Source organism: Pseudomonas sp. Kh14 (assembly GCF_900291005.1).
Lineage (GTDB): Bacteria > Pseudomonadota > Gammaproteobacteria > Pseudomonadales > Pseudomonadaceae > Aquipseudomonas > Aquipseudomonas alloputida.
Genome location: NZ_OLKJ01000034.1, coordinates 330,802 through 446,144, shown reverse-complemented (window position 1 = coordinate 446,144; position 115,343 = coordinate 330,802). Strand labels below are relative to the sequence as shown.

The 115,343-nt window shown below is 62.3% G+C and carries 98 protein-coding genes, 1 tRNA gene and 2 pseudogenes (2 of these 101 only partly in view); 37 read left to right on the top strand and 64 right to left on the bottom strand.

The features are described from left to right. Window positions 1-1,269 carry the final stretch of a maltose alpha-D-glucosyltransferase gene (gene treS / locus FQ668_RS19365; RefSeq protein WP_019438081.1) on the top strand. The gene continues 2,061 nt to the left of window position 1, outside the view, so 1,269 of the gene's 3,330 nt are visible here — the last part of the coding sequence; its start codon lies beyond the left edge, outside the window; it ends in the stop codon at window positions 1,267-1,269. Continuing rightward, a complete protein-coding gene (gene glgB / locus FQ668_RS19360; RefSeq protein ID WP_014590342.1) occupies window positions 1,266-3,476 on the top strand; it encodes a 1,4-alpha-glucan branching protein GlgB in 2,211 nt (736 codons plus the stop codon). Before treS ends, glgB begins: the two co-directional genes overlap by 4 nt. A 107-nt stretch (window positions 3,477-3,583) precedes the next feature. Here glgB and FQ668_RS19355 read toward each other — a convergent pair whose 3' ends face one another. Continuing rightward, entirely contained in the window at window positions 3,584-4,660 is a 1,077-nt protein-coding gene (locus FQ668_RS19355) for an autotransporter outer membrane beta-barrel domain-containing protein (protein ID WP_014590343.1), read from the bottom strand. Between the two features lie 188 nt (window positions 4,661-4,848). On the opposite strand from FQ668_RS19355, the gene FQ668_RS29060 reads away from it, so the two are divergent. Next, on the top strand, window positions 4,849-4,974 hold the full coding sequence (locus FQ668_RS29060) for a hypothetical protein (RefSeq protein ID WP_256677223.1): 126 nt from the start codon (window positions 4,849-4,851) through the stop codon (window positions 4,972-4,974). 3 nt (window positions 4,975-4,977) lie between these two features. Here the strand turns inward: FQ668_RS29060 and FQ668_RS19350 are convergent, their stop codons facing one another. The 8 genes from FQ668_RS19350 to FQ668_RS28605 all read right to left on the bottom strand — a co-directional run bounded on the left by FQ668_RS19350 (window position 4,978) and on the right by FQ668_RS28605 (window position 17,430). Beyond that, window positions 4,978-5,772 carry an endonuclease/exonuclease/phosphatase family protein gene (locus tag FQ668_RS19350; RefSeq protein ID WP_003251297.1) on the bottom strand — a complete coding sequence of 265 codons (795 nt, stop codon included), beginning with the start codon at window positions 5,770-5,772 and terminating at the stop codon, window positions 4,978-4,980. A 121-nt stretch (window positions 5,773-5,893) separates the two neighbouring features. Further along, window positions 5,894-8,047 (bottom strand): glycogen debranching protein GlgX, encoded by a 2,154-nt coding sequence (gene glgX, locus FQ668_RS19345; protein WP_019437494.1) that lies wholly within the window; start codon window positions 8,045-8,047, stop codon window positions 5,894-5,896. A gap of 136 nt (window positions 8,048-8,183) precedes the next feature. Continuing rightward, window positions 8,184-8,450 (bottom strand): DUF2934 domain-containing protein, encoded by a 267-nt coding sequence (locus FQ668_RS19340; RefSeq protein ID WP_019437010.1) that lies wholly within the window; start codon window positions 8,448-8,450, stop codon window positions 8,184-8,186. 14 nt (window positions 8,451-8,464) lie between these two features. Beyond that, window positions 8,465-11,236, bottom strand: a complete 2,772-nt coding sequence (locus FQ668_RS19335) for a malto-oligosyltrehalose synthase (RefSeq protein WP_014590347.1) — start codon at window positions 11,234-11,236, stop codon at window positions 8,465-8,467. Further along, window positions 11,233-13,302, bottom strand: coding sequence for a 4-alpha-glucanotransferase (malQ, locus tag FQ668_RS19330; protein WP_019437011.1), 2,070 nt, complete (start codon window positions 13,300-13,302; stop codon window positions 11,233-11,235). Before malQ ends, FQ668_RS19335 begins: the two co-directional genes overlap by 4 nt. After that, the gene (gene treZ, locus FQ668_RS19325) at window positions 13,299-15,041 is read right to left on the bottom strand and encodes a malto-oligosyltrehalose trehalohydrolase (protein WP_019437012.1); all 1,743 of its coding nucleotides are present in this window, start codon (window positions 15,039-15,041) and stop codon (window positions 13,299-13,301) included. The genes malQ and treZ overlap by 4 nt, the downstream gene beginning before the upstream one ends. 14 nt (window positions 15,042-15,055) lie before the next feature. Continuing rightward, window positions 15,056-16,615: a glycogen synthase GlgA gene (glgA, locus tag FQ668_RS19320; RefSeq protein WP_014590350.1), complete on the bottom strand. Its 1,560-nt coding sequence runs from the start codon at window positions 16,613-16,615 to the stop codon at window positions 15,056-15,058. A gap of 647 nt (window positions 16,616-17,262) precedes the next feature. Then, window positions 17,263-17,430: a DUF6026 family protein gene (locus FQ668_RS28605; protein ID WP_003251280.1), complete on the bottom strand. Its 168-nt coding sequence runs from the start codon at window positions 17,428-17,430 to the stop codon at window positions 17,263-17,265. Between the two features lie 178 nt (window positions 17,431-17,608). Here FQ668_RS28605 and gnd point away from each other — a divergent pair, with 178 nt between their 5' ends. The 5 genes from gnd to FQ668_RS19295 all read left to right on the top strand — a co-directional run bounded on the left by gnd (window position 17,609) and on the right by FQ668_RS19295 (window position 23,023). Further along, window positions 17,609-18,616, top strand: coding sequence for a phosphogluconate dehydrogenase (NAD(+)-dependent, decarboxylating) (gnd, locus tag FQ668_RS19315; protein WP_290446946.1), 1,008 nt, complete (start codon window positions 17,609-17,611; stop codon window positions 18,614-18,616). Continuing rightward, window positions 18,613-20,118: a glucose-6-phosphate dehydrogenase gene (zwf, locus tag FQ668_RS19310; protein WP_014590352.1), complete on the top strand. Its 1,506-nt coding sequence runs from the start codon at window positions 18,613-18,615 to the stop codon at window positions 20,116-20,118. Before gnd ends, zwf begins: the two co-directional genes overlap by 4 nt. A gap of 65 nt (window positions 20,119-20,183) precedes the next feature. Continuing rightward, a complete protein-coding gene (locus FQ668_RS19305; RefSeq protein ID WP_019437013.1) occupies window positions 20,184-21,980 on the top strand; it encodes a glycoside hydrolase family 15 protein in 1,797 nt (598 codons plus the stop codon). Between the two features lie 66 nt (window positions 21,981-22,046). Further along, window positions 22,047-22,403 (top strand): VOC family protein, encoded by a 357-nt coding sequence (locus tag FQ668_RS19300; protein ID WP_014590354.1) that lies wholly within the window; start codon window positions 22,047-22,049, stop codon window positions 22,401-22,403. After that, complete coding sequence (locus tag FQ668_RS19295) at window positions 22,403-23,023, top strand: TetR/AcrR family transcriptional regulator (RefSeq protein WP_026031824.1); 621 nt, start codon at window positions 22,403-22,405, stop codon at window positions 23,021-23,023. The genes FQ668_RS19300 and FQ668_RS19295 overlap by 1 nt, the downstream gene beginning before the upstream one ends. 133 nt (window positions 23,024-23,156) lie before the next feature. Here the strand turns inward: FQ668_RS19295 and preA are convergent, their stop codons facing one another. The 3 genes from preA to hydA all read right to left on the bottom strand — a co-directional run bounded on the left by preA (window position 23,157) and on the right by hydA (window position 27,374). Next, entirely contained in the window at window positions 23,157-24,431 is a 1,275-nt protein-coding gene (gene preA / locus FQ668_RS19290; protein ID WP_019437251.1) for an NAD-dependent dihydropyrimidine dehydrogenase subunit PreA, read from the bottom strand. Continuing rightward, entirely contained in the window at window positions 24,432-25,799 is a 1,368-nt protein-coding gene (locus FQ668_RS19285; RefSeq protein WP_010954834.1) for an NAD(P)-dependent oxidoreductase, read from the bottom strand. Between the two features lie 135 nt (window positions 25,800-25,934). Next, window positions 25,935-27,374 carry a dihydropyrimidinase gene (gene hydA / locus FQ668_RS19280; protein ID WP_014590358.1) on the bottom strand — a complete coding sequence of 480 codons (1,440 nt, stop codon included), beginning with the start codon at window positions 27,372-27,374 and terminating at the stop codon, window positions 25,935-25,937. Window positions 27,375-27,717: 343 nt separating this feature from the next. On the opposite strand from hydA, the gene FQ668_RS19270 reads away from it, so the two are divergent. Together FQ668_RS19270 and FQ668_RS19265 are read left to right on the top strand one after the other, a co-directional pair. Beyond that, window positions 27,718-29,208, top strand: coding sequence for an NCS1 family nucleobase:cation symporter-1 (locus FQ668_RS19270; protein WP_014590359.1), 1,491 nt, complete (start codon window positions 27,718-27,720; stop codon window positions 29,206-29,208). A 49-nt stretch (window positions 29,209-29,257) separates the two neighbouring features. Beyond that, window positions 29,258-30,541, top strand: coding sequence for a Zn-dependent hydrolase (locus FQ668_RS19265; RefSeq protein WP_019437252.1), 1,284 nt, complete (start codon window positions 29,258-29,260; stop codon window positions 30,539-30,541). Here FQ668_RS19265 and FQ668_RS19260 read toward each other — a convergent pair. The 3 genes from FQ668_RS19260 to nhaB all read right to left on the bottom strand — a co-directional run bounded on the left by FQ668_RS19260 (window position 30,538) and on the right by nhaB (window position 33,779). Continuing rightward, entirely contained in the window at window positions 30,538-31,497 is a 960-nt protein-coding gene (locus FQ668_RS19260; RefSeq protein ID WP_019437253.1) for a ribonuclease Z, read from the bottom strand. The two genes, FQ668_RS19265 and FQ668_RS19260, sit on opposite strands and share 4 nt — an antisense overlap. An 87-nt stretch (window positions 31,498-31,584) precedes the next feature. Beyond that, window positions 31,585-32,130, bottom strand: a complete 546-nt coding sequence (locus tag FQ668_RS19255; RefSeq protein ID WP_003251256.1) for a lipocalin family protein — start codon at window positions 32,128-32,130, stop codon at window positions 31,585-31,587. Window positions 32,131-32,276: 146 nt separating this feature from the next. Further along, window positions 32,277-33,779 (bottom strand): sodium/proton antiporter NhaB, encoded by a 1,503-nt coding sequence (nhaB, locus tag FQ668_RS19250; RefSeq protein ID WP_014590362.1) that lies wholly within the window; start codon window positions 33,777-33,779, stop codon window positions 32,277-32,279. Window positions 33,780-33,929: 150 nt separating this feature from the next. Between nhaB and FQ668_RS19245 the strand changes: the two genes are divergently transcribed. Next, window positions 33,930-34,742, top strand: a complete 813-nt coding sequence (locus FQ668_RS19245; protein ID WP_014590363.1) for a crotonase/enoyl-CoA hydratase family protein — start codon at window positions 33,930-33,932, stop codon at window positions 34,740-34,742. 36 nt (window positions 34,743-34,778) lie between these two features. After that, window positions 34,779-35,609 carry an NAD(+) diphosphatase gene (nudC, locus tag FQ668_RS19240; protein WP_019437254.1) on the top strand — a complete coding sequence of 277 codons (831 nt, stop codon included), beginning with the start codon at window positions 34,779-34,781 and terminating at the stop codon, window positions 35,607-35,609. A 68-nt stretch (window positions 35,610-35,677) separates the two neighbouring features. Here the strand turns inward: nudC and FQ668_RS19235 are convergent, their stop codons facing one another. From FQ668_RS19235 to FQ668_RS19180, 11 genes are all read right to left on the bottom strand, one after another. Continuing rightward, window positions 35,678-36,457 carry a TSUP family transporter gene (locus FQ668_RS19235; RefSeq protein WP_003251244.1) on the bottom strand — a complete coding sequence of 260 codons (780 nt, stop codon included), beginning with the start codon at window positions 36,455-36,457 and terminating at the stop codon, window positions 35,678-35,680. A 168-nt stretch (window positions 36,458-36,625) separates the two neighbouring features. Beyond that, a complete protein-coding gene (locus FQ668_RS19230; RefSeq protein ID WP_014590365.1) occupies window positions 36,626-37,456 on the bottom strand; it encodes an alpha/beta fold hydrolase in 831 nt (276 codons plus the stop codon). 193 nt (window positions 37,457-37,649) lie between these two features. Continuing rightward, on the bottom strand, window positions 37,650-38,939 hold the full coding sequence (locus FQ668_RS19225; protein ID WP_019437255.1) for an FAD-binding oxidoreductase: 1,290 nt from the start codon (window positions 38,937-38,939) through the stop codon (window positions 37,650-37,652). 146 nt (window positions 38,940-39,085) lie between these two features. Further along, window positions 39,086-41,047 carry a DNA topoisomerase III gene (locus FQ668_RS19220; protein WP_026031846.1) on the bottom strand — a complete coding sequence of 654 codons (1,962 nt, stop codon included), beginning with the start codon at window positions 41,045-41,047 and terminating at the stop codon, window positions 39,086-39,088. A gap of 210 nt (window positions 41,048-41,257) precedes the next feature. Then, the gene (locus FQ668_RS19215; protein ID WP_003251237.1) at window positions 41,258-41,686 is read right to left on the bottom strand and encodes a GNAT family N-acetyltransferase; all 429 of its coding nucleotides are present in this window, start codon (window positions 41,684-41,686) and stop codon (window positions 41,258-41,260) included. Then, a complete protein-coding gene (locus tag FQ668_RS19210; protein ID WP_014590368.1) occupies window positions 41,679-42,845 on the bottom strand; it encodes a cupin domain-containing protein in 1,167 nt (388 codons plus the stop codon). Before FQ668_RS19210 ends, FQ668_RS19215 begins: the two co-directional genes overlap by 8 nt. 81 nt (window positions 42,846-42,926) lie before the next feature. Beyond that, the gene (gene purB, locus FQ668_RS19205; protein WP_010954819.1) at window positions 42,927-44,297 is read right to left on the bottom strand and encodes an adenylosuccinate lyase; all 1,371 of its coding nucleotides are present in this window, start codon (window positions 44,295-44,297) and stop codon (window positions 42,927-42,929) included. Between the two features lie 215 nt (window positions 44,298-44,512). Next, window positions 44,513-45,139 carry a high frequency lysogenization protein HflD gene (gene hflD / locus FQ668_RS19195; protein WP_010954818.1) on the bottom strand — a complete coding sequence of 209 codons (627 nt, stop codon included), beginning with the start codon at window positions 45,137-45,139 and terminating at the stop codon, window positions 44,513-44,515. Then, window positions 45,136-46,260 (bottom strand): tRNA 2-thiouridine(34) synthase MnmA, encoded by a 1,125-nt coding sequence (gene mnmA, locus FQ668_RS19190; protein WP_014590369.1) that lies wholly within the window; start codon window positions 46,258-46,260, stop codon window positions 45,136-45,138. The genes hflD and mnmA overlap by 4 nt, the downstream gene beginning before the upstream one ends. Before the next feature lie 59 nt (window positions 46,261-46,319). Beyond that, a complete protein-coding gene (locus FQ668_RS19185) occupies window positions 46,320-46,760 on the bottom strand; it encodes an NUDIX hydrolase (protein WP_019438216.1) in 441 nt (146 codons plus the stop codon). A gap of 202 nt (window positions 46,761-46,962) precedes the next feature. Beyond that, on the bottom strand, window positions 46,963-49,188 hold the full coding sequence (locus FQ668_RS19180; protein WP_014590370.1) for an NADP-dependent isocitrate dehydrogenase: 2,226 nt from the start codon (window positions 49,186-49,188) through the stop codon (window positions 46,963-46,965). A gap of 414 nt (window positions 49,189-49,602) precedes the next feature. Between FQ668_RS19180 and icd the strand changes: the two genes are divergently transcribed. Further along, on the top strand, window positions 49,603-50,859 hold the full coding sequence (icd, locus tag FQ668_RS19175; protein ID WP_019438217.1) for an NADP-dependent isocitrate dehydrogenase: 1,257 nt from the start codon (window positions 49,603-49,605) through the stop codon (window positions 50,857-50,859). Between the two features lie 71 nt (window positions 50,860-50,930). On the opposite strand, the gene cspD is transcribed toward icd, so the two are convergent. Beyond that, window positions 50,931-51,197, bottom strand: coding sequence for a cold shock domain-containing protein CspD (cspD, locus tag FQ668_RS19170; protein WP_014590372.1), 267 nt, complete (start codon window positions 51,195-51,197; stop codon window positions 50,931-50,933). A 230-nt stretch (window positions 51,198-51,427) separates the two neighbouring features. On the opposite strand from cspD, the gene clpS reads away from it, so the two are divergent. Then, a complete protein-coding gene (gene clpS, locus FQ668_RS19165; RefSeq protein ID WP_003251220.1) occupies window positions 51,428-51,790 on the top strand; it encodes an ATP-dependent Clp protease adapter ClpS in 363 nt (120 codons plus the stop codon). 30 nt (window positions 51,791-51,820) lie between these two features. Next, window positions 51,821-54,091 (top strand): ATP-dependent Clp protease ATP-binding subunit ClpA, encoded by a 2,271-nt coding sequence (clpA, locus tag FQ668_RS19160; protein ID WP_010954812.1) that lies wholly within the window; start codon window positions 51,821-51,823, stop codon window positions 54,089-54,091. 85 nt (window positions 54,092-54,176) lie between these two features. On the opposite strand, the gene infA is transcribed toward clpA, so the two are convergent. From infA to aat, 3 genes are all read right to left on the bottom strand, one after another. Further along, complete coding sequence (gene infA, locus FQ668_RS19155; protein WP_002553999.1) at window positions 54,177-54,395, bottom strand: translation initiation factor IF-1; 219 nt, start codon at window positions 54,393-54,395, stop codon at window positions 54,177-54,179. A gap of 101 nt (window positions 54,396-54,496) precedes the next feature. After that, window positions 54,497-55,204, bottom strand: a complete 708-nt coding sequence (locus FQ668_RS19150) for an arginyltransferase (RefSeq protein ID WP_003251215.1) — start codon at window positions 55,202-55,204, stop codon at window positions 54,497-54,499. A 56-nt stretch (window positions 55,205-55,260) separates the two neighbouring features. Continuing rightward, window positions 55,261-55,941 (bottom strand): leucyl/phenylalanyl-tRNA--protein transferase, encoded by a 681-nt coding sequence (gene aat / locus FQ668_RS19145; RefSeq protein WP_014590373.1) that lies wholly within the window; start codon window positions 55,939-55,941, stop codon window positions 55,261-55,263. A gap of 406 nt (window positions 55,942-56,347) precedes the next feature. Here aat and FQ668_RS19140 point away from each other — a divergent pair, with 406 nt between their 5' ends. From FQ668_RS19140 to cysG, 6 genes are all read left to right on the top strand, one after another. Then, complete coding sequence (locus FQ668_RS19140) at window positions 56,348-58,852, top strand: DNA translocase FtsK (protein WP_014590374.1); 2,505 nt, start codon at window positions 56,348-56,350, stop codon at window positions 58,850-58,852. 62 nt (window positions 58,853-58,914) lie between these two features. Further along, window positions 58,915-59,538 (top strand): outer membrane lipoprotein chaperone LolA, encoded by a 624-nt coding sequence (lolA, locus tag FQ668_RS19135; protein ID WP_019438219.1) that lies wholly within the window; start codon window positions 58,915-58,917, stop codon window positions 59,536-59,538. 12 nt (window positions 59,539-59,550) lie between these two features. Continuing rightward, window positions 59,551-60,876 (top strand): replication-associated recombination protein A, encoded by a 1,326-nt coding sequence (locus FQ668_RS19130; protein WP_019438220.1) that lies wholly within the window; start codon window positions 59,551-59,553, stop codon window positions 60,874-60,876. Then, window positions 60,873-61,247 (top strand): fluoride efflux transporter CrcB, encoded by a 375-nt coding sequence (crcB, locus tag FQ668_RS19125; protein ID WP_003251205.1) that lies wholly within the window; start codon window positions 60,873-60,875, stop codon window positions 61,245-61,247. The genes FQ668_RS19130 and crcB overlap by 4 nt, the downstream gene beginning before the upstream one ends. 30 nt (window positions 61,248-61,277) lie before the next feature. Beyond that, entirely contained in the window at window positions 61,278-62,558 is a 1,281-nt protein-coding gene (serS, locus tag FQ668_RS19120; protein ID WP_019438221.1) for a serine--tRNA ligase, read from the top strand. Next, window positions 62,559-63,950: a siroheme synthase CysG gene (cysG, locus tag FQ668_RS19115; protein ID WP_144180590.1), complete on the top strand. Its 1,392-nt coding sequence runs from the start codon at window positions 62,559-62,561 to the stop codon at window positions 63,948-63,950. Between the two features lie 106 nt (window positions 63,951-64,056). Here cysG and FQ668_RS19110 read toward each other — a convergent pair whose 3' ends face one another. From FQ668_RS19110 to FQ668_RS19070, 8 genes are all read right to left on the bottom strand, one after another. Beyond that, window positions 64,057-65,016: a glutathione S-transferase family protein gene (locus tag FQ668_RS19110; protein WP_019438223.1), complete on the bottom strand. Its 960-nt coding sequence runs from the start codon at window positions 65,014-65,016 to the stop codon at window positions 64,057-64,059. A gap of 94 nt (window positions 65,017-65,110) precedes the next feature. Next, window positions 65,111-66,112 carry a glycosyl transferase family protein gene (locus FQ668_RS19105; protein ID WP_019438224.1) on the bottom strand — a complete coding sequence of 334 codons (1,002 nt, stop codon included), beginning with the start codon at window positions 66,110-66,112 and terminating at the stop codon, window positions 65,111-65,113. Then, window positions 66,109-66,444, bottom strand: a complete 336-nt coding sequence (locus FQ668_RS19100; RefSeq protein WP_010954804.1) for a TusE/DsrC/DsvC family sulfur relay protein — start codon at window positions 66,442-66,444, stop codon at window positions 66,109-66,111. Before FQ668_RS19100 ends, FQ668_RS19105 begins: the two co-directional genes overlap by 4 nt. After that, entirely contained in the window at window positions 66,441-66,737 is a 297-nt protein-coding gene (tusB, locus tag FQ668_RS19095; protein ID WP_014590381.1) for a sulfurtransferase complex subunit TusB, read from the bottom strand. The genes FQ668_RS19100 and tusB overlap by 4 nt, the downstream gene beginning before the upstream one ends. Further along, on the bottom strand, window positions 66,737-67,096 hold the full coding sequence (gene tusC, locus FQ668_RS19090) for a sulfurtransferase complex subunit TusC (RefSeq protein ID WP_014590382.1): 360 nt from the start codon (window positions 67,094-67,096) through the stop codon (window positions 66,737-66,739). The genes tusB and tusC overlap by 1 nt, the downstream gene beginning before the upstream one ends. A 1-nt stretch (window position 67,097) precedes the next feature. After that, window positions 67,098-67,490, bottom strand: coding sequence for a sulfurtransferase complex subunit TusD (gene tusD, locus FQ668_RS19085; protein ID WP_019438225.1), 393 nt, complete (start codon window positions 67,488-67,490; stop codon window positions 67,098-67,100). Window positions 67,491-67,585: 95 nt separating this feature from the next. Beyond that, the gene (locus FQ668_RS19080; RefSeq protein ID WP_019438226.1) at window positions 67,586-68,965 is read right to left on the bottom strand and encodes a nucleobase:cation symporter-2 family protein; all 1,380 of its coding nucleotides are present in this window, start codon (window positions 68,963-68,965) and stop codon (window positions 67,586-67,588) included. A 163-nt stretch (window positions 68,966-69,128) separates the two neighbouring features. Next, window positions 69,129-69,800, bottom strand: coding sequence for a Bax inhibitor-1/YccA family protein (locus FQ668_RS19070; protein ID WP_014590385.1), 672 nt, complete (start codon window positions 69,798-69,800; stop codon window positions 69,129-69,131). Between the two features lie 133 nt (window positions 69,801-69,933). Between FQ668_RS19070 and FQ668_RS19065 the strand changes: the two genes are divergently transcribed. Continuing rightward, window positions 69,934-70,021: transfer RNA gene (locus FQ668_RS19065), tRNA-Ser, on the top strand. Between the two features lie 599 nt (window positions 70,022-70,620). Here the strand turns inward: FQ668_RS19065 and FQ668_RS29055 are convergent. Both FQ668_RS29055 and FQ668_RS19050 read right to left on the bottom strand, forming a co-directional pair. After that, a complete protein-coding gene (locus tag FQ668_RS29055) occupies window positions 70,621-70,878 on the bottom strand; it encodes a hypothetical protein (protein WP_076402832.1) in 258 nt (85 codons plus the stop codon). A 76-nt stretch (window positions 70,879-70,954) separates the two neighbouring features. Beyond that, window positions 70,955-71,419, bottom strand: a complete 465-nt coding sequence (locus FQ668_RS19050) for a hemerythrin domain-containing protein (RefSeq protein ID WP_014590387.1) — start codon at window positions 71,417-71,419, stop codon at window positions 70,955-70,957. 311 nt (window positions 71,420-71,730) lie between these two features. Here FQ668_RS19050 and FQ668_RS29185 point away from each other — a divergent pair. Then, window positions 71,731-71,919 (top strand): annotated as a pseudogene (locus FQ668_RS29185) (DUF6555 family protein); the annotation flags it as partial. A 246-nt stretch (window positions 71,920-72,165) separates the two neighbouring features. On the opposite strand, the gene FQ668_RS19040 reads toward FQ668_RS29185, so the two are convergent. The 4 genes from FQ668_RS19040 to FQ668_RS19025 form a co-directional block, all read right to left on the bottom strand. Then, a complete protein-coding gene (locus FQ668_RS19040; RefSeq protein WP_019438229.1) occupies window positions 72,166-73,491 on the bottom strand; it encodes an SDR family oxidoreductase in 1,326 nt (441 codons plus the stop codon). 32 nt (window positions 73,492-73,523) lie between these two features. Further along, window positions 73,524-73,757 carry a PLD nuclease N-terminal domain-containing protein gene (locus FQ668_RS19035; protein WP_010954786.1) on the bottom strand — a complete coding sequence of 78 codons (234 nt, stop codon included), beginning with the start codon at window positions 73,755-73,757 and terminating at the stop codon, window positions 73,524-73,526. 13 nt (window positions 73,758-73,770) lie between these two features. Continuing rightward, window positions 73,771-74,973, bottom strand: a complete 1,203-nt coding sequence (locus FQ668_RS19030; protein WP_019438230.1) for a zinc-dependent alcohol dehydrogenase — start codon at window positions 74,971-74,973, stop codon at window positions 73,771-73,773. Between the two features lie 149 nt (window positions 74,974-75,122). Beyond that, window positions 75,123-75,485: a response regulator gene (locus FQ668_RS19025; RefSeq protein WP_019438231.1), complete on the bottom strand. Its 363-nt coding sequence runs from the start codon at window positions 75,483-75,485 to the stop codon at window positions 75,123-75,125. 147 nt (window positions 75,486-75,632) lie between these two features. Here FQ668_RS19025 and FQ668_RS19020 point away from each other — a divergent pair, with 147 nt between their 5' ends. Further along, a complete protein-coding gene (locus tag FQ668_RS19020) occupies window positions 75,633-76,751 on the top strand; it encodes a sensor histidine kinase (protein ID WP_019438232.1) in 1,119 nt (372 codons plus the stop codon). Between the two features lie 5 nt (window positions 76,752-76,756). Here the strand turns inward: FQ668_RS19020 and FQ668_RS19015 are convergent, their stop codons facing one another. Beyond that, a complete protein-coding gene (locus FQ668_RS19015; protein ID WP_019438233.1) occupies window positions 76,757-77,158 on the bottom strand; it encodes an NUDIX domain-containing protein in 402 nt (133 codons plus the stop codon). A 297-nt stretch (window positions 77,159-77,455) separates the two neighbouring features. Here FQ668_RS19015 and FQ668_RS19010 point away from each other — a divergent pair, with 297 nt between their 5' ends. Further along, window positions 77,456-77,728 carry a PepSY domain-containing protein gene (locus FQ668_RS19010; protein WP_012051849.1) on the top strand — a complete coding sequence of 91 codons (273 nt, stop codon included), beginning with the start codon at window positions 77,456-77,458 and terminating at the stop codon, window positions 77,726-77,728. A 169-nt stretch (window positions 77,729-77,897) separates the two neighbouring features. On the opposite strand, the gene FQ668_RS19005 is transcribed toward FQ668_RS19010, so the two are convergent. The 3 genes and pseudogenes from FQ668_RS19005 to FQ668_RS18995 all read right to left on the bottom strand — a co-directional run. Then, window positions 77,898-78,224, bottom strand: a complete 327-nt coding sequence (locus FQ668_RS19005) for a general stress protein (RefSeq protein ID WP_019438234.1) — start codon at window positions 78,222-78,224, stop codon at window positions 77,898-77,900. 655 nt (window positions 78,225-78,879) lie between these two features. Then, the gene (locus FQ668_RS19000) at window positions 78,880-79,674 is read right to left on the bottom strand and encodes an OBAP family protein (protein WP_019438235.1); all 795 of its coding nucleotides are present in this window, start codon (window positions 79,672-79,674) and stop codon (window positions 78,880-78,882) included. Window positions 79,675-80,106: 432 nt separating this feature from the next. Further along, window positions 80,107-80,217: pseudogene (locus FQ668_RS18995) on the bottom strand (transposase domain-containing protein); the annotation flags it as partial. A 259-nt stretch (window positions 80,218-80,476) separates the two neighbouring features. Between FQ668_RS18995 and FQ668_RS18990 the strand changes: the two are divergent. Continuing rightward, a complete protein-coding gene (locus tag FQ668_RS18990) occupies window positions 80,477-81,685 on the top strand; it encodes an MFS transporter (protein ID WP_019438236.1) in 1,209 nt (402 codons plus the stop codon). Between the two features lie 161 nt (window positions 81,686-81,846). Continuing rightward, window positions 81,847-82,452 carry a TetR/AcrR family transcriptional regulator gene (locus FQ668_RS18985; RefSeq protein ID WP_019438237.1) on the top strand — a complete coding sequence of 202 codons (606 nt, stop codon included), beginning with the start codon at window positions 81,847-81,849 and terminating at the stop codon, window positions 82,450-82,452. A 310-nt stretch (window positions 82,453-82,762) separates the two neighbouring features. Here the strand turns inward: FQ668_RS18985 and nhaA are convergent, their stop codons facing one another. Continuing rightward, the gene (nhaA, locus tag FQ668_RS18975; RefSeq protein WP_014590396.1) at window positions 82,763-84,124 is read right to left on the bottom strand and encodes a Na+/H+ antiporter NhaA; all 1,362 of its coding nucleotides are present in this window, start codon (window positions 84,122-84,124) and stop codon (window positions 82,763-82,765) included. Window positions 84,125-84,427: 303 nt separating this feature from the next. Here nhaA and FQ668_RS18970 point away from each other — a divergent pair, with 303 nt between their 5' ends. Then, window positions 84,428-86,401 (top strand): choline BCCT transporter BetT, encoded by a 1,974-nt coding sequence (locus FQ668_RS18970; protein ID WP_026031921.1) that lies wholly within the window; start codon window positions 84,428-84,430, stop codon window positions 86,399-86,401. Between the two features lie 27 nt (window positions 86,402-86,428). Here FQ668_RS18970 and FQ668_RS18965 read toward each other — a convergent pair whose 3' ends face one another. The 6 genes from FQ668_RS18965 to FQ668_RS18940 all read right to left on the bottom strand — a co-directional run bounded on the left by FQ668_RS18965 (window position 86,429) and on the right by FQ668_RS18940 (window position 93,019). Then, entirely contained in the window at window positions 86,429-86,845 is a 417-nt protein-coding gene (locus FQ668_RS18965; protein ID WP_014590397.1) for a DUF1850 domain-containing protein, read from the bottom strand. Beyond that, entirely contained in the window at window positions 86,842-88,869 is a 2,028-nt protein-coding gene (locus tag FQ668_RS18960) for a TRAP transporter permease (RefSeq protein ID WP_026031922.1), read from the bottom strand. The genes FQ668_RS18965 and FQ668_RS18960 overlap by 4 nt, the downstream gene beginning before the upstream one ends. 27 nt (window positions 88,870-88,896) lie before the next feature. After that, window positions 88,897-89,847, bottom strand: a complete 951-nt coding sequence (locus tag FQ668_RS18955; protein ID WP_019438239.1) for a TAXI family TRAP transporter solute-binding subunit — start codon at window positions 89,845-89,847, stop codon at window positions 88,897-88,899. A gap of 104 nt (window positions 89,848-89,951) precedes the next feature. After that, window positions 89,952-91,406, bottom strand: coding sequence for a TrkH family potassium uptake protein (locus FQ668_RS18950; protein ID WP_019438240.1), 1,455 nt, complete (start codon window positions 91,404-91,406; stop codon window positions 89,952-89,954). Window positions 91,407-91,673: 267 nt separating this feature from the next. Beyond that, window positions 91,674-92,315 carry a 3-oxoacid CoA-transferase subunit B gene (locus tag FQ668_RS18945; protein ID WP_003251131.1) on the bottom strand — a complete coding sequence of 214 codons (642 nt, stop codon included), beginning with the start codon at window positions 92,313-92,315 and terminating at the stop codon, window positions 91,674-91,676. An 8-nt stretch (window positions 92,316-92,323) separates the two neighbouring features. Further along, on the bottom strand, window positions 92,324-93,019 hold the full coding sequence (locus FQ668_RS18940; RefSeq protein ID WP_010954768.1) for a 3-oxoacid CoA-transferase subunit A: 696 nt from the start codon (window positions 93,017-93,019) through the stop codon (window positions 92,324-92,326). A gap of 390 nt (window positions 93,020-93,409) precedes the next feature. Between FQ668_RS18940 and FQ668_RS18935 the strand changes: the two genes are divergently transcribed. Together FQ668_RS18935 and FQ668_RS18930 are read left to right on the top strand one after the other, a co-directional pair. Continuing rightward, window positions 93,410-95,575 carry a methyl-accepting chemotaxis protein gene (locus tag FQ668_RS18935; protein ID WP_019438241.1) on the top strand — a complete coding sequence of 722 codons (2,166 nt, stop codon included), beginning with the start codon at window positions 93,410-93,412 and terminating at the stop codon, window positions 95,573-95,575. 276 nt (window positions 95,576-95,851) lie between these two features. Beyond that, a complete protein-coding gene (locus FQ668_RS18930) occupies window positions 95,852-96,490 on the top strand; it encodes a TetR family transcriptional regulator (protein ID WP_014590411.1) in 639 nt (212 codons plus the stop codon). Between the two features lie 3 nt (window positions 96,491-96,493). On the opposite strand, the gene FQ668_RS18925 is transcribed toward FQ668_RS18930, so the two are convergent. The 4 genes from FQ668_RS18925 to FQ668_RS18905 all read right to left on the bottom strand — a co-directional run bounded on the left by FQ668_RS18925 (window position 96,494) and on the right by FQ668_RS18905 (window position 102,697). Then, window positions 96,494-100,057, bottom strand: a complete 3,564-nt coding sequence (locus FQ668_RS18925) for a molybdopterin cofactor-binding domain-containing protein (protein ID WP_019438242.1) — start codon at window positions 100,055-100,057, stop codon at window positions 96,494-96,496. Beyond that, complete coding sequence (locus tag FQ668_RS18920) at window positions 100,054-100,527, bottom strand: (2Fe-2S)-binding protein (RefSeq protein WP_019438243.1); 474 nt, start codon at window positions 100,525-100,527, stop codon at window positions 100,054-100,056. Before FQ668_RS18920 ends, FQ668_RS18925 begins: the two co-directional genes overlap by 4 nt. A 570-nt stretch (window positions 100,528-101,097) precedes the next feature. Then, window positions 101,098-101,574: a MarR family winged helix-turn-helix transcriptional regulator gene (locus tag FQ668_RS18910; protein WP_003251120.1), complete on the bottom strand. Its 477-nt coding sequence runs from the start codon at window positions 101,572-101,574 to the stop codon at window positions 101,098-101,100. Window positions 101,575-101,644: 70 nt separating this feature from the next. Continuing rightward, window positions 101,645-102,697 (bottom strand): 2,5-dihydroxypyridine 5,6-dioxygenase, encoded by a 1,053-nt coding sequence (locus FQ668_RS18905; protein WP_004577272.1) that lies wholly within the window; start codon window positions 102,695-102,697, stop codon window positions 101,645-101,647. Window positions 102,698-103,018: 321 nt separating this feature from the next. Here FQ668_RS18905 and nicC point away from each other — a divergent pair, with 321 nt between their 5' ends. From nicC to FQ668_RS18875, 6 genes are all read left to right on the top strand, one after another. After that, window positions 103,019-104,167: a 6-hydroxynicotinate 3-monooxygenase gene (gene nicC, locus FQ668_RS18900; protein ID WP_019438244.1), complete on the top strand. Its 1,149-nt coding sequence runs from the start codon at window positions 103,019-103,021 to the stop codon at window positions 104,165-104,167. Then, the gene (gene nicD / locus FQ668_RS18895; RefSeq protein WP_014590415.1) at window positions 104,164-104,970 is read left to right on the top strand and encodes an N-formylmaleamate deformylase; all 807 of its coding nucleotides are present in this window, start codon (window positions 104,164-104,166) and stop codon (window positions 104,968-104,970) included. Before nicC ends, nicD begins: the two co-directional genes overlap by 4 nt. Before the next feature lie 13 nt (window positions 104,971-104,983). After that, window positions 104,984-105,736 carry a maleate isomerase gene (locus FQ668_RS18890; RefSeq protein ID WP_003251112.1) on the top strand — a complete coding sequence of 251 codons (753 nt, stop codon included), beginning with the start codon at window positions 104,984-104,986 and terminating at the stop codon, window positions 105,734-105,736. 15 nt (window positions 105,737-105,751) lie between these two features. Continuing rightward, window positions 105,752-106,393 (top strand): N-carbamoylsarcosine amidohydrolase, encoded by a 642-nt coding sequence (locus FQ668_RS18885; protein WP_019438245.1) that lies wholly within the window; start codon window positions 105,752-105,754, stop codon window positions 106,391-106,393. Between the two features lie 208 nt (window positions 106,394-106,601). Continuing rightward, window positions 106,602-107,915 (top strand): MFS transporter, encoded by a 1,314-nt coding sequence (locus FQ668_RS18880; RefSeq protein ID WP_019438246.1) that lies wholly within the window; start codon window positions 106,602-106,604, stop codon window positions 107,913-107,915. A 138-nt stretch (window positions 107,916-108,053) separates the two neighbouring features. Beyond that, the gene (locus tag FQ668_RS18875) at window positions 108,054-109,346 is read left to right on the top strand and encodes an OprD family porin (RefSeq protein WP_019438247.1); all 1,293 of its coding nucleotides are present in this window, start codon (window positions 108,054-108,056) and stop codon (window positions 109,344-109,346) included. Window positions 109,347-109,517: 171 nt separating this feature from the next. On the opposite strand, the gene FQ668_RS18870 is transcribed toward FQ668_RS18875, so the two are convergent. The 3 genes from FQ668_RS18870 to FQ668_RS18865 form a co-directional block, all read right to left on the bottom strand. Beyond that, window positions 109,518-109,703 carry a hypothetical protein gene (locus FQ668_RS18870; protein WP_019438248.1) on the bottom strand — a complete coding sequence of 62 codons (186 nt, stop codon included), beginning with the start codon at window positions 109,701-109,703 and terminating at the stop codon, window positions 109,518-109,520. Between the two features lie 537 nt (window positions 109,704-110,240). Further along, window positions 110,241-110,396 carry a hypothetical protein gene (locus FQ668_RS28600; RefSeq protein ID WP_178095719.1) on the bottom strand — a complete coding sequence of 52 codons (156 nt, stop codon included), beginning with the start codon at window positions 110,394-110,396 and terminating at the stop codon, window positions 110,241-110,243. Window positions 110,397-110,550: 154 nt separating this feature from the next. After that, on the bottom strand, window positions 110,551-111,456 hold the full coding sequence (locus FQ668_RS18865) for a LysR family transcriptional regulator (protein ID WP_019438249.1): 906 nt from the start codon (window positions 111,454-111,456) through the stop codon (window positions 110,551-110,553). A 98-nt stretch (window positions 111,457-111,554) separates the two neighbouring features. Between FQ668_RS18865 and FQ668_RS18860 the strand changes: the two genes are divergently transcribed. Next, on the top strand, window positions 111,555-112,316 hold the full coding sequence (locus tag FQ668_RS18860; protein WP_019438250.1) for a TSUP family transporter: 762 nt from the start codon (window positions 111,555-111,557) through the stop codon (window positions 112,314-112,316). Window position 112,317: 1 nt separating this feature from the next. On the opposite strand, the gene FQ668_RS18855 is transcribed toward FQ668_RS18860, so the two are convergent. Beyond that, window positions 112,318-113,742, bottom strand: a complete 1,425-nt coding sequence (locus FQ668_RS18855) for a GGDEF domain-containing protein (RefSeq protein WP_144180588.1) — start codon at window positions 113,740-113,742, stop codon at window positions 112,318-112,320. Between the two features lie 137 nt (window positions 113,743-113,879). After that, a protein-coding gene (locus FQ668_RS18850; RefSeq protein ID WP_014590423.1) for an SLC13 family permease crosses the window boundary here: on the bottom strand, window positions 113,880-115,343 show its 3' portion. 366 nt of this gene lie beyond the right edge of the window; 1,464 of the gene's 1,830 nt are visible here — the last part of the coding sequence; the start codon falls outside the window, past its right edge; it ends in the stop codon at window positions 113,880-113,882.

The window sequence follows — 115,343 nt, the reverse complement described above, 5'->3', positions numbered from 1 at the left end:
TTGATTACAGACGCCTTCGTCCTCGAGCCGTTCATTCACGCCGTGATGCAGGCCTGCCAGGATGGCCTGCGTCTGCCGTGTGGCGACGGTGAGGACGGTGAGGGTGAATTGCGCTTCGAATGCACAGAGCAACTGGCCGGCCTGGCGCTCGACGAGGAGAGCGAAGTGCGCTACCTCAGCGCCGAGCAGTCCAACAGTTCGGTGGTCATCGGCGACCGCGTGGTGCTCAAGCTGATCCGCCGGGTCAACCCGGGTATCCATCCAGAGCTGGAAATGAGTGCCTACCTGACCGCCGCCGGTTTTGCCAATATCTCGCCGCTGCTGGCCTGGGTCAGCCGGGTGGACGAGCAACACGCGCCGCACCTGCTGATGATTGCCCAAGGTTACCTGAGTAACCAGGGCGACGCCTGGGGCTGGACTCAGAACACGCTGGAAAGGGCCATCCGCGACCAGATGGAGCCCACCCGCAACGACGCCGAAGCGCACACTGACGCCCTGGCCGAACTCAGCGGCTTTGCGGCCTTGCTTGGCCAGCGCCTGGGCGAGATGCACCTGCTGCTGGCCGCACCCACCGAAGACCCGGCCTTCCAGCCGCGCCCCAGCGATGCGCAGGACAGCGAGCGCTGGTGTGTACAGATCAGCACTGAACTGACCCACGCCCTCGACCTGCTGGCCCAGCACCGTGACACCTTAGACCGCGACAGCCAGGCCTTGGTCGACGACCTGCAGCAACAGCGTGACGGCCTGGCCCAGCACATCGACACCCTGAGCAAGCAGGCTCAGGGGGGCCTGCTGATGCGTGTACACGGCGACCTGCATCTGGGCCAGGTGCTGGTGGTGCAGGGGGATGCCTACCTCATCGATTTTGAAGGCGAACCCGCCCGGCCCCTTGAAGAGCGCCGGGCAAAACACAGCCCCTACAAGGATGTCAGCGGCGTGCTGCGATCCTTCGACTATGCTGCTGCGATGATCTTGCGCAGCGCGTCTGCGGTGGACCTTTCCGAACCGGCGCGGCAAGCCCGGCAGCGGGTTGCCCGGCAGTACCTGCACCAGTCCCGGCATGCCTTTGTCGAAGCCTATGGCCTGGCCACTGCCGCCATGCCCCACGCCTGGCAGCACGCCGAGGGCGAGCGCGCGGCGCTGGAGCTGTTCTGCCTGGAAAAAGCCGCCTACGAGATTACATACGAAGCCGAAAACCGTCCGAGCTGGCTGGCCGTGCCTTTGCATGGTCTGCATGGACTGATCAGTACCTGGGGAGAGTCAGAATGAACGTTACAACGCGTGAAAACGGTGGCCTTCGGCAACGGGACCTCGACGCCCTGGCCCGCGCCGAACACGCCGATCCTTTTGCGGTACTCGGCCCCCACGGCGACGGCGCAGGCGGGCAGCTGGTCCGCGCCTTTCTGCCCAATGCCCTGAAAGTGCACATTCAGGCCCGGGAGGACGGGCGAGTCCTTGCCGAAATGGAGCAGGGCAGCCTGCCCGGGTTGTTCAGCGCGCACCTCGATAAGGCACAGCCCTATCAGCTTCACATCGTCTGGGCCGGTGGCGAGCAGGTTACCGAAGACCCCTACAGCTTTGGCCCGCAATTGGGAGACATGGACCTTCACTTGTTCGCGGAAGGCAATCACCGCGATTTGTCCGGGCGCTTCGGTGCCCAGCCGACTCAGGTCGATGGCATCGACGGCGTGTGTTTCTCGGTCTGGGCGCCGAATGCCCGGCGGGTGTCGGTGGTGGGTGATTTCAACAACTGGGATGGCCGCCGTCACCCCATGCGCCTGCGCCACGGTGCCGGGGTGTGGGAGCTGTTCATTCCGCGTCTGGGCGTGGGCGAAACCTACAAGTTCGAAGTACTCGGCAAGGACGGCATACTGCCGCTGAAGGCCGACCCGCTGGCCCGTGCCACCGAGCTGCCGCCGAGCACGGCGTCCAAGGTAGCCGGTGAACTCAGCCACGCCTGGCAGGACCATGACTGGATGGCGCAACGCGCCCAGCGCCATGCCTACAACGCGCCGTTGTCGATCTACGAGCTGCACCCAGGGTCATGGCGCTGCGAGCTGGACGAAGCGGGGGAAATCGGGCGTTTCTACAATTGGCGCGAACTGGCCGAGCGGCTGGTGCCCTATGTGCAGGAACTGGGCTTTACCCACATCGAACTGCTGCCGATCATGGAGCACCCGTTCGGCGGCTCCTGGGGCTATCAACCACTGTCGATGTTCGCGCCCACCTCGCGCTATGGCAGTGCCGAGGATTTCGCCGCGTTCATCGACGCCTGCCACCAGGGAGGCATTGGTGTGCTGCTGGACTGGGTGCCGGCGCATTTTCCCACCGACGAACATGGCCTGGCGCGCTTCGATGGCACTGCGCTCTACGAATACGACAACCCCCTGGAGGGCTACCACCAGGACTGGAACACGCTGATCTACAACCTCGGGCGCAATGAAGTGCGCGGCTTCATGATGGCTTCGGCGCTGCACTGGTTGAAGCATTTCCACATCGACGGCCTGCGCGTCGATGCGGTGGCCTCGATGCTGTACCGCGACTACTCGCGCAAGGCTGGCGAATGGGTACCCAACCGCCACGGCGGGCGCGAGAACCTGGAAGCCATCGACTTCATCCGCCACCTTAACGGCGTGGCTGCCCACGAGGCCCCTGGCGCGCTGATCATCGCTGAAGAGTCCACCGCCTGGCCCGGGGTCAGTCAACCTACCCAACAGGGCGGCCTGGGTTTTGCCTACAAGTGGAACATGGGCTGGATGCACGACACCCTGCACTACATTCAGAACGACCCGGTGCACCGCACCTACCACCACAACGAGATGAGCTTCGGGCTGATCTATGCCTATTCCGAGCACTTCATCCTGCCCATTTCCCATGATGAGGTGGTGCACGGCAAGCATTCGCTGATCGACAAGATGCCCGGCGACCGCTGGCAGAAGTTCGCCAATCTGCGCGCCTACCTCACCTTCATGTGGGCACACCCGGGCAAGAAGCTGCTGTTCATGGGCTGCGAGTTCGGCCAGTGGCGTGAGTGGAACCACGACAGCGAACTGGACTGGTACCTGCTGCAGTATCCCGAGCACCAGGGCGTGCAGCGCCTGGTGGGTGACCTCAACCGCCTGTACCGCGAAGTGCCGGCGCTGCACGAGCAGGATTGCCAGCCGCAGGGCTTCCAGTGGCTGATCGGTGACGACGCACAGAACAGCGTGTACGCCTGGCTGCGCTGGAGCAGCAGCGGCGAGCCGGTGCTGGTGGTGGCCAACTTCACCCCGGTACCCCGTGAGGGCTACCGCATTGGCGTGCCGTTCGGCGAGCGTTGGCAGGAGTTGCTGAACAGTGATGCCGAGCTGTATGCCGGGTCGAACGTGGGTAATCTGGGGGCAGTGGCCAGTGAGCCAGTGGCCAGCCACGGGCAGCCATTATCGCTGGCCCTGAACCTGCCGCCGCTGGGGGTGTTGATCATGAAGCCCGCCTGATCGGTTGGCTGTGCTGGCCCCTTCGCGGGTAAACCCGCTCCTACACATACCGCACCCGGCGGTGACCCGTGTAGGAGCGGGTTTACCCGCGAAGAGGCCGGCCCTGCCTACCACCGCATCCGCACCCCAAGGCTGCCGATCAGCCCGTTCAGGTCATTGTCGTCCACATCACTGCTGTAATCGGCGCTGACGAACAAAGCAACCGAAGGCGTCACCCGCGCCACCAGCCCCAAGCCTAACTCCACCGTGGTCGAGTAGCGCGAACTGGAGATCTTGTCGACCTCGTCCAGCTTCACCTCATTGGCATTGCTGAAGTCATACCACACGTTGGTCCGCACATAGGGTTCGATGGGCATGCCGCGCACTTCGTAGCGCCCGGACAACTTGGCACCGACCCGGCCGCTCCAGCTCGGCTGGCTGTCAAAGGCTTGCAAGGTCTCTTCCTGCACCTGGTTGCCAGGGAAGAACTGCTGGTTGATCAACTGTGCCTGGGGCTCGATGACCCAGTTGCCACCCAGGCGGATCGGGTAACCGCCCTCTACCGAGAAGGTCATTGCGTGGCCACTGTCGTCCAGGCGCTGGCCGTTTTCGCCACGGCCCATCACGTCGATCCGCGAGCCCATGGCCACGGCATCCAGGTGCCAACCCTGTTCATGGGTCATGCTCCAGTACACCCCCAGGCTTTCACCGCTCAGGTTCACCGCTTTGCGCTGCTTGTCGCCCAGCAGAGGGCGCGCGCCTTTGAAGCTGCTTTGCAGGTTGTTGTGCCCCACGAAAATCCCAGCGCGGTGCACATCGCCTGCTGCTGTTTCACGCACGAACAGGTCCGGGCCGATCATCAGTTGCTGGCTGGGCGCCTCCAGCTGTGCCGGGGGCAGCGCGCGGCCGCGCGCACTGGTGGGGAAGAACTGCGCCCACTGACTGGCAATCAGGTCGGGTGCCGGCTGCTGGTGGCGTTCGCTCATCTGCTGCGAAAACGCATTGAGGGTGCCCAGACTCAACCCACTGGCACTGAGCGGGTCGAGCGACAGTTGCGCCTCCACGGGTTGCTGCAGAAAGCTGGGGGAGGTGGGGTCACCCTGCAGTTCGTACGCGATCGTTTCCACCGGGGTTGCCAGAAGCAGCGACGTGGAAACCGCGTAGAAAATGCCGTCGAAGCGCAAGGGGTTCGAGTTGCTTTTCATGGCGGATCTCCTTTGTTTTTGTGGTGCAGCCCGAGAGACCTGGCCTGTTGTCACGAGCTGTACGGCAAAAACAGTGGGCGACCCAAACCAGCACGCCAGCTATCGCAAACGCGCACGAAGGCGCGAGCTAGAGGCCCGGCGCAAGTTTTTTACAGCTTGGTACTGTTCAGCTAAGGAGAGGTCGCCGCTTGCGTCAAGAAAGCGTGAAGGAAGTGTTCAAAGTGCGTCGTAACGCTCAACCTGTTGTTTTATCGGTAAAAACAGCAGGGCATAGCGGGGATCGCTATTTGCCGTGCCGTGGCTATGAAGAATGATTGCTAAAGTCGCACTTCAACGGCCAGCGGGAGGTGATCTGACAGGTGTGACCAAGGTTTGTGCCCCAGAATCCGCGGCCCATGGCTTTCGGCATTACGCAGGTAAATGCGGTCCAGTCGCAGCAGTGGCAGGCGGGCAGGATAGGTGCGGGCGAGGTGGCCGTGGTGGCGTTCGAAGGCTTCGTGCAAGTCGCGTTGCAGGCCAAGGGTGCGGTTGCCATGGCTTTTCCAGTCGTTGAAGTCGCCGGCGATGATCACCGGGGCGTTGGCCGGCAGGGCGTCCAGCAGTTTACGCAGCAACTGCAGCTGCTTTTGCCGGTGGCTTTCCAGCAACGACAGGTGCACGCAGACCGCATGCACCTGGCCTTGCCCCGGCACCTCCAGCACACAGTGCAACAGGCCGCGGCGTTCGGGGCCGGTGATCGACACGTCCAGGTTGCGGTGCTCGATGATCGGGTATTTGGACAGCAACGCATTGCCGTGGTGGCCGTCAGGGTAGACCGCGTTGCGGCCATAGGCAAAGTCGCTCCACATGCTGTCGGCGAGGAATTCGTACTGCGAGGTCTGTGGCCAGCCGGGATAGCGCGCGGCGTGGCGGTCGTGGCTGCCTAGCACTTCCTGAAGGAAGACAATGTCGGCCTGGGTGCTGCGCACAGCCTCGCGCAGCTCTGGCAAGATAAAGCGCCGGTTGAAGGCGGTGAAGCCCTTGTGGGTGTTCACCGTCAGTACCCGCAGGCGTTTCACGGCTGGGGCCTGGCTGACGCTGGCGAAACCATTACTGCCGGCTTCGAGGCTCACAAATCCTCCTGAAAGTAACCCTGCCTTACTGTCGCCGCTAAAACCTGTGGCAGCGGGCATGCCCGCTCCCACAGGTATGGCGTAGCGATCAAAACGTAAGACCTGCCTGGGTTATCACGGTTCACTCATCGTCGCGCTGCAACACCATCAGCAGCATCGATCGGCCCTTCACCTCGAAGGTACTGTCGAACTGCAGGTGCTGCCCCTTGCGCAACTCCGGCCGGTCGGTATCGACCAGGCAGCTCCAGTAATCGCCTTCGGGCACGGCCGGCAGCTTGAATGGCACCACGTCATGGTGGGCATTGACGATCAGCAGCACGGTGGCCTCGGCACCTGGCCGGGCAATACCGCTGACCTGTGCCCGACCATCTATCAGCATGCCCAGGCAACGCCCGTGTGGGTCTTCCCATTGCTCAACACTCATCTCGTTGCCATCGGGAGCCAGCCAAGTCACGTCCTTGACCCCAATTGCCTCATTGTAGTCACCCACCAGGAAGCGTGACCGGCGCAGCACCGGGTAGGCCAGGCGCAGGCGGGTCAGGCGTTTGACGAAAGCCAGCAGCTCCTGGCCTTCCTCGTCCAGGTCCCAGTTCACCCAGCCGATCTCGCTGTCCTGGCAGTAGGCATTGTTGTTGCCGTGCTGGGTGCGGCTGAATTCGTCACCTGCAACGATCATTGGCGTGCCCTGGGCCAGCAGCAGGGTGGCGAAGTAGTTGCGCATCTGGCGCATGCGCAGGGCATTGATCCCCGGGTCGTCGGTCGGCCCTTCGACGCCGCAGTTCCAGGACAGGTTGTTGTCGGTGCCGTCCTGGTTATTTTCGTCGTTGTCTTCGTTGTGCTTGTGGTTGTAGGACACCAGGTCGCGCAGGGTGAAACCATCGTGGGCGGTGATGAAGTTGACCGAGGAATAGGGCCGGCGCCCGCGGTTGTTGAACATGTCGCCCGAGGCGGTCAAGCGGGCGGCAAAATCGGCCAACTGGCCTTCGTCACCTTTCCAGAAGGCGCGTGCGGTATCGCGGAAGCGGTCGTTCCATTCCGCCCAGCCCGGGGCGAAGTTGCCTACCTGGTAGCCGCCGGGGCCGCAGTCCCATGGTTCGGCAATCAGCTTGACCTGGCTCAGCATCGGGTCCTGGCGGCAGGCGACCAGGAAGCCATGACGCTCGCTGTAGCCATCGTGGTAACGGCCAAGGATGGTCGCCAGGTCGAAGCGAAAGCCATCCACGTGCATTTCGCCGGCCCAGTAGCGAAGCGAGTCGGTAACCAACTGCAGCACGCAGGGGTGGCTCAGGTCCAGGGTGTTGCCGGTGCCGGAGTCGTTGATGTAGTAGCGCTTGTCGTCCGGCATCAGGCGGTAGTACGAGGCGTTGTCGATGCCGCGCATCGACAGGGTCGGGCCGCGTTCGTTGCCTTCGGCGGTGTGGTTGTAGACCACGTCCAGGATCACCTCGAGCCCGGCGTCGTGCAGGTGCGCGACCATCTCCTTGAACTCGGCGATCTTGCCGCTGGCCAGGTAGCGCGGGTGTGGGGCGAAAAAGGCGATGCTGTTGTAGCCCCAGTAGTTGTTCAGGCCCTTGTCCAGCAGGTGCTGGTCGTTGACGAAGGCGTGAATCGGCAGCAGCTCGATGCTCGACACGCCAAGGTCCTTGATGTGTTTGAGCAACTCGTCGTTGGCCAGGCCTGCGAAGGTGCCGCGCAGTTTTTCAGGCACAGCCGGGTGGCGCATGCTGATGCCGCGGGCATGCGCTTCATAGATGATCGTGCGCTCCCATGGGATCTGCACGCGCTGGTCGCGGCCCCAGGTGAACGCCGGGTCGATGACTTTGCATTTGGGCACGAAAGGCGCGCTGTCGCGCTCGTCGAACGACAGGTCACCGTCGGGGTGGCCGATGGTGTAGCCGAACAGTGCCTCGGACCATTTCAGGCTGCCGACCAGTTGCTTGGCGTACGGGTCGATCAGCAGTTTGTTGGGGTTGAAGCGGTGGCCGTTTTCCGGCTCGTAGGGGCCATACACCCGGTAGCCATAGACCAGGCCGGGGTGAGCGTCGGGGAGGTAGCCATGGTAGATCTCATCGGTGTATTCGGGCAGCTCTATGCGCTCGATTTCCTGTTCGCCGGTGGAGTCGAACAGGCACAGCTCGACCTTGGTGGCGTTGGCCGAGAAGAGGGCGAAGTTGACCCCAAGGCCATCCCAGGTGGCGCCGAGGGGGAAGGGCATGCCTTCGCGGATGCGCGATGGTGCGACCGAGCGGGTTTTCTTTGGGGTGCGGGGGCTCATGACGATCCTCGAGTGGCCGTGATGGAAGGGGAATCGGGCTGTCCTGCATGGGCCTCTTCGCGGGTAAACCCGCTCCTGCATGCACCTGTGATGAACCTGTAGGAGCGGGTTTACCCGCGAAGAGGCCAGGACAGGTTTAACTGGCAGTAGGCTTTTTCACCGCCCGGGGCTTTTTCGCTGCAGCGGGTTTAACCCCCGGCAGGGCAGCCGCCTTGGGTTCGGCAGGCGGCTTCGGCTTGGCCGCTGCTTTCTTGCGCGGGGCTGCCTTGGGCGCCAGCGCTTCGGCCTCGGCCAGCTTGCGGGCCATTTCCCAGTGGCGTTCTTCCTCCCCTACGGGCTTACCTTCGGATTCCCAGATCTGGTAGGCAAATTCGCGAATACGCTTTTCATCGACACTCATCATGACGCTCCTGATGCTCAAGATTTTTGTATCAACACATTGACCGGAAACTCCGCCAGCACGGCGCTCAACGGCAACTCCTTTGAAGAGCTGACCGCCGCACAAGCGAAAAGTCCCGTCGAGTTGGCAGGTGACAAGGCAAACGGCAATACCAGCCGGGTGTCGTCCCAGTTCTGCGCCGGGATCAACGGTGTAGCGGCACCTCCGAGCAGGCTGCTGGCCAGGCGGGGGGCGACGACGATGGCGTGCTCGCCTTCCCCCAGGCGAGCAAAGGCAATGACCTTGTCAGCGTGCCGGCCCTGTACGGTCAGTGGCAGGTAGGCACCGCGGCGGAACAGCTCGGCATGGGCCTGGCGGCAGTCCAGCACGCGGGCGATCAAGGCCTGCTTGACACGGCCGTCACGCCATTGCGCCAGCAGCTCGGCTGCCGGCGTGTCGTCCAGCGTGCGACGCCTCGAAGCGTAGTCCACGGCGCGGCGGTTGTCCGGGTCGACCAGGCTGAAGTCCCAGTATTCGTTACCTTGGTACAGGTCGGGCACACCGGGTGTGGTCATGCGCAACAGGGCCTGGACCAAGCCATTGAGTGCGCCGGGGCAGGCCAGCAGCTGCGCCGCGTCGGCCAGTGACTTGCGCAGTTGCTGGTTCTCGCTGTCCAGCAGCAGGCCGTCGAGGTAATGAGCACAGGCGCCTTCGTAGGCCTCGTTCGGTGCACTCCAGCTACTGCGCAGCTTGCCCTCGCGCAGGGCCTTCTGCTGCCACTGGCGAACACGCTCGGCGTATTGGCGCAGGGCATTGTCGTCGTTCAGGTCGAGGTCCAACGGCCAACTGCCGAGCAGGGTTTGTAGCAGCATCAACTCGTCGCCGGGGCTGGGTGCCAGCCCGTCGTCCAACTGCGCGCGCAGGGGGGCGGCCAGCTCACGCCAGTGCTCCACCCGGCTGGCCAGCCACGTGCCGCGCTCGCTGAGTACAGCCAGGCGTGCCCGCGTGTCTTCGCCGCGCTTGTGGTCGTGGGTGGCGGTGGTCAGCAGGTTGTCGGGGAAATCGCGCAGGCGCCGCTGGGCCTCGTTGTGGAAATGCATGGTCGGGGCGCTGAAGCGCTCGGCCTCGAAACCCACGTCGTTACGCGACAGCAGCCGCGCGCTGCGGTAGAAGGCGGTGTCTTCCACGGCTTTGGCGGCGCTGGGCGCTGTCAGTTGCTGGAAGCGCACGCAGGCGTGGCGCAGTTGCTTGCGGGCGCGCCCCGGTGGTAGATGCCGCCAGGCTTGCCCGCCCAGCCACCGTTCAAGTTGGTCCAGTAGCGGCCAGTCAGCTTCGGCAAGGTCTTGCCGTGCGTTGGTCAGGGCCTGCTGGAAGAACGTTTCGTCCTGCGCCGGGCGCCCGCAGGCATTGAAGTAGGTTCGGTAAACCGGGTAATGCGCCACCAACGCCTGCAAGGCCCGGCGAATCGCGCCCAGGGTCAGGTCACGGGTCATCAGGTCGTTGCGCGCGACCTGCAACAGTGCCTGGGCCACCGATTCGCAGTCACCGGCCAGGCTGGCGTTGAGCACCAGGTGACGGGCCTGGCGCACTTCTTCGGTGAACGCCGGGCGCTCGCTGACGTTGCTCCACAGTTCGCTCAGCGGCGCTTCGCCGGCCGGATCATGCTGCAGCAGCGACACCTGGTTCATGAACTCGTAGCCAGTGGTGCCGTCGGTAAGCCAGTCGCGGTGCAGGTGCTCGTCGGCACCCAGGATCTTTTCCACGTACAGAGGGAAGTGCTCCAGCCCTGCATCCAGCGGCCGCCGCGCCAGCAGGCTATCAACCCGCCGGCGCAGTTTGCGGCAGTAGCCACGCGGGTCGGCAAGGCCGTCTATATGGTCGATGCGCAGGCCGTCCACCAGGCCGCGTTCGATGAGTTCGAACAGCTTGGCATGGGTGGCTTCGAACACCACGGCGCGCTCCACGCGCAGGCCGCCCAATTCGTTGATGTCGAAGAAGCGCCGCCAGTTGATGTCGTCGGCGGCGGTGCGCCAGCTGGCCAGGCGGTAAGTCTGGCGCTCCAGCAGCAGGTGCAGGCGCTTGAAACCGGCCTCGCTGCGGCTGTCGAAGGCCACCAGGGCCGATTCGAGGTCGGCACCTTCGCGCACCAGACGTGCCAGTTCGGCTTGTAGCGGTAGGCTATCGGCCAGCGGGGTGGCCGAGTCGCCCAAAGCAGTGAAACGTTCGGCCAGAGCCTTAAGCGCAGGCTCTGGGCTGAGCGCGAGAATCCAGCCGTAATCGACCGGGCAGATCGGGAAACGATGCGCGTAGTGGGCCACTTGCAGCAGCCCCTGCTGTTTGTCGAACTGCAGCGGTATTTCACCATTCTTGAGCGCCACGCCGTAGTCGCTGCCAAGGAACGGCAACAGCAGTTGCCCGGCCAGCAGCGGGTCGCTGGAGTGCCACTGGATGTCGAAGAACTCGGCATACGGGCTGCGCCGTCCCCAGGCCAGCAGGCTTTGCCACCAGGGGTTGTCGGCACCGCCCACGGCCATGTGGTTGGACACCGTGTCGAGGATCAGCCCCATGCCATGCTGGCGCAGGGCGGCGACCAGGCGCTCCAGCGCGGCCTCGCCGCCCAGCTCCGGGTTGACGCAGGTAGGATCGACCACGTCGTAGCCATGGCGCGAGCCAGCGCGGGCCTTGAGGATGGGCGAGGCATACAGGTGGCTGATGCCCAGCTGGGCGAAATATGGCACCAGCGGTACGGCGTGATCGAGGGTGAAGTCGCTGTGAAATTGCAGGCGCAGGGTCGCGGTCAGTGGCTTCATCGGTCGCGCTCCCACGCCTGTTCACGGGCCTGGGCCAGCAGCTCCAGGCGCCGTGCGGCATCCTCGTCGTCGAGCAGTTCGCGTACGGGGCGGGCAAAGCGCCGCCGCCAGTTGGGATGGCCATTGGTGGTGCCCGGCAGGTTGGGTTGCTCGTCGCAGCCCAGCAGGTCTTCCAGTGGAACCAGCACCAGCGGCGCACGGGTATGGCCAACGAAGCGGATGGCCGCATCGATCAGCGCGTCGTTGTCCTTCAGTTCGCCGTAGTTGGCCTCCAGGATGCGGCGCAGGCCATCGCGTTCTTTCTGACGCTCGTGTCGCCAGTGCAATTCGGCAGCAGCATCAATCAGTTGCAAACGGTGTCTCCAGTCGATGTCGCGGTTTGCCAGCCAGCCTGCCAGTGGCGCCAGGTCGTGGGTGCCGGTTGTGGCCAGGGCATTGTCTGGCCAGTCGAGAATGGGCTTGAACTGGCCCGGCTGGGTCTGCTCGAAGGGCAGCACGCGCATGCCCAGCACCGCTTTCTCGGCCAGCTTTTCGCGCAAGCTGTCGGGCACGGTGCCCAGGTCTTCGCCGAGGATGATCGCCTGGTGACGCACCGACTCCAGCGCCAGCAGGCGCAACAGGTCGTCTAGCGGGTAGTCGAGGTAGGCGCCCTCGCTGGGTTTGGCCCCCTGCGGGATCAGCCATAGCCGGCGCAGGCCCATCACATGGTCGATGCGCAGGCCGCCAGCGTGGGCGAGGTTGGCCCGAAGCATCTCGATGAAGGCGCGATAGCCATTGCGCTTGAGGCCCTCGGGCGAGAAGGCGCAAATGCCCCAATCCTGCCCGACGTGGTTGAGGATGTCGGGCGGCGCACCCACGCTCAGGCCGGCCAGCAGTTCGTCCTGGCGGCTCCAGGCCTGGCTGCCGGCACCGTCGGCACCCACCGCCAGGTCGGCGATCAGGCCCACGGCCATGCCGTTGCTGCGGGCCGCTTCGTGGGCACGTTGCAGGCCACGTTCGGTCAGCCACTGGCAGAACGCGTGGAACTCGACCTTGGCCGGGTAGGCATTGGCTAAAGCCTCCACTTCCGGGTGGTAGGGGTCATGCCAGGCTTTGGGCCAGTTGCGCCAGTCGGCACCGAGGCCGTGCTCCACCGCCTGGGCCTGCAGCACCTCGAAGCGGCAGTGGTGCTCCAGGGTCTGGCCGCCGGCTTCGCGGAAGCTGTCAAAATCAGTGCGTAGCGGGTGGTCGCCTTGGCTGAAGCCTTGGTAAAGCGCTTCAAGCAAACGCAGCCGGGCGCTGGCGGCGCGCGGCCAGTCGACCAGAGGGCGTTGCTCCAGCTCTTCGAGTTGTTGCTCCAGCCCGCAGGCTTCGATGGCCATGCGCACCTCCCGTTCACCCAGCAGGGCCGCGGGGCTGGTGTACAGGGTGTTGAGCAGCAGGCGACTGGAAGGTGAGTAGGGGCTGTAGTGTTCCTGGTCGATGGCCGACAGGGCGTGAATCGGGCTGATAGCCAAGGCATCGGCGCCGCGCTCGGCGGCCGAGCGGGCCAACTGCTCCAGCGCCAGGCAGTCGCCGAAGCCACCATCGCCGGGGCGGCGCAGGCTGTACAGCTGCACTGCCAGGCCCCAGCAGCGTGGTGGCGGCTGTTGCACCTTGTCTTCCAGGCTGTGGCAGCGTGTTGGCGCCACCGCCACGGTGAAGCGGCGGCTGTCGATTTCCACCTGGTGATAGCCGATGGGCAGCTCGCCGGGCAGGCGCGCCTGGTCATCGAGGCTGAGGGTGACCGAGGTGTGATCTTCCAGGGTGCAGTGGGCCACGCTGGCGGCACTGAAGTAGCGCGACAGCGCCAGCGGCTGGCCTAGGTCGGCGGTCAGCAAGGGCGGCAGGTGTTCGCTGTCTTCGGCGGTTTCCACCGCACGCAGGCTGGCGGCAACGGCCGCGTCATCGCCGGCCGGGTGGCCAAGGCCTTCGAGGATGCTGCGCAGCACGTCGTCGCTGACACGCTGGGGCCTGGCATTGGCGTCAATCCAGTCGCGGCTCAGCCCGACGCTGGTTGCCAGACGGTGCAAGGCGGTTTCGCTCATGGGCGCTCCAGGGCAGGGGGAAGCAGGCTGACCACGCAGCTGTAGGCAGCCAGGTGGGTATCCGGGTGGCGGGTGTCGCTGCTGTCGAACAGCCGTGTGGATGGCGCGGGCAGTTCGACCGCCTGCGGGGTGTCGGCCAGGTTCAGGTCGATGCGCAGTGTGTTGCCATTGCCCAGCCGCCAGCGCGCGGTCAGCGCTTTGTCTGCGTGCACCTCGGCGCCCAGCGCACGGCTGCCGGGCAAGTGCGGGATGACGTGGCGGCGGCGCAGGTCGAGCAGTTGCTGGTAAAGGCCGTGCCAGCCGGCGATCACCGCCTTGTTCTGCGGGCGTGAAGAGGCGAAGGTCTGTTCGGCGTTGGGGTCGGGAATGTGCTCACGCTGCTTGGGGTCGGCGAACGCGGCGAAGTGGGCGAACTCGCCACGACGGCCTTCGCGGACGGCGTCGGCCAACGCGTCATGGAAGTCGGTAAAAAACAGGAACGGCTGGCAGCTGCCGGCTTCGTCGCCCATGAACAGCAGCGGAATCATGGGTGTCAGCAGCAACAGGCCGGTGGCTGCACGCAAGGCTGGCACGGGGCACAGCCGGGTCAGGCGCTCACCCAGCGCGCGGTTGCCGATCTGGTCGTGGTTCTGCAGGAACAACACGAAGGCGCTGGGCGGCAAATGCCCGCTGGGTTCGCCGCGTGGTTTGCCATGCCGGTTGGCCTGGCCCTGGAACACGAAACCTTCGCCAAGGCACCGTGCCAGTTGGTCGATGGGGCGATGCTGGTAGTCGGCATAGTAACCTTCGGTTTCACCGGTCAGCAGCACGTGCAGGGCATTGTGGCCGTCATCGTTCCACTGGGCGTCGTAACCCTGTTCCAGCAGGCCCGCCTGGTTGTGCTCGTTCTCCAGCACCAGCCACACGTGCCGGCCCGGTTCTACGGCGGCGCGCACCCGTTGGGCCAGCTCGATCAGGAAGTCGGGCTGGTCGATGGCATGCACGGCATCCAGGCGCAGGCCGTCGCAGCAGTAGTCGCACAGCCACATCAGGGCGTTCTGGATAAAGTACTCGCGCACCTGCGGGCGGCGAAAGTCGATGGCCGCGCCCCAGGGTGTCTGCCGGTCTTCACGGAAGAAAGGGCTGGCGTAATGGTGCAGGTAATTGCCGTCGGGTCCGAAGTGGTTGTACACCACATCGACCAGCACCATCAGCCCGTGGCCGTGGGCCTGGTCGACCAGTGCGCACAGCTGCTCGGGGCGGCCGTAGGTATTCTGTGGGGCGTATGGCAGTACGCCGTCGTAGCCCCAGTTGCGTTCTCCGGGAAACTGCCCCAGCGGCATCAACTCGATCGCGCTGATGCCCAGTTCGGCCAGACGCGGCAGTTCCCGGGCAACCCCGGCGTAACCCCCGAGCAGGCCGACATGCACCTCCTGGATCACGGCCTCATGCCAAGGTCGGCCTTGCCACGGGTGTTGCCAGGCGTAACCGGCCACATCCACTACCTGGCTTGGCCCGTGTACGCCGTCGGGCTGATAGCGCGAGGCAGGGTCGGCCACCTGCAGCTCACCGTCGATACGGTAGTGGTAACGGTCACCGGCCTGGCATGGCGCCACGCCGCTGTACCAACCCTCATCATCCGGCAGCAGTTCGATGGCCGGCTGCCGCTCCAGTTCTACGCTCACGCTGCGCGCATCCGGCGCCCAGAGGGCGAAGCGCGCCGACGTGGCGTCCAGCAAGTGTGCGCCATGTCTGTGCATCTTCCGACCCCCGCTCAGTAGTGGCTCAGTTGTGTCTGCTTGACCAGGTCCTCGTACAGGCGGGCATAGGGTTCAACCGCCTGGCACCAGTTGAACGGTTGGGTCATCGACAGGCAGCGCATGGCGTTCAGCAGGTCCTTCTTGCCGTAAACGTAGAAGGCGCGGCTGAGTGCCTCGCGGTAGCTCTCGACGGTGGACTCGTTGAACAGGAAGCCCGTCACCCCGCACTCGATGGTGTCGGCCAGGCCACCGGTATTGCGTGCCACCGGCAGCGAGCCGAAGCGTTGTGCGTACATCTGGCTGAGGCCACACGGCTCGTAGCGCGACGGCATCAGCAGGAAATCGCTGCCGGCGAACATGCGCCGGGCATCGGTTTCATTGAAGCCGATACGCACACCGATGCGGCCCGGGTGACGCAGTGCCAGCTCGCGCATGGCCTGTTCCTCTTCCGGCTCGCCGCGGCCGATGATCGCGATCTGCCCGCCTTGCTCGACGATGTAGTCGGCCACCCCCAGGGTCAGGTCCAGGCCCTTTTGATAGACCAGCCGCGACACTACGGCGAATAGTGGGCCTTCGGAATCTTCCAGGCCGAACAGCTCGCGCACCTCCTGGGTGTTACGCGCTTTGCCCTCCCAGTCATTGATGCTGAAGTTGTGTTGCAGGTGCTTGTCGGTAGCCGAGTCCCAGCTTTCGTCGATGCCGTTGGGAATGCCACCGAGCAGGCCTTGCTGGGCCTTGCTGGCGAGGAAACCGTCCAGACCGCAGCCGAATTCCGGGGTGGTGATTTCCCGGGCATAGGTGGCGCTGACTGTGGTGATGTGGCTGGAGTAGGCCAGGCCGGCCTTGAGGAACGACAGCTTGCCGTAGAACTCCATGCCTTCTTGCTGCATGGCATGTTCGGGTATCGCCAGCTCCGGGCTGCAGCCGCGGCTGTACACACCTTGGTACGCCAGGTTGTGGATGGTGAATAGCGTGGGCGTATTCAGGCCGCGCCAGTGCATGTAGGCCGGGGCCAGGCCGGCGGGCCAGTCATGCGCGTGCACGACTTCCGGCGTCCAGTGGATCTTGCCTTCGCCGGCAGCGATTTCTGCGGCAGCCAGGCCCAGGCGGGCGAAGCGGATGTGGTTGTCGGGCCAGTCGCGGCCATTGTTGGCACCATAGGGTGTGCCGTCGCGCTGGTACAGTTCGGGGCAGATCAACACATAGATGACCAGGCCGTCGGCCATGTCCATGCGCCCGATCTTGCATGGCGGCAGGGCCGCATGACCGCCCAGTTCACCCACGATATGTATAGGGTTATCGCTTTCCATCACCTGGCGGTAGCCGGGGATGAGGACCCGCACATCGTGCAGGTGCGCCAGGGCACGGGGCAGGGCCGCGGACACGTCACCCAGGCCACCGGTTTTCACCAGGTCGGCGATTTCCGAGGTCACGAACAGAATCTTGCGCATGTTCGGGTTGTGCTGGCGCTGGGCGCCGGGTGCCTTGCCTGTCGTGGCGAAGTCCGGGGTGAGCGGCTCGCGGTTATCCGGTTTGAAAGCGTCTACGTGAGGCTCGACAGCGGCACTGATCATACTTCTCTCCGTCCCTATGCTTGGTCGGGTGCTGGCACCCGTGGCGATGTTTCGTGCTGGTTCTCTCTAGTTTGAATCTGCTTAGTGCGTTCCATGCCCCAGGGTCGTGCGCGCAGGCACTACGCGATCAGCATTCCGGCCGAAGGCGCTTGGACTGGTTGTGGTGTGTGGGCCGAGGATCGGGAATAGCCCAATGCGTCTGGCCTACTTATGTTCATGACCTGCCGGGTTTCCTGAAAGTTCGACTTTTTTGGGGTCACTCTTCCGTTGAGCAAATGGCGGGCCGAAAACCGAGTGTAGGAGAGAAAGTGCTAAAAAGGTGACCCACTGGTCACTATTGTTATGTGCGCAATAGACGCAAACGTTGGCGTTTGTGAGGGGTTGTGAAAAGGGGTGGGCGAGTGTGGGGCAGAGGGGTTTCGAGCTGCGCCAAATTGTGGCTCGTTACGCGCCATGCACCTTTTGGGTGCGTAAGCGTAAGCATGGCTTTAGGCTGCGAAGAGGCGGGTATGGGCGCAGGATTCTGCTTCAGTGCAGGCCCTTTTGGGCACAAAGCCGCTTCGGTTGCCCGATAGGGTTCAAAGACGGCGACTGGATTCAGGATCGGGTGGGAGCCATGCAGCTCCCACAGGCGGCAAGGGAATCGATCAGAGGCTGACAGCTTTATCGCCAGCGCGCTGTTGCGCCAGCAGCAAGTTCAACTGGGCGACCTGCTGACGCAGCTGGTCACGTTCGTCCTTCAGTTTACGCAGCTCATCACGGCGCACGGAGACATAGAGGGTCTGGGGTGGGGTTGCTGGCATCAATGTACCCATGAGCACACCTCGCGGTTTTGGCTGGTGACAAGTCAAAGCGTAGACGCTTCACGCGGGGCGCATTCTGAATTCTTTCACCGGGCTTGGGAACTTTTTTGTTTATTGTGGTCTTGCCGTTCGTCGCTGAACCCTCGGGCGGCATGCTGGACTAATCTGAAAAGCTGGACTGTCGTCATCCATTTCGAAAAGGGAGCATTGGCTCATGCAACTGGGAATCATCGGGCTGGGCCGTATGGGCGGGAATATCGCAAGGCGCCTGATGCGCGCCGGTCACCGCACCGTGGTGCACGACCGCAACCGTGAAGCCATCACCGGCCTGGAAGGCGAAGGCGCCCAGGGCGCGCATGACCTCGGTGCACTGGTACAAAAGCTGAAAGCGCCGCGCGCGGTATGGGTGATGCTGCCGGCTGGGGACGCCACCGAGCAGACCATCGCCCAGCTGGCCGAAATGCTGGAGCCGGGCGATGCGATCATCGACGGCGGCAACACCTTCTACAAGGACGACATGCGCCGCGCCGCCGAACTGGCCAAGCGCGGCCTGCATTACCTGGACGTCGGGACTTCCGGCGGCGTGTGGGGCCTGGACCGCGGCTACTGCATGATGATCGGCGGCGAAAAGGACGTGTTCGAGCGCCTGGAACCGCTGTTCAAGGCGCTGGCGCCGGGCGTGGGCGACATCCCGCGTACCCATGGCCGCAACGGCGAGCATCAGCGTGCCGAGCACGGCTACATCCATGCCGGCCCACCGGGCGCCGGGCACTACGTGAAAATGGTGCATAACGGCATCGAGTACGGCCTGATGCAGGCCTATGCCGAAGGCTTCGACCTGCTGCGCAGCAAAGGCGGCAACGAGCTGCCCGAAGACCAGCGCTTCGACCTGAACGTGGCCGAAATTGCCGAAGTGTGGCGACGCGGCAGCGTGGTGACCTCGTGGCTGCTCGACCTCACCGCCGATGCGCTGGTGGCCGACCCTCAGCTGTCGCAATTCAGTGGCTCGGTGTCCGACAGTGGCGAAGGCCGCTGGACCATCGACGCCGCCGTCGAGCAGGCGGTGCCGGTGCCGGTGTTGTCCAGCGCACTGTTCGCGCGCTTCCGTTCGCGCCAGCAACAGGGCACCTACGGTGACAAGATCCTCTCGGCAATGCGCCTGGGCTTCGGTGGCCACGTCGAGAAGAAAGGCGAATGACTAAACAGACCCTTGCGGCCGCCCCCCCTTGTACCCTGTTCCTGTTCGGCGCCAATGGCGACCTGGTCAAGCGCCTGCTGATGCCCGCGCTTTACAACCTCAGCCGCGACGGTTTGCTGGACCGTAACCTGCGCATCGTCGGCGTTGACCATAACCCGGCCAGCGCCGAAGAATTCGTCGCGCGCCTGCACGCGTTCATGGTCGAGCGTGACAAAGGAAGCGAGGGCAGCGCCAAGTGCCTGGACGAGAAGCTATGGGCCCGCCTGGCCAAGCGCCTGGATTACCAGACGGGCGACTTTCTCGATCCGGCCACCTACCAGGCCCTGGCCAGGCGCATCGACAAGACCAGCCACGGCAATGCCATCTTCTATCTGGCCACGTCACCACGCTTCTTCCCCGAGGTGGCGCAGCGCCTGGGGCAGGCCGGCCTGTTGGACGAGTCTGCCGGCGGCTTTCGCCGGGTGGTGGTTGAAAAACCGTTCGGCACCGATCTGGCCAGCGCCGAGGCGCTCAACGCCTGCCTGCTGAAGGTGATGGGCGAGCGGCAGATCTACCGCATTGACCATTACCTGGGCAAAGAGACGGTGCAGAATATTCTGGTCAGCCGCTTTTCCAACGGCTTGTTCGAATCGTTCTGGAACAACCACTATATCGACCACGTGCAGATCACCGCAGCGGAAACTGTCGGTGTCGAGACCCGTGGTGCCTTCTATGACAGCACCGGCGCCCTGCGCGACATGGTGCCCAACCACCTGTTCCAGTTGCTGGCGATGGTGGCCATGGAGCCGCCGGCCGCGTTCGGCGCCGATGCGGTGCGCGGTGAAAAGGCCAAGGTGGTCGGCGCTATCCGCCCATGGTCGGCAAAAATGGCCCTGAAGAATTCCGTACGAGGCCAGTACAGCGCCGGCAAGCAGGGGCGCAAGCCGTTGCCAGGCTACCGTCAGGAGGCCAACGTCGCGCCGGACAGCCAGACCGAGACCTACGTGGCGCTGAAAGTGATGATCGACAACTGGCGCTGGGCCGGCGTGCCGTTCTACCTGCGCACTGGCAAGCGCATGAGCGTGCGTGACACCGAGATTGCCATCTGCTTCAAGCCCGCACCGTATGCGCAGTTTCGCGAGTCGGAGCTGGAACGGCCCAAACCCAACTACCTGAAAATCCAGATCCAGCCCAATGAGGGCATGTGGTTCGACCTGCAAGCCAAACGGCCCGGGCCAGAGCTGGTGATGGAGAATGTCGAGTTGGGTTTTGCCTACAAGGACTTCTTCAAGATGACCCCGGCCACTGGCTACGAGACGCTGATCTATGACTGCCTGACCGGTGACCAGACCCTGTTCCAGCGGGCTGACAACATCGAAAACGGCTGGCGAGCGGTGCAACCGTTTCTTGATGCCTGGGCCCAGGGTGGCGAAGTGCATGAGTACTCGGCTGGCGAAGACGGGCCTGAGGCCGGCAATGAATTGCTGACCCGCGACAAGCGGGAGTGGCACCGGTTGGGGTGAGAGGTTTGCAAGCCTGTGCCGGCCCTTTCGCGGGCAAGCACAGGCAACCACACAAAGGAGACTCGATGCCTGCCCAAATCGAAGACTACGCCCTGCTGGGCAACTGCCGCAGTGCGGCGCTGGTCAGCCGCGATGGTGCGCTGGACTGGCTGTGCCTGCCACGCTTCGACGCCCCCGCCGTGTTCGCGGCCCTGCTGGGCAACGAAGAAAATGGCCGCTGGCGCCTGGCCCCTTGCGACCCGGTAACGCACAGTAGCCGCCAATACCTGGGCGACACCCTGGTGCTGGAAACCACCTGGGTCACTGCCAGCGGTCGTGCCAGGGTGCTCGACTTCATGCCCCTGGGCGAAGTCAATTCGGTGGTGCGCATCGTCGAAGGCTTGTCTGGCGAAACCCATTTCGAAATGGACCTGGTCATGCGCTTCGACTACGGCCGCAGCGTGCCCTGGGTGGAACGACTGGACCCACTGACCCTCAGCGCCGTCGCCGGCCCTGACCGATTGATCCTGTGCAGCACCGTGCCCCCGCAAGCCCGCGACCACCATACCGGCTGCCGCTTTCGCGTCAGCACGGGCCAGCGCCAGGTCTTCAGCCTGCGTCACCAGCCCTCGCACTTGCCGGTGCAGCCTGACTGCAACATCGACCAAGCCCTGGCAAACACTTGCGAGCAATGGCAGGCCTTCGCCGACCGCTGCCCGCAGGTAGGACCGTATACCGCCCTGGTGCGCCGCTCGCTGCTCACCCTCAAGGCCATGACCTACGCTCCCACCGGCGGTATTGTCGCTGCCGTCACCACGTCGCTGCCCGAGCGTGTGGGCGGCGAGCGCAACTGGGACTACCGCTTCTGTTGGCTGCGCGACGCGACCATGACCCTGCTGGCCTTCATGAACCTTGGCTATTTCGACGAGGCACAGGCCTGGCGCGAGTGGCTGCTGCGCTCGGTGGCCGGCAACCCCGAGCAGATGCAGATCATGTATGGCCTGGCTGGCGAGCGTGACCTGCAGGAGTACACCTTGCCGTGGTTGGCCGGTTATGAGCATTCGCAGCCGGTGCGGGTGGGCAACGCCGCCTCGGCGCAGACGCAACTGGACATCTATGGCGAACTGGCCGATGCGATGACCCAGGCGATCAAGGGCGGATTGCCCCGTCACCCGCGCAGCGCCGCCATTTCGCGCTTGATATTGCCTTATGTCGAACGTATCTGGCGCGAGCCGGACGAAGGCATCTGGGAAGTGCGTGGCGGCCGGCAGCAGTTCGTGCACTCCAAGGTGATGGCCTGGGTCGCCTTCGACCGCGCCGCAGGGCTGGCCGACACCACGGAAGAAGGCCGTGAGCGCGGGCAGCATTATCGCCAGGTGGCTGACGAAATTCACCACGACGTGTGCGAGCACGGACTGGACCCCAGCGGCCGGTTTTTCGTCCAGGCCTATGGTTCGACCGAAATGGACGCCAGCCTGTTGCAGATCGCCCTGACCGGCTTCCTGCCGGCGAATGACCCACGCTTCATGCGCACCCTGGAACAGATCGAACAGCGTCTGATGAAGAACGGCCTGCTGCTGCGCTATGACAGTGACAGCTGCAGCGACGGCCTGACGCCGGGAGAGGGCACCTTCCTGGTGTGTTCGTTCTGGCTGGCTGACGTTTATGTATTGCTGGGGCGCCAGGCCAAAGCCGAAGCGCTGTACCAACACCTGACCGGCCTGTGCAACGACCTCGGCCTGCTGGCCGAACAGTACGACCCGGCCGGCCAGCGCATGCTCGGCAACTTCCCCCAGGCCTTCAGCCAGATAGGCATCATCAACACCGCGCTGAATCTGCACCGCGCACAGTGCCCGGCACGCGACCGGGCGCGTTGTGGGTAGCGAATGAGTAGGGCGACTGCCTTGACCGGAGTAGACTAGGCCAAACCCTTTCGGCACGGAGCATACATGGGCATTCGCGGTACTGACCGGCAGATCGACAACATCGAGTTCAATGTCAGCGACATCTCACGGAGCAAGGCCTTCTATGGCAGTGTATTCGGCTGGGCTTTCACCGACTACGGGCCGACCTACACCGAGTTCAGCGATGGCCGGTTGACGGGCGGCTTCACCACGGGTGAGCCGGTGCGCCCGGGCGGCCCGCTGGTCATCCTGTACGCCGACGACCTGGAGGCCACGCAGCGCCGGATCGAAGCTGCCGGGGCGAAAATCAGCCGGGCGTCCTTTGCCTTTCCCGGCGGGCGGCGCTTTCATTTCATCGACCCGGACGGTTATGAGCTGGCGGTGTGGACGGCGCAAGCCTGATGGCCAATCACAAGATCGAAATCCGCCGACGCAATATCGAAAAAATTCTGCAAGCGGCGGAAAAGGTGTTTGCCGAGAAGGGCTACGGCGCCACCTCCATGGGGGATATCGCCGAGCAGGCTGAGCTGCCACGCTCCAACCTGCATTATTACTTCAGCACCAAGGACGAGCTGTTCCGCGCGGTACTGCAGGACCTGCTGGATGTGTGGAAGCAGGACGCCCTTTGCTTCGAGAACTTCGACGACCCGCGTGTGGTGCTGACCAGCTACATTCGGGCGAAGATGGGCCATTCGCGCTCGCGGCCGCTGGGCTCGAAAATCTGGGCCGAAGAGATGCTGCACGGGGCGCCGGTGCTGGGGGTTAACCTCGACGAAAGCCTGGTGCCCTGGGCGAAGATGAAAGAGGCCAAGATCCGCTGTTGGGTGGAAGAGGGGCGCATCCTGCCGGTGGAGCCGTCGGCGCTGTTGTACATGATCTGGGCGTCTACCCAGCACTATGCTGACTTTGGTTACCAGGTGCAGTTGCTCAACGGCGGCGAGGTGCTGTCGGACATGGCCTTCGAGAATGCGGTGCAGACGGTGACCAGCGTGATCTTGCGGGGGATCGGGCTGGCGCCGTGAACCGGCGATGGAGGCCGCTGCGCGGCATTCGCGGGCTTGCCCGCTCCCACAGGTTCTGCGCTGTCCTCAGAAACGGCGCAGTCCTGTGGGAGCGGGCAAGCCCGCGAAGGGCTGCATGGCAGCCCCCATTGCTTCAACTGGCCTCGCGGTACGGGTTACGCGGATCCTGCGTCCAGTTCAGGTACGGCTTGCCGGTATCCTGTGCCTCCATTTCGATGCAGTTTTCCACCGGGCAGGTGATCTGGCACAGGTTGCAGCCTACGCATTCCTCTTCGATCACACTGTAGGCATGCGTGCCGTCAGGCTTCAGCGTGCTGGCAATCGCCTGGTGCGAGGTGTCCTCGCACGCAATGTGGCAGCGCCCGCAGCCAATGCACGCCTCCTGGTCAATATGCGCTACCGATTTATAGTTGATGTCCAGGTATTTCCAGTCGGTGGTATGCCCCACCGCCTGCCCGCGGAACGCTTCGATAGTGGCATGCCCATGCTGGTACATCCAGCGTGCCAGGCCGTCCTGCATGTCCTCGACGATACGGAAGCCATGCAGCATCGCCGCTGTGCACACCTGCACGGCGCCACTGCCCAGGGCCATGAACTCGGCGGCGTCACGCCAGTTGCCGATGCCGCCAATGCCACAAATCGGCAAGCCCCGCGTTTCCGGGTCGCGGGCGATTTCCGCCACCATGTTCAAGGCAATCGGCTTCACTGCCGAACCGCAGTAACCGCCATGGGTACTCTGGTCCCCGACAATCGGGTGGGCCACCATGCGGTCCAGGTCGACGCTGGTGATGGAGTTGATGGTATTGATCAACGACACGGCATCGGCCCCGCCTCGGTGCGCGGCGCGGGCCGACTGGCGGATATCGGTGATGTTCGGCGTAAGCTTCACGATCACCGGCAGCGAGCAGTACGTCTTGCACCAGCGGGTGACCATTTCCACATATTCCGGCACCTGGCCGACGGCTGCCCCCATGCCGCGCTCCGGCATACCGTGTGGGCAACCGAAGTTCAGCTCGATGCCATCGGCCCCCGTGGCTTCCACCAGCGGCAGGATGAACTTCCACGATTCCTCTATGCACGGCACCATCAGCGACACGATCAATGCGCGGTCGGGCCAGTCCTTCTTCACCTGGGTGATCTCGCGCAGGTTGATTTCCAGGGAGCGGTCGGTGATCAACTCGATATTGTTGATCCCCTGTACCTGACGGTTGGGGCCATAGTGCGCCGAGTAGCGCGACGACACGTTGACCGCCGCAGGGTCTTCGCCCAGGGTCTTCCAGACCACGCCGCCCCAGCCGGCCTCGAAGGCGCGGACCACGTTGTAGGCCTTGTCGGTTGGCGGTGCGGAGGCCAGCCAGAAGGGGTTGGGTGCCTTGATGCCGGCAAATACGATAGACAAGTCGGCCATTTACGCTGCCTCCACGTTGAGCATGAGTTGGGCATGGATGGCTTCGGCGGCCAGCTTGCCGTGTTGCACGGCCTGCACGGTAAGGTCCTGCCCCAGCGCGGTGCAGTCGCCGCCTGCGTACACGCCCGGCAGGCTGGTCTGCAGGTTTTCGTCCACGCGGATGCGCTCACCCTCGCGGGCCAGTTGCGCAGCCACCGGGTCGCCGAGGCTGGCATCGTCAAAGCGTTGGCCAATGGCCTTGAAAATGGCGTCCGCAGCCAGCTCGAAGGTTTCGCCGGTATCGCGCAGGCGGCCTTCCGCCAGCTCGGTGCGGGCAAAGCGCATGCCGCGGACCTTGCCGGCGTCATCCAGCAGCACGGCATCAGGGCGGGCCCAGGTGTGCAGGCGTACCTGGTTGGCCTTGGCAATGTCCTGCTCGTGGCCGGTCGCGCCCATGTCGGCGTGGCCACGGCGATAAACCAGGTTGACGTCGCGGGCACCCAGACGGCTCATCTGCACGGCCATGTCGATGGCCGTGTTGCCAGCACCGATCACCAGGCAGCGGTCGGCCAACGGTAGCTGGCTCAGGTCATCGGCCTGGCGTAGCTCGCGGATGTATTCGGTGGCGGCGACCACACCGGGGGCTTCCTCGTCGGGCAGCCCTAGCTGGCGCACGGCATTCAGGCCGAGGCCCAGGAACACCGCGTCGTACTGATCGCGCAGTTCGCCCAGGCTAAGGTTGCCACCCAGGCGCTGGCCATGGCGGACTTCGATGCCGCCAATGCCCAACAAGAAATCCACTTCACGCTGGGCATAGTCGTCTACCAGCTTGTAGCGGGCGATGCCGTACTCGTTGAGGCCACCGGCTTTGTCGCAGGCCTCGAACACCACCACGTCATGCCCGTGCATGGCCAGGCGGTGGGCGCAGGACAGCCCTGCCGGGCCGGCGCCCACCACGGCGATACGCTTGCCGGTGGCTGCCGAGCGCTTGAACGGGTGTGCGCTGAACTGGGCGTTGTCCAGGGCGTAACGCTGCAACTGGCCGATCAGCACCGGCGCGCATTCCTGGGCGTTGTTGCGCACGCAGGCTTGCTGGCAGAGGATTTCGGTGGGGCACACGCGGGCGCAACTACCGCCCAGAATGTTGGCCGAAAGAATGCGCTCGGCGGCGCCTTGCAGGTTTTCGTCACTGATGCGGTGTATGAACGAGGGGATGTCAATTTCGCTGGGGCAAGCGTTGACGCAGGGGGCGTCGTAGCAGTACAGGCAGCGTGCACTTTCCAGGGCGGCCTGGCGCGCGGTGAGGGGTGGGGCCAGGTCGCTGAAGCGCTCGGCCAACTGGTCGGCGCCGGCCCGTGGGCGCGGCAAATGGTTCAGGGCGTTGGTCACGGTTGTAGCCTCTCTATTTTTTTTGGTGCAGGCGACAGGTATTGCGGTCGATTCTGGGGCCGCTCCCACAGGCGATCGCGGTCCTTGTGGGAGCGGCCTTGCGTCGCGATGGGCTGCACAGCAGCCCCAATGACTTCAGCGCTGAACAGGCATCGGCCGCTGATGCTCGGCCCGGCGCCCCAGCACCTCATACACCGCCGGGTACGCCGGCCGTTCCACATAGCGCCCCGCGCCCGGCTCGGCGCGCAGGTCGCCATCGGCCCAGAGCACCTTGCCCTGGCTGATGGTGTGGCTTGGGATGCCGCGCACGGTGCGGCCTTCGAAAATGTTGAAGTCCACCTGCTGGTGGTGGGTTTTGGCGGAGATGGTGCGGGTGCCCTGCGGGTCCCACAGCACCAGGTCGGCATCGGCACCCACCCGGATAGCGCCCTTGCGCGGGAACAGGTTGAAGATTTTCGCCGTGTTGGTAGAGGTCAGCGCAACGAATTCGTGCATCGACAAACGCCCGCTGTTGACCCCGGCATCCCACAGTACTGCCATGCGGTCTTCGATGCCGGCGGTGCCGTTGGGGATGCGGCTGAAGTCGTCGCGGCCCATGGCTTTCTGCTCGGCGCAGAAGCAGCAGTGGTCGGTGGCGGTGGTGTGCAGGTTGCCCGACTGCAAGCCGCGCCACAGCGCCTCCTGGTGTTCGCGTGGGCGGAACGGCGGGCTCATCACATAACCGGCGGCGGTGGCCCAGTCCGGGTCACGGTAGACACTGTCGTCCAGCAGCAGGTGGCCGGGCAGCACCTCGCCATACACCGGCTGGCCCTTGCCCCGGGCATAGGCGATTTCATCCAGTGCCTCGCGGCTGGAAATGTGCACCAGGTACAACGGCGTGCCGAGGGTTTCGGCAATGCGGATGGCGCGGCTGGCCGCTTCACCTTCAACCTGCGAGGGGCGCGACAGCGGGTGGGCTTCCGGCCCGGTCATGCCCTGGGCGAGCAGTTTTTTCTGCAGGTGGTACACCAGCTCGCCGTTTTCGGCATGCACGGTGGGCACCGCGCCCAGTTGCAGGCAACGCTCGAAGCTGGCCACCAGGGTATCGTCGGCGGCCATGATTGCATTTTTGTAGGCCATGAAATGCTTGAAGCTGTTCACCCCGTGCTTGGCCACCAGCTCGCCCATCTCTTCGGCCACCTGCTCGCTCCACCAGGTGATGGCGACGTGGAAGCCATAGTCGCTGGCGCTTTTCTGGGCCCAGCCGCGCCACGTGTGGAAGGCCTCCAGCAACGACTGCTGCGGGTTGGGTATGACGAAGTCGATGATCGAGGTGGTGCCGCCAGCCAGGCCCGCAGCGGTGCCGCTGAAGAAGTCCTCGCTGGCCACCGTGCCCATGAACGGCAACTGCATGTGGGTGTGCGGGTCGATGCCGCCGGGCATCAGGTACTGGCCACTGCCGTCGAGGATCTCGCAGTCGGTGGGTGGTTCGAGGTTTTGCCCGATGGCACGGATCAGGCCATCGGCACACAGGACATCGGCGGGATAACTCTCTTCGTGGGTAACCACGGTGGCGCCACGGATCAACAGGGACATGCCGTTTTCCTCGCAGGCTGACCGGTCTTGGCCGGTTCTTTGCATTGTCATGGATGCCAGGGCGGGCAGGGCGGTCAATCCTGTCAGGCCTGACAAGATTCGAGGCTAGATGCTGATTCTGGATTCAGCAAGAAAATTTTCCCATTAAATTTGTGGTTTTTAAGTTGTTGATACAAAAAGGAAAAAATTAACGCGCGAATGGGCGACGGGGTTTTCAGGGTATTTGACTAACTTGACAAGATGAAAATCTGGTCGAGATTTCTAAGCACAATTCCGCGTGCGAACTCCGGTCATCGAATCAGCCTGATGAGCGAAAAATAGAAGAAAAACTGGAGAAGGGCCTATGCAACAGAGCAGATCGGAAGTGGTCGAGCAAGATGGCCTGTTCGAGCTGTCCGAGGGCAGCGATGTCCTCGACAGCCCGCGCTACAACCCCGACATAGCGCCGACCAAGGTGCACCAGCGCACCTGGAACAAATGGCACATCACCGCCCTGTGGGTGGGGATGTCCATCTGCGTACCCACCTACACCCTCGGCGGCGTGCTCACCGCCTACTTCGGCCTCAGTGTTGGCGAAGCGCTGCTGGCGATCCTGCTGGCCAACGTTATCGTGCTGATACCGCTTACCCTCAATGCCTTTCCCGGTACCAAGTACGGCATCCCGTTTCCGGTGCTGCTGCGTTCGTCGTTCGGCATTCTCGGCTCCAACGTACCGTGCCTGATCCGCGCGGTGGTGGCCTGTGGTTGGTTCGGTATCCAGACCATGTTCGGCGGGCTGGCCATTCACCTGTTCCTGGGTTCGGTGTTCGACGGTTGGAAGGCGCTGGGCGGGACAGGCGAGGTGATTGGCTTCATGATCTTCTGGTGCCTGAACCTGTGGGTGGTGCTGCGCGGCGCCGAGTCGATCAAGTGGCTGGAAACGCTGTCGGCACCGCTGCTGGTGGCAGTGGGCGTCGGTCTGCTGTTCTGGGCCTTGCCGCACATGTCGATGACCGAACTGCTGGCCCAGCCGCCCAAGCGCCCGGAAGGGGCAAGCGTGGTCAGTTACTTCTGCGCCGGGCTGACGGCCATGGTCGGTTTCTGGGCCACACTGTCGCTGAACATTCCCGACTTCAGCCGCTACGCCCGCAGCCAGAAGGATCAGATTCTCGGGCAGATCTTCGGCCTGCCGCTGACCATGTTTCTGTTCGCTGCGCTGGGTGTGGTGCTGACCGCCGCCTCGGCGTCGCTGGTGGGCGAGACGGTGTCCGACCCGGTCAGCCTGATCGGCAAGATTCAAAGCCCGTTCTGGGTGGCCCTGGCCATGGCGCTGATCGTGATCGCCACGCTGTCGACCAATACCGCGGCGAACATCGTGTCGCCCACCAATGACTTCCAGAACATTGCCCCACGCTTGATCGGCCGAAGCCGCGCGGTATGGCTGACCGGCTTTATCGGCCTGGCGCTGATGGGGCATGAACTGCTGAAGAAGCTGGGCCTGATTGTCTCCGACCTTAGCCTGGAGAGCGTGTATTCCAACTGGCTGCTGGGCTATTCCAGCTTGTTGGGGCCCATTGCCGGCATCATGGTGGTGGACTACTTCCTGATCCGTCGGCAGAAGCTGGACCTGGCCGGGCTATACCGCGACGACGTGTATCCCGCGTGGAACTGGGCCGGTTTTGCCGCCTTCGCCTTGCCAGTGGGGCTGACGGTAATGGCGATTGGCAACAGCAGTTTCAGCTGGTTCTACGACTACGGCTGGTTCACTGGCTCGCTGCTGGGCGGTGCACTGTACGCCGTGCTTGGCGGTTTGGCGGCACGCAACCCGGTGCGGCTGGCCAAGCCCTCGCCTTGAGGCCTCGAAGAGGCCCGTACAAACAATAAGAAGCCTGAAGGAGAAGCCCGTGACCCCCGTCAAAGAGATCCTGAATACCAACGCCCGTCACGTCGACAGCACCCGCCTGTGGCAGTCGCTGATGGACCTGGCCCGGCTCGGCGCCACTGCCAAGGGCGGTGTCTGCCGCCTGGCCTTGACCGACCTCGACCGCCAGGCCCGTGATCTGTTCGTGCAGTGGTGCGAGGCGGCTGGTTGCTCGGTCAGCATCGACGCCGTCGGCAACATATTCGCCCGCCGTCCGGGCCGTAACCCCAAGCTGCCGCCGGTGATGACCGGCAGCCATATCGACACCCAGCCCACCGGCGGCAAGTTCGATGGCTGCTTCGGGGTGATGGCCGGGCTGGAGGTGATCCGCACCCTCAACGACCTGGGCGTGGAAACCGAAGCGCCGCTCGAAGTGGTGGTGTGGACCAACGAAGAAGGTTCGCGTTTTGCGCCGTGCATGATGGGGTCTGGGGTATTCGCCGGCAAGTTCACCCTGGAAGACACCCTGGCCAAGCGCGATGCCCAGGGTGTCAGCGTTGGCGAAGCATTGAACACCATTGGCTACGCCGGTCCGCGTGCCGTGTCGGGGCACCCGGTGGGGGCGTATTTCGAAGCGCATATCGAGCAGGGTCCTATCCTTGAGGACCAGGCCAAGACCATCGGCGTGGTCCTCGGCGCCTTGGGGCAGAAGTGGTTCGACCTGACCCTGCGCGGTGTTGAAGCCCATGCCGGCCCTACGCCGATGCACCTGCGCAAGGACGCCCTGGTGGGTGCAGCCGCTGTGGTAGAGGCGGTCAACCGCACGGCGCTTGCCCACCAGCCCCACGCCTGTGGCACGGTGGGTTGCCTTCAGGCGTACCCGGGCTCGCGTAACGTGATCCCGGGCGAAGTGCGTATGACCCTCGACTTCCGCCACCTGGAGGGCGAGCAGTTGAATGCGATGATTGCCGATGTGCGCGGGGTGATCGAGGCGACCTGTACCAAGCATGGCCTGAGCCATGAGTTGGTGCCCACGGCCGACTTCCCGGCACTTTACTTCGACAAAGGCTGTGTCGACGCCGTGCGCGAGTCGGCCAAGGCGTTGGGCCTGCCGCACATGGACATCGTCAGTGGCGCGGGGCATGACGCGATCTTCCTGGCCGAGCTGGGGCCGGCGGGGATGATTTTCGTGCCGTGCGAAAACGGCATCAGCCATAACGAGATCGAGAACGCCACGCCCGATGACCTGGCGGCGGGCTGCGCAGTGTTGTTGCGGGCGATGCTGGCGGCGTCGGAGGCAATTGCCAGCGGGCGCCTGGCGGCCTAGGCACTGGCCTCAAGACGGCCGTTACGGCCAAGGTGATAGCGCTGCAGGTCCTGCGCCAAGGTCAACTGCCCGCTGTAGTGGGCGAGGGCCTCGTCGCGCACGTTGTCGATGTGCGGGCTGCGCCGCGGGTCGTTCTGGTAGCGGGCGCTGAAATGGGTCAGTACCAGGTTGCGCACGCCCGCGGCCTCGGCAAAGCGTGCCACCTCAGCGGCGGTGCTGTGGCCGAACGTGCCCCCGGTGCGTTCGACCACCGCCTGGGTGAAGGTGGCTTCGTGCACCAGTACATCCGCACCCCTGGCGACGGCTGCCAGCAGTTCTGGCTTGTCGTTGTCCCCGCACACGATCACCCGCCGGGGCGGACGCGAAGGGCGCAGGTAGTCGTTGCCGTTCAGCAGTTGCCCGTCGTACGTCACGGTCAACCCCTTGGCCAGCTCGCCCCACAGCGGACCACGCGGTATGCCCTCGGCGTCCAGGCGCTGGATGTCCAGGCGTGGCTCAGGGTTGATTTCGGTGAATACGAAACCCACGCTGGGCACCCGGTGCGACAGTTGCACGGTGGTCACCTGCAGGGTCTCGCTGCGCCATGCGATCAGCTCTTCAACGGGCAACAGGCGCAGCTCGAACGGCAGGAAGGTGTCGCTGGCAACCAGGCCCTGGCGTACCCAGTCGTGCAGTACGGCGGGCAGGATCACTTCCAGCGGCTGGGTGCGCCCGCTCATGCCCGCGCTGGCCAGCAGGCCGGGCAGGCCGAAGCAATGGTCACCATGCACGTGGGTGATGAAGATCGCGCGCAGGTCGCGGATCGAAAGCGGGGTGTGCAGCAGGCGGTGCTGGGTGCCTTCGCCGCAATCGACCAGATACCAGTGGCTGCCACTGGCTTCGATCACGGCAGTGGCGCTGACATTGCGTGCCTTGGTGGGCACCCCGGCGGAGGTGCCGAGGAACAGCAGGTCCATGCTCAGGCTCCTGTTTCAGGCCAGAAGCGGCCAAGGTGATACGGGGCGCACACCTTAGCCGGATTGCCATCCGCCGTCGACGGCCCGCTAGTTATCCTGTCGCCAGATGAGCTTGCTGGTGTCATACCCTTGCTCTCGGGCGATTGTCAGCAGTTGCTCGCGCTGCTGGTCGGTGACCGCTGGCGTGCGCGAAAGCAGCCACAGGTACTCGCGGTTGGGGTGGCCGACCAGTGCCACGCGGTAGTCCTTGTCGTGGTACAGCACCCAGTACTCGCCCTTGGTCAGGCCCGGTGCCAGGCGGCTGAACCAGTTGTCGAAGCGCACCCACAGCTTGTCGGTGCTGCCCGGTTGCTGAGCCTCGGCGATGCCCTTGGCTTCATTCCACTGGCCGTCCTTTTCCTGGCAGCGGTTGGTTACATCGATACGGCCGTCCTCGCGCAAGCCGTAGCGCGCCTCGGACTTCACGCAGTTACGCTGGAAGAACATCGGCAGTCGCGCCAGTTCATACCAGGTACCCTGATAGCGTTGCAGGTCCACCTGTTGGGTACGCGGCGGTGCCGGGTGATCGTTGCCGGCGCAGCCGAGCAGGGCCAGGGTCATGCAGGAAAGCAGCAGTGTAGTGCGCAGCGCCATGGGTGACCTCCTTGGAGCGGATGGGGCGTACCTGTGTTTCGACGCCTGTGCGGGGAAAAAGTTGTAGACGATATTGCCTGCTGCGAAACCCGTGCAGGAGCGGGTTTACCCGCGAAAGGCCCCGCACAGGTCCGCACAGGCCTGCCTCACAGCCAGTACGTCACCGCCCACCATCCCAACCCGCCCATCACCACGGTATAGGGCAGCGCCATCCACACCATCCGCCCATACGACAGCCGGATCAGCGGCGCAATGGCCGAGGTCAGCAGGAACAGGAACGCCGCCTGCCCGTTCGGCGTCGCCACGCTTGGCAGGTTGGTGCCGGTGTTGATCGCCACTGCCAGGGTTTCGAAATGCTCGCGGCTCATGCTGCCATCGAGAAATGCCTGCTTCACTTCGGTGATGTAGATGGTGGCAACGAACACATTGTCGCTGATCGCCGACAGCAAGCCGTTGGCCAGATACAGCATGCCCGGTTGCTTTTCGGCCGGCAGCGTCAGCACCCAGTTGATCAATGGGCTGAAAAGCTGCTGCTGATGAATCACCGCGACCACGGCGAAGAACACCACCAACAGCGAAGTGAATGGCATGGCGTCCTGGAAGGCACGGCCCAGGCGGTGCTCGTCAGTGATGCCGGTGAAGGCCGTGATCAGTACGATCACCATCAGGCCGATCAGGCCGACCTCGGCCACATGCAGCCCCAGGCAGATGATCAGGATCAGCGCAGCGAGCCCTTGTACCCACAGCGCGATGCGCTGGGCCTGGGTGCGCGCCGCATCGTCTTCGGCCGCATAGGCGGTCAGCACCCTGCGCACCGGTTCGGGCATCAGCGTGCCGTAGCCGAACAGACGCACTTTTTCCAGCAGCACGCAGGTCACCAGGCCAGCACCCAGCACTGGCAGCGAAACGGGCGCCACTTTCAAGAAGAAGTCGACGAAGTGCCACCCCATCTCGTGGCCGATCAGCAGGTTCTGCGGCTCGCCCACCAACGTGCAAACGCCGCCCAAGGCGGTACCCACAGCGCCATGCATCAGCAGGCTACGCAGGAAGGCGCGGAACTGGTCGAGGTCTTCCCGGTGCAGGTGAGCGACTTGCTGGTCGCTCTCCAGTGCGCTCTCCTCGCGCGGATTGGCCCCGGACGCGACGCGGTGGTACACCGCGTAAAAGCCGACCGCAGCGCTGATGATCACCGCCGTGACGGTCAGTGCATCGAGAAACGCGGATAGAAACGCCGACAGTACGCAAAACAGCAGCGCCAGAATGGCCTTTGAACGCACCCCGAGCAGAATGCGTGAGAACAGGAACAGCAACAGTTCCTTCATGAAGTGGATGCCGGCGACCATGAACATCAGCAACAGGATTACCGGGAAGTTGTGCTGCAGTTCCTCGTACAGCGCCTGGGGCGTGGTCATCTGCAACAGCAGGGCTTCGATCAGCAACAAGCCACCGGGCATCAACGGGTAGCATTTCAGGGCCATGGCCAGGGTGAAGATGAATTCGAGCACCAGTGCCCAGCCGGTCGCAACCGGGCCAATGGTTACCAACAACAGCGGGTTGAGCACCAAAAACAGGCAGATGACCACCTTGTACCAAAACGGCGATTTGCCCAGAAAACCGTGGGCGAGGGCGCCGGTCAGGGGGCGTGACATAAATATGTATCCTTATAATTCAACGATGGCGCACGGTGCCGGATATACGCGTCTTAGGCAAGGCGCACAGTCCCGTTTTTGGCACATGTACGGCCATTGGGCTGGGTTACCATCGGTGTCATGAACCTTTCACCCTCAGGAGTGCCGCCCGTGACCGAGTACAGTGCATTCAAGGTCGAACTGACCGACAGCGTCGCCCATGTTCAGATCAATCGCCCAGAGAAGGTCAACGCGATGAATGCGGCCTTCTGGGAGGAAATCGTCGACATCTTCCAGTGGATCGATGACACCGATGCCGTGCGCGCGGTGGTGATCAGCGGCGCTGGCAAGCACTTTTCCGCCGGTATCGACCTGATGATGCTGGCCTCGCTGGCTGGGCAGATGGGCAAGGACGTGGGCCGCAATGCACGCTTCCTGCGCAAGACCATCCAGCGGCTGCAGGCCTCGTTCACCGCTGTGGACACGTGCCGCAAACCCGTACTGGCGGCCGTGCAAGGCTACTGCATCGGCGGCGCCATCGACCTCATCTCGGCGTGCGACATGCGCTACTGCAGCAGTGACGCGCAGTTCTCGATCAAGGAAATCGACATGGGTATGGCTGCCGATGTCGGCACATTGCAACGTTTGCCACGCATCATTGGCGACGGCATCATGCGGGAGCTGGCGTTTACCGGGCGCAATGTCGAGGCCGACGAGGCGCTGCGCATCGGCCTGGTCAACCGAGTCTATGATGATCAGGCCTCACTGATGGACGGCGTCTTTGCCATCGCCCGCGAGATTGCCGCAAAATCGCCGATCGCTGTGGCCGGCACCAAGGAAATGCTCAGCTACATGCGTGACCATCGCATCGACGATGGCCTGGACTACATTGCCACCTGGAACGCCGCAATGCTGCAGTCCGAAGACTTGCGCGTGGCGGTGGCGGCGCACATGAGCAAACAGAAACCGACGTTCGCCGACTGATCGGGCCGGGGGACGCGTAGTAAAGGAACCCCCGACATGTCAGCACGCTGGACTACTGCAGTACTCGACCCACAGATAACCGGGGGGCTTGCGGTGGCCCGCAGCCCTGAAGGGTTTTTGGTGGACGCCAACGGCGCGCTGTTCCCCCGCGACTGGCTCAAGCGCCAGGACCTCGACGTGCTGTGCGAGCACGGCATCGGCCACTTTGACGGCCAGCCGGTGTTCCTGCTGGAACTGCGCTGCGCCACTGATGTGCCTGGCTGCAGCTGGCGCGGCCTGCGTGCGTTCATGCTCGAAGGCGACTTCGACACTTACAAGGTGCTGGGCTATGCCGCACAAATCGGCACCTGGGCCCGCGAGCATCGCTTCTGCGGCAGTTGCGGTCAGCCGATGACGCAAATTCGCTGGGAGCGGGCGATGTATTGCCAACCCTGCGACCTGCGCAGCTATCCGCGCATTTCACCCAGCATGATCGTGCTGGTGACCCGCGGCGATGAAATCCTGCTGGCGCGTTCGCCGCGCTTCGTCACCGGGGTGTACAGCACCTTGGCAGGTTTTGCCGAACCGGGTGAATCGGCCGAAGACTGCCTGGTGCGCGAAGTGCGCGAAGAAGTGGCGGTGGAGGTGCAGAACATCCAGTACGTCGGCAGCCAGTGCTGGCCGTTCCCGCATTCGATGATGCTCGGTTTCCATGCCGAGTACGCCGGTGGCGAGATTGTCATGCAGCCGGACGAGATCGAGGACGCCAAGTGGTTCAGCGTGCACGACCTGCCGCCGCTGCCGGCCGGGCGGTCCATTGCCCGTTACCTGATCGACCTGTATGTTGCGCGGCGGCTGGGCTGTGATATCCCTGCTTTCCCGTCCTAGCTGCAGTGAGAAATGTTCTCCGACTAGGCGCAGGGCACAGGCAATGGTCATTCCATTGCCAAAGCCCCTCAGGCCTGCCCGAACCAGTGTTGCCACGCTAAGCGCACGGTCAACGCCAGCACCACTGTGATGAACACCGGGCGGATGAACTTGCTGCCGCCGCTGATCGCCGTGCGTGCACCGAAAAAGGCGCCGACCATCACCGACAGGCCCATGCACAGGCCGACGATATAGTCCACCTGCCCGGAAATGATGAACACCGTCAGCGCCGCGATGTTGCTGACGAAGTTCATGCTGCGCGCCACGCCGCTGGCGCGTACCAGGTCGATGGGGTACAGCAGCAGGGTACTGACGGTCCAGAACGCCCCGGTACCCGGGCCCGCTACGCCGTCGTAGAAGCCCAGGGTGAAGCCTTGCGGCACTTGCCACTTTTTCTTGATCGGTGCATCGGCATCCAGCGGCGCCTTGGGCGTGCCGCCGAACAACAGGTAGATGCCACAGGCGAAGACGATCACCGGCAACATCTTGTTCAGCCATTCGGCTGGCATGTAGTGGGCGATGACGGCGCCGAGCAACGCCCCGGTCAGGGTGGCGAACAATGCCGGGCGCCACTGCGCCGGGTGGAACAGTTTGCGTTTGTAGTAAGTGAAACCTGCTGTGGCCGAGCCGAAGGTGGAACTGAGCTTGTTGGTGCCCAGTACCAGGTGCGGTGGCATGCCGGCAGTGAGTAGGGCCGGAGTGGTGAGCAGGCCCCCGCCACCGGCGATGGCGTCGATGAATCCGGCGACGAAGGCGACCAGCGCCAGGATCAGCAGGGTGAGGGGTTCTACGGTGAGTTCGAAGGGCATGGGTTTTTGACAGGCAGGGAGGCAAGGAGGCGGCAAAGTGCTGCACTAGAAGGGGAGCATGGTAATCCTGGGGAAGGTGTGTTGCCAGTGCCGGCCCTTTCGCGGGCACGCCCGCGTAATCCCGTAGGAGCGGGTTTACCCGCGAAAGGGCCGGCACTGGCGAAAACATCAACTACGAATAAACGCCAGCAAATCCGCATTGATCACATCGGCATGGGTGGTCGGCATGCCATGCGGGTAGCCTTTGTAGGTTTTCAGCGTGCCATTGGGCAGTAGCTTGGCCGACAGTACCCCGGAGTTTTCATAGGGCACGATCTGGTCATCGTCGCCGTGCATCACCAGCACCGGCTGCTTGATGCCCTTCAGGTCCTCGGTGAAGTCTGTCTGGGAAAACGCCACGATGCCATCGTAATGGGCCTTTGCACTGCCGATCATGCCTTGGCGCCACCAGTTGCCAATGATGCCTTCGCTGGCTTCGACCCCCGGGCGGTTGTAGCCGTAGAACGGCCCTGTTGGCACATCCCGGTAGAACTGCGCCCGGTTGCTGGCAACCTGGGCCTGGAAACCGTCGAATACCGACTTGGGCAGGCCACCGGGGTTGCCGGGGGTTTGTACCATCAAGGGTGGTACGGCCGCGATCAGCACGGCCTTGGCCACCTTGTCTTCAGGGTACCGGGCCATGTAGCGCACCACCTCGCCGCCGCCGGTCGAGTGGCCGACATGCACGGCACCCTGGGTGCCCAGGTGGGCGACCACGGCGGCTACGTCGTCGGCATAGTGGTCCATGTCGTGGCCGTCCCATACCTGGCTGGAGCGGCCATGGCCCCGCCGGTCGTGGGCGACCACGCGGTAGCCTTCAGCGAGGAAGAACAGCATCTGCGCGTCCCAGTCATCGGCACTGAGCGGCCAGCCGTGATGGAAGTGGATCACAGGTGCATCGCGCGGGCCCCAGTCCTTGTAGAAGATCTGTACGCCGTCCTTCGTGGTTACATAGCTCATGGTCGTTTCTCCTGAGTGCAGGAAGCGAAGGGAGCTATTGAGAATAGGAGGGATTTTGGCAGGTATCAGGAAGTTGTGTTGCCTGTGCGGGCCTCTTCGCGGGTGAACCCGCTCCTACAGGGGGCTCATGGGTTTGAATCCGCAGGAGCGGGTTCTCCCGCGAAGAGGCCCGCACAGGCAACACTCATGCCCTTCAGACGCGGTCGCGCATGCGGTACCAGGCCTTTGCCGCAGCTTCCAAAGGTGCAGCCAGCAGGTCACCACCGGGGAAGCGGCCGTTGTCGATGCCTTGGTACAGCGCCAACAGGTCTTCATCGCCGAGAATGGCATCGCTGACCGCACGCGCCGCCGCCAGGGTCGGCAGTACGCCATGGCCGGAGAAACCCTGCAGCCAGTAGCGCTGGCCCTCGCGGCCGACGTCCGGGGTGCGCTTGATGCTGCAATCGATGTGGCCACCCCAGGCATAGTCGATGGCCACCCCGGCCAGTTGCGGGAATACCCGCTCCAGGTACGGGCGGGTGGCGCTGGCGACGTCCTTGGGAATGCCGCCCAGGTAAGTACAGCCACCGCCGAACAGCAGGCGGTGGTCTGGGGTGAGGCGGAAGTAGTCGGGTACGAACTGGTTGTCGATCACGCAACTGTTGCGAGGTAGTAAGGAATGGGCCAAGTCGGCATCCAGAGGCGCAGTGGCGACTTGGTAGGAACCGACTGGCAACAGGCGACGCGACAGGCTGCGGTCAAGGCGGTCGATGTAGGCGTTGCAGGCCAGCACCAATACCTGGCAGCGGACTTCGCCACGGTCGGTACGGGCGACATAGCCGTCGCGAGCCTGCTGGTAGCTGAGCACCTGGCTCTGTTCGTAGATGCGCCCGCCGCCAGCCTCGATGGTACTGGCCAGGCCCTGTGCCAGTTTCAGCGGGTTGAGGTGGGCACCTTTGGCGTCGTACAGCGCGGCCTGGTAGCGCGGGCTGTCGATCCATTGCGGCAACTCGTCACGGCTGATCAGGCGCAGGGCGTCGTAACCCCATTTATGCTCGGCATCATGCAGGGCCTCTTCGAGCATTTTCACCCGGCGCGGCAATACCGCAGTCCACAGGCTGCCCTGCCGGTAGTCGATGTCGAAGCCGTGGCGTTGGGGCAGTTCGCGCATCTCGTCGGCGGCCCAGCACATGCTGGCCCATAGCCGTTGGGTGCGTTCGATGCCAAGGGCCTGCTCCAGCGGCGGCATGTCGCACGACCAGCCCAACAGCGCCTGGCCACCGTTGCGTCCGGAGGCCGCCCAGGCAACCCGGCTGGCTTCCAGCAGCGTTACGCGTTTGCCGGCCTGGGTCAGGCGCAGTGCAGTGTGCAGGCCGCTGAATCCGGCGCCGATGATCAGCACGTCGGTGTCCTGAGCGCCTTGCAGGGTAGGGCGTAACGGGATGTTGGCGGGGTAGGTCTGGGCGTAGTAACTGGCGACGTGCTGGGCGGATTGTTTGAACATGCCGGATTTTCCGTGAAAATTATTATGCTTATTTTCATGAAAAGTTAGCAGTTAAATTTCACGTTGCCAATGGGTTGGTTGGGGCTTGTGGTTTGCCTTTTGTTAATGTGCTGCCTGGGCTGGCCTCTTCGCGGGTGAACCCGCTCCTACAGGGGGGCTCGCTTTTTCCGCGCCTGCCGTGGCTTGCTTGGGGTCGCCTTGCTTCCAGTCGCTTTGCTCTTCCCGCCACCGCGACGTTTCTTCTTCCAGGGCGGCGCCGCCCCGGCCGCTGGCCCGCTGATGGTCATGCGCATGCCGCTGCAACGCTCCACCAGCTTGCCCATCCACGCTGACTGCCGGGCGACGAACTCTTCCAGGGGCATCTCGCCGCTTTGCACCATGTCCAGCGCCTGCTCCCAGATCGCCGTGGTGCCGGGGTCGGCAATGGCTCGGGGAACGGCGTCGATCAGGCTGAAGGCCGCAGGGGTGGCCGACAACGCCTTGCCGTTCTTCACCAGGTAACCGCGGTCGAGCAGGCCCTGGATAATGCTGGCGCGGGTGGCTTCGGTGCCGATGCCGGTGGTTTCCTTGAGCTTCTGCTTCAGCCGAGGGTCATCCACCAGCTTGGCCACGTTTTTCATCGCCTTGATCAGGTCGCCTTCGGTAAATGGCTTGGGTGGCTGGGTCCACAGGTCTTTCAGCTGCAGGCCGTGTACGTTGCAGTCCTGGCCTTCGCGCAGCGCTGGCAACACCTGGGCCGGTGGTGCCTCTCGGCCTTTGGCCGGGGTAAGCGCTTCGGGCAAGGCGCGGCGCCAGCCCGGCTCGACGATCTGTTTGCCCACAGCACGCAGCGCATGACCGGCGCAGTCGAAGTCGGCCTGGGTGCGGTCGTACTCATGGTTGGGCAGGAACTGCGCCAGATAGCGGGCGCGGATCAGGGTGTACACGGCCTTGTGCTTGGCCGGCAGGCGCGAGGGGTCGCTGGCGGCGGCGGTGGGGATGATGCCATGGTGAGCGCTGACTTTGGCGTCGTTCCACGCCCGCGAGCGGCGTTGCGGCTCCAGGTACGGCTGCAGCGGCGCAAGGCTGGCATCGGCCCGTTGCAGGGCAGAGAGGATGGCGGGTGCCTCAGCGTGCTGGCTTTGTGGCAAATAGCCGCAATCGCTGCGCGGGTAGGTGATCAGCTTGTGTGTTTCGTACAGTGCCTGGGCAATGTCGAGGGTTTCCTGGGCGCCGAGGCCGAACTTTTTCGAGCACAGCTCCTGCAGGGTGCCAAGGTCGAAGGGCAGCGGTGCAGCTTCGCGCACACGCTCGGTCGCCACCTTTACCGCTCGGGCAGTGCCAGCATGGCCGATGTCGGTGGCGGCCTGCTGTGCCAAGCTTTGCTTCAGGCAGCGGCCTTGGTCATCACAGGCGTCTTCGGGGGCGCGCCATTGGGCATTGAAGCGTTGGCCGGCGTGTTCCAGCTGTACGTCGATGGCCCAGAACGGCACCGGCACGAAGTCGGCGATGCTGCGGTCGCGGTCGACCACCAGGCGCAAGGTCGGCGTTTGCACGCGGCCTACCGGCAGCACACCCTGGTAGCCGGATTGGCGGCCTAGCAGGGTGAACAGCCGGCTCATGTTCATGCCGATCAGCCAGTCGGCGCGCGAGCGGCCCAGCGCCGAGTGGTACAGGTTGAACGTCTCGTGGCCTGGCAGCAGGCGTGCCAGGGCCTTGCGGATGGAGGCGTCGTCCAGTGCCGACAGCCACAGGCGCTGCACCGGGCCCCGGTAGCGGCAATGCTCGACCAGCTCGCGGGCAATCATTTCGCCTTCGCGGTCGGCGTCGGTGGCAATCACCAGCTCCCGCGCTTCACCGAGCAGGCGCTTGACCGCCTTGAACTGGCTGGCGGTCTTGGGCTTTACCAGCATCTTCCACTTGTCTGGAATGATCGGCAGGTCGGCCAGGTTCCAGCGCTTGTAACGTTCGTCGTAGCTGTCGGGCGGGGCGGTTTCCAGCAGGTGGCCGATGCACCAGGTTACGCAGATGTCGGTGCCTTGCCAGCAGCCGTCGCCTTTGCGGTTGGCGCCGAGCACTTTGGCGATGTCTTTTGCCTGGGAGGGTTTTTCGCAGAGAAACAGGCGCATGGCCGGGGACGCTTCATCGGGGTGGTGGGCCATAGGATGCGCAAGCGGGGGCGCAGAGGCAAGTTTTATCTGGATGGATGTACAGGTTTTTTGTCAGCGGGGATGTATATCGCCTGAGCCGGCCTCTTCGCGGGTAAACCCGCTCCTACAGGGAAGCGCGGTGCTTGTAGGAGCGGGTTTACCCGCGAAGAGGCCAGTGCAGGTAATGGATCAGGCGCGCGAGTCGCGCACCATGTCGACATGCGGGATGCCAGCTTCGAGGAATTCCTCGCTGACTACGCGAAAGCCCAGCCGCTCATAGAACGGCGTGGCGTGCACCTGGGCGCTGAGCATCTGCTGTTTCAGGTCGCGGTTCTGCGCTTCGACGATGACCGCATTGACCAACGCATCGCCCACCTTCAGGCCACGCCAGTCCTTGAGCACCGAGATGCGCCCGATGGTGCCGTCGGCCAGCAGGCGCGCAGTACCGATTGGATAGTCGCCTTCCAGGGCCAGGAAGTGCAGGGCGTCCTGGTCTTCCGAATCGAACTCCAGCTCTGGTGGAATGTGCTGCTCGGCGACGAACACGGCTTCACGGATACGGCGGATGTCGGCGTTGTCTTTGTGCCAATCGGCGAGGCGAACGCTGATCTTATTCATTGGCGAATCCCAGGCTCCCTTGCTTGACCAGCTGCTGTACCAGCATCAGGCCATCCTCATCCTGCAGCCACTCGGCCAGGTTATCGATGTGCAGGGCGTCGGCCGCACATACCAGCTTCAGCAGCTCTCGCAGTTTGCCAGGCAGTGGGCAACTACGGCCGCTGGCGAACAGCAGCAGGTCGTCTTCGAACTCGGACCAGGCCAGGCGTGCGCTGGGGTTGCGGATCAGGATGGCGCCTTGCTCAAGGGCATTGATCAGCTCTTCCTCGCTCAGCTCCTCGCCAACGATCTGCTCGGGGTAGCGCGGCTCGGTCATGAACTGGCCGAACCAGGTCAGCAGCAGGTCCTTGTCGCCCATGTGCTTGTCGAGCAGCGCCTTGAGGCGGTCGAGGGCATCGTGCTGGATCTGGTGCGGGTCGCTGACCGGCTGGGCGTCGGCGTCGCTGTAGCGCTCTTCGTCGGGCAGGAACTGGCCGAGGAAGTCGGTGAAGTGGGTCAGCACTTCGGCAGCGCTCGGTGCGCGGAAGCCGACCGAGTAGGTCAGGCAGTCATCCACGGCCACACCGTAGTGGGCCAGGCGCGGTGGCAGGTAGAGCATGTCGCCGGGCTCCAGGGTCCACTCGCCGCTCTGCTCGAACTCGGCCAGGATACGCAGGTCGGCGTGCTCCAGCAGTGGGCTGTCACTGCTGCACATCTGGCCGATCTTCCAGTTGCGCTGGCCGTGGCCTTGCAGCAGGAACACATCGTAGTTGTCGAAGTGCGGGCCGACGCTGCCACCCGGGGCGGCGAAGCTGATCATCACGTCATCGATACGCCAGCTGGGCAGGAAGCGGAAGTTTTCCAGCAGTTCGGCCACTTCCGGAACGAACTGGTCAACGGCCTGCACCAGCAGGGTCCAGTCTTTTTCCGGCAGTTCGGCGAAGGTGTCTTCGTTGAACGGGCCGCGGCGCAGCTCCCACGGGTGAGCGCCGTGCTCCAGCACGATACGCGACTCGACTTCGTCTTCCAGGGCCAGGCCGGCGAGCTCGTCGGGGTCGATCGGGCTGATGAAGTCCGGGAAGGCCTGGCGTACCAGCAGCGGCTTCTTCTGCCAGTAGTCGCGCATGAATTCGCGGGCCGAGATGCCGCCGAGCAGCTGCAGTGGAGTATCAGGATTCATGTTCAACCTATTGAAAAAACGTAATTTTCGTACGGGAATAAAAACGCCCGGCCAGGCCGGGCGTTGTACGCGACGCTCAGCTTAGATGCGTTTGGCCTGGGCTGCCGCGTTACCGATGTAGGTAGCGGGGGTCAGCTGCTTGAGCTCGGCCTTGGCTTCGGCTGGCATGTCCAGGCCGTCGATGAAGGTCAGCAGCGCTTCTGGGGTGATGCCCTTGCCACGGGTCAGCTCTTTGAGCTTCTCGTAGGGGTTTTCGATGTTGAAGCGGCGCATCACGGTCTGGATCGGCTCGGCCAGTACTTCCCAGCAGGCGTCCAGGTCGGCGGCGATGCGAGCTTCGTTGACTTCCAGCTTGCCGATGCCTTTCAGGCTGGCCTCGAAGGCGATGACGCTGTGGGCAAAGCCCACGCCCAGGTTGCGCAGCACGGTGGAGTCGGTCAGGTCACGCTGCCAGCGCGAGATCGGCAGCTTGCTGGCCAGGTGCTGGAACAGCGCGTTGGCGATACCCAGGTTGCCTTCGGAGTTTTCGAAGTCGATCGGGTTGACCTTGTGCGGCATGGTCGACGAGCCGATTTCGCCGGCGACGGTCTTCTGCTTGAAGTAACCCAGCGAAATGTAGCCCCACACATCACGGTCGAAGTCGATCAGGATGGTGTTGAAGCGGGCGATGGCGTCGAACAGCTCGGCGATGTAGTCGTGCGGCTCGATCTGGGTGGTGTACGGGTTGAACTGCAGGCCCAGCTCGTCTTCGATGAAGGCGCGGGCGTTCTCTTCCCAGTCGATCTGCGAGTAGGCCGACAGGTGGGCGTTGTAGTTGCCCACGGCGCCGTTGATCTTGCCCAGCAGCGGCACGGCGGCAACTTGTGCGATCTGGCGCTCCAGGCGATACACGACGTTGGCCAGCTCTTTACCCAGGGTGGTCGGCGAAGCCGGCTGGCCGTGGGTGCGCGACAGCATTGGCACTTCGGCGTGGGCGTGGGCCAGGGCGCGGATGGCGTCGGCGACCTGGCGCATCAGCGGCAGCAGCACTTCGTCACGGCCGGCGCGCAGCATCAGGGCGTGGGACAGGTTGTTGATGTCCTCGCTGGTGCAGGCGAAGTGGATGAACTCGCTGACCTTGGCCAGCTCAGGCAGCTTGGCGGCCTGCTCCTTGAGCAGGTATTCAATGGCCTTGACGTCGTGGTTGGTGGTGCGCTCGATTTCCTTGACGCGCTCGGCGTGCTCCAGCTTGAAATCGGTGGCCAGGCTGTCCAGCAGGGCGTTGGCTTCGGCGGAGAACGCCGGCACTTCGCCGATTTGCGGGTGGGCGGCCAGGCGCTGCAGCCAGCGCACTTCGACCAGGGCGCGGAAACGGATCAGGCCGAATTCGCTGAAAATGGGGCGCAAGGCCTGGGTTTTGCCGGCATAACGGCCGTCTACAGGGGAAACCGCAGTGAGCGAAGAAAGCTGCATGGGGTGTTCTCGGACAGTCAGGCTTTTGGAAGGGCGCATATCATACATGAAAAATGCGCCTGGGTCGGGTGGCTGACCAAAGGTCGGCCCAATTTGGATCTGGTGGCAGACCCTGTGGGAGCGGGCATGCCCGCCAACACCGGCGTAGCCGGTGCCATACACCGCGTCGCCTGCTTCGCGGGCACGCCCGCTCCCACAAAGGGCAGCCCAGCCCGTCAGTTGGGGCTGCGCATCATGTCATACAGTTCGTTCAGCAACTTGCGCCGGCTGAACACCAGCTGCCAGCGGTGCCCGCCCAGCTGCCGCCACAGTCGCGCGGCGCGGATGCCGGCCAGCAGCAGGGCGCGGATCTTCGAGGCGTTGTTGGGCTGCTGCAGGAAGCGCATGTCGCCGTGCACCTGGATGCGCTGGCGCAAGGTACTCAGCGTGTCCTGGTACAAGGCTCCACTGGAAGCGATGACGTTTTCGTGAACCAGGCCGAAATGCTCGGCCTGCGACTGGATTTGCGGCAGGCGGTTGCCGATGGTGTCCAGCAGGTCGCCACGCTTGTTCAGCTGGCGCTCCAGGCCCAGCATCGACAGGGCGTAGCGCAGCGGCTCGCGTTGCAGGCTGTTGGGGTCGCGCTCGAGGGCGCCGATCAGCGCTCGGTAGCCGTCGCGCAGGTTCAGGTCGTCACCGCCGAACACCTCCAGGGTGTCCTTGGGGTCGCGCACCAGCAGGCTGCCCAGCATGCAGCCGATATTGGCTTCACTGGCCTGGCCGGTGCGGGCGATGCGGTCGACAAGCACGGCGGCCTGGAACACACCACCCAACGCGATCAGCTGCTCCTGCAGGTTGCTCATGCGCGCGGGCTCCACGGCTCGGCAGCCTCGATCACGCCGCCGCCCAGGCACACTTCGCCGTCGTAGAACACCACGGACTGGCCCGGCGTCACGGCGCGCTGAGGCTCGTCGAACACGGCGCGGTAGCCGCTGGCGGTGCGTTCCAGGGTGCATCGCTGGTCGCTCTGGCGGTAGCGCACCTTGGCAGTCAACTGCCGTGGGCTGCCGAGGTCGACCGGGTTGACCCAGAAAATCTCCGAGGCCAGCAGGGCGCGGGAGAACAGCCATGGGTGCTCGTTGCCCTGGCCGACCACCAGCACGTTGCGGGCCAGGTCCTTGTGCAGCACGTACCACGGCTCGTCACTGGCATCCTTCAGGCCGCCAATGCCCAGGCCCTGGCGCTGGCCGATGGTGTGGTACATCAGGCCGTGGTGACGGCCGATCACTTCACCTTCGGTGGTTTCAATGTCACCCGGCTGGGCCGGCAGGTACTGCTTGAGGAAGTCGCTGAAGCGGCGCTCGCCAATGAAGCAGATGCCGGTGGAATCTTTCTTCTTGGCGGTGGCCAGGCCGTGTTTTTCGGCGATGGCGCGCACTTCGGGCTTTTCCAGTTCGCCGACCGGGAACAGGGTGCGGGCAATTTCCTTGCCGCCGACGGCGTGCAGGAAGTAGCTCTGGTCCTTGTTCGGGTCCAGGCCCTTGAGCAGTTCGGTGAGCGTGCCGGTGTCGCGGCGGCGCACGTAGTGGCCGGTGGCGATCAGGTCGGCACCCAGCGACAGGGCATAGTCGAGGAACGCCTTGAACTTGATTTCGCGGTTGCAGAGGATGTCGGGGTTGGGTGTGCGGCCAGCCTTGTATTCGTCAAGGAAGTGCTCGAAAACGTTGTCCCAGTATTCGGCGGCGAAGTTGGCGGTGTGCAGCTTGATGCCGATGCGGTCGCACACGGCCTGGGCGTCGGCCAGGTCTTCACGGGCGGTGCAGTATTCGGTGCCGTCGTCTTCTTCCCAGTTCTTCATGAACAGCCCTTCCACCTGGTAGCCCTGCTCGATGAGCAGAAGGGCTGAGACGGAAGAGTCCACGCCGCCGGACATGCCGACGATGACGCGGGTCTTGGCGGGGTCTTTAAGTGCTGGGCTGGTCATGGGTACCGGTGTGTATCAAGGGGGAAAAACGCCGATTCTATCAAACCTGCGGAGCCGCGTCAGTCGCGTAGCAGGTCGAGGCTGTGCAGCGGGCCTTTGAGGTAGTCATCAAGGCAGCGTGGCACCAGCTCGCTGCGCCAGCGAGTCGGGTCGGCCAGCAGTTCGTCGCGGGTCAGCCACACGGCGCGGAGGATGTCGCTGTCCAGGGCCAGGTCGGCGTGATGGTGCACGGGGCGGGCGGCGAAGCAGACGCGCTGGTAGGTCACGCCGTTGCTGGGGGCGGTGTACAGGTAGATGCCGACCACGCCGGTCAGCTCGACTTCCCAGGCCGTTTCTTCCAGGGTTTCGCGCAGGGCGGCCTGGGGCAGGGTCTCGTTGGGCTCGAGGTGGCCGGCAGGCTGGTTGAAGACGTGCTGGTTGGCTTTGAATTCCTCGACGAAGAGGAACTTGCCTTCGTGCTCGACGATGGTGGCGACGGTGATGTGGGGTTGCCAGGTCATTTGCCATGTCCTTTCAGATTGCCGGGACCGCCTTGCGGTCCTTCGCGGGCTCGCCCGCTCCCAAAGGTGCAGTGCAGGTCTTGCTGGCAGCACCTTTCCTGTGGGAGCGGGCAAGCCCGCGAAGGGCTGCGCAGCGGCCCCAATCCAGAAAGCACAAACCCCGGTGCGTGGCCGGGGTTTGAGCTGTTACTTCAAGCGAACCTTACAGGGCAGCGATGGCGCTGTTCAGGGTCTGGCTTGGGCGCATCACCTTGGCGGTCAGCTCGGCATCCGGGGCGTAGTAGCCGCCGATGTCGGCTGGCTTGCCCTGAACGGCGTTGAGCTCGGCGACGATGGTCGCTTCGTTCTCGGCCAGGGTTTTTGCCAGTGGTGCGAAGCGTGCCTGCAGGGCAGCGTCGTCCGTCTGAGCAGCCAGGGCTTCGGCCCAGTACAGGGTCAGGTAGAAGTGGCTGCCGCGGTTGTCGATACCGCCGACTTTGCGCGACGGCGACTTGTTGGTGTCGAGGAACTTGCCGGTAGCCTGGTCCAGGGTGTTGGCCAGAACCTTGGCGCGCGGGTTGTCGTAGGTGTTGCCCAGGTGCTCCAGGGAAGCGGCCAGGGCCAGGAATTCACCCAGCGAGTCCCAACGCAGGAAGTTTTCTTCAACCAGCTGCTGCACGTGCTTCGGAGCCGAACCACCGGCGCCGGTTTCGAACAGGCCACCGCCATTCATCAGCGGCACGATCGACAGCATCTTGGCGCTGGTGCCCAGTTCCATGATCGGGAACAGGTCGGTCAGGTAGTCACGCAGCACGTTGCCGGTCACCGAGATGGTGTCCTTGCCTTCGCGGATGCGGGCCAGGGAGAACTTGATGGCGTCGACCGGTGCCAGGATGCGGATGTCCAGGCCGGTGGTGTCGTGATCTTTCAGGTACTGCTGCACCTTCTCGATCATGACGCCGTCGTGGGCGCGAGCCGGGTCCAGCCAGAACACCGCCGGGGTGTTGCTCAGGCGGGCACGGTTGACGGCCAGCTTGACCCAGTCCTGGATCGGCGCGTCCTTGGTCTGGCACATACGGAAGATGTCACCGGCTTCGACGTTCTGCTCCAGCACGACGTTGCCCTTGCCATCGACTACGCGAACCACGCCGTCAGCCTTGATCTGGAAGGTCTTGTCGTGGGAACCATACTCTTCGGCTTTCTGCGCCATCAGGCCAACGTTCGGCACGCTGCCCATGGTGGTCGGATCGAAGGCACCGTTGACCTTGCAGTCTTCGATGGTGGCCTGGTAGATGCCGGCGTAGCAGCGGTCCGGGATCACGGCCTTGGCGTCTTGCAGTTCGCCTGCGGTGTTCCACATCTTGCCCGAGTCACGGATCATGGCCGGCATCGAGGCGTCGACGATCACGTCGCTCGGCACGTGCAGGTTGGTGATGCCTTTGTCGGAGTTGACCATGGCCAGGGCCGGGCGCTCGGCATACAGGGCCTGGATGTCGGCTTCGATCTCGGCCTGCTTGTCGGCGGGCAGGTCCTTGATACGGGCGTACAGGTCGCCGATACCGTTGTTGGCGTTGAAGCCTACTTCGGCCAGGGCAGCGGCGTGCTTGGTCAGCACGTCGTTGTAGAATTCTTCGACGATGACGCCGAACATGATCGGGTCGGAGACCTTCATCATGGTGGCTTTCAGGTGCACCGACAGCAGCACGCCAGCGGCCTTGGCATCGGCGATTTGCTCGGCGATGAAGGCTTTCAGGGCCTTGCGGCTCATGGTGGCGCAGTCGATGACTTCGGCGGCTTTGACGGCGGTCTTTTCTTTCAGCACGGTGGTGCTGCCGTCTTTGCTGACCAGCTCGATGCGCAGGCTGTCGTCAGCTTCGATCAGTGCGGCTTTTTCGCTGCCGTAGAAGTCGCCCTGGGTCATGTGGGCAACGTGCGACTTGGAGTCAGCGGCCCAGGCGCCCATCTTGTGTGGGTGCTTGCGGGCGTAGTTCTTGACCGACAGCGGCGCGCGGCGGTCGGAGTTGCCTTCGCGCAGCACCGGGTTCACGGCGGAACCCTTGATGCGGTCGTAGCGGGCACGGGATTCTTTTTCTTCCGCGGTGGCCGGCTCGTCGGCGTAGTCAGGGATGTTGAAGCCCTTGCCTTGCAGTTCCTTGATCGCGGCTTTGAGCTGCGGTACCGAGGCGCTGATGTTCGGCAGCTTGATGATGTTGGCTTCAGGGGTGGTAGCCAGCTGGCCCAGTTCCGCCAGGTGATCGCCTACTTGCTTCTCTGCGCCCAGTTGCTCCGGGAAGGCGGCAAGGATACGGCCAGCCAGGGAGATGTCGCGAGTTTCGACAGCGATGTCAGCCGAAGCGGTGAACGCTTCGATGATCGGCAGCAGCGAGTAAGTGGCGAGGGCGGGGGCTTCGTCGGTGAAGGTATAGATGATCTTGGAACGGGTGGGCATGCGGGTTAACTCTCTGTGTGCTGAGCGTGCTCGAGTCTCGTGGTGCGCAGGGTAGGCGCATCGCCCTGGCAGCGCCATGAGCGGAAAGTCGAGAGGCTGCGAGCGGTGATGGTGGATGCATCAGTCGAGCGTCAAGTGCTGAGCTGCGGTAACAACCCAGGCTTTATGGCCATTCATGGCCTAGGGCGGTCCGCATTTTCCTGGGATTCGCCCCGATGACCCTTCGGTCGCGGCGGAGTATACCAAACCATTCGGGCTAATCAGCAAGGCCAAGTGATATCGGCCCATTTATAAGACCAAAGACTAAGCGGCAATGCGGCGGGTTGTCGCATGCCTTGCAGGTCGGCAGATGTGGTTTAGGCTCAGTGGATCGCACGATGTCCAAACCACACCAGACAGCGGAGTAGTGCAAGCATGGGATACCAGAAAATCAAGGTTCCGACCGACGGCACCAAGATCACCGTCAATGCAGATCATTCGCTTAACGTGCCTGATAATCCGATCATTCCTTACATTGAAGGCGACGGGATCGGCGTCGATGTTTCGCCGGTAATGATCAAGGTGGTCGATGCCGCCGTGGAGAAGGCCTACGGCGGCAAGCGCAAGATTGCCTGGATGGAGGTGTACGCTGGCGAGAAAGCCACCCAGGTGTATGACCAGGATACCTGGCTGCCGCAGGAAACCCTCGATGCCGTGCGTGATTACGTGGTATCGATCAAGGGCCCGCTGACCACACCGGTCGGTGGCGGCATCCGCTCGCTCAACGTGGCCCTGCGCCAGCAACTGGACCTGTATGTGTGCCTGCGGCCGGTGCTGTGGTTCCAGGGTGTACCGAGCCCGGTGAAAAAGCCTGGCGACGTCGACATGGTGATATTCCGCGAGAACTCCGAAGACATCTATGCCGGCATCGAGTGGAAGGCCGGCTCGCCCGAGGCGAACAAGGTGATCAAGTTTCTCAAGGAGGAAATGGGGGTCACCAAGATCCGCTTCGACCAGGATTGCGGTATCGGCGTCAAGCCGGTGTCGAAGGAAGGTACCAAGCGTCTGGTGCGCAAGGCCCTGCAATATGTGGTGGATAACGACCGCGAATCACTGACCCTGGTGCACAAGGGCAACATCATGAAATTCACCGAGGGTGCCTTCAAGGACTGGGGGTACGAGGTGGCGCGTGACGAGTTCGGTGCTCAACTGCTCGATGGCGGCCCTTGGATGAAGTTCAAGAACCCCAAGACCGGTCGCGAGGTCATCGTCAAGGACGCCATCGCCGACGCCATGCTGCAGCAGATCCTGCTGCGCCCGGCGGAGTACGACGTGATCGCCACCCTCAACCTCAATGGTGACTACCTGTCCGATGCCCTGGCGGCAGAAGTGGGCGGTATCGGCATTGCCCCGGGCGCCAATCTGTCCGACACCGTGGCCATGTTCGAGGCCACTCACGGCACTGCACCCAAGTATGCCGGGCAGGACAAGGTCAACCCGGGCTCGGTGATCCTCTCGGCAGAGATGATGCTGCGCCACATGGGTTGGACCGAAGCCGCCGACCTGATCATCAAGGGCACCAATGGCGCCATTGCGGCCAAGACCGTGACCTACGATTTCGAGCGGCTGATGGAGGGCGCCAAGCTGGTAGGCAGCTCAGGCTTTGGTGATGAAATGATCAAACACATGTAAGGCAACAGAAAACCGGTCGCCTCCCGTAAAGAGGCGGCCGGTTTTTTCGTCTATCGGCACAGCGCAGGCAGTCAGGCTTTTGCAGTTTCGCTTTGCGGCTCGCCCAGGGTTCTGGCAGCCTCTGCCGCAGCGGCCGCGGCATCTTTGATTTCGACGGCGTGCAAGCCTTTGGGGCCCTGGACGATGTCGAATATCACGGCCTGGCCAGCTTTCAGGGTCTTGTATCCGTCCATTCGGATGGCGGAATAATGGGCGAACAGGTCATCGGATTTACCTTCCTCATTGATGAATCCATAGCCCTTGGCATTGTTGAACCACTTGACTTTACCGCTTGCCATCCCTATGTCCCTCTGCAAAGGACTCCATCACTGGAGTATCATCCACTTCATCCGCATACGAACCTTGCGAAAAATCTGGTTGACTGCGCGGATCTTTATCGACCACGGTGGGTTCTTATTGGTTGTAACACCGTTTTGCCGATAGTCAAGGTCACGCGGCGCCTGCGCTGGCGGTGGCCTGTGCAGTCAACCTGCAACCTTAACCTGACGCTCATGATGAAATTCTTTCCATGCATGCACCTAGTGAGATTCGACTAACATTCAATCAGGATCGCCCGCAATCGAATGAGGACGACGGCTCAGGTCTTGCAGTTCAGGAAGCCAAGCCGATCCTGCAGGCGCCACCGATGTACAAGGTGGTTTTGTTCAACGATGACTACACGCCAATGGATTTCGTCGTCGAAGTGCTCGAGACGTTCTTCAGTCTGAACCGCGAGCTGGCGACCAAGATCATGCTGACCGTCCATACCGAGGGGCGGGCAGTGTGCGGATTGTTTACCCGTGACATCGCCGAAACAAAGGCTATGCAGGTCAACCAATACGCCAGGGAAAGCCAGCATCCGCTACTCTGTGAAATCGAGAAGGACGGTTAATCGCCGACCACTTGGGTATGAGGTGAAGCTATGTTAAACCGCGAGCTCGAAGTCACCCTCAATCTTGCCTTCAAGGAGGCCCGTTCGAAGCGTCATGAGTTCATGACCGTCGAACATCTGCTGCTGGCACTCCTTGACAATGAGGCTGCCGCGACCGTTCTGCGCGCCTGTGGCGCCAATCTCGACAAGCTCAAGCATGACCTGCAAGAGTTCATCGATTCCACCACGCCGTTGATCCCTGTCAACGACGAAGATCGTGAAACCCAGCCGACCCTGGGCTTTCAGCGCGTGCTGCAGCGTGCCGTGTTCCACGTGCAAAGCTCTGGCAAGCGCGAAGTGACCGGCGCCAATGTGCTGGTGGCGATTTTCAGCGAACAGGAAAGCCAGGCCGTGTTCCTGCTCAAGCAGCAGAGCGTGGCCCGTATCGACGTGGTCAACTACATCGCCCATGGCATCTCCAAGGTGCCAGGGCATGGTGCACAGTCTGAAAGCGAGCAGGACATGCAGGACGATGAGGGTGGCGAAACCTCCTCTTCGAGCAACCCGCTGGACGCCTACGCCAGCAACCTGAACGAACTGGCCCGTGCCGGCCGTATCGACCCGCTGGTCGGTCGCGAGCAGGAAGTGGAGCGCGTGGCACAAATCCTCGCTCGTCGGCGCAAGAACAACCCGCTGCTGGTGGGTGAGGCAGGCGTGGGCAAGACGGCCATCGCCGAAGGCCTGGCCAAGCGCATCGTCGATGGTCAGGTGCCTGACCTGCTGGCGCAGAGCGTGGTGTACTCCCTCGATCTGGGCGCGTTGCTGGCCGGTACCAAATACCGTGGTGACTTCGAGAAGCGCTTCAAGGCGCTGCTCGGTGAGCTGCGCAAGCGTCCGCAGGCCATCCTGTTCATCGACGAAATTCACACCATCATCGGTGCCGGTGCGGCGTCGGGCGGGGTGATGGATGCTTCCAATCTGCTCAAGCCGCTGCTGTCGTCGGGTGAAATCCGCTGCATCGGTTCGACCACGTTCCAGGAATTTCGCGGCATCTTCGAGAAGGATCGTGCCCTGGCGCGCCGCTTCCAGAAGGTGGATGTCAGCGAGCCATCGGTCGAAGACACCGTGGGCATTCTGCGCGGCCTGAAAGGGCGTTTCGAAAGCCACCACAACATCGAGTACAGCGACGAAGCCCTGCGCGCCGCTGCCGAACTGGCTTCGCGCTACATCAATGACCGGCACATGCCTGACAAGGCCATCGATGTGATCGACGAGGCTGGCGCCTACCAGCGCCTGCAGCCAGAAGCCAGTCGCGTCAAGCGCATCGATGTGCCGCAAGTGGAGGACATCGTCGCCAAGATTGCGCGAATTCCGCCGAAGCACGTCACAAGTTCCGACAAGGAGCTGCTGCGCAACCTCGAGCGCGACCTGAAACTGACCGTGTTTGGCCAGGACCAGGCAATCGACTCGCTGGCCACCGCGATCAAGTTGTCCCGTGCCGGCCTCAAGTCGCCAGACAAGCCGGTGGGTTCGTTCCTGTTCGCCGGTCCTACCGGCGTCGGCAAGACCGAAGCGGCGCGGCAATTGGCCAAGGCGCTGGGTGTGGAGTTGGTGCGTTTCGACATGTCTGAGTACATGGAGCGCCACACCGTGTCGCGTTTGATTGGTGCGCCTCCGGGTTATGTCGGTTTCGACCAGGGTGGCTTGTTGACCGAGGCGATCACCAAGCAGCCGCACTGCGTATTGTTGCTCGACGAAATCGAGAAGGCCCACCCGGAAGTCTTCAATCTGCTGCTGCAGGTGATGGACCACGGTACCCTGACCGACAACAACGGGCGCAAGGCCGACTTCCGTAACGTGATCCTGATCATGACCACCAACGCCGGTGCAGAAACCGCGGCGCGGGCGTCGATCGGCTTCACTCATCAGGACCACGCGTCCGATGCCATGGAAGTGATCCGCAAGAGCTTCACGCCAGAGTTCCGCAACCGTCTGGATACCATCATCCAGTTTGGCCGCCTGAGCACGGAGACGATCAAAAGCATCGTCGACAAGTTCCTTATCGAATTGCAGGCGCAGCTGGAAGACAAGCGTGTGCTGCTGGAAGTCAGCGATGAAGCGCGCGGTTGGCTGGCGGTTTCGGGCTATGACGTGCAGATGGGCGCGCGGCCAATGGCGCGGCTGATCCAGGACAAGATCAAGCGGCCGCTGGCCGAGGAGATCCTGTTTGGCGAGCTGGCCGAGCATGGTGGCGTGGTGCATGTCGACCTGCGCGATGGCGAGCTGGTGTTCGACTTCGAAACCACGGCTGAGGTCGCGTGATGTGCAGGGGCTGCCTGCAGCCCCTTGCAATTTCTTAAGGCACAAAAAAGCCCGGCACCTGGCCGGGCTTTTTCATGGCTTGAGCTTAGCGCGCACGGTAGGTGATGCGGCCCTTGCTCAGGTCGTACGGCGTCAGTTCGACGCGGACCTTGTCGCCAGTGAGAATACGGATGTAGTTCTTGCGCATCTTTCCGGAGATGTGCGCGGTTACGACGTGCCCGTTTTCCAACTCCACGCGGAACATGGTGTTGGGCAGGGTGTCGACGACAGTACCTTCCATTTCGAAGCTGTCTTCTTTCGACATGCAGTTGAGCCCTCGGATCCAGTGTTAGCCCGACGCATATCCGCACCGGGCAAAAAAGTGGCGTGGATTATGCCGGAAAACTGCGTGTCAAGCCAATGCTTTCAGTTGAGGGTGACCCAGCGCTGGTTTATCAGCAGCTCGATAGGTCGGTACTGCGTCTTGTAGTTCATCTTCTTGCAGTTCTTGATCCAGTAGCCCAGGTAAACCGCCTCCAGGTTCTGGCGCAGCGCTTCGGTGATCTGCCAGAGAATGGCGAAACGGCCAAGGCTGCGGCGCTCCTCGTCCGGCTCGTAGAAGGTGTACACCGCCGACAGGCCATTGGGCAGCAGGTCGCACACTGCCACCGCCATCAACCGGCCTTCCAGGCGAAACTCGTAGAACCAGCAGAACGGCAGGTCGCGTACCAGGAAGGTGGAAAACTGATCGCGGCTGGGCGGGTACATGTCGCCATCGGCGTGGCGCGTTTCGATATAGCGCCGGTACAGCTCGAAGTACTCTTCCTTGAACGCCGGGCGCGCTGCGGTTACGGTCAGGTCGGCGTTACGTTTGAGTATGCGACGCTGCTGGCGGTTGGGGATGAAGCGCGCCGCCGGGATGCGCGCCGGCACGCAGGCGTTGCAGTTCTGGCAGTGTGGGCGGTACAGGTGGTCGCCACTGCGGCGAAAGCCCATTTCCGACAAATCGGCGTACACGTGCACGTCCATCGGCTGGCTGGGGTCGAGGAACAGCGTGGTCGCTTGCTCCTCCGGCAGGTAGCTGCAGGAATGGGGCTGAGTGGCATAGAACTTCAACCGCGCCAACTCTGTCATGATCGACCCCTTCGGTGAGACGTTGTTTTAAGTGTAAGCCAGCTACGGGAACTCGCCTAGGCAACCCATGAAGCACTGTTGGGCTGGTCAAGGTGGCGTGCCAGGTAGCTGGCGAACTCGGCACGGCTGATGGCATGGGCGCCCAGGCTGTGCAAGTGGTTGGTCGGCATCTGGCAGTCGATAAGCACGAAGCCGGCGTCTCGCAGGTGATTGACCAAGGTCACGAAACCGACCTTGGAGGCGTTGTCGGCGCGGCTGAACATCGATTCGCCAAAGAACAGCTGGCCCATGGCCAGACCGTACAGGCCCCCGACCAGTTCGCCGTCCTGGCGAACTTCAACCGAATGAGCGATGCCACGGCGGTGCAGCTCGCAGTAGGCGTTGCGCATGGTGTCGGTGATCCAGGTGCCGTCAGCGTAGTCGCGAGGCGCGGCGCAGGCGGCGATCACGGCCGGGAAGTCGGTGTCGAAGCTGACCTGGTAACGGCCTTTGCGTATCAGCTTGGCCAGCGAGCGTGACACATGCAACTGGTCGGGCAACAACACCGTGCGCGGGTCGGGTGACCACCACAGGATCGGCTGGCCGTCCTGGTACCACGGGAAGCAGCCATGGCGATACGCCTGCACCAGGCGCTCGGGGCTCAGGTCGCCGCCGGCGGCCAGTAGGCCGTTGGGGTCGTGCAGCGCCTTTTCCAGGGGCGGGAAGGTCAGCGAGTCGCGGGTCAGCCAGGTGAGCATGGTCTATCGTGCGGTGGGGGAGGGGAGAGGGCAGCATGGCTTGGGAGAAAAGCGGGGTCAATCTCTTTGGGGGCCTCAAACCAGCGCGGTAACCTGCAAAAGGCTACCCCTACAGCGAGGTGAGGCAGTTTTGCGGCAATTCAGGGCAATTTCCTACACATTCATCCAGCCGCAGGCACCATCCGCTACATTTGCTGTCACACCTGTGCAAAAACACAGCATAAGCCTTTGTCACAAAAGAAAATGCATGCTCAAATTGCAGCTATAGGAATTCGCCCCCGGCCAAACCCCCATACGGCGTGCCGCCATGGCGGCTGGCGGGCAGTAATGTTAAAAGTAGTGGTTCGTTGGTCGCGCAGCGGCCGATCACTATTGGACGCGCACCACGCGCAGGAATAGACGCGTTTTGAAGAAATCCACCGCAACTCCAGCTCCATTGCCTGTGCCACTGTGGCGGCAGCAGCTGCATTATCGCCTCAAGGAAGGTGCGTTGATCGCTGTCGGCGCTCTGTGCCTGTACCTGTGGATGGCGCTGCTGACCTACGATACGTCGGACCCGGGCTTCAGCCACACCAGCAACGTCGACCAGGTGCAGAATGCGGCCGGGCGTGCCGGTGCCTATTTCGCCGACATCCTGTTCATGGTGCTGGGTTACTTCGCCTATATTTTTCCGCTGCTGCTGGCGGTCAAGACCTGGCAGATTTTCCGCGAACGCCACCAGCCGTGGGACTGGAGTGGCTGGCTGTTCTCCTGGCGGCTGATTGGCCTGGTGTTCCTGGTGCTGTCGGGGGCGGCGCTGGCGCATATCCACTTCCACCCGCCCGCCAGCCTGCCGTTCTCTGCCGGTGGCGCACTGGGCGAAAGCCTGGGCGACCTGGCGCGCAACCTGCTGAACGTGCAGGGCAGCACGTTGATGTTCATTGCCCTGTTCCTGTTCGGCCTGACCGTCTTCACCGACCTGTCGTGGTTCAAGGTGATGGACCTGACCGGCAAGATCACCCTCGACCTGTTCGAACTGGTGCAAGGGGCTGCCACCCGCTGGTGGGAAGCGCGCAACGAGCGCAAGCGCCTCGAGGCACAGCTGCGCGAGGACGAACCGGTGTTCAAGGCCGCGCCGATGGCTGCCGAGAAGCGTGAGCCGGCCAAGCCGTCACTGCGCGAGCGCATCCTCAAGCGTGAAGAGCCACCCGCTCAGCCGGTCGAGCCACGTGAGCCAACCCTTGCACGCGAACCGATTGTGCCGCCACGTGAAACGGCGCCTGAGGCGTTGGCGCCGCGTGAAACCGTGGTGCCCCGCCAGCAGCACGCAGCGCCCACCATTGTGCCGCCGTCAGCCGCCAGCAGAGCGCCGGAGCCGAGCAAGCGGGCGATGAAGGAAAAGCAGGCGCCGCTGTTTGTCGACAGCGCCGTGGAGGGCACCTTGCCCTCGATTTCCATCCTCGACCCGGCCGAACAGAAGAAGATCGAGTATTCGCCAGAATCCCTGGCCGGTGTCGGCCAGTTGCTGGAAATCAAGCTCAAGGAGTTCGGTGTGGAAGTGGCGGTGGATTCGATCCACCCCGGCCCGGTGATTACCCGTTACGAAATCCAGCCGGCCGCCGGCGTGAAGGTCAGCCGCATCGCCAACCTGGCCAAGGACCTGGCGCGTTCGCTGGCCGTGACCAGTGTGCGAGTGGTCGAGGTCATCCCTGGCAAGACCACGGTGGGTATCGAGATACCCAACGAAAACCGCCAGATGGTGCGCTTCTCCGAAGTGCTGGCCACGCCGCAGTACGACGAGCAAAAATCTCCCGTCACGCTGGCGCTGGGCCACGACATTGGCGGCAAGCCGGTGATCACCGACCTGGCCAAGATGCCGCACCTGTTGGTGGCCGGTACAACCGGCTCCGGTAAGTCGGTAGGTGTGAACGCGATGATTTTGTCGATCCTGTTCAAGTCCAGCCCGGAAGACGCGCGGCTGATCATGATCGACCCGAAAATGCTTGAACTGTCCATCTACGAAGGCATCCCGCACCTGCTATGCCCGGTGGTCACCGACATGAAGGACGCCGCCAACGCCCTGCGCTGGAGCGTGGCCGAGATGGAGCGGCGCTACAAACTGATGGCGGCCATGGGCGTGCGGAACCTGGCCGGTTTCAACCGCAAGATAAAGGACGCCCAGGAAGCTGGCGAAATCATCCATGACCCGCTGTATCGCCGTGAGAGCATGGACGATGAGCCGCCTGCGCTGAAAACCCTGCCGACCATCGTGGTGGTGGTGGACGAATTCGCCGACATGATGATGATCGTCGGCAAGAAGGTCGAAGAGCTGATCGCCCGTATCGCGCAGAAGGCTCGGGCGGCCGGTATTCACCTGATCCTCGCCACCCAGCGCCCGTCGGTGGACGTGATCACCGGCCTGATCAAGGCCAACATTCCGACCCGTATGGCGTTCCAGGTGTCGAGCAAGATCGACTCGCGTACCATCATCGACCAGGGCGGTGCCGAACAGCTGCTGGGCCATGGCGACATGCTGTACATGCCGCCGGGCACCAGCCTGCCTATCCGGGTGCACGGCGCATTCGTGTCCGACGACGAAGTGCACCGCACGGTCGAGGCGTGGAAGCTGCGTGGCGCCCCGGACTACAACGACGACATCCTCAACGGCGTCGAAGAAGCCGGTAGCGGCTTTGATGGCGGCGGTGGCGGTGGTGAGGGTGACGATGCCGAAACCGACGCCCTGTATGATGAAGCGGTGCAATTCGTGCTTGAGAGCCGTCGCGCCTCCATTTCTGCCGTGCAACGCAAGCTGAAGATCGGCTACAACCGTGCCGCGCGCATGATCGAGTCGATGGAGATGGCCGGCGTTGTCACCCCGATGAACAGCAACGGCTCGCGGGAAGTGATAGCCCCGGGCGGCCCGCGCGACTGATGAACACCCTGCCGGGCGCCAACGGTGGCGCCCGGCCTTTTCAACGCTCAATGAGGATTCCCATGCGCGCGATTCGCATGCTGTTGGTTTCTGCCCTGACCCTGGGCTCGGTTACAGCTTATGCCGGTGAGCAAGACGTACAACGCCTGACCCAGTTGCTGGAAAAGTCGCAGACCATCGAGGCCAACTTCTCCCAGCTGACCCTGGGCGCCGATGGCACCAGCCTGCAGGAAACCTCGGGCAAGATGACGGTCAAGCGCCCGGGCCTGTTCTACTGGCACACCGATGCACCGCAGGAGCAGGTGGTGGTGTCGGACGGCAAGAACGTCACCCTGTGGGACCCGGACCTGGAACAGGCCACCATCAAGAAGCTCGACGTGCGCCTGAACCAGACCCCGGCCCTGTTGCTGTCCGGTGACGTGTCGAAGATCAGCCAGAGCTTTGATATCGCGTCCAAGGAGCAGGGCGAAGTAATGGACTTCACCCTCAAGCCAAAGACCAAGGACACCTTGTTCGACTCGCTGCGCGTGTCGTTCCGCAAAGGCCTGATCAATGACATGCAGCTGATCGACAGCGTCGGCCAGCGCACCAACATCCTGTTCAATGGCGTCAAGGCCAACCAGGCGGTGCCGGACAGCAAGTTCAAGTTCGACATCCCCATGGGCGCGGACGTGATCAAGGAGTAACCAGAGCTCGCCATGGACCTGTTTCGAAGCGAACCCGTCGCCCAGCCCCTGGCCGCCCGTCTGCGCCCGTCCAGCCTGGATGAGTACGTCGGCCAGGAGCACCTGCTGGCGCGCGGCAAACCGCTGCGCGAAGCGCTGGAACAAGGTGCGCTGCACTCGATGATCTTCTGGGGGCCGCCCGGGGTCGGCAAGACCACGCTGGCGCGGTTGCTGGCGCAGTTCTGCGATGCGCACTTCGAAACGGTGTCGGCGGTGCTGGCCGGGGTGAAAGAGATCCGCCAGGCCGTGGAGGTGGCCAAACAGCAGGCTGGCCAATATGGCCGTCGCACCATCCTGTTCGTTGACGAGGTGCACCGCTTCAACAAGTCGCAGCAGGACGCCTTTTTGCCCTATGTCGAGGACGGCACGCTGCTGTTCATCGGTGCCACCACCGAAAACCCGTCGTTCGAGCTGAACAACGCGCTGCTGTCGCGGGCGCGGGTGTATGTGCTCAAGAGCCTGGACGAAGCGGCCCTGCGCAAGCTGGTCAACCGTGCGCTGACGGAAGAGCGTGGCCTGGGCAAGCGCAACCTGCGGGTGGGCGACGACGCCTTCAAGATGCTGATGGCCGCTGCCGACGGCGATGGCCGGCGCATGCTCAACTTCCTCGAGAACGCCTCGGACCTGGCTGAAGACGGCAGCGAGATCGACGTCGAGATGCTACAGAGCCTGCTGGGTGACAGTCGCCGCCGCTTCGACAAGGGTGGCGAGGCGTTCTACGACCAGATTTCCGCGCTGCACAAGTCGGTGCGTGGCTCCAACCCCGATGGCGCCCTGTACTGGTTTGCACGCATGCTCGACGGCGGCTGCGATCCGCTGTACATCGCCCGCCGCGTGGTGCGCATGGCCAGCGAGGACATCGGCAACGCCGACCCGCGTGCGCTTAGCCTGTGCCTGGCAGCCTGGGATGTGCAGGAGCGCCTTGGTAGCCCCGAGGGCGAGTTGGCGGTGGCCCAGGCCATCACCTACCTTGCCTGTGCACCCAAGAGCAACGCGGTGTACGTGGCCTTCAAGACCGCCCTGCGTGAAGCGGCCGAGCACGGTTCGCTGGAGGTGCCGTTGCACTTGCGCAATGCCCCGACCAAGCTGATGAAGCAGTTGGGCTATGGCGACGAGTACCGCTATGCCCATGATGAACCCGACGCCTACGCCGCCGGAGAGGATTACTTCCCCGATGAACTGGAGCCGCGCCAGTACTATCAGCCGGTGCCCCGTGGCCTGGAACTGAAAATTGGCGAGAAGCTGCGCCACCTGGCTGACCTCGACCGCAACAGCCCCCGCCAGCGGAGAAAACCATGATTGCACTCATCGCCGCAGTCAGCGCCGGTGGTATTGCTGGTACCTTGTTGCGCTTCGCTACCACCAACTGGGTGGCGGCCCACTGGCCACGGCACTTCTATGCCGGTACGCTGGCGGTCAACCTGGTTGGCTGCCTGCTGATCGGCTTGCTCTATGGCTTGTTCTTGCACAAGCCGCTGGCGCCGGTCGAATTGCGCGCCGGCCTGATTGTCGGCTTTCTCGGTGGCCTGACGACCTTTTCCTCCTTCTCGCTCGATACCGTGCGCCTGATGGAAAGCGGGCAAGTGCCCCTTGCCTTGGGCTATACCAGTATCAGCGTGGTGGGCGGGCTGCTCGCAACCTGGGCTGGCCTGTCCCTGACCCGATTCTGAACCAACACCTACATATAACGAGAGAACGATATGCTCGATTCCAAACTGTTACGCGGCCAACTTCAGGAAGTGGCGGACCGCCTGGCCTCCCGTGGCTTCAGCCTGGATGTCGCGCGCATCGAATCACTGGAAGAGCGCCGCAAGGCGGTGCAGACCCGCACCGAACAACTGCAGGCTGAGCGTAACGCCCGTTCCAAGTCCATCGGCCAGGCCAAGGCCAAGGGCGAAGACATCGCCCCGCTGATGGCGGACGTCGAGCGCATGGCCAACGAACTGGCTGCCGGCAAGGCTGAGCTGGACGCCATTCAGGCCGAGCTGGATGGCATCCTGCTGACCATTCCCAACCTGCCGGACGCCAGCGTGCCGGTCGGCGCCAGCGAAGACGATAACGTCGAAGTGCGCCGTTGGGGCACGCCGAAGGCGTTCGACTTCGAAATCAAGGACCATGTGGCCCTCGGTGAAATCAGCGGTGGCCTGGACTTCGAAGCGGCTGCCAAGCTGTCCGGCGCCCGTTTTGCTGTGCTGCGTGGTCCGGTTGCCCGCCTGCACCGCGCCCTGGCGCAGTTCATGATCAACCTGCACACCGGCGAGCATGGCTACGAGGAACACTACACCCCGTACATGGTGCAGGCGCCGGCGCTGCAGGGCACTGGCCAGTTGCCGAAGTTCGAGGAAGACCTGTTCAAGATCACCCGCGATGGCGAGGCTGACTTCTACCTGATCCCGACCGCCGAAGTGTCGCTGACCAACCTGGTGGCGGGTGAAATCCTCGACGCCAAGCAGCTGCCGCTGAAACTGGTTGCCCATACCCCTTGCTTCCGCAGCGAAGCCGGCGCTTCTGGCCGTGACACCCGCGGCATGATTCGCCAGCACCAGTTCGACAAAGTCGAGATGGTGCAGGTGGTAGAGCCGGCCAAGTCGATGGAAGCCCTGGAAGGCCTGACCGCCAACGCCGAACGTGTGCTGCAGTTGCTTGAGCTGCCATACCGCGTGCTGGCCCTGTGCACTGGCGACATGGGCTTTGGTGCGGTGAAAACCTACGACCTGGAAGTGTGGGTGCCGAGCCAGGACAAGTACCGCGAAATCAGCTCGTGCTCCAACTGTGGTGACTTCCAGGCGCGCCGCATGCAGGCTCGCTGGCGCAACCCGGAAACCGGCAAGCCAGAGCTGGTACACACGCTCAACGGCTCCGGTCTGGCCGTAGGCCGTACCCTGGTTGCTGTGCTGGAAAACTACCAGCAGGCCGACGGTTCGATCCTGGTGCCGGAAGTGCTGAAGCCTTACATGGGCGGCGTCGAGGTCATCCGCTAAATGGATTACCTGCCGCTGTTCCACAAGCTGCAGGGCGGCCGCGTGCTGGTCGTCGGTGGCGGTGAGATCGCCTTGCGCAAGGCGCGCCTGCTGGCCGATGCCGGCGGCGTGCTGCGCGTGGTGGCGCCGGACGTCGACGGCCAGTTGGCCGCGTTGGCCCGGGAAGGTGGCGGTGAGGTGCTGGTGCGTGGCTATCAGGCAGCCGACCTGGTCGGTTGCCGGCTGGTGATCGCGGCCACCGACGACCCTGGGCTGAATGCCCAGGTGTCGGCCGATGCGCAGGCCCTTAGCCTGCCGGTCAATGTGGTGGATGCGCCGGCCCTGTGTACGGTGATCTTCCCGGCGATCGTAGACCGCTCGCCGCTGGTAATTGCTGTTTCCAGCGGCGGTGACGCTCCGGTACTGGCGCGCCTGATTCGAGCCAAGCTCGAGGCGTGGATCCCTTCGGCCTATGGTGAGCTGGCTGGGTTGGCTGCACGCTTCCGGCACAAGGTCAAATCCCTGTACCCGGACGTCAACCAGCGTCGCGGCTTCTGGGAAACCGTGTTCCAGGGGCCGATTGCCGAGCGTCAGCTGGCCGGGCAGGGTGCTGAAGCCGAACGTCTGTTGCAGGCGATGGTGGACGGCGTACCGGTGCAGCAGGGTGGTGAGGTGTACTTGGTTGGTGCAGGCCCGGGTGATCCGGACTTGCTGACCTTCCGTGCCTTGCGCCTGATGCAGCAGGCCGACGTGGTGCTGTACGACCGCCTGGTCGCACCTGCCATCATCGATATGTGTCGTCGTGATGCCGAGCGTATCTACGTAGGCAAGCGCCGCGCTGATCATTCAGTGCCGCAGGACCAGATCAACCGCCTGTTGGTCGATCTGGCTCGGCAGGGCAAGCGGGTGCTGCGCCTGAAGGGGGGCGACCCGTTCATCTTCGGCCGGGGCGGCGAAGAGATCGAAGAGCTGGCCGAGCATGGCATTCCCTTCCAGGTGGTGCCGGGCATTACCGCGGCCAGCGGCTGCTCGGCGTATGGCGGCATTCCGCTGACTCACCGCGACTATGCCCAGTCGGTGCGCTTCGTCACCGGGCACCTCAAGGACGGCACCAGCAACCTGCCGTGGAATGACCTGGTGGCGCCAACGCAGACCTTGGTGTTCTACATGGGGTTGGTGGGCTTGCCGACCATCTGTGCCGAGCTGATTCGCCACGGGCGCGCCGCGAGTACCCCGGCGGCGTTGGTGCAGCAGGGGACCACGCGTAATCAGCGAGTGTTCACCGGCACCTTGGCGGACTTGCCAGACCTGGTGGCCCAGCATGAGGTGCACGCGCCGACCCTGGTGATTGTGGGGGAGGTGGTGCAGTTGCGTGACAAGCTGGCCTGGTTCGAAGGTTCACAGAACAGCTGAAATCGTTGGGGCCGCTTTGCGGTCCATCGCACAGGCCCCAGGCATTGCAAGGTCCTTGTGAGAGCGGCCTTGTGTCGCGATGGGCTGCAAAGCAGCCCCGACTTTCTCAAGCCTGCCAAATCCCTTTGCCCACCAACCGCTCTCTATCATGCGGCAAACCAAAGTCCTGCAAAGGCCCTTTAGGCACAATCCCGTTCGGGTTGATGGTCTTGTGGCTCATGTAATAGTGCTTCTGGATATGCTCCATGTTCACCGTACCCGCCACCCCAGGCCACTGGTACAGCTCACGCAGCCAGTTGGACAGGTTGTGGTAGTCGCTCAGGCGGCGCAGGTTGCACTTGAAGTGCCCGTGGTACACCGCATCGAAGCGCACCAATGTAGTGAACAGGCGTACATCAGCCTCGGTCAGGTACTCACCCGCCAGGTAGCGATTGCGGCCTAGCAAGGCTTCCAGGTAATCCAGCTCGTTGAACACATCGTCAAAGGCAGCCTCGTAAGCGTCTTGCGTGGTGGCAAAGCCTGCGCGGTACACACCGTTGTTCACCGCCGGGTAGATGCGCTCGTTCAGTGCTTCGATGGTCGGGCGCAGCGATTCGGGGTAAAGGTTCAGTGTATTGCCGGTCAGCTCGTTGAATGCGCTGTTGAATATGCGGATGATTTCTGCCGACTCATTGTTGATGATTCGCTTCTCTTTCCTGTCCCACAGTACAGGCACCGTCACGCGCCCTGTGTAGTGCGGGTCATCCTGGGTGTAGCGCTGGTGCAGGTATTGCAGGGCGTCGAGGTGGTCCCCGCTGGAGCCTTGCTGCTGATCGAAGGTCCAGCCATGGTCCTGCATCAGCCAGCTGACCACTGACACGTCGATCAACGGCTCCAGGCCTTTCAGCGCGCGAAAGATCAAGGTGCGGTGGGCCCATGGGCAGGCCAGCGACACATACAGGTGGTAGCGGCCGGCCTCGGGGGCGGGCAGCTGATTGCGGCGCTGGGCATTCTCACGCTTGAACGTGCCGTCCTTGCCGTTTTCATACCACTGGTCGTGCCAGCGACCGTCGATCAATAGGCCCATGGTGAGCTCCTGAAACAAAGTTGTTTGTCGTTGGAGCCCAGTCTAGGGCAAATCGTTCGAAGAAATAGCGCAAAGATCGGGGTTTTATTATCGGCTAAATCGATCTATTTCGAGTGTCCCAATAGCCTTGCGCTGTTACGAAGGCCTGCTCGCGGTGCTGTCCCAAGCCACGCAGGACCAGCGCCATGGTCGCAATCAGGGCCTTTTCGCCATAACTGTCTTCCACTTCGCCACGCCAGAACGCCAGCAAGTGCTCTGCCTGCAGGCTGGGCGGCTTGACATGGCGGCGTTCGCTCAGCGCTGGCCACTCTTCATCCCACGCCTCACCTGCCGTGGTGCCGTAGAGATGGCTGATGACATCGGGATTGACCTCGATTTCGCCGCCATCACCCTTGATCACCACGGCATGGTCGCCCAGCAAGCGGCTGGCTTCGCGGTGCACTGCCTGGTAACCGGGGTGAAAGATGCTCTGCAATCCACAGCGAGCGCCCAGCGGATTGAGCACCCGAGCCAGCGAGTGGATGGGCGAGCGCAGGCCCAGTGTATTGCGCAGGTCGATCATGCGTTGCAGCTGCGGCGCCCAGTCGTGCAGCGGGAAGAATGCCAGCTGGTGTTGGTCCAGCGCGTTGCTGACGGCGGCCCAGTCGCGGCACAGCGGAATCTGCAGCAGGTCGAGCAGTTGCTCTGTGTACATACGCCCGGCAGTGTGTGCGCCACCGCCGTGCATCAGGATGCGAACGCCATTGCTGGCCAGGCACTTGGCGGCCAGCAGGTACCAGGGCAGGTGACGCTTCTTGCCGGCGTACGTGGGCCAGTCCAGGTCAACGGCGATGCGCGGCGCCTGCAGGTGGGCGCGCAAGGCCTCGGTGAAGCCAGCCAGCTCTTCGGCGCTTTCTTCCTTGTGCCGCAGCAGCATGAGGAAGGCACCGAGCTGGGTGTCTTCAACCTTGCCTTCCAGCAGCAGGGTCATGGCTGCACGGGCCTCCTCGCGGGTCAGGCCACGCGCGCCGCGCTTGCCTTTGCCGAGAATGCGCACGAATTCGGCGAACGGGTGTTCGGCGGGGGTTTCCAGAGTGAGCGGACGAGGTTCGGTCATATACAGTTGGTCGGCTTGGGCAGGCCCGCCAGCTTGGCGGCGAGTTTGGCGGGGGTGCCGTTGAACAGGCGGTTAAGGTGCGGGCTGTTGCCCTTTTCAGGGCCCAGCTTGAGGGCCGTGTACTTGATCAGCGGGCGGGTGGCCGGAGACAGCTGGTATTCCTGATAGAACTGACGGAGCAGTTCGAGGATTTCCCAGTGGTCCGCCGTCAACGGGATACCCTCGCGCTTGGCCAAAGCCTCGGCGGCGTCGTGGGACCAATCTTGCAGGTCGACCAGGAAGCCATCCTTGTCCAGGGCGATCACCTGATCGCCAACGGTGAGCGTATTCATAGCCAGCTGTTGACCTTGTCGTATTGCAGCGACAGTTCGACGAACTCGGCGTAGTCCACTGCCTTTGCCAGGTCGTTGCCGACCGCGCGGGCGTGTACATCCTCGTCCAGGGCGAACAGGCGCTGGGCCAGGCCGGCGGCTTGCAGATGGCCATGCGGCTCGCTGCCGCTGCGCAGGGCATACACGGCATCGCCGCACAGCAACAGGGCATCTTCGGCACCGAGCAGGCGCAGGCAACTGGCCAGGCGCTCGTCGCCAAACGGGGAATGGGCAATTACATGCAGGGTCTTCATCAGAGCGTTATCACCTGGTCGAAACGGGCTATCAGCGCGGCCAGCGATGCGTCATCGAGCACTTGCACCGGCAGCGCCAGGGTATGGGCTGCCAGGCCACGACGGGCCAGGCTGTGGTTGCAGGCGAACAGTTCTTCGACACCGAACATCGGCAACGCCTGCAGGTTGGCGGCCAGGTTCTTCTGTTGCACGGCGGCGGGTTGCTGGTCCGGCGCGAGCTGGAACACACCATCGTCGAGGAACAGCATGCCCAACGGCAGGTCGAACGCGCCGCCGGCCAGGGCGATGTCCAGCGCCTCGCGGGCAGAGGGGCCATTCCACGGTGCCTGACGGCTGATGATCAACAAAGACTTGGCCATATCAGTCGCCTCCGAAGCAGACAAGGCGGTCGGCCACTTGCGCGGCCTCGTGCAGCTGGCCCAGCCCCGACAGTTCCCAGGGCTTGGGCAGGTTCACGGCCGGGCGCTGGTAACGGTTGGCCTCGGCTTCGTCGAGCACGCCACGGCGCAGGGCGGCGGCGATACACACCACGGCGTCCAGCTGGTGGGTCTGTATGAACGTGTGCCACTGGTCAGCCACGTCCAGTTCGTCCTGGGGTGCGACGACGTTGGCCGAGGCACTATGTACCCCGTCCTGATAGAAGAACAGTCGGGCAATCTCATGCCCGCCGGCCAGCACCGCTTCGGCGAAGCGCAGGGCGCGTCGCGAAGAGGGCGCATGGGCCGGTGAGAACACCGCGATAGCGAATTTCATGGCTAACTCATGCAAAGGAATGGTGCCATGATAAAGCAAAAAAGCCCGCGCCCGCTTGTGCAAGCGGGCGGGGGCTTTTCATTCAAACGCCAGGTTCAAGCCTGCTCCTTGCCCTCTGGCAAGAACCAGTTCAGCACCAGCGCACAAATCCCCCCGGTAGCCACACCCGACTCCAGCACATTGCGAATCGCCGCCGGCATGTGCGCCAGGAACTCCGGCACCTGCGCCACACCCAGCCCCAGTGCCAACGACACGGCAATAATCAGCAGCGCCCGACGGTCCAGCCGGGTACTGGCCAGAATATTGATCCCTGAAGCCGCAACCGCGCCAAACATGACCATCGCCGCGCCGCCCAGCACCGGCTCCGGCACGGCCTGAATCACCCCGGCAACACTCGGGAACAGCCCCAGCAACACCAGCATCACGGCAATCCACATACCGATATGACGGCTAGCGATACCGGTCAGCTGAATCACCCCGTTGTTCTGGGCAAAAATCGAGCTAGGGAAGGTGTTGAACAGACCGGCCAGCAGCGAGTTGGCGCCGTTGACCAGCACGCCCCCCTTGATCCGCTGCATCCACACCGGCCCTTCGACCGGCTGGCGCGACACCTTGCTGGTGGCGGTAACGTCACCGATGGCTTCCAGCGAAGTGACAAGGTAGATCACCAGCATCGGAATGAACAGTGCCCACGAGAAGCCCAGGCCAAAGTGCAGCGGTGTCGGCACCTGGAACAGCGCGGCCTCGTGCATGCCGGTAAAGTCCAGGCGGCCCAGGTATCCGGCCAGCGCGTAGCCGACCACCAGGGCGATGACGATGGCGCAGCTGCGCATCCACACCACCGGGATACGGTTGAGAACGACGATGATCGCCAGTACCACGCCCGACATCAGCAGGTTTTCGCCATTGGCAAAGGTGCCATTGGCCATGGCCCCAAAACCACCGCCCATGCTGATCAGGCCGACCTTGATCAGTGTCAGGCCGATCATCAACACCACGATGCCAGTCACCAGCGGGGTGATCAGGCGTTTGACGAAGGGCAGGATGCGCGACACGCCCATCTCGACGAACGAGCCTGCGATTACTACGCCAAAAATGGCTGCCATTATGCCCTCAACCGGCGTGCCTTGCTTGACCATCAGCGCACCGCCGGCAATCAGCGGGCCGACGAAGTTGAAGCTGGTGCCCTGAACGATCAGCAGCCCCGCGCCAAATGGGCCGAAGCGTTTGCACTGGACGAAGGTGGCGATACCCGAGATCACCAGCGACATCGAAACGATCAAATTGGTATCACGTGCAGATACACCCAACGCCTGGCAGATCAGCAGGCCAGGAGTGACGATCGGTACGATGATCGCCAGCAGGTGCTGCAGGGCTGCCAGCAGGCCGATCAACAGCCGTGGCTTGTCCTCCAGACCAAGCACCAGTTCATTGGCAGGCGCCGCTGCGCCTGGGCTGTGTTCGTGTGAGCTCATTGCTGAAAGCCGCCCCGGAAGAAAAAAGGAGCGCATTCTACGGGGTGATGGCGGATAGCGGTAGAGAAAACGGGATGACGGCACGAGCATCTTGCAGCTCAACCCATTTCCAACGCCCACAAAAAAGCCCGCCGAAGCGGGCTTCTTGCGGTACAGCAATCAATCAGTCATCACGACTCATGATGCCAAACAACTGCAGCAGGCTGACAAAGAGGTTGTAGATCGACACATACAGGCTGATGGTCGCCATGATGTAGTTACGCTCACCACCGTGAATGATCGCGCTGGTCTGGAACAGGATGCAGACCGACGAGAACAGCACGAAGCCAGCGCTGATTGCCAGTTGCAGGCCGCTGATCTGGAAGAAGAAGCTGGCAACGACAGCACCCAGCAAAACGAAGAAGCCAGCAGTGATGAAGCCGCTCAGGAAGCTCATGTCCTTGCGGGTGATCAGCACGTAGGCCGACAGACCACCAAACACCAGCGCAGTCATGGCAAACGCGGAACTCACTACCTCGGCGCCACCGGCCATGCCCAGGTAACGGTTGAGGATCGGGCCGAGGATGAAGCCCATGAAACCGGTGAGCGCGAAGGTGGACACCAGGCCCCAGGCCGAATCACGCAGTTTGTTGGTAAGGAAGAACAGCCCGTAGAAGCCGATCAGCACCACGAACACGTTCGGGTAGCCGACGCGCATCTGCTGGGCAACGAAAGCCATGACACCGCTGAAGGCAAGAGTAAGCGCCAGCAGGCTGTACGTGTTGCGCAGGACCTTGCTGATCTCCTGCTGCTCGACCTGCTGGCCGTGGTGGACGGCATAATCCTGTTCGCGCATGGCGACACTCCTTGGTAAACCTGTGGTTTCGGACGTTCAGATGCTAGGAGTCTATCAGAGCTCCTGCAACCCGCGACACAGAGAGTTTGACAGCGTGTTTCATTAAGGTATTATGGCGGCCGCAAAACGAGCTGGAAGCGTGGCCGAGTGGTTTAAGGCAACGGTCTTGAAAACCGTCGATGGGCAACTATCCTAGAGTTCGAATCTCTACGCTTCCGCCATACAAGTGCTTGATTTCATTGATGTTCGCCGCCGCTTGACCCTCAAATGGGAGCGTTTTGGGAACACTTTGGGAATGACAGGCAGAAGAAAGGGGCCCTTGCGGCCCCTTTTTTTCGCGTTCAGGTCAACCTGAGCGCCTGATTCAACAACCCCACTGCATCCGGGCCGTCCTCGCTGATCCACTTCGCGTAGTGCTTGAAGATCATCGCTGTCAACGTGTACCCCATCTGATCCGCAATCCACTCGGAGCGGTTGCTACAGTCACTTAGCGTTTTGATGATCCGCAAGTCGTCCCAGGATAGTGGCTGACAGCTTCGCCGACATCCCACTTCGGGCCGTTGGCATTCGCAGGGATGGACTGGGCACTTCCAGGTGACGGCTTCACGACAATCATTCCATGTGGGGAGGGCTGATGATACGAGAAGGAGCTTGGCCAACCAAGGTGGGGTTAGAAGGCTTGCCCGGTTTATGGGTAGAAGAATGCCTGCTGCTAGGCGGGCACGCACTATCACGCAGGGATAGCGGTCTCTAATATCCCGCGAAAATTAAGCGAAAGAAACGTCCTCACAGCGTTGAGGGATGGTCGAAGGCGGCGTGCTTAGCTGTTTGACCCACATGTTTGCCGATGAGTGTTCTTCCGCCAACCCCGTAAATTCATGCCGAAGAGACAGATTTGGAGGATGATCAACGCCCACGCTTCTGATTGCCAGCCCCACACAGCCCACAACACATTGCTGGCAATGAAGCAGCAGAAGCCTAACTTCCTTCTCCCGGGGCGGCGGGAACCAATGCACCATGCTGCCAGCACGGTCATGGCCATGGCAGGCCATTCGAGTAACTCGATCCAATGATTCATGAAGCTTTACCCGACTGCTTGTTCGACATCTGCGGCGGATCCCTGCCAGCCGTGGCACTGGCAGGGAATGGCCTTATCAGGCGGCCCGCTGCTCGCCCTTGAGCATCTTTTTCTGGGCTTCCATGGTTTGCCCAAGTTGTTCCAGCACGTCCTTGCCAAGAAGCTTTTTGGCCGTCGGGAAGAGTTCGCCTTCTTCTTCCTCGATGTGGTGCTCCAGCAGCTCTTTCATGACTTTGACCCGACCGGCAAACTCAACGGAGCCGGTTTCTGTGTGTAGGAGGTCAGGGATGACGAGGGCGTCGACAGTGCGATGCTCTTCCTTGGCCTCGTAGTACATTTTCGCCTCTTCCTTGCCGCCGGCTTTTTTAATAGCCGGATACAGGATTTCCTCCTCAAGCGCTGTGTGGATCTGTAATTCTTGCTCGATTTTTTGCAGTAGCTCGGCCCGTTTTTTCACGGCTCGTTCTGTTGTGGCCGACAGTTCCTCGAGCAGCTTCTTCACCAGCTTGTGGTCTTGGATCAGTAAGTCGATAGCGTTCATGGCGTTACCTCATCACGGATTGGGTTTACGAAGTTTGCTTGTGGTTGAGTCGCAGCCAAGCGGCAGGGTTCAACTCTCTCGATGGCTGACACCTTCGAGCGGTGTAGCGACCATTGCGCCCCTTAAAGAGATAAGCTGTGTCGCGAGTCTGCCAATGAAAAGCAGCGCGCTCGCCTCGCAGCCGTCGCTGGTGATAGGCACACAAGAAGAACGGCGACCGGCATTCTGGAAAGACCCTGCCAGTTGCCGTTCCGATGGAATTTTTTGTGGCCCCTTTGCTCAATAGCGCATGAACTAGGGAGGGAATTCTGGTGGTGGGACAGCACCTGTATGTCACTGAGTATGAGCTTCACGGTGAGCCTCGGACATTTATCATTCGTCTGGAGAAAATGAGTAATGCCGTCGCATGGCACTGCGCCAGCTGTGATGCCGGCATTGGTATCATCCCAAGATTCAGTCAGCAGAAGATCAAGCTGGTCAGTCGGCCGATGGCTGAGCGTTAAGGCGTCGCCAAGGTGAGGTGGCGGCTGGCTGGCGAGGGCCCCGAGTTCGTTCCGCAGCCTATCGATGTCAACAAATTCTGCGGGGCTCCCGAAGGTGCCTGAAGACCGACATCCGATCAACTTGCCTGGAGGTGTTGCCATGCAGCCGACAACTGAAGGTGCCGAAGAAAAAGGGCCAAGCGATGTAGGCATGGACGTAGTCTTGCGAAAAGCTCCGTCCATACCCCGATAGATGTTGCCTTTCTAGTTTTTCCTGCGTCGGGAACAGGCGATTGTTAACCCTGCGATGATCCCAAGCGCCGCGGCGCCTATTAGCAGGGGCGTTTTAGCTTTAGGTTTCCTCCACCCTCCGTCGATACTCCTTCTGTCACTTGGAGGCTCAAACAGGTTGCCTGATGAGGTTTCGGCTATGGGACTGCGATTTATCCCCCACCGCGTTACCCATCCAGACAACAAAGCTATTCCTGGTACTAGGTAGCTGGCCAAGTGTGCGAGGCGAGCAGCAGTCCCGACCGTTGTGTGAGCTCGAGGTGAAATTGCACAGGCTACCATTGCCTTGGCTACCCGTTCGGGATCGTAGATGGGGCTTGGCGGTGTCAGCGCATGCCCGGTGTAGTTGCCGCCGTCTCGGAAGCCGGGTGTGTCCATGACTGCTGGATAAATGTCGCACACATGGATGTTTGGAAACTTGGTCAGCTCCCCTCGCAGCGCCTCGGTCAGTCCACGCAAACCGAACTTGCTCGCCGAATAAGCCGCTGCATAGGGCTGGGCTACCCAGCTGCCCAGCGACAGTGTGTTGATCAAAATGCCGCTACCTTGCGCTTTGAAGAAGGGAAGGGCGACGTAGGCGCCTCGCAGGTAGCCAATCAGATCGGTCTGGATAACCTGTTCGTGAGCTTCCAGCGGGGTAGCCTCGAAGCTTCCGACCGCCCCAACCCCGGCGTTGTTGACCCAGATATCGATCTGTCCATGGCCAAACGCTGAGGCCTGGGCGGCCAGCGCTTGAACCTGGTCGCTGTGGGTGACGTCGGTGGTGATCGCTATGGCATCCGTACCACAATCGGTGCATTCATCCAGGACGTCAAATAATGCTTCTTCATCGCGGGCTGCGAGCACCAAGCGTGCGCCTTTGCAGGCAAAGGCGTGTGCGGCGGCGCGGCCTATGCCGCTGGATGCCCCTGTGATTACCACGACTTTGCCACGCAGCGGCCCCCTGACGGGATATCCACTACGGGGAGCTTCTTGCTCTGTGCCGCTGCTACGGTGTTCGAAGGGTGCGATGATTTCGTCGGCTTCAACCAGAGAGAGCTCAAGGGCGGTGCCATCGACCAGGGTCAAGGTCAGCCCTTCGACCGTACCTGCCTCTTTGTTTGGAAACACGGGTTCACCTTCAGCATCCAGGCTGTCGTATATGAAGCGTGTACCTTCGAGCCATCCCACGGCGGTGAGAAGCTCGGGGCCTAGATAATATTTCCCGTCTTGAAAGAAGCCTGGAAACTGATGCGCTCGCTCCACGTTTTCAACCCGGTAGCGCTCACCTGATTTCATACCTGTCGCTTGATCGACCATTATGCAAACCTCTATAGGTTGGGCCTGGAATATCAGCCTTTGCTGTGCTCGTCTGAAGTGGGCCCAGTGCCTCGCTTGATGCCTCGCGGGCCAGCAACGCCCCATATCCCCAGGCCAACAAGCGGTAGGGCCACGATCAGGAGAGCCCAGGCCGCTTTCACCGCATCTGTCTTGTCGCTCCGGAACACGCTGACGATGGCCCACAGGTCGATGAGCAGAAGAATTGCCGCAACGGCAATCCAGAAGTAACTGGCGAGACCGTTCATGATCACTCCTCCTCTAGAGGTGGTCAGGGCCCAAGGTGCCCGGTGCAGCACCTGGCACGAGGATGACCTTGCGACAGTTATCCTGCTTTTGATCGAACATTTTGTAGCCCATGGCCGCCTCTTCTAGGGCTAAGCGGTGAGTAACGATCAGTTCCGGTTGCAGGCGTCTTGCTTCAATGTGCTCCAGCAGTTCGGGAAGGTATTTTTGAACATGGGTCTGACCCATTTTGAAGGTCAGGCCTTTGTCGAAGGCATCACCGAACATGAAGCCGTGAATGAACCCCGCATAGACGCCGGGCACGCTGACTATGCCGCCACGTCGCACAGCCGCGATGCTCTGGCGCAGGGCCTTGCCGCTGCTACCTTCCAGTTTCAAGGCCGTCATCACGGTTTCCGTGGTGCTGCCTTTGGCTTCAAACCCGACGGCATCGATGACCGCGTCCACGCCACGCGTACCCGGTGTCTGGCGAATGATGCTGTCGGCAGGATCATCATCCTTTTCGAAGTTGATCGGGATGACGCCATAGGCTTGCTGGGCATAGGCTAGCCGGTAGTCGTTGTCATCCACCATAAAGACGATGTGAGCGCCCAGCATCCGTGCGCAGGCCGCACTCAACAGCCCCACTGGCCCCGCGCCATAGATCGCTACCGATGAGCCTTCGCCAATCTCGGCATTGATGACCGCTTGCCAAGCGGTGGGAAGGATGTCGGATAGGAACAGCACTTTGTCATCCGCGAGGGTCGTCGGGACTTTGAATGGCCCGACATTGCCTTTGGGCACCCTAACGTAATCAGCTTGGCCTCCAGGGATCCCTCCATACAGATGGCTGTATCCGAACAGCGCTGCGCCTGGTGGTATGCCCTTTTTGTTGATGATCGATCCGCGCCCGCTATTGGTGGTTTCACAGGCAGCGAAGAGATCATGCTGGCAGAAAAAGCAACTTCCACAAGCGATGACAAAAGGAATCACCACTCGGTCGCCAACCTGCAGGGTCGTCACGTCCCTGCCAACGTCCTCCACGATGCCCATGAATTCGTGGCCGAAGATGTCGCCTTGCTCTGTTTCCGGGATCTTGCCTCGATAGAGGTGGAGGTCGGATCCGCAGATGGCGGTGGCCGTCACCCTTAGGATGATGTCGTCTGCGTCTTGGAGGATGGGGTCTGGGACAGTATCGACCCGCACATCGTTAGCACCGTGGTAGGAGACTGCTCTCATAGTCTTGCTCCTGCAAAAAAAACGTGGGGTATGCAGGGGAAGTCTTTTGGGCTGGCAAAGTTCAGAGCAAACGCTTCAGTGGTGGGGGTAAGCAGTTTTGATTGACGCTAGGTCACGAGTTGGCGCCAGATGGCGACATGTACTGATCCTTACCGGGTGGGAAGCAGCTCTAGCATGGCACGGCTGAGCGTGTCCAAGGTGCAGGGCTTTTTAATGAAGCGCGCATTGGCAGGTAGGGAGCTGGGCGAGAAGACGACATGCCCTGAGACGATGATCACTGGCAACTCAGGATGCCCCCACCAGATGGCTTTGGCTAATTCGAGACCATCGATGTGCCCGGGCATCTGTATATCGGTAATGACTAGGGAAAGGTTTGGAATTTTGTCCAAGATAGCCAAGGCATCGTCCGCATTGGCGCAATCGGTGACGGCGTGACCGAGGTGCGTGACGGCCTCGGTCATCAGCCACCGAAGAACCTCATCGTTCTCTACTACCAACACCTGGTGTCGCATGGTTAGCCTCTCGCCCTACCTCTACAGACCTGGCATATAACAACTCGTTCCAAAGCGCTGACAGAGGATGACGAAGTGGTTTCTTTGCCCTGATGACTCAATGGGCTAGGCTGAACGCTTGGTACGTGTGGATGGTGGGAAACCGTAATGCGCCTGTACGACTTCATTGAGAGTGATATGGGAAGCATTCTCCAGGCTTGGGAGGATTTCGCACGTTCGGTCAAGACGGACTTACCCACTCAGGATTCAGCCGGCCTCAGGAATCACTCTGAGAAGATTCTGCGCACCGTTGCCGCTGATATGCGTACTGCTCAGACTGCGCATCAGCAGCCTGAAAAGGCGCAAGGTAGAGGCCCTCTAATGAGCAGCGATACGGCGGCTCAGACCCATGCCATTACTCGTTTGATAGCGGGATTTTCGATGGATCAATTGGTCTCTGAGTACCGAGCGTTGCGCTCCAGTGTTCTATCGCTCTGGCTGGCAAAAGAGACGCTTCGAGACGCAGAGCATGTTCAAGACATGATCCGCTTCAACGAGGCAGTAGACCAAGCCATGGTTGAATCCATTGCAGCCTATGGCGCAGCAGTGGAATCAACTCGAAAAATGGTACTGGCTGTGCTTGGCCATGATCTGCGTTCGCCATTGGGTGCGGTACTCATGGCTGGTGATCTAATCCTGCGACAGGATGAGTCAGGTGAGAAGGTAAAACTGCTCGCCACTCAGGTTTGTAACAGCGCTCGCCGGGCCAACAATATGGTGAACGACCTTCTGGATCTGGCGCGCTGTAATTTGGGAACAGGTATCCCGGTGCACCTGCAGCAGGTGGAGCTGAACCCGATCTGTCGCTCGGTCATCGAGGAACTGCGCGCGGGTTCCCCTGGGGCGAACATTATTTTGAACGAATCCGTACAGATCACCGGTCAGTTTGATCCTGACCGCATGGCTCAGGTCTTCTCTAACTTGATTGGCAATGCCCTACGCCATGGTGACTCGACGCTACCGATCCAGGTCACCTTCTTCAACGAAGCCGGAGTTCCGTCCTTCAGCGTGCACAATTCCGGAGAGCCGATTCCCAGGGATGTGATGCCTTATCTGTTCAAGCCAGAGGGGAGATATTCAAGCTATGCGGCAGAAGAAAAGGGCTCAGCCGCTGGGTTAGGTTTGGGGCTATTCATCGCATCGGAAATAGTCGCCAGCCATGGTGGCAGGATAGAGGTCGAGTCTGGCGTTGAAGGGGGGACGACCTTCCAGGTCATTCTGTCCTGATGCCTTCAGTCCGACTGGAAGCGCCTACCGTTGACAGCTAGGAAGCCTTCTCGCCTCAGCAATTCGGTGTTTGTAGGTTTGACCGTAACCTGCTCGAGTTCGGGAGCTGAGAACCAGCGACACTCCACGATCTCGTGTGAGGGGTGCGGCTGTACTGACGTTGGCACGTTCATGCGATAGAGCCAGTGCTCTTCCGATTGGAGTACGCTGTGTCCGAGGAACTGAGCATCCGTCAGTTGCATGCCGGTTTCTTCACAGAGCTCTCGACGGGCTGCTTCTAGCTGGGTCTCTCCAGGATCGATTTTTCCGCCTGGCAGTGACCACTCGGAAGCTTCTTTGCGCACCAGCAAGACTTTGTCGGCTTGCAGGCAAATGACAGTGGAGTGCAGTTCTTTCGATTGGCTCATGACGGTTCCTCCGGTATGAACGGAAGGCCATACCTACATCTGGAAGTTCACTCCGCTCGGTGAATGGCCTGTCGGGTCGTTTCACCATCCTCTCAGCATGATTCCAACCGCTTCCATCCATCGGAACCTTGGGTGGAATTTCAACCATGCTGAAACCACAGTCGCTGCCTTGCTGTTACGAGGTCTGCCGGAGCTCCATGAAAAGACCTCAGTTTCGGTGTCGACCCGCACTCAAACTGAACGGCGAGATCAGCGTGAGGGTCGGAACGATAACTGTCACGAAAAAGGATGTTAACGATGAAAGCGATGACTCGACTGTTCACTGGCTTCGCCATGGTCGCCGCAATGGCAAGCACTGCAGCATGGGCGGATCAGCCTGGAGCAGATTGGAAAGTAACCAAGGATCAGGCCGAAGCTACCTTAAAAGGCGCCGGCTACACGCAGATCACCAAGATCGAGGCCGATGATGGTCATTGGGAGGGGGAAGGAATGAAAGCTGACGGCAAGCAGTATGAGTTCCAGGTCGATCCGCACGACGGCAAGATCATCAAGGACGAGCTGGATAACTAATCAGGGCGGTTGTTGCTCTATGATCGGCCCGCGCTTTGTGTGCGGGCTTTTTTCGCCTATCAATTGGGAAAACTGTACTGTTTCCTTAGCCGGTCATTCCGTCATTCCTTGAATGGTGGCTTCGAAGATATTGGGGAAGCCAGGGTTATCCCTCTCCCTGGCTATTTGCTCAGCGGTTGTCTTCCGTCATTCCGCTGTCTTCGTCCTGAATCGCTTGCGACTCATCGTCCATACTTTCCTCCCGGTCAGATTTAATGCCGGTGGAATTGCCTCCTTGGCCACCCCGTTGGGTTGCACCACCGGCACGCTGAGGATCATCTTCCTGAAGGTTACTGCCGCGGCCATGCCCAGTTTGCTGACCCTCAGGTCTCCCTCCGGACATTTGACCACCTTTCTGGCCGGCTTCAGACGCCCGTTGTGGATCATTGGCAAAATTGCCAGGGTTGTTTTGAGCGGTGCCGCCTTGCTGACCAGCCTTGTCTTGATCGTTAGCCATGATCTCGCACCTCGTGTGTTCACACAGAGAGCCTGTGTTTTCTTCGGATGCCGGGAGAGTGCGGGATGCTCCCTTTACTTTCGTGCTAGCTGACCGGGGGCGCGAAAGATCGTAAAGCGCAACGTATCGTGTGATAAAGATCGTTGCAATGGTATAGGTAGGTGTTGCGATCTGAGCGCGGCTAACTTACTTCCAAGAGGGGCAGACGTTGCCGGATGTCGGCGATGAGCCGTCTGCCTTCTGCTTGCATCAGATCGCCATAATTGGCAATTGCGCCACACCTTCGGCACGTGAGAATGGCCTTTTTGTTCAACTTTATTGGTGTCACAAGGTCTTGCCCACCGCACTTCGTGAAACACGTTGCGGTAGATGGAGTGGCGCGGGGTGCTGAACGTTCACTTTGACATGAGGCTAGCTTGCCCAGCCCGCTGCTGGATGATGGCAACTACTGACAAGGGCGGCCGGGAATCCAAGTTGCGGGATGCGCCGGGATAATTTGGATAAGGCAAGCGGAGCGCGCCGGCCCAAGGATGGGCCAGAGCGTGAGGATGTAAGCCCGAAAGGGCCGTAGCCTGGCTTTGCCAGGGTGCGGTTTACGACAGCCGTCCCAAGAGGGGCACGCCAGGGGCATAACTATATGCAACTGTCCCAAGTGCTATTGGCTGGAACGGCTGTTCGCTTTCTCAGATGTCGACGTGGCGGGCCGATGCAGATGAGCACCCGTTGGATCGGTGATCTGAATAACGTTGCCGTGTTGCCAACCATCCGCCTTGGGATCAGCCGCAGGGATTTGAATGTCAGCCCGCTGAGCTTTGATTTTTGCCGCATCTACCTTCAGACGGCGATTGCGCTGCCCGACCATCGCCGGGTCAGCCTGGCCATCCATTGTGAACCCCATCATCAACTGCGGAACGCCCACAGGAAGAGCTTTATCCTGGTCGGTGTGCCACGTGTGCCATGTCTTCCCGTAGGTATGGGCAAGCCGCTCCATCAGCGCATGTTCAGCAGTCGCTGGTATGCCTGGTGCAACCAACTGACCGGACGAGACTTCATACCCGTGGCTGTGCCACATCGCCTTCTCGTTGGCCGGCAGATCAGCAAACAGCTTTTCGTCGATGATGTACTCGACACCCATGATCTTCGCTTCCTTGGTATTACCGTCGAAGATGACGCACTGGATGACATCCTCATTCAGGATGGAGCAGTAGTGATGCGCTTCCATCTGCACATCAGGATGTCCGTTGTAAAAGTGGAAGCCATCCAGGTAGGCGTTGATGGCCTCAATGGGCGGCTTGGCCTGCAAGGTCGCGGCGCCGGCTTCCAGCAACTGGGTCTTTGCGGATTCGGGCCTGCCAGGCGTCTCCACAGGCGACTTCGTCTCAGGAGCAGAGCAAGCCCACAGAAGACTACAGGCCAGGGGAAGGGTTATGAATCTGATGAGTTGTGGCATGAGAGTGGCTCTAGCTAGTGTCCTCAAGGGACAGCTTGGGCCTGTTGAACGGACAACTCAGAAGACAAACGGCCGAATTCTAGGCAAAAGAAAGCCCGCTGCTAGGCGGGCTAATGGGAGCTTCTATCACACGGGGGGATAGGACGAGTGTTGCCTAGGTGTCGTGAAAATTGGATGAAAGAAAAGTCCCTACAATGTCATCGCAGGGTTCTCCAACGCAGGGCCAGCCTATGCGCGTGATCTGCGACAGACATATGCGACGGTTCACGTCATTGAATCTTGTGGTCAAATGGCAAGCGGAGCGCGCCGGCCCAATGGGACAGAGGCGTGAGGAAAGCCCTGATTATTCAGGGCTTTTTGCGTTTCTTAACCGATCCACGTTCCCCTCCTGCCGCAAGGTCAGGGCTTGGTTTACCGTGGCTTCCCCGACTTTCACTTCCACGGCAATAGCGATTCGTAATCCTCAACCTTCGCGGCATGCGGCAAGTCCTCCAGTACGTGGCGATGCCATGCATAGGGTTCTTGGCCGTTGGCTTTGGTGGTTCAAGCAAGCTCTACGACTGCAGCGACGTTCGTGGCGACTGGCCTGCGGGCCTCATCGCTCACACCTTCAACTCTCGCTCAACGGCGAACGAGTGCTCGCGACACACAAGGCGTCACGGGGCAGGGCGGCTGAATAAGGACGTTCCCCGTCGAGTATTTACATTCAATTCGTATGATAATAAGGTTTTAATCATACGAGCTGCATGTATTTTACCTTGAGCGTGACTGCCCAAGGGCCTTTCGATAAGGAGAGTCGAGCGTGTTCAGTACCTACCGCGAGTTGTTCCAGGCCAAAGGCGCCAAGGGCTTCGCCTTGGCCGGCCTGCTGGCCCGGCTGCCGTTGCCGATGACCGGTATCGGGATCATCACCATGTTGTCTCAGATCACCGGCAGTTACGGCCTGGCCGGTGCGGTGGCGGCCACCTTCGTGCTGACCTATGCACTGATGTCGCCGCAGATCTCGCGCCTGGTCGACCGCCATGGCCAGGGCCGCTTATTGCCGGCCGCCGCCGGGCTCAGCGTGCTGGGCATCCTTCTGCTGTTGGCTTGCAGCTATTGGCGGCTGGCGGACTGGACCCTGTTCGTCGGGGCCGCGCTCGCCGGCTTCATGCCCAGCATGTCGGCGATGGTGCGCGCGCGCTGGACCGCGATTTACCGCGGCAAGGCGCAACTGAAGACAGCCTACTCGCTGGAAACCGTTCTTGACGAAGTCACCTTCATTGCTGGCCCGCCGATTTCGGTGGGGCTGAGCGTGGCGGTACTTCCGCAGGCCGGTACATTGGCTGCTGCCGTGTTCCTGGCCATCGGCGTGTTCGCCTTGGCGGTGCAGGTCGGCACCGAGCCGCCAGTAGAGGCTGATGCCGCCACCGGGCAAGACAGCACGTCGGTGTTCAGGCTGGCCGACGTACGCCTGCTGACCTTGCTGATGGTCGCTATGGGCTTGATCGTCGGTACGGTCGACATCGTCAGCGTGGCATTCGCCGAGCAGATGGACATGCCGGCTGCGGCCAGCGTGGTGCTGTCCTGTTATGCCATCGGCTCCTGTGTCGCGGGGCTGGTGTTCGGTGTCCTGAAACTCGATACCCCGCTACACAAGCTGCTACTGCTGGATGGGTTGGCGACGGCGGCGACAACCTTGCCGCTGCTGGTGGTGGGAAACATCATCGGGCTGGCCATCGCCGTGCTGGTTGCGGGTCTGTTCTTCGCCCCGACCATGATCGTGGCGATGTCGCTGGTAGAGCGCATCGTGCCCGAAAGCAAGCTGACCGAAGGGATGACCTGGTTGCTCGCCGGCCTCAACGTTGGAGTTGCCGGCGGTGCCGCAGCATCTGGGCAGGTGGTCGATGTGTGGGGTGCCCAGGCCGGATTCAACGTGGCCTTGGCCGCCGGGGCCGCAGTGTTGTTGGTCGCGCTTTGGGGCTACCAGCGCATGCGCGACCGAGCCCGACAGGCGTCGTATTCGGTTTGATCGGCTTCAGGCTCGGTGCAGGCCGCCCGGCTTGGGGCTCGGTTACCGCGCGGCGATACGACAGGCTTGTCAGTGGGCCTCGGGCCCAAGACAATGCATGCAAGCGGTATGAATACTCGCATACGCCCTCCCCATGCCGCCTGAACACAAGGAATAGCTGGATGGTTCGCCGCACCCGCGCCGCAATGCAAGAAACCCGAGCCCTGTTGCTGAGCACCGCCCGCCAGATGTTCAGCGAGCAGGGGTATGCGCACGCCTCGATGGATGATCTGACTGCCCGGGCGGGCTTGACGCGGGGGGCGCTGTACCACCACTTTGGCGACAAGAAGGGGTTGCTGATAGCCGTCGTCGAGCAGCTCGACGCTGAAATGGACGAGCGCCTGCGTGCCATTACCGAGACCGCCGAGAACGCCTTGGACGGCTTTCGCCAACGCTGCCACGCCTACCTGGAGATGGCGCTGGAGCCCGAGATCCAGCGCATCGTGCTGCGCGACGCCAGAGCGGTGTTGGGTGGCGGCTCGCCTGAGGCCCAGCGGTATTGCATAGAGTCGATGCGCCAGTTGATCGACAACCTGGTGCTGGAGGGCGTTTTCGTCGACGCGCACGCTCAAGCGCTGGCTGCGTTGATCTACGGCAGCTTGGCTGAGGCGGCCGTGTGGATCGCGGAGGCCGAAGACGGCAATGCACGCCTGGCGCAGGCTGGCAAGGCGTTCGACCTGCTGTTGCTCGGCGTGCTAAAACGGCCAACAGACTCTGCGCAGGCGTGACCGCGCGCGATATTTCCGCCATTCCGGCAAGCGCTTGAGCGAAGCGAACGCCGCGTCGGCTAGCCAGGCGAATGCCAGCGCAACGAGCCCCAGCAGCAGTGCCCCGATCCAGAACGCCAGTCTCGCCAGCGTGAATGGCGGGGGAGTGAAGGTGCAAGACGGGTAGGTTAGGACATTGTTCACACACGGCTGACTTGGAAAGCCGTGTGTATGGCGTGTTTTCCCGGGCAGCCCTACCCGACACTGAAGTCGTGTCGGGAGTGGCGATCCGCTTGCCCAAATGCAATGGATCGCCAGTACGAGAATGTTGCTAGGTGGGCGAACCTGCTTTGGTAGCAGACGCTGCGCTACGCATGCTCCATACCCCCCAGGTCAAACCCAGCACGGCCGCGATCAACGATGCGGATAGCACGCCGAGTTTCGCTGCCCCAAGTGAGCCAGGGTCGACGAACGCGAGGTTGGCGATGAAGATCGACATGGTGAAACCGATGCCGGCCAGCAGCCCGACCAGGATAATGCTACGCCAGTTGACCTCGGCGGGAAGCACGCACCAGCCTAGGCGGACCATCAGCCAACTGACGCTGACGATGCCCAAGGGCTTTCCTGCAACCAGGGCGACAGCGACGGCGATCATGACCCACTGGGGGCCTTCTGCGGACAGGTCGACACCCGAAAGGCTGACCCCGGCGTTGGCCAAGGCAAACACCGGCATGATGCCGAAGGCTACCCAGGGGTGCAGGGTGCCTTGCATGCGCACTACCGGCGGCAGCAGTTCGCGCTGGGCCAGGCGCAGTCGTTTCAACGGGTCCATGAGGTCGCTGGCATCTTGCTCAGGCGCCTTGGCGCGCCCCAGCAATTCGCCGGTGAAGCGGGTAATGGCGTCCAGTGGGCGCTCACGCATCGGCATCGCGGTCACAGGTGTCATCAGGCCCAGCACGACGCCTGCGAGGGTCGGGTGGGCTCCGGTCAACAAGATGCCCAGCCAGACGATCGCACCGGGAATGACATAGGCGTAGGCTGAACCCACTCCAATCTTCTGAAGCCCGATCACCATTAGCAGGCCGATCACTGCAACGCCGAAGCCGGTGTAATCAAGGCCGCCTGAGTAGAAGAACGCGATGATCAGGACTGCGATGATGTCATCGATGATTGCCAGGGCGAGGAGGAATACACGTACGTTGGACGGTATCGACTTGCCGAGCAGGGCCAATACGCCCACCGCAAAGGCGATATCCGTCGCCGTTGGCACGGCCCAACCTTGTTGGTCTGCTGGCGCGTGACCAAAACTCAGGTAGAGGAGTGCGGGTACCGCTACGCCGCCGACAGCGGCTGCCATGGGAAGCGTGGCTTGACGCAGGCTGGACAGTGCACCTTCGTGGATCTCGCGGCGGATCTCCATGCCCACGACCAGGAAAAAGATGGTCATCAGGCCATCATTGATCCAGAAATGCAGGGACTGCGAATAGACATGCGAGCCCACGCCGAACGTCAACGGGGTATGCCAAAGGGCTTCATAACTGTCGGCAGCCGGGGAATTCGCCCAGATCAGGGCAGCGACTGCGGCAATCAACAGAACGATGCCGCTGACCGCTTCAATGTGCAAAAAGCGTTCAAGGTTGGCGAAGGCGCGCTCGGCCAGTTTCTGGGCGCGAGGTAATTCTACTTTATGCATAGGCACAGGTGCTCCCGCATGGCGGCCCGACCTGCGCTGTTCTTTAACCTGCCTCACTGCACCGTGCAGCTGGCACCCGTGCGGTAGTCTACCGAATAACCACTCGCAGATGAACAAAAAGCACCAAACCATTCACTCCAATGAGGCGTCGGTTTGAGATTTTTTCCTGCAGACGTTAGGGTTTGTAGTTGTTTTCGAGCACACGGAGCTTGGCAAACGGGAGTTTATCCAGCTGCTAGCCTTGGTAAATGTCGTCGTGCCCAGGCACGCTGTGCTCATCGCCTTGCAAGGAGAACTGCCGCTATGACTGCAGCCCCCAAACCCAGGAGCACCCTCAATCCACCTGTCTTCTACACCAGTGCGATACTTGTTTTTCTGCTGGTCTTGTACGCCACGGCATTTCAGGAGCACGCCCAAATGCTGTTCGAGCAAGTCCAGCGATGGATCATCACCAATGCCAGCTGGTTCTATATTCTTGTTGTAGCGTTGGTGTTGATCAGCGTGGTGTTTCTGGCCGTCAGCCGCTATGGCGACATCAAGCTAGGCCCTGACCACAGTGAGCCGGATTACCGAAAGAGCAGTTGGTTCGCCATGCTGTTCTCGGCAGGAATGGGGATTGGCCTCATGTTCTTCGGCGTGGCCGAACCGGTCATGCATTTCTCCACGCCGCCCGTGGGCGATCCCGGCACCGTTGCCGCGGCGCGCGAAGCCATGAAAATCACCTTTTTCCACTGGGGCCTGCATGCCTGGGCGATCTATGCCATCGTCGCGCTGATCCTGGCCTACTTCAGCTTCCGCAATGGCCTGCCGTTAACCTTGCGTTCGGCACTCTATCCGCTGATCGGTGAGCGAATCTATGGCCCTATAGGGCATGCCGTGGATGTCTTCGCCATCCTCGGCACGGTGTTTGGTGTGGCCACCTCGCTGGGTTATGGGGTATTGCAGATCAACAGCGGATTTCATCATGTGTTCGGTTTGCCGGTAAACACCACCGTGCAAGTCATCCTCATCACCGCCACCTGCGCATTGGCGACGCTTTCGGTGGCTAGCGGCCTGGATAAAGGTATTCGCATCCTGTCCGAACTCAACCTGAGCCTGGCGGTGATCCTGATGCTGTTCGTGCTGCTGCTTGGGCCTACGGTGTTCCTGCTGCAGACCTATGTACAGAATACCGGCGCCTACCTTTCGGACATCGTCAATAAAACCTTCAATCTCTACGCTTACGAGCCCACCGACTGGATCGGCGGCTGGACTTTGCTGTACTGGGGCTGGTGGTTGTCCTGGTCGCCCTTCGTGGGTTTGTTCATCGCACGTATTTCGCGAGGGCGGACCATCCGCGAATTCGTCTGCGGCGTACTGTTCGTGCCTGCGGGTTTCACCTTGCTGTGGATGACGGTGTTCGGCGACTCGGCAATCCATATGATCCTCAACGATGGCGTGAAGGATCTGGCTGCTGTGGTCAGTGAGGACAGTTCCCTCGCGTTGTTTGCTTTCCTGGAGCATTTTCCGTTCTCCAGCATCATTTCGCTGGTCGCGGTGCTGATGGTGGTCGTGTTCTTTGTGACCTCGGCGGACTCTGGTGCGCTGGTCGTGGATATGCTCGCCTCCTCCGGACAAGGTCATTCACCCCTGTGGCAACGGATCTTCTGGTCAGTCTGCATAGGCGCAGTCGCGATCGCGTTGCTGCTGGCGAACGGTCTGAAGGCGCTGCAGACCGCGACCATTGCGAGCGCTTTGCCGTTCGCGGTCATCCTGCTGGTTGCGATTTGGGGCTTGTTCAAGGCGCTGAGTCTTGATGCGACTCGCCGCGGGTTGCGCAATCAAGCCTTGCCGGGCCCACGCCATACCCGCCACCCACACGGCGGCTGGCAGCGGAGGCTGCGCAATATTGCATTGATGCCTCGCCGGGTTCATGTCACGCGCTTTATCGCCGAGGTGGTGAGGCCGGCCTGTGAAGAGGTCGCCCAGGAGCTGCGCAAGCAAGGCTACGAGGTGAGCGTGAATGAGCGTGATGATGGGCGGGTATCTCTGGAACTCTCCCATGCCGGTGAAGGACGTTTCCTCTACGAGGTGCGGCCACGGGCCTTCAATACGCCAAGCTTCGTCATGCGGGACACCGAAGACGGTGCCGATTCCCGCAAGTATTTCCGCGCGGAAGTGCATCTGCGAGAAGGGGGCCAGGACTACGACATCATGGGGTGGAGCCGTGACGATGTGATTGGCGACATCCTGGATCAGTACGAACGCCACCTGCATTACTTGCACGTGGTGGGCTGAAGTGGATTCGGTCCTGCCCTGTCGCCGTCAGGGCAGGGCGGTTCGCCTGCTGTCCAAAGGCGGATTTTCACAGGCCCAGAAGTCTACTGCAGCAACGCGTTCGCTTGGCGGTCCTAACCAGTAGGACAGCGGCTGGCACCCGCCTGTCGTGCAGACCTGGTAGTCGCCAGCCTCGGGCGTTCGCCCGGCGTGCAAGGGCTGCAGCGGTGGTAGATGACGACGATAGTGCCAAGTGCCGTTGCGCAGTTGAGCGTCGTCCGGAATCTCCATGCCGGCCCCGCTGCCTTTGACCCGTGCCTCTACCAGTACCAGGCCCGCCGGGGTCACTTGGTAATCCTCTTCCCAGCGGACCTTTTCGATACTGTGCTGCCACGCAAGGGTAAAACCGTTCAGTGGCAGGCTGACCCAGACCACACCGGCCAACCCAACGCAAAGGCTGATCATGCGAGGTGTCCAGAGGCCGGTCGGCTTCGCCAGTAGTGCCAACCCAGCACTGCCGTACCCAACGCAAAACCGACCTCATCGCTGATGGGCGCGGCAAGTATCAAGGACACACCAGCAGCGAACGCCAACAGGCGTTCCCACCAGGGCATGGGGGCACGCAAATGCCCGATCGACGCACATCCCCAGAGGGCTACCGCGAACGCCGCCTTGATCACCATGTACAACGTGGAGCCCATGCTGTCACCTTGCATCATCAACGCCGGGTCATAGACCGCCATGAAGGGCACCACGAAACCAGCCAAGGCAATGCGCACCGCCCAGAAGCTGATCAACAGGCCTTTTTCCTTGGCAATCGGGGCCGCTGCAAAGCACGCCAATGCCACTGGCGGCGTCAGGTCGGCCAGGATGCCGAAATAGAACACGAACATGTGCGAGACGATCAGCGGGACCCCGAGCTCCAACAGGGCGGGGGCGGCAATGGAGCTGGTGATGATGTAGTTGGGGATGGTTGGGATGCCCATACCCAGTACCAGGCAAGTGAGCATGGTCAACACCAGCGAGAGGAACAGGTTGTCCCGTCCCAGGTCAAGAATGTATCCGGCAAAGGTGGTGGCCAGGCCGGTCAGCGAGATGACGCCGATAATGACGCCGACCAGCGCACAGGCAATGCCCACCGGCACCGCATGACGGGCACCCTCCGCGAGGGCCATGACGCATGCGTGCAGGGTGGCACGGCCGCCCTGGACAAAGCAGCACGCAATGGCCAAGCCGGCAATGACCATCAGGATCACCCCGATCCCCATGCGGAAAAAACCTGAACACAGTATCCCGAGTGCAACCCAGAAAGCCGCGCGCAGCCAGGTTTTTCGAGCGCGCAGGATGATCGCCGAGCCTAGGATGACGATGGCGGTCAGGGCCAGGCCGACCATTCCCGAGTACAAAGGTGTTCGCCCGGAAAACAACAGGGCGACCAGAACCATCAGCGGTACCAGCAGGAACCAGCGTTGTCGCAATGCGTCCCAGGCACTCGGGCACTGTTCGCGAGGCAAGCCGTGCAGATGGCTGCGCCGAGCCTCCAGGTGGACCATCCAGTAGACCGAGCCGAAGTACAGTAATGCTGGGATGAGCGCGGCTTTCGCCACCTCGGCGTAGGGCACGTTGATCGTCTCGGCCATGATGAACGCCACAGCGCCCATCACCGGCGGCATCAGCTGGCTGCCCATGCTGGAGGTCGCCTCGACGCCACCGGCAAATGCAGGTTTGTAGCCAAAACGCTTCATCAGCGGAATGGTGAACTGTCCGGTGGTGACGACATTGGCCACCCCCGAGCCGGTAATGGTACCCATCAGTGCCGAGGAGAACACCGACACTTTGGCCGGTCCCCCGCTGCGATGGCCGAACAGCCCCATGGCGAAATCGGTGAACAGACGAATCATGCCCGCCTGCTCAAGAAATGCGCCGAACAGGATGAACAGGTAAATGTAGGTGGCTGAGACATAGGTCGGTGTGCCATACAGCCCCTCGGTGCCGAAGGCCAACTGATTGACGATCTGATCAAGGCCGTAGCCTCGATGCGCGAGTTCGCCTGGCAAGTGTTGGCCAAGCAACCCATAGGCCAGAAACAGGGCGCAAATGATGGGCAACGCTATGCCCATGACGCGCCGCGCGGCTTCAAAGACCAAACCAATAAGCAACAGCCCCACGATCAGGTCACTGGTGGTCAGTTCGCCGGAGCGTTGAATCAGATCCCCTTCGAAGTACCACTGGTATGTGGCCGTCGCCATTCCCGCAAGACCCAGCAGCCAGGCAAGGGGTTGCCACGGCCGATGGTGGCCAACGAATGCATAGCTCAGGTACACCACCAGCAACAGGAACCCCACGTGTATTGCACGCAGTACTTGGGTGGAAATCAGGGGGAAGGCCGCCGTGGCGATCTGGAAAACCGAAAAGACCAGTGCCACGGCAAAAAGCGCGGCAGGCCAGCGATCGGTGCTGGCGTGAAGACCTTGCGCTGTATCACTCATACGCTGCTCCATGGCTCGAGAATGTCATCAAGGGAGCAGGTTTTTCTCCTTGAAGTACCTCTCTGCTCCTGGATGCAGCGGAATGGGCAGGTTCTTGGCGGCATTCTCCGCCTGGATATCTTTCGCTGCAGCGTGGGCCGTGACCAGGCGAGGAAGGTTCTCGAATATCAGCTTGGTCATCTGATAGGCCAAGTCATCGCCGATATCGGCGCGGGTGACGAGGATGTTGTTGATGGCCGCCGTTGATACGTCCGCACTCTGACCATCATAGGTGTTGGCAGGAATGGTGGCGGGTTGGTAGGCCTTGTTGCCAATGCGGGTCACGACCTCGGCAGGGATAGGCACGAACACTACCGGCAAGGTCGCGGCCAAGTCTCGGATAGCCGCTTGACCGAGCCCTGAGGATTGCAGCGTGGCGTCAAGCTGACGGTTCTTGATCAGTTCGACGGACTCCGCATAGGGCAGGTATTCAACTTTTCCCATGTCCTGGTAGGTAAGCCCCGCGGCTTTGAAGATGGCGCGGGCGTTCAGTTCTGTCCCGGACTTGGGGGCTCCAACCGAGATACGCTTGCCTTTGAGGTCTGACAGGGATGTGATCCCAGACTCCTTGCTGGCGACGATCTGGATGTAGTTCGGGTAGGTACCTGCGATGGCACGGAGTTTCTTCAAGGGCGTTTTGAATCCAGCCTCTGCATCGCCCTTCCAGGCATCTGTCACCGAATCCCCCAGTGCGAACGCCAACTCCCCTCGACCGGCTTGCAACAGGTTGAGGTTCTCTACCGAGGCCTTGGTGGCTTGCACCGTGGTCTTGCTGCCCTCGATGCCATGGCTGTAGATCTGTGAAATGCCTACGCCTACCGGGTAATAGACACCACTGGTACCGCCTGTGAGGATGTTGATGAAGGTTGGTGCGGCCTGGGCAGCCGCGCTGACAGCAAACAAGGTGCTGGCCAATGCCAGGCGAAGGGCTGGGTTCATGGCGTCGTTCTCCGCTTGTTGTTGTTATTCCTGCGCCAGTAAACCTAGAACGAATATGCTGTCCCTGCCCAATTTTATGGCTGATCGGCTGGATGGCCTCTGCTCTAGAATCGCCAGAAGACTGGCGAGACCAGTACCAGTACGGTGAGGATCTCGAGCCGGCCAAGCAGCATGCCAACCGTCAGCAACCATTTCGCTGCGTCCGGCAAGGAGGCGAAATTACCTGCTGGACCGATAAGCGTGCCCAGGCCAGGACCGACGTTGCACACAGCGGTGGCCGCCCCGCTCAACGCCGTCATCCAGTCGAGTCCTATCAAAGACAGGCCCAGGGCGATGACCGCAATGGTGACGGTGAAGAAGAACGAGAACGTCAGCAGTGACCGTACGATCTCTTCATCGATGGGGTGCCCATTGTATTTTTTCGAGATCGTTGCCCGTGGATGGATCAACTGCTTCAGGCTGCTGACAAGCAAGGCAGCGGCCACCTGGAAACGGAATATTTTCAAACCGCCAGCGGTGGAGCCCGAGCACCCGCCGACAAACGTCAGGTAAAAGAACAGCATGATGGCGAAGCTGCCCCAGAGCGTGTAATCACCCACGGCAACGCCTGTTGTGGTTACTACCGAGGTCACATTCACCGCAACAATACGAAACGCATCCCACCAGGCCAGATCGCTGTGCAGGCAGAGCCAGGTTCCGACGGTGAGCCAGACGAAGACGAGAAAACCAATGAAACCGCGAACTTGATGGTCCTTGAGCAGGATGCCTCGATGGCCACGCAGCGTGGCGACATACAGCGTGAAGGGCAGGCTGCCGAGTATCATGATGACCACAGCCACCCAGTGCACCGCTGGCTGCTCCCAATGGCCCAGCGAGGCATCCGAGGTAGAGAAACCACCGGTTGAAACCAGCGACATCGAATGATTGATGGCTTCGAACGGGGTCATGCCGGCAGCCCACAATGCCCCTGTCCCCAATGCAGTCAGGCCCAGGTAGACCAGCAGGATTATCTTGGCTGCCACATGCGAACGCGGCGTCACTTTGTCAGACCAATCCGAAGACTCGGTTTGGAACAGGCGCATGCCGCCCACGCGCAGCAGTGGCAGGATCGCCACGGCCATGCCGATAAAACCAATGCCTCCCAGCCAGTGCAGCAGCGAACGCCATATCAGCAGCCCCGGCGATGCACTGTCCAGGCCGGTCAGCACGGTCGAGCCGGTGGTGGTGATTCCTGACATGGTTTCGAAGAACGCGTCCGTGTAACTGATGTGTCGAATGAACACCATTGGCAGCGCCGCGAATGCGCACACGATGACCCAGCTTGCCGTCGTGAGCAGATACATGTCCCTGGTCCGCAGTTGCGGTGTGTCGGGTACGCCGCGGGCCACCATGAGCAGGCCGACACACAGAACGATCAGGCTCGACCAGACGAATGCACCGAGGTCGTCGCTGCGGTCGTACACCAGCAGCGTCAGCATTGGAATCACCATGCTGACGGCCAACGTGATCAGGAATACACCAATAATGAAGGCGATGAAACGCAATGCAGGAAGCGGCATTGAGGGAGCTCGTTGGGACAGTGCCGGCAGTATTGCCTGCTTTACGGTAATGTCGAGTAAAAAAGGCGTAAAGTCGTGGCCGGCAATTTTTTACGCCGCTATCGGGCTCCCGCTCGATAGCTCATTGGGTTGACCTCTCCGAGAGTTCTATCGGCTCCGAAGCGGCTGTAAAGGCGGTCTCGAGCACCGCGTGCTCCCTGCTCGCGGCGCTTGTGCGGCACTATCGATAGTGCCGCAGAAACATGGAAAGCCCTAAGTCTTCCTGGATCACTTGATCAGCGGCACGCCACTGAGTTTCTGCAGCTCGTCAAAGTCGATGTCCGCGCAGATTTCGACCACTTTCAGCCCTTCCGGTGTCACTTCCAGCACGGCCAGGTCGGTGTAGATGCGGCTGACGCAAGCGATACCGGTCAGCGGGTAGGTGCACTCGGGCACCAGCTTGCTTTCGCCGGTCTTGGTCAGGTGGTCCATCATCACGAACACCTGGCGGGCGCCGGTGGCCAGGTCCATTGCGCCGCCTACGGCCGGGATCGAACCTTCGGCACCCGTGTGCCAGTTGGCCAGGTCGCCCTTGACCGACACCTGGAAGGCGCCCAGTACAGCGATGTCCAGGTGGCCACCACGCATCATCGAGAACGAATCGGCATGGTGGAAGAAGGCGCCACCGGTCAGCAGGGTGACGTGCTGCTTGCCGGCGTTGATCAGGTCATCGTCTTCCTCGCCCGGCGCAGGGCTTGGGCCCATACCCAGCAGGCCGTTTTCGCTGTGCAGGAACACTTCCTTGTCGCCCAGGTAGTTGGCCACCAGGGTTGGCGCGCCAATGCCCAAGTTTACATACGCGCCTTCCTGGATGTCTGCGGCCACGCGTTGGGCCATCTCGGTGCGGGAGAGCTTTTTGGTGATGGTCATGGCAGGCCTCAGACAGCTTTGGCAATCGAAGAAGCGGCAGCACCGGTGACGGCGACCACGCGCTGGACGAAGATACCCGGGGTGATGATGTGTTCCGGGTCCAGTTCACCAAGTTCGACGACCTGGTCGACCTGGGCGATGGCGGTCTTGGCAGCCATGGCCATGATCGGGCCGAAGTTGCGGGCGGCCTTGCGGTAGGTCAGGTTGCCCCAACGGTCACCCTTGTGCGCCTTGATCAGTGCGAAGTCGGCGTGCAGCGGCATTTCCAGCACGTACATGCGGCCGTCGATCTCACGGGTTTCCTTGCCCTCGGCCAGCAGGGTGCCGTAGCCGGTTGGCGAGAAGAACGCACCAATGCCGGAGCCTGCGGCGCGGATACGCTCGGCCAGGTTGCCCTGCGGGACCACTTCCAGCTCGATCTTGCCGGCGCGGTACAATTCGTCGAACACGTAGGAGTCGGACTGGCGCGGGAACGAGCAGACCACCTTGCGCACGCTGCCTGCCATAAGCAGGGCGGCCAGGCCGATCTCGCCGTTGCCGGCGTTGTTGCTGATGATGGTCAGGTCGCGGGCACCGGTGGCAATGAGGCCATCGATCAGCTCGGACGGCATGCCAGCCGTGCCGAAGCCACCGACCATGATGGTCGAACCGTCGGTAATCCCTTCCACCGCGCTGGCGATGGACTCGTACGTTTTATTGATCAAGGCGAGCTCCTGGTTGTTCCTGGAGTTGTGGTTGTCGGGCTGGCCGGAGCGCGTGAAGCGATGGGGCCTGTCAGCACTTGAAATGGCTTGCTGACTTTCGCTATAGCGTGCCGCAAGATAGGGCAACAGTAGAGAGGGTTTGGCTGAATTTGTGCGATTATCGAACTGTTGTGCGGTCTGCGAGCAGTTCTGGAGGCTATTTGCCTCATTTCAGTGGAATGCTTAAACCGCTCATTTTTGCCCGTGGCTGGTGCGTTCCGGGGTTGCCTGCCGGCATCTTGCACTGATGAAGTGCATCCACTCCGCTGGATCGCCGATTAATCACGCCTCCCGCCGTTGGCGTGCGACTTGCTATCAGATTGCCATTCGATGTCGCGTATGGTGAAGATAATGTCGCTTTCCAGTGGTTTGATGCAGTTATCGTCGAGTGAAAAGGGTTGGCTGCCGTGGTTTGGCAAAACCGGCAAATTCAGCATGGGCTGGGCGTGCCGCCTTAATCGGGCCAGTTACCCGCAGGTCGAGCAAACCTTCGAAGCCATCGCCCAGGCCCGCGTGCAGTTGCTGCATGAGTGGGTGCGCGAGCAGTGGGAACACCTGGCCGACCTGGCCGAGCAGGTGGCGCCGGGGCTCGCTCAAGTCGATAGCGCGATGTTGCGCAACACGTTGGCCCAGGCGGAGGACTTTTCCGAACTGTTTGTCGTCGATGCCCACGGCAGCGTCATCGCTTCGACCTGGCCCCAGCGTGGCACGCCACGTATCGAGTACTTGGCAGCCCTGGCGCAGGGGCTGAAAGCACCCTTCCTGCACGGTCCCTACAGCGACCCGCTGACCTTGCAGGTCGGCCCGTCTTCCTCGCGCTTCCACGATGAAGTCACGTTGATGTTCTACCAGCCCCTCATGCACGAGGGCAAAGTGCTGGGTTGTCTGTGTGGGCGGGTGCCCAACGATGTGCTGGGTGACCTGATCCAGCGCGAGGCAGGGCACATTTACCCCGAGTCCGGCGACAACTACCTGTTCATGGCGCAATCGCGCTTCGACCCCACCATACAACCCGGTACCGCGTTGTCCCGCTCGCGCTTCGAGGACGCCACCTTCACCCATGGCGAAAACCTCAAGAACGGTGTGCACACGCCCTGGGCCACCGTGCAGGTCCAGCGTCATACCGAGCTGGAGCTTCGTTTCACCGACCCTTCCACGCGGGAACTGCACCCTGGCGTGAGGGAGACGATCAGGCGCGGTGCCAACCTGTTCGTGACCTACCCCGGCTATTCGGACTACCGTCATGTGCCAGTGGTGGGCAAGGGCGTTACCTTCCAGTTGCCGGGCTCGCCCGACCGCTGGGGCATGATGTGCGAGGCGGACCTGGAAGAGGTCTACCGCCGGCGTTCGCTGAGCTACGGTTTGATGAAACCCTATGTGGCGATCATGGCGGGGCTGTTCGGCTGCAATTACCTGGTGCAGCACTATGCAGGCCTGCCGCAAGGGCTGACTGACGCGATCGAGGCCTTGAGCATGCTGGGCGCCACCTTGTTGTTTGGCGTGCTCGGGCCCAAGCGCCTGGCCGCCAGGTTGAATGGCATGAGCAGTGTGCTGTGCACCATCGCCGAGGGTGAAGGCAACCTGCGCCAGCGCCTGGATACCAGTACCTTGGCCAATGATGAGAGCGGCGACATGGCGCGCTGGATCAACAGCTTCATCGACCGCCTGGACACGGTGGTCGGGCAGGTGGTCAAGGCCAGCCGCACGGTCGGCAGCACCAACCAGATGATGCTCGGGCGCAGCCAGGAGGCCAGCGTAAGCTCCGCCGACGTGGCCGACGCCGTGCACCAGATGATGATCATCATGGAAGAGCAACTCGGCGAACTGCAACAGGCCTCGGTCAGCGCCGAGCAGATGAAACAGGCCATGGACGAAGTGGTCAGCCGCGCACGCGCGCAGTACCAGGCGGTGCAGGCGGGCACCCAGTCGATCCGCGATGTGGTGGCGCGCTCATCATCCAGCGTGCAACGGCTCGACAGCCGCATGGTCGAGATCGACAACATCACCGGGTTGATCAGCGAAATCACCAACCAGACCAACCTGCTGGCGCTCAATGCCGCTATCGAGGCGGCGCGGGCGGGGGAGCATGGTCGTGGCTTCGCGGTGGTGGCTGACGAGGTGCGCAGCCTGGCCGCACGCACCTCGCGTGCCGCCGACGACATTCGCCATATGGTCGAGAGCCTGCAGGGCGAAACCCGGCAGGCGGTAAGCTTCATGGAGCAGGGCGTGCAGGACGTCGACAACAGCCTGCGCCTGGCGGAGGACGCCTCTTCCGAAAATGTACAGCTGCACCAGGCGGTGGAGAGCATGTTCGCCATTATCCAGCAGCTCAACCGTCGCAGCGTGGAATACGGCAAGACGATCGAGCAGGTCAACCAGTCCTCCAGCGAGATGCGCCAGACCGCCCTGGTGCTGCAAAGCAGTGCGCAGAAGGTGAAGGTGGATGCTGGCAAGTTGCAGAAGCTGGTGGGGCAGTTCGAAGTCAGCGGTGATGGCGAACGAGGCGTCGCTGCTTGAGTAACGCACCTGTCCGGTAACGCGGGAGTCCGTCATGATCCGGCTGGCTGTACGTGCCACTCATCAGGTGCAAGCCAGCCCCGATGACTGCTGACTTCCAGGCAGGTAGCGGACGAAGGGCGGGTTTGCCCGCGCAGAACGCAACGCGATCAATGGCAGCGGCTCTGCCGGTGTTAGCCGGTGCGCCATTTCCGCCACCAGCCGAGCCGAAAAAGCCGCGCAATGGCTCAATGTCTGTGGCAGTGTTGGGTTTCTGGCAGCCCCACAGGGACCGACATGCAAACTCGCAAAACCGGTGTTCGCGCCCAGCAGGCCGACCGCACCCGGGACAATATTCTCAAGGCCGCAGTGAAGGTCTTCAGCAAGGAAGGCTTCACTGGCGGGCGCATCGAGCAGATCTCCACGCTGGCCAAGTCCAACGACCGGATGATCTATTACTACTTCGGCAGCAAGGAAAAGCTGTTCATCAGTGTGCTGGAGCACATCTATGCCAGCTTCAACCAGGCCGAAGCGAAGCTGCGCCTCGACCTCGCCGACCCTGAGCAGGCCCTGCGCGAACTGGTGGCGTTTATCTGGGACTATTATGTGCGCCACCCCGAATTCGTCACCATCCTCGCCACCGAAAACCTTCACCAGGGCTTGCACGCGCGCAAGTCGCAAAACCTCAGGGCGCTGTCCGGCGAGGCGGTCGGCGTGTTGCGGCCGATCATCGAGGCCGGACAAGTAAAGGGCCTGTTCCGTGACGATATCTGCATTACCCACGCCTACCTGATGATTGCCTCGCTCTGCTACTTCTATAACTCCAACCGCCATACGCTCAGCTCGTTCCTGGCCGTGGACCTGGCCGACAAGCAGGCCAAGGCCGATTGGCTGGCCTTCATCAGTGACCTTGCGCTGCGCGGCTTGCGCCGCTGAGCCTCAGTGGCTGCCAGGGTTGGCGCGTACCTGCGCAGCCTTGGACGCCAGCCCTTGCCAGGCCGGTTTGTCGGCGGCAAAACGATGGCGCAGGTAGGCCGCGAGGTCGGCTACCTGGCGGTCCGACAGGCTGTCCTTGAAACCGGGCATGTAGCCCAGGTCGCGGGTTGCCGGGGTCGGAATGCCGTGCAGCACAACGCGCAGCAGGTTGTCCGGCAGGTCACTATGGACGTTGCTGTTGACCGCCATCGACGGGCTGACGCCAAACAGCTTCGGCCCCAGCCCATCACTGTGACAGGCCAGGCATGCACCTTTGAATACCCGCTCGCCGTTGCTCAGCGACACGTGCGAGTCCACCTGAGGCGCGGCATTGGTGGCCAGTGTCTGCGGCTCGCCATCCAGGGAGCTGAGGTAGTGGGCGATGGCGCGCACGTCGCTTGTTGGCAGGGTGGCAAGCTCACTGACCACCGGGCCCATGGGGCCGGCCGCCACGCCATGTTTTTCGGAGAAGCCAGTGCTGAGGTAGTTGAACAACTCGTCTTCGCTCCACGGCGTCGATGACTTGCCCAGGGCGTTCAAGGCCGGGGCCTCCCAGCCATCGACCATGCCGCCGGCAAGGTAGCTGCTACCGCCTTTTTCTGCGCCCAGCAGGTTGCGCGGCGAGTGGCAGGCCGTGCAGTGCCCCAGGCCGTCGACCAGGTAGGCACCGCGGTTCCACTGCGCATTGCGCTGCGGGTCGGGCTGGTATTCGCCGCGTTGCAGAAACAGCGCATTCCAACCGGCCATCAGCGGCCGCTGGTTGAACGGGAAGCGCATCTGGTTGGCGGGCGCTTCCTGGCGTACCGGGGTTTGCGACATCAGGTAGGCATACAGCGCTTGCATGTCGGCGTCGTTGATGTTGCGAAACGAGGTGTAGGGAAACGCCGGGTACAGGTGCCGGCCATCGCGGCTGATACCTTCGCGCATGGCCCGCTCGAAGGCCGCGAAGGACCAGCGGCCGATACCGGTTTCCGGGTCGGGGGTGATATTGGTGCTGTATAGCGTGCCGAAAGGCGTATCCATTGCCAGCCCCCCGGCATTGGCCTTGCCGCCACTGACCGTATGGCACACGGCGCAGTCGCCCGCCGCCGCCACCTGGCGCCCGCGCTCGAGCATGGCGGCGCTCCAGCTGCCGACAGCAGGTGGCGTTACCGGGGCGATTTCGGCGCGCCAGGGCAAGGCGGTGGCAAGCATGCCCAATGCGGCGCCGAACACCCCGGCCAGCGAGCCGAACCACCACTTCGAACGCTTGGTTGACGGCTGCGCTGGCGCGGGTGCATCTGGCCCTTGGCCTTCGCCACCGAGCGCAGCGCGCACGCGTTCGGCAGTGATCGGGAGCTCGCGAAAACGAATGCCGGTGGCGTCGAAAATGGCATTGGCGATGGCCGCTGCGCTGGGTACCGAGGCTGACTCGCCACTGCCCATTGGCGGCTCGTGCTGGCGCGGCAGCATCATTACGTCGATAGCTGGCACGTCGGGGAAGGTCAGGATCGGGTAGCCGCCCCATTCCTTGCTCGCCACTGTCGACTCTTCGAAGCAGACCTGCTCCTTGAGTACCCGGCTGGTGGACTGGATGACGTTGCCGTGGATCTGGTGACGCACACCCTCGGGGTTGACCATCATCCCGGCATCGTGGCCGATCACCACCCGGGTGACGGCCACTTCGCCTGTGCGCCGGTCCACTGCGACATCAGCTACCCACGCTGCCCAGGCCGCGCCGAAGCCGGGGAATTTACTGTGGATATAGCGCGCATAGGCAAAACCCCGGCCGCGCAGCACATCACCTTCGGCCTGTGTCTGCATGGGCCGGGTATGCGGCTGCCATTGCGCGCGTTCAGCGGTGGCTTTGACCAGGTCGATGGCGCGCGGGTCGGACAGGTGCTTGAGGCGATATTCGACCGGGTCGACGCCAGCGGCGAAGGCCAGCTCATCAATGTACGACTCGTGGGCGAAGCTGTTGGGCATGGCCGACACCCCCCGCATCCACGAGGCGCGCACCAGTGGCGTCATGTCATTGATGGTGACGCGCATGTGTTGGTAATCGTAAGGCGGGATCGACGTGCGATCGCCCATCTCGAACAGCGCCGGCACCGGTTCCACGGCACCGGTCAGCAGCAGGGCCAGGGTGGGCGCGCCATTGGACGGGTAGCTGGTCTGGAAGTCATAGGCAGCCACGCTGCCATCGGCGTTCAGGCCGCCATCGATTTCCATCAGCTGCGCGGTGCCCTTGGGCTCCCACACGTGTTCCTGTTCGCGGGTCAGTTGCACCCGCACCGGGCGCTGCACCGCACGCGACAGCAGCACCGCGTCGGCGCACACGTCATCGGCGCAGTTGCGGCCATAACAACCGGCTGCTTCCATGCGAATGATCTCGATGCGTGCTTCGTCGCACGCCAGCAGCCAGGCCAGGTCTGCGCGCAGCAGGTGCGGGTTCTGCGTACCTGACCACACGCGGATCTGCCCTGCGGTGAAGTCGGCCAGCGCACATGATGGGCCGATCGATGCGTGCAGCTGGTAAGGCCATAGGTAGCTGCGGCTCAGGCGCTGGCTGGCGTTGGCGATGCTGCCGTCGACATCGCCCTGGTCCAGCACGGTGCGCTGCACGCGCGGGTTGTCGCGGATGGCCTGGGCGACATCGCTAAGGTCGGGCAGCTTGCCTGTGAATGGCTTCCAGCTGACTTTCAGCTCATGGGCTGCACGGATGGCTTGCTCTTCGCGCTCTGCCACCACGCCGACGAAGTCGCGGATGACCACCACGGCGACCACGCCGGGTAGATGGGCGATGGAGGATTCATCCACCGCCAGCAGGCTGTTGCCGACAAAGTCGCCGCTGTCATGGCCGGCGTAGGGCGGGCGGATGACCCGACCGTGAAGCATGTTGGGCAGGCGCATGTCGTGCACATAGGTCAGCTCGCCGGTGGCCTTGCCAGGGATGTCTACCCGAGGGGCGCTGCGCCCGACCAGGCGGTAGTCCTCGATGGCCTTGAGCGGGGCGTCGTCGGCAATGTGCAGCCGGTGGTTCTCGCCTTGCACCAGTTCGGCAAAACTCAGCGTGCTGCCGTTACTGGCGATAACCGTGCCGTCTTCAATGCGCAGCATTTCGGGCGGGCAGCCAAGGCGCAGGGCGGCCTGTTGCAACAGATAGCGTCGCGCTGTGGCTGCGGCCTTGCGCAGCGGTACCGCGGAAATCTGCAGGGTGGCGCTGGCAATGGTCGCGCCCTGGTTGGGGGCCCGCTCGGTGTCGCCCAGCACCATGTGCACCTGGTCCATGCGCAGGTCCAGCTCTTCGGCGACGATTTGCGCCAGCGAGGTACGGATGCCAGTGCCCAGGTCGACATGACCATTGAAGGCGTAGACCATGCCGTCGTCGCTGACCGCGATGAACAACGCCAGCTCACGTTCCTTGATTGCAGGTGTCACGCCCTTGGCCACGGGGCCTGAGGGTGGGGTGATCTGGTCGACGATCAGCAATACGCCGGTCTTGGCCAGCAGTTGGTCGCGGCTGGGCACCTGTTGTGAGTGGTTCATGGCTTTCTCCGGGTCTCGGCAGCGCGGCGCACGGCGCGCAGGATTTCGACGTGGGTGCCGCAGCGGCACAGGTTGCCGGACAGTTCATTGCGAATCTGCTCGTCGCTGGGGGCGGTAATGCGATCGAGCAGGGCCTTGGCAGTCATGATCATGCCGTTCATGCAGTAACCACACTGGGCCGCCTGCTCGTCGATGAACGCCTGTTGTACGGGGTGCGGCGCGGCCTTGCTGCCCAGCCCTTCGAGGGTGGTGATATCGCGGCCAGCGGCGCCGGCCAAGGGGATGACGCAGGAGCGGGCGGCCACGCCGTCGATGATCACCGTACACGCCCCACACTCGCCCAGGCCGCAGCCGTACTTGGGGCCGTTCAGGCACAGGTCGTTGCGCAGGATCAGCAGCAGCGGGGTGTCAGGCATGGCGCTGACTTCGACGGGCTGGCCGTTGACCTGCAGGGAGATGGTTATTTGCATTGTTGGCTCATCTCTGGAGGTTGCTTGCGCTACCAAAGGACTCAAATGACGAGAGCGTTTCGGTAAGTACTCACTACATGAAATGAGTGAGCAAGAAGCAGGCCAGAGATGAATTTGCAGAGAGCTGTGGTGGGGGGCAGGGAGGAAGATTGTCGGCGTCTGAGAAATCGAGCGCCGCCCGCGCGGCGCATCGCGCTGTGCCGAACCCCGATGCGTGTGTAGGAGCGGGTTTACCCGCGAATACGGTGGCGGCGGTAACGGTGATCGGCGGGTGGAGATTGGCCAGCAGGGCCGGCCCTTTCGCGGGTGAACCCGCTCCTACGACGGCCTGTGCCGAACCCCCGATGCGTGTGTAGGAGCGGGTTTACCCGCGAATACGGTGGCGGCGGCAACGGTGAACGGCGGGAGGAGATTGGCTAGCAGGACCGGCCCATTCGCGGGTGAACCCGCTCCTACGACGGCCTGTGTCCAACCACCGATGCGTGTCCAATGTGAGCGAGCTTGCTCGCGATGTGCTTGATCTCTCAGGCCGCGTATCTGTGACGGCCACCGCGGCAGTCACAACAATTTTCAGCCCGCGTTCTCGTCGCTGTCGATCATCTTGCGCAGCAGGTACAAAATGGCTACGCGCTCCCCGGCATTCAGGCTGCCCATGCTCAATTCGCTGATCTGCCGGGCGCAGGGGATCATTGCATCGAGCAAGGCCGCGCCGCTTTCGGTGAGTTCGACGATGACCTTGCGCCGGTCGCCCGGGTCTGGCGAAAGCTGCACCAGCTCGCGCGCCTTCAGGCGCTCGACGATGCCGCGGATGGTTGCCTGGTCCACCGCGGTGGCCTTGATCAGTTCGGCCTGGGAGCTGGGGCCGTGGTCGCGCAGGGCGCACAGGGTGACGAACTGGATCGAGGTAAGCTGCGGGTCGCAGGCCTGCTGCTGGAAGATCGCCGTGTGCCGCTGGTAGGCCTTGCGCAGCAAGTGCCCGACCTGTTCGGTAACGTCGTAGGGGGTGTTGTCGAGCGGGGCGCTGCTGGGGGTGGTTTTTTTCGACATAGGATGGCTTGGGCTGGGTGGAAAGAGGCTGGCCGGCCGCCAATAGCGGAGCGCCCGGCCAGTATAACCCCTATCGCGCTCGCGACTCCTCTGGTGCAACCACGTCGCCGGCCAGCACTACCGCCTTGTCATCCAGGTAGATATCGCAGTTGCGCAGCGGGATGTCCAGGTGGCACGGAGTCTTGCGCTTGCCGCCGACCTCGGTGTTGGGGCCAGTGGAGAACAGGAAGTTGCCGTAGAACGCACGGGCATCCATGCACATGCCGTCGTTGCGGTCGTGCAGGCCCATGGCCGTCCATTGCGCGCGCGGCTGCAGGCCCCAGCCTATGTGCGAGATGCCGTATACCTCGGGGTCGTTGAAGTACTTCATGTAGTCACGCAGGTACTCGGCCTCGAAGCCGCCATGTATGCCGGTGATGAAGCCTTTTTCGATTTCCAGGGTGATGCGCTCGCGGCAATAGTTCTTGAACGGCAGGATGATGTCGCCCACGTCCAGCACCAGCGTGCCCTCGGCGCTGTCCTCGTTCGGCCAGGTGAACAGAAAGCCGCTGGGCCAGTGGTCCCAGCGCCCCGGTTCGTCGGCATAGCCGTACTCAGTCACGGCCGGGTACTGGCCGAGCGGGGCATGGAAGTCGCTACCGGCCTTGGACCGCACATGCAGGCTGCGCGCCTGTTTCAAAAGGGTTTCGGCAGCCAGCACCCGGCGTTTGTCGTCTTCGGTCGGCAGCATGCGCGCCAGCACCTCGGGTGGCTCTACGGCCAGCAGGATGCGCGTGCCGGTCTTGAGAATCTGCTCCTGCTCGGGCGAGTGCAGCAGCATCATGGTGTCGACGACCAGGTCGGCCGCTTCCAGCGCCCGCTGCGCCGCCAGGTTGCCGGTCAGCGCGGTGTCGCCGCAGTAGGCCGTCATGTCGTTGCCCATGGCGGTCGGGTGGTTGAACGCCGGCAGCTCTACCGCATACACCTTGGCCTTCAAACGCTGGGCGGCCTCCATGGCGGCGTTGACCGTGCGCGGGTCGGAGTAGTGGCTCTTGAGCACGGCCACGCTCTGCGTTTCGTCCACGCGAGACAGCTTCAGTACGTGCTCGAACATCTGGGTCAGTTGTGCATTGCTCACCGGCATCGGGGTTCTCCTGGGTGGCGTTGACAGGGGCGCACCATGGCAGTGCCTGGTGCTTCATCTCGGTGCAAAATAATAGTGTGTACACCCTACTTATGCAGATGAAAACGCATCCTGCCAGCGAGCGCAAGTTATCTGTTCAAGCGTTACCTATCCACACATAGTCCAGTATTTACGGTAACAGTCAGCCGGTTTTCGTTTCGTTCAGCTGTTTGAAAAATATTTTAAGCTGGCTCTTTTCAAAAGTCATTTGTAGCGTATACGCTCTAAATAGTCAGGCGGTTGAACCGCTGGCCACCTATCAGAACAAGAGGAGACATACCCATGCGGGGTAGGCAGAAAATCGCAATCGTCGGTGCAGGTCTGGGTGGGGCAGCCGCCGCCACGTTGCTGCAACAGGCCGGGTTCGATGTCGAGGTATTCGAACAGGCTCCGGCGTTCACCCGCCTGGGCGCGGGCATTCATATCGGCCCTAACGTGATGAAAATCTTCCGCCGCATGGGGCTGGAGCAGAAGCTGGAGCTGATGGGCTCGCACCCGGACTTCTGGTTCAGCCGCGACGGCAATACCGGTGATTACCTGTCGCGCATTCCGCTGGGCGAGTTTGCCCGCCGCGAATACGGCGCCGCGTACATCACCATCCACCGTGGCGACCTGCACGCCCTGCAGATCGAGGCCATCCAGCCGGGCACCGTGCACTTCGGCAAGCGCCTGGAAAAGATCGTCGACGAAGGTGACCAGGTGCGCCTGGACTTCGCCGACGGCACCCACACCGTGGCCGACATCGTCATTGGGGCCGACGGCATCCATTCGAAGATCCGTGAAGAGTTGCTGGGGGCTGAAGCGCCGATCTACAGCGGCTGGGTCGCGCACCGTGCACTGATTCGCGGGGTGAACCTGGCACAGCATGCCGATGTGTTCGAGCCCTGCGTCAAATGGTGGTCCGAAGACCGCCACATGATGGTCTACTACACCACCGGCAAGCGCGACGAGTATTACTTCGTCACCGGCGTGCCACATGAAGCCTGGGACTTCCAGGGTGCGTTCGTCGACAGCAGCCAGGAAGAAATGCGCGCAGCCTTCGAAGGCTACCACCCCACGGTGCAGAAGCTGATCGACGCTACCGAATCGATCACCAAGTGGCCGCTGCGCAACCGCAACCCGTTGCCGTTGTGGAGCCGTGGTCGCCTGGTGCTGCTGGGCGACGCCTGCCACCCGATGAAGCCACATATGGCCCAGGGCGCGTGCATGGCCATCGAGGACGCGGCCATGCTGACCCGCTGCCTGCAGGAGACCGGGGTGTCGGACCACCGCACGGCGTTCGCCCTGTACGAGGCCAACCGTAAAGAGCGGGCATCGCAGGTGCAATCGGTATCCAACGCCAACACCTGGCTCTACACCCAGGAAGACCCAGCTTGGGTTTACGGCTACGACCTCTATGGGCAGCAGCTTAATAGCGGGGAGGCGGCATGAGCACCTTCGTCGCTGGTGGTAACGTCAGCGCCAATGGCATCCGGCAGCATTACCTGCACTATGGCGGCAAGGGCCATGCGCTGATCCTGGTGCCAGGCATCACCAGCCCAGCGATCACCTGGGGCTTTGTCGCCGAGCGCCTTGGGCAGTATTTCGACACCTATGTGCTGGATGTGCGCGGGCGCGGCTTGTCTTCAAGCGGCCCCGAACTGGACTACGGCACCGACGCTTGTGCTGCGGATATTCCCGCCTTTGCCGCCGCGCTGGGCCTGGATGGCTACCATCTTGTCGGGCACTCGATGGGGGCGCGTTTTGCCATCCGCGCTGCCGCCCAAGGGGCGCCGGGGCTGCAGCGGCTGGTGCTGGTCGACCCACCGGTGTCCGGGCCGGGCCGCCGCGCCTACCCGAGCAAGTTGCCGTGGTACGTCGATTCGATCCGCCAAGCCACGATTGGCATGAGCGGCGATGACATGCGCGCCTTCTGCGCCACCTGGAGCGACGAGCAACTGGCCCTGCGTGCCGAGTGGCTGCACACCTGCTACGAGCCGGCGATCGTGCGGGCCTTCGATGATTTCCACGGGGTCGATATCCACCAGTACCTGCCCGCGGTGCGCCAGCCGGCATTGCTGATGGTGGCCGGGCGGGGTGGGGTGATCGAGCCCCGTGACATTGCTGAAATGCGCGAGCTCAAGCCGGATATCCAGGTTGCGTACGTTGACAACGCCGGCCACATGATTCCCTGGGATGACCTGGACGGTTTCTTCGCCGCCTTTGGCGACTTCCTCGACCACCCCCTCGTCTGACGGAGCACGAGACATGACCCAGCTATACCGCATCGGCCAGATCGTGCCGAGTTCGAACACCACCATGGAAACCGAAATTCCGGCGATGCTCAACGCACGCCAGGCGATCCGCCCCGAGCGGTTCACCTTCCATTCCAGCCGCATGCGCATGAAGCAGGTGAAGAAGGAAGAGCTGGCCGCGATGGACGCCGAGTCCGACCGCTGCGCAGTGGAGCTGTCCGACGCCAAGGTCGATGTGCTGGGCTATGCCTGCCTTGTGGCGATCATGGCCATGGGGCTGGGCTATCACCGTCAATCTGAAAAACGCCTGCAGCAGGCCACCGCCGACAATGATGCACTGGCGCCGGTGATCACCAGCGCCGGGGCGCTGGTCGAGGCCTTGCATGTGATGAAGGCCAAGCGCATTGCCATCGTTGCGCCTTACATGAAGCCGCTGACCGAGCTGGTGGTGAACTACATCCGCGAGGAAGGCTTCGAGGTGCAGGACTGGCGCGCGCTGGAAATCCCCGACAACCTCGCCGTGGCCCGTCACGACCCGGCCAACCTGCCAGGCATCGTCGCCGGCATGGACCTTGAAGGTGTCGATGTGGTGGTGCTGTCGGCGTGCGTGCAGATGCAATCGCTGCCGGCAGTGGCCAAGGTCGAGGCGCAAACCGGCAAGCCTGTGGTCACCGCTGCCATCGCCACCACCTACGCCATGCTCAAGGCGTTGGACCTGGAGCCGATCGTACCGGGCGCCGGTGCCTTGCTGTCTGGCGCCTACTGAAATCGGGAGGTGGACATGAGCGACGCACAAAGCGCCCGTGACAACTACCAGGGTGTGTGGGGCCAGCGCATCGGCTTTGGCCGCAAGCCGGCCCTACTGATGATCGACTTCATGCAGGGCTACACCACCCCGGGCGCACCGCTGTACGCCCCAGGCGTGGTCGCGGCGGTCGAGCAGGCCGCCGGCCTGCTGGCGCTGGCGCGCGACTGCGGTACCTTGGTGGTGCATACCAACATCCGCTACCAGCCGCCGCATTTTGCTGACGGCGGCGTGTGGGTGCGCAAGGCGCCGGTGATGAAGGACATGGTCGAAGGTAACCCGCTGGCAGCCTTTTGCGAGGCCGTTGCGCCACAGGCAGGGGAGGTGGTGCTGAGTAAGCAGTACGCCAGCGCCTTCTTTGCCACCAGCCTGGCCCCGCTGCTGCATGCACAAGGGGTGGATACCGTGGTGCTGGCTGGCTGCTCGACCAGCGGCTGCATCCGCGCCAGTGCGGTGGATGCCATGCAGCACGGGTTTCGAACCATCGTGGTGCGCGAGTGTGTCGGTGACCGCCACAGCGACCCGCACGAAGCCAACCTGTTCGACATCGACAGCAAGTACGGCGATGTCGTCACCCGGCAGGATGCCATGCAGCAACTCAGGCAGTTGGCCGGCTGAACGCCGGGCAGCGCCTACCCAATAACAATCAAGGACCGGTGCGGGAAGCCCGTCCATGACCGCCTGCTGTCCGGGTGGTCGCCCCGCAGGAGCACTCGGGGTCTTCAGGCGCTGTCCAGGCCCGCCGCGTAGAATGCGCGGCGTGCCCGGCGCGTCGAAAACTGCTGGCCTTAAAACAACCACAAAGTCGCCCGCCAGGAGACAGGAAATGCCAATTGCGAATGCAACCACGGTCCACAGTGAAATCGACCATGGCACGAAAGCGTTGTACAGCAAGATCACCTGGAGGCTCATCCCCTTCTTGTGTTTCTGCTACCTCGCAGCTTATCTGGACCGCATCAATGTCGGCTTCGCCAAGCTGCAGATGCTCGAAGACCTGCAGTTCAGCACAGCGGCCTATGGCCTGGGTGCCGGGCTGTTCTTCGTCGGCTACATCATCTTCGAAGTGCCGAGCAACCTGATCCTGCAGCGCGTTGGCGCCAAGCTGTGGATTGCCCGCATCATGATCACCTGGGGCCTGCTGTCGGCCTGCACCATGTTCGTCACCAGCACCACCCAGTTCTATATCCTGCGTTTCCTGCTGGGTGCGGCCGAAGCCGGCTTCCTGCCAGGCGTGCTGTACTACCTGACCATGTGGTACCCCACTTATCGCCGCGGGCGCATCATTGCCCTGTTCATGATCGGGCTGCCGTTGTCGAGCGTGATTGGCGGGCCGATTTCTGGCTGGATCATGGGGCATTTCGACCAGGTTCAAGGTTTGCATGGGTGGCAGTGGCTGTTCCTGCTGGAGGCGATCCCCAGCGTTTTACTCGGCATCCTCACGTTCTGGGCATTGCCTAACCATTTCCAGCAGGCCAAATGGCTGTCGGCTGACGACAAGGCACAACTGGCGGCAGACCTGGCCGCCGACGATGCCGAGGGCAAGGACAGCAAACACAGCTTCCGCGATGGCTTCTTCAACCTTAAGGTGTGGATGCTCGGTGGTATCGACTTTTCGATCCTGCTCAGCGCCTATGCGATGGGCTTCTGGATGCCGACCTTCATCCGCGATGCGGGCGTCAGCGATACCTTCCATATCGGCCTGCTCACGGCCATTCCAAGCCTGGCCGCGCTGGCCGGCATGCTCATGATCGGGGCCAGCTCCGACCGCCACCGCGAGCGCCGCTGGCACATCATCGTGCCGTTCATCATTGGTGCAATCGCCATGGCCAGCAGCACCTTGTTCAGCCAGAACCTGGTGATGACCGTGGTGCTGTTCGCCATTGCCTCGGCGGCGATCATCGGCGCGGTGCCGGTGTTCTTCAGCCTGCCGGCGACCTTCCTCAAAGGCACCGCAGCCGCCACCGGCTTTGCCCTGGCCTGTTCGGTAGCCAACATCGCCGGTCTGGTGAGCAACTCACTGATGGGCGTGGTCACCGACCTCACCGGCACCTCGCACGCTGCGCTGTGGGTGTTTGCCGGCTGCCTGATCCTCAGCTGCTTCCTGGTCATCGCCTTGCCGGCCAAGCTGGTCAACCGCTAGCGGCCCAGCGCTTCACGCAACGGCAGGGCAGGCGGGCCGGGGGCCCGCCTGCCGACCTCTCTCGATGCAACCCGCACGCCGGTGGCCATGCAGTGCCGCCGCGCCGGGTTGCTGTTGCCCAAATCCAGGAGTAGCCCTATGCAAGGTTTCACTGCGCCGCGTTTTTCTTCATCTGCACGACTGGCCGGCGGTTGTATTGCCGCCGCCTTGTGTGCGGAAGCCTCGGCAGACGAGCCCGGTTTCATCGAAGGTGCCCGCGCCACGCTGCAGGCGCGCAATTACTTCTTCAGCCGCGACTATGCCGATATCAAGGGCGCCAGCACCCAGTCGCGTACCCAGGAATGGGCGCAGGGGTTTATCCTCAATGCCAGCTCCGGTTATACCCAGGGCACCGTTGGCGTGGGTGTGGATGTTACTGGCCTGCTGGGTTTCAAGCTCGACAGCAGCCCGGAACATGCCCGGTCCGGGTTGCTGCCCAGCCTGGACAGCGGCAAGTCGGCGGACGAATACAGCCGCGTGGGTGCGGCGATCAAGTTCAAGGTGTCGCAAACCGAGCTGAAGGTGGGCGAGTTGATGCCTAACCTGCCGGTGCTGCTGTTCAGCGATTTGCGCCTGCTGCCGCCGACTTACCAGGGCGCGATGCTGGAGTCGCGCGAGTTCGCCGGGCTGACCCTGAACGCCGGCCAGTTCCGCTCCACCAGCCTGCGCGACTCGTCCAACAGCCAGAAGATGTACGCGCTGGTCAACGACCCGATCAACCCCGCGCGGCTGGCGCGTTTTACCAGCGACCGGTTCAACTACGTGGGTGCCGACTATGCCTTCAACGACAACCGAACCAGCGTCGGCGTCTGGCAGGCGCAGCTGGAGGATATCTACCAGCAGCGCTTCTACAGCTTCAAGCATGCCGAGCCGCTGGGGAGCTGGACGCTGGGGGTCAATGCCGGCTACTTCGATGCCCGCGAGGACGGAAGCAAGGCGGCTGGCGACTACGATAACCATGCGCTGTTCAGCCTGTTCTCGGCCAAGACCGGCGGGCATACCTTTTATGTGGGCTATCAGCAGATCGGCGGCGATGACGGCTTTATCCAGGTAGGCGCCAACACCAACCCGATGGGTAATACGCTGCCGACCTATGAGTTCTCGGCGCCGGGTGAACGCTCGTGGCAGGTGCGACATGATTACAATTTTGTCGCCTTGGGGCTTCCAGGGCTGACGTCGACCCTGCGTTATGTGAAGGGCCGGGACGTGGAGACAGGGCTGGGCTTTGAAGGGCGTGACCGCGAGCGTGACCTGGACCTGGCCTACGTGGTGCAAAGCGGGCCGTTGGCCGGGCTTGGGATACGGGTGCGCAACGTGATGGCGCGCTCCAACTACCGGACAGATATAGATGAGAACCGCTTGATTCTGAGTTACACGATCAAGGTGTTCTGAGGGGATAGGTGACCCGGCGCCAGCTCGGCTTCCGAAGCAACCTTATGCTGCGAAGAAGCAATAGCTGCCTGAGGCAGTCGTTTGCCTTACCGCGCTCTTCGCAGCGCAAGGCTGCTCGTGCAAGGGTATGGGTAGGCCTGAGCTGTGGAGCATGACAATGGCTCTTGCAGGTCACTGCAAGGTGTCGGGCTTCAGGCTATCCGGCAGTTGCCGAAGGGCCTCCTCAAGCCGCGCGATCGGCCCAGTGAGTTGATCCGCATCCTTGTCCTTGCCTTCACCTCTCAGGCGCTCACGCTCAACGCGCAGGTTAAGCAGATTTTTCTGCAGCTTCAGTGCAGAGGTTTTGAACGAGTCCATGCTTTTCTCACGCTGTAGGCTTCCGTACCGTTGTAGGAAAAATGGACCGTAGCAGCTCGAATTTGCCGGAGAAACTGATGTTTCATACAGGCAATACTCATTGCCGCGTCCTTTCCTACAGGATGCGGTAAATAATCCTACAAGTCGTGTTGCAGATCGTGTCCTCCCAGGCAAGCTCAATCTACCGTATTGGCTGGGTTCAGGCGCTTTCGAGGGGCAGCGCACTGAACGCAGGTACTGCGCAAACCTGGAGGCGTGTTAGAAACTTCATGTATCAATTGCCGCCCCGCGAGCGACACGTGCTCAGCGTCAACCACTGCGGCTGAATCCAGCCCAGCGGCATCTGCTCATCACATCTGATCCGCTTTTTTTCCATAAACCTGAATCTGTAACCGTATCAGCCCAAGCTCGACAATATGCCCATTCCCGCATCACAACTGTAGAGGTTCCAATGGGCAAGCTGGCGCTGTTCCTGGGTGGTTTTCTGCTGCTGACCATTCTGATTGGTATTCTTGGCACCATTCCGCCAAGCTGAGTTCAACCGCGTTTTCCCCTGCGCGGCCCGTCCACTTCAAGCGACGGGCCCAATCTATTGGCCAATGGCCGGTCATCTTTTTCATCGCACTGCTGGGTCAGCATCAGGTGCAAGTCATTCTCAGGGCAGGCGTGGATCGAGCGGGTCAGGTTGGCCAATTCGCCTTTCTGCTTGTGCGATAAGTCGTTCTTTACGCTGGGAAATCTGTCCACAAAAAACGTGGGTAGGTCTGTGGATAAAGTGCTGCAAGCCAGACCCGCGGCGGGCTCTGTTAAATTGAGCAGAATTTGAACAGTCGTTTCATGGCTTGTTTCAGTGCAGCGGGCCGGCTCGGCGCAGGGCGGCCAGCAAGTCACGCACCCGCGTCGGCAACTCGCCGGCAGGGTATACAGCATGCATCTGCGGGTCCTGGCCGCTACTGGACGTCAAGCGGTACTGCGGGCACACCCGCACCAGGCGGCCGGCCTTGACCTGTGCTTCGCCGACCCAGGCGGCAAGGCGGGCGATGCCGGCGCCGGCCAGGGTGCTGTGGTACACCGCGCCTCCTGAGCCCAGGCGGAGTCTGGGCCTGGGGCGCAGGCTGGTGATCTGGTCATCGTGGCAGAAGTGCCAGGCCTTGAGGATGCGTGGCGCGGTATGCAGGATCAAGGTGTGTCCATCCAGGTCTTCCGGATGTTGCGGTGTGCCAGCCAGGGCCAGATATGCCGGGCTGGCATACAGGTGGCGCTGGTAGGGCCAAAGCGGGTAGCCGATCAGCTCGCTCGATTGGGGGAAGGCGCCGCGCACCACGAAGTCGAATTTACCTTGCAGCGGGTCAAGGGCTTCGTCGCTGTACTGCACGTCCAGGGTCACCTGAGGGTGGCGGCGGGAAAACTCGGCGAGCACTTGCGGTAGCACATGCTCTCCCAGCAGTTGCGGCGCGGCAAAGCGAATCCAGCCTTGGGCGCTGCCGCTGAGCGCGGCCAGTTCGTCGGCAGCATCGCGTTGCACATCCAGCAAGCGTTCGGCATGCGGCAGCAAGCGCTCGCCGGCCTCGGTCAGGGTGACGGCGTTGGCGTTGCGGTTGAGCAGTTTGCTTCCCGCATTGTCTTCCAGGGTTTGTACCGCGCGTGTAACTGCGCTGGGTGAACGCCCCAGGGCGCGGGCGGCAGCAACGAAGCTGCGCTTGTGCGCCACGCTGACGAACGCCTGGATTTCCCGCAGCATGTCCAGTGCCATGGCCTGCTCCTCGTTGCAGTTATCGCAATATGGCATTTCAACACAAGTGTGCCACTTTGATTAGCCTTGCAGGCGTCTTCACTGCCTGGAACCGCGTCATGATGGATATTGCTGTGCTTTCTGTGTTCGCCTTCGCCGCTGGGTTGATCGACGCTGCGGTGGGTGGCGGCGGGCTGATCCAGATCCCGGCCTTGTTCAACGTATTACCCTCCGCGCAACCGGCCGCATTGCTCGGCAGCAATAAACTGGCGTCCGTGTGCGGCACGGCCTTCGCGGCCCGCTCGTTCATCCGTAAAGTGACGCTGGATTGGGGGTTGATCGTACCGGCGGCACTCAGTGCCTTTGTCATGTCGTTCGCAGGGGCCGCCACGGTGTCACTGGTACCCCCCAGCGTGATGCGCCCGGCAGTGCTGGTGCTGATCGTGCTGATGGCGGTCTACACCTTCTGCAAGAAGGACTTCGGCACCTTGCACACACCTGCGCGGGTCGGCCGCAAGGAGCAGTGCCTGGCAGTGCTGATCGGCGGCGCTATCGGCTTCTACGATGGCCTGTTCGGCCCGGGTACCGGTAGCTTCCTGATCTTCCTGTTCATCCGCTTCTTTGCCCTGGACTTCCTGCACGCCTCGGCTTCGGCCAAGGTGGTGAACATTGCCACCAACCTTGCGGCGCTGGTGTTCTTCGTGCCGACGGGCAACGTGCTGTACGCCATAGCCTTGCCCATGGCGGTGTGTAACATTCTCGGCGCGCTGACCGGTACCTGGCTGGCGGTACGCAAGGGTGCCGGTTTTGTCCGCGGACTGTTCCTGGTGCTGTTGTGTGTGCTGATCGCCAAGCTGTCGTGGGACTTGCTGGCTGGCTAGTTCAGATGACCAGGCGCTGTACTTCGGCCTGTTCAACGCGGTTGCGGCCCCGGGCCTTGGCCCGGTACAGCGCCTGGTCGGCACTCGCCAGCAGTTCGTCCAGGCTGGGGGCCGGCATGTCTGCGTCGCAGCCTGCCACACCGATACTCACGGTAATCTGCAGGCGCTGATCGGCCTGTACCACGTGAAGGTCTTGGATGGAGCGGCGCAGGCGTTCGGCGGTGAAGTTGGCCCGCTCTGGCGCAAGTCCGGGCAGGATGACAACGAATTCTTCGCCACCCAGGCGTGCGATCAGTTCATCGTTGTGCAGTTGGTCCTGCAGGGTGCTGGCGAATTGGCGCAGCACCTGGTCACCGACGGCATGGCCGTGGGCATCGTTGATCGACTTGAAGTGGTCGATGTCCAGCATCATCAGGGTCAGCGGCAGCGCCTGGGCGTGCTGCTGGCGGCTCTCCAGCAACGCGTTGGCGCGGCGTGTGAAGGCGCTGCGGGTGAGCACACCGGTGAGATGATCGACGGTGGCCTGGTGCGCCAGGCGGGCCATGAGGCTACGTTTGGCCTGGCTGACGCAGGCCACCACCAGCGGCCCGAGCACCAGCATTGCGATGCCCAGGCGCGCCGACATCAGCGTGGTAACCCCAGGCTCGCTCTGCGGCACGCTGAAGTGCATGAGGTTTTGCGCCACGGCCACGATCAGCGTACTGCCGGCCGTAAGCGTCAGCAATGAAACCAGGAACGGTGAGTAGGTCCAGGCACACCACAGTAACGCGGCAATCGGGAAGGCAATGGCCCCAGGGCCACCAAAGGCGATGCTGAATGCCAGCGAGGCCATCAGCACCAGCAACGGCGCCAGGCGGATGGATTGCGCGCCGCCGCGCATCAAGGCCCGCACCGAGGGCGCTGTAAGCAGCACCGGCAGCACCAGCACGCCGGTCGAGAACTGTTCGCTGAACCAGGCCAGCCAGGTGGCGCGCAACGACTGTTCGAACCAGGGGGCGGCCATTGCCGCTGCCATGCTGGCCGCCACCATGGCAGCGACGGCGCAGGCGGCGAACACGCTGAGTACGCCGTGCGGGCTGCGCATTCGCCGGTGCATGCGTGGCAAGCGGGACAGCAGCTGCCAGAGGGTGACCACCACGCCAAGATTGCACAGGTTGAACCACAGAGCCGGTACCCAGGCGCTGCCACACAGCAGGTCGGCCCCGACCATGGCCAGCCACACCAGGCTGAAGCCCGTAAAAGTGGCTTGACGGGGGTAGCGCAGCAGTACGCCGGCCAGTACCGCATTGACTGGCCAGAACAGCGACAGCGATTCGATCGGGCGTGCCAGGATGCCGCCCAGGGTAAGGGCGAAGGTTACGCCAAGTACAACGACATAAGGCAACACGCGCGATTGGGCTGGAAAAACCATGAACTCGACCGGCAAGCGGAAACGAAATCCAGGACAACGCGATAGAGCACCTGGGGCAATTACCTGCAGTGTGTTGGCTCAGGGTGGCTGATGTCAATCTGCCGCGATTGGTTGCGATAATGTCAAATTGCCTCTATTTCTGGCCACTTTCCTCACAACCCGAAGAACCACGGCACCATCACGACGGTAACCAGCATCACCAGCACGGTGAACGGCACGCCAATCTTGACGAAGTCAGCAAAACGGTATTGCCCGGGCCCAAGCACCAGCGTGTTGACCGGTGATGACACCGGCGTCATGAATGCCGCCGACGCGGCCAGTGCGACGGTCATGGCGAACGGGTAGGGCGACATGCCCAGCTGCGCCGCAGTGCTGACCGCCACCGGCGCCATCAGAACGGCGGTGGCGGTGTTGGAAATGAACAGCCCGATCACTGCGGTGACGGCGAACAGGCAGGCAAGAATGGCGCTGGGGCCGGCACCACCCAGCACGTTCACCAGCCCACCCACCGCCAGGTCGATGCCGCCGGTTTTCTGCAGCGCCTGGGCGAAGGGCAGCATGCCCACGATCAGCACCAGGCTTTGCCAGTGGATGGCGCGGTAGGCACTGTTCATGTCGATGCAACGGCCTGCGCCCATCAGCAAGCAGCCGATCAACGCTGCTATGACATTGGGTACGGCGCCGCTGACCATTAGCCCGACCATTACCGCCAGGCTAAGCAACGCTTGCGGCGCGCGAGTGCGGGCTGGTGCGACCAGGTCGATCTCGGCGGGCAAGCTCAGGACCAGGAAATCTTTGGGCTTGCTTTGCAATTGGCGTACTGCCTTCCACGGGCCGACTACCAGCAGCGTGTCGCCAAGGCGCAGCTTTTCTTCCACCAGTTGCTCTTCGATAGCGGCCTGATCGCGGCGCAGGCCAACCACGTTAAGGCCATAGCGGGTGCGAAACGCCAGTTCGAGGATACTCTTGCCGATCAACTGCGAGCCGGGTGGCAGCGAGACCTCAGCCATTCCCAAATCCTGGGATTGATCGATGAAGTAGGCGGCCTTGAAGTGCAGCGGCTCCAGGTGCATGGTTTGGCACAGGCTGCGCAGGTCGTCATGCTTGGCGAACAGGTCGAGCAGCAGCACGTCGCCCTGATGCAGCACGGTGCCCGAGTCGGCCGCGATCACGCGCGTGGTGAACTTGTGTTGGCGCTCGATACCGATCACGTTGGCGCCGTGTCTGGTGCGCAGTTGCAGCTCGCCAAGGTTGTGGCCGATCAGCGGCGACTGAGGGCGGATGCGCAGGCGTCGTTCACGGCCGTTGAGCTTGTAGTCCAGTACCAGGTCCAGCAAGGTGCGGCGGCTTTCCACCCGGCCGTCCTTGCGCACTTCACCGTTGAGCCAGTGCCGGGTCAGCAGCATGTAGCCAATGCCCAGCACCAGTACCACCAGGCCGAACGGGGTAAAGCTGAAGAAGCTGAACCCCGCTTCGCCATGGCGGACCAGTTCGCTGTGCACCACCACGTTGGGCGGTGTGGCGACCAGGCTGAGCATGCCACTGATGAGGCCGGCAAAAGCCAGTGGCATCATCAGGCGGCTGGGTGAGAGCTGAAGGCGCGCAGCGATGCTCAG

Coding starts and splice junctions, on each gene's coding strand:
- FQ668_RS19100 (WP_010954804.1), bottom strand. CDS start 66,444: ATGAATACGCTCACCGTTGGCGATCAGGTGATCGCCCTGGACAAGGAT.
- FQ668_RS19130 (WP_019438220.1), top strand. CDS start 59,551: ATGGACCTGTTTCGAAGCGAACCCGTCGCCCAGCCCCTGGCCGCCCGT.
- FQ668_RS18875 (WP_019438247.1), top strand. CDS start 108,054: ATGCAAGGTTTCACTGCGCCGCGTTTTTCTTCATCTGCACGACTGGCC.
- FQ668_RS19355 (WP_014590343.1), bottom strand. CDS start 4,660: ATGAAAAGCAACTCGAACCCCTTGCGCTTCGACGGCATTTTCTACGCG.
- FQ668_RS18935 (WP_019438241.1), top strand. CDS start 93,410: ATGTCGCTTTCCAGTGGTTTGATGCAGTTATCGTCGAGTGAAAAGGGT.
- glgB (WP_014590342.1), top strand. CDS start 1,266: ATGAACGTTACAACGCGTGAAAACGGTGGCCTTCGGCAACGGGACCTC.
- FQ668_RS19260 (WP_019437253.1), bottom strand. CDS start 31,497: ATGGACCTGCTGTTCCTCGGCACCTCCGCCGGGGTGCCCACCAAGGCA.
- FQ668_RS19070 (WP_014590385.1), bottom strand. CDS start 69,800: ATGCGCGAACAGGATTATGCCGTCCACCACGGCCAGCAGGTCGAGCAG.
- FQ668_RS18905 (WP_004577272.1), bottom strand. CDS start 102,697: ATGCCGGTGAGCAATGCACAACTGACCCAGATGTTCGAGCACGTACTG.
- nhaB (WP_014590362.1), bottom strand. CDS start 33,779: ATGTCACGCCCCCTGACCGGCGCCCTCGCCCACGGTTTTCTGGGCAAA.
- FQ668_RS18860 (WP_019438250.1), top strand. CDS start 111,555: ATGATGGATATTGCTGTGCTTTCTGTGTTCGCCTTCGCCGCTGGGTTG.
- FQ668_RS19185 (WP_019438216.1), bottom strand. CDS start 46,760: ATGACCTGGCAACCCCACATCACCGTCGCCACCATCGTCGAGCACGAA.
- nhaA (WP_014590396.1), bottom strand. CDS start 84,124: ATGCATAAAGTAGAATTACCTCGCGCCCAGAAACTGGCCGAGCGCGCC.
- FQ668_RS19025 (WP_019438231.1), bottom strand. CDS start 75,485: ATGCGACACCAGGTGTTGGTAGTAGAGAACGATGAGGTTCTTCGGTGG.
- treZ (WP_019437012.1), bottom strand. CDS start 15,041: ATGCACAGACATGGCGCACACTTGCTGGACGCCACGTCGGCGCGCTTC.
- FQ668_RS19035 (WP_010954786.1), bottom strand. CDS start 73,757: ATGAACGGTCTCGCCAGTTACTTCTGGATTGCCGTTGCGGCAATTCTT.
- zwf (WP_014590352.1), top strand. CDS start 18,613: ATGACTAAACAGACCCTTGCGGCCGCCCCCCCTTGTACCCTGTTCCTG.
- cysG (WP_144180590.1), top strand. CDS start 62,559: ATGGATTACCTGCCGCTGTTCCACAAGCTGCAGGGCGGCCGCGTGCTG.
- FQ668_RS19235 (WP_003251244.1), bottom strand. CDS start 36,457: ATGCCCTTCGAACTCACCGTAGAACCCCTCACCCTGCTGATCCTGGCG.
- glgX (WP_019437494.1), bottom strand. CDS start 8,047: ATGAGCCCCCGCACCCCAAAGAAAACCCGCTCGGTCGCACCATCGCGC.
- FQ668_RS19215 (WP_003251237.1), bottom strand. CDS start 41,686: ATGAATAAGATCAGCGTTCGCCTCGCCGATTGGCACAAAGACAACGCC.
- clpS (WP_003251220.1), top strand. CDS start 51,428: ATGCATGCACCTAGTGAGATTCGACTAACATTCAATCAGGATCGCCCG.
- glgA (WP_014590350.1), bottom strand. CDS start 16,615: ATGATCAGTGCCGCTGTCGAGCCTCACGTAGACGCTTTCAAACCGGAT.
- FQ668_RS19210 (WP_014590368.1), bottom strand. CDS start 42,845: ATGAATCCTGATACTCCACTGCAGCTGCTCGGCGGCATCTCGGCCCGC.
- infA (WP_002553999.1), bottom strand. CDS start 54,395: ATGTCGAAAGAAGACAGCTTCGAAATGGAAGGTACTGTCGTCGACACC.
- hydA (WP_014590358.1), bottom strand. CDS start 27,374: ATGTCCCTGTTGATCCGTGGCGCCACCGTGGTTACCCACGAAGAGAGT.
- nicD (WP_014590415.1), top strand. CDS start 104,164: ATGAGCACCTTCGTCGCTGGTGGTAACGTCAGCGCCAATGGCATCCGG.
- icd (WP_019438217.1), top strand. CDS start 49,603: ATGGGATACCAGAAAATCAAGGTTCCGACCGACGGCACCAAGATCACC.
- FQ668_RS19300 (WP_014590354.1), top strand. CDS start 22,047: ATGGGCATTCGCGGTACTGACCGGCAGATCGACAACATCGAGTTCAAT.
- tusC (WP_014590382.1), bottom strand. CDS start 67,096: ATGGCCAAGTCTTTGTTGATCATCAGCCGTCAGGCACCGTGGAATGGC.
- nicC (WP_019438244.1), top strand. CDS start 103,019: ATGCGGGGTAGGCAGAAAATCGCAATCGTCGGTGCAGGTCTGGGTGGG.
- FQ668_RS18960 (WP_026031922.1), bottom strand. CDS start 88,869: ATGAGTGATACAGCGCAAGGTCTTCACGCCAGCACCGATCGCTGGCCT.
- FQ668_RS19340 (WP_019437010.1), bottom strand. CDS start 8,450: ATGATGAGTGTCGATGAAAAGCGTATTCGCGAATTTGCCTACCAGATC.
- FQ668_RS29055 (WP_076402832.1), bottom strand. CDS start 70,878: ATGAATCATTGGATCGAGTTACTCGAATGGCCTGCCATGGCCATGACC.
- FQ668_RS19230 (WP_014590365.1), bottom strand. CDS start 37,456: ATGAGCTATGTAACCACGAAGGACGGCGTACAGATCTTCTACAAGGAC.
- FQ668_RS19335 (WP_014590347.1), bottom strand. CDS start 11,236: ATGAAGCCACTGACCGCGACCCTGCGCCTGCAATTTCACAGCGACTTC.
- hflD (WP_010954818.1), bottom strand. CDS start 45,139: ATGAGCAACCTGCAGGAGCAGCTGATCGCGTTGGGTGGTGTGTTCCAG.
- FQ668_RS18870 (WP_019438248.1), bottom strand. CDS start 109,703: ATGGACTCGTTCAAAACCTCTGCACTGAAGCTGCAGAAAAATCTGCTT.
- tusB (WP_014590381.1), bottom strand. CDS start 66,737: ATGAAGACCCTGCATGTAATTGCCCATTCCCCGTTTGGCGACGAGCGC.
- crcB (WP_003251205.1), top strand. CDS start 60,873: ATGATTGCACTCATCGCCGCAGTCAGCGCCGGTGGTATTGCTGGTACC.
- FQ668_RS19050 (WP_014590387.1), bottom strand. CDS start 71,419: ATGAACGCTATCGACTTACTGATCCAAGACCACAAGCTGGTGAAGAAG.
- FQ668_RS19270 (WP_014590359.1), top strand. CDS start 27,718: ATGCAACAGAGCAGATCGGAAGTGGTCGAGCAAGATGGCCTGTTCGAG.
- FQ668_RS19220 (WP_026031846.1), bottom strand. CDS start 41,047: ATGCGCCTGTTTCTCTGCGAAAAACCCTCCCAGGCAAAAGACATCGCC.
- FQ668_RS19295 (WP_026031824.1), top strand. CDS start 22,403: ATGGCCAATCACAAGATCGAAATCCGCCGACGCAATATCGAAAAAATT.
- preA (WP_019437251.1), bottom strand. CDS start 24,431: ATGGCCGACTTGTCTATCGTATTTGCCGGCATCAAGGCACCCAACCCC.
- clpA (WP_010954812.1), top strand. CDS start 51,821: ATGTTAAACCGCGAGCTCGAAGTCACCCTCAATCTTGCCTTCAAGGAG.
- FQ668_RS19010 (WP_012051849.1), top strand. CDS start 77,456: ATGAAAGCGATGACTCGACTGTTCACTGGCTTCGCCATGGTCGCCGCA.
- FQ668_RS19255 (WP_003251256.1), bottom strand. CDS start 32,130: ATGGCGCTGCGCACTACACTGCTGCTTTCCTGCATGACCCTGGCCCTG.
- FQ668_RS18910 (WP_003251120.1), bottom strand. CDS start 101,574: ATGTCGAAAAAAACCACCCCCAGCAGCGCCCCGCTCGACAACACCCCC.
- FQ668_RS19225 (WP_019437255.1), bottom strand. CDS start 38,939: ATGTTCAAACAATCCGCCCAGCACGTCGCCAGTTACTACGCCCAGACC.
- FQ668_RS18970 (WP_026031921.1), top strand. CDS start 84,428: ATGACTGCAGCCCCCAAACCCAGGAGCACCCTCAATCCACCTGTCTTC.
- FQ668_RS18890 (WP_003251112.1), top strand. CDS start 104,984: ATGACCCAGCTATACCGCATCGGCCAGATCGTGCCGAGTTCGAACACC.
- FQ668_RS19030 (WP_019438230.1), bottom strand. CDS start 74,973: ATGAGAGCAGTCTCCTACCACGGTGCTAACGATGTGCGGGTCGATACT.
- malQ (WP_019437011.1), bottom strand. CDS start 13,302: ATGAGCGAAACCGCCTTGCACCGTCTGGCAACCAGCGTCGGGCTGAGC.
- FQ668_RS19080 (WP_019438226.1), bottom strand. CDS start 68,965: ATGAGCTCACACGAACACAGCCCAGGCGCAGCGGCGCCTGCCAATGAA.
- nudC (WP_019437254.1), top strand. CDS start 34,779: ATGTCAGCACGCTGGACTACTGCAGTACTCGACCCACAGATAACCGGG.
- FQ668_RS18930 (WP_014590411.1), top strand. CDS start 95,852: ATGCAAACTCGCAAAACCGGTGTTCGCGCCCAGCAGGCCGACCGCACC.
- FQ668_RS19015 (WP_019438233.1), bottom strand. CDS start 77,158: ATGAGCCAATCGAAAGAACTGCACTCCACTGTCATTTGCCTGCAAGCC.
- serS (WP_019438221.1), top strand. CDS start 61,278: ATGCTCGATTCCAAACTGTTACGCGGCCAACTTCAGGAAGTGGCGGAC.
- tusD (WP_019438225.1), bottom strand. CDS start 67,490: ATGAAATTCGCTATCGCGGTGTTCTCACCGGCCCATGCGCCCTCTTCG.
- FQ668_RS18985 (WP_019438237.1), top strand. CDS start 81,847: ATGGTTCGCCGCACCCGCGCCGCAATGCAAGAAACCCGAGCCCTGTTG.
- cspD (WP_014590372.1), bottom strand. CDS start 51,197: ATGGCAAGCGGTAAAGTCAAGTGGTTCAACAATGCCAAGGGCTATGGA.
- purB (WP_010954819.1), bottom strand. CDS start 44,297: ATGCAGCTTTCTTCGCTCACTGCGGTTTCCCCTGTAGACGGCCGTTAT.
- FQ668_RS18950 (WP_019438240.1), bottom strand. CDS start 91,406: ATGCCGCTTCCTGCATTGCGTTTCATCGCCTTCATTATTGGTGTATTC.
- mnmA (WP_014590369.1), bottom strand. CDS start 46,260: ATGACCAGCCCAGCACTTAAAGACCCCGCCAAGACCCGCGTCATCGTC.
- FQ668_RS18880 (WP_019438246.1), top strand. CDS start 106,602: ATGCCAATTGCGAATGCAACCACGGTCCACAGTGAAATCGACCATGGC.
- FQ668_RS19020 (WP_019438232.1), top strand. CDS start 75,633: ATGCGCCTGTACGACTTCATTGAGAGTGATATGGGAAGCATTCTCCAG.
- FQ668_RS19150 (WP_003251215.1), bottom strand. CDS start 55,204: ATGACAGAGTTGGCGCGGTTGAAGTTCTATGCCACTCAGCCCCATTCC.
- FQ668_RS19000 (WP_019438235.1), bottom strand. CDS start 79,674: ATGCCACAACTCATCAGATTCATAACCCTTCCCCTGGCCTGTAGTCTT.
- FQ668_RS19180 (WP_014590370.1), bottom strand. CDS start 49,188: ATGCCCACCCGTTCCAAGATCATCTATACCTTCACCGACGAAGCCCCC.
- lolA (WP_019438219.1), top strand. CDS start 58,915: ATGCGCGCGATTCGCATGCTGTTGGTTTCTGCCCTGACCCTGGGCTCG.
- FQ668_RS19040 (WP_019438229.1), bottom strand. CDS start 73,491: ATGGTCGATCAAGCGACAGGTATGAAATCAGGTGAGCGCTACCGGGTT.
- FQ668_RS19005 (WP_019438234.1), bottom strand. CDS start 78,224: ATGGCTAACGATCAAGACAAGGCTGGTCAGCAAGGCGGCACCGCTCAA.
- FQ668_RS18920 (WP_019438243.1), bottom strand. CDS start 100,527: ATGCAAATAACCATCTCCCTGCAGGTCAACGGCCAGCCCGTCGAAGTC.
- FQ668_RS18865 (WP_019438249.1), bottom strand. CDS start 111,456: ATGGCACTGGACATGCTGCGGGAAATCCAGGCGTTCGTCAGCGTGGCG.
- FQ668_RS28605 (WP_003251280.1), bottom strand. CDS start 17,430: ATGGGTACATTGATGCCAGCAACCCCACCCCAGACCCTCTATGTCTCC.
- FQ668_RS19305 (WP_019437013.1), top strand. CDS start 20,184: ATGCCTGCCCAAATCGAAGACTACGCCCTGCTGGGCAACTGCCGCAGT.
- FQ668_RS18925 (WP_019438242.1), bottom strand. CDS start 100,057: ATGAACCACTCACAACAGGTGCCCAGCCGCGACCAACTGCTGGCCAAG.
- FQ668_RS18965 (WP_014590397.1), bottom strand. CDS start 86,845: ATGATCAGCCTTTGCGTTGGGTTGGCCGGTGTGGTCTGGGTCAGCCTG.
- FQ668_RS18945 (WP_003251131.1), bottom strand. CDS start 92,315: ATGACCATCACCAAAAAGCTCTCCCGCACCGAGATGGCCCAACGCGTG.
- aat (WP_014590373.1), bottom strand. CDS start 55,941: ATGCTCACCTGGCTGACCCGCGACTCGCTGACCTTCCCGCCCCTGGAA.
- FQ668_RS18955 (WP_019438239.1), bottom strand. CDS start 89,847: ATGAACCCAGCCCTTCGCCTGGCATTGGCCAGCACCTTGTTTGCTGTC.
- FQ668_RS18885 (WP_019438245.1), top strand. CDS start 105,752: ATGAGCGACGCACAAAGCGCCCGTGACAACTACCAGGGTGTGTGGGGC.
- FQ668_RS19110 (WP_019438223.1), bottom strand. CDS start 65,016: ATGGGCCTATTGATCGACGGTCGCTGGCACGACCAGTGGTATGAAAAC.
- FQ668_RS19105 (WP_019438224.1), bottom strand. CDS start 66,112: ATGACCGAACCTCGTCCGCTCACTCTGGAAACCCCCGCCGAACACCCG.